The sequence below is a fragment of the Ruegeria sp. TASC047 genome (assembly GCF_059612445.1).
In genome coordinates, this window is sequence record NZ_JBXWQP010000019.1 from 1 (window position 1) to 111,702 (window position 111,702).

Genomic DNA, 111,702 nt, shown 5'->3' on the forward strand with positions numbered 1-111,702 from the left:
CGCTGACGACCCAGCTCAGACCGGATCGAGCCAAAAAGCTCAGGATCGCGGTCCGACAAGGACTGGGTGAAAAATCCGGTGTCACGAAGATTGGCGTTCATTGGCGCTCCACATGGCTTGGTATAAATCTTGCGGATTTCCTATCGGAAACGCCACATTCGCAAAAGGCTTAAAGCGACGATTTGGCCTGCTGCGGCGTCAAGACTGGCCTATTGGGGAAAGGTATGTTTGTTTCGGAACCAAATGTGCAACACCGGAAACCACAAAACATGAAAAAGAGAATCGCCTTTCTCGCCAGTGAGGTCAAAGTGGCGCAAACAGCGCGTGACATCCTGGTGGCCAAATATGGTAATGTGGCACCTCGGGACGCAGATGTAGTGGTTGCATTGGGCGGCGACGGCTTCATGTTGCACACTTTGTACAATGTGCAGCATCTCGATACTCCGGTCTACGGAATGAATCGCGGCACGATCGGCTTTCTGATGAATGAGTATCACGAAGACGACCTGATGGCGCGGCTGGAGGATGCCGAGGAAGAGGTTATCAACCCGTTGGCCATGCAGGCGATGGACCAATCTGGAAAACTGCACGAGGCGCTGGCGATCAACGAAGTGTCATTGCTGCGCGCCGGTCCTCAGGCAGCAAGGCTCAAGATCAGCGTAGACGGCCGGGTGCGCATGGCCGAACTGGTCTGTGACGGGGCATTGCTTGCCACGCCTGCGGGATCGACCGCCTATAACTATTCCGCGCATGGGCCGATTGTTCCGATTGGCGCTGACGTTCTGGCCCTGACACCCATCGCAGCGTTTCGCCCACGGCGGTGGCGTGGTGCCTTGTTGCCGAAAATGGCGAAAGTCAGGTTCGATGTGGTCGAAGCTGACAAGCGCCCGGTCATCGTGGCCGCCGATTCCGTTTCTTTCCCGGATATCGACTGGGTTGAGATCAGGTCGGAACCAGCCATTGAGCACCGTATCCTTTTCGACCCCGGCCATGGGTTGGAAGAACGTCTAATATCCGAACAATTCACGTAAAATAGGCCATCCCCGAATTTTTCTCACGCCTGTGTGAAGCAGTTCACAGGAATTCCCTTAATGATTGGCTAATGTGAACTTGTCCGGAGAACACGCCAAGGTGGGAGTGAGTGGCCACCTGAACGGTGTTTTCGAATGGTTGCGCAGATTTTGCGCTGGCGAGGGTGGGTGGTGCTACGCTCGTCATCAGAAATCCGGGCTTATTTTAGCAGCTGGACCCCGGGCACAATGACCCGGGGTCTATTTTTTGTTACATGTGATCCCACAGCGGGAAACACATCTGTCCCACGCGATCTTCTATCGCGGCGGCGGCATCCACGGCCAAATCCTCGCGCCAGCGCTGCGCCGCGATCTGTACATTGATAGGTTGAGGACCTTTGGGAAGGTCGGCCAATCGTGACGGAACGCAGGCTGCGGGCAGTCCCAGAAAGTTCATCGCATAGGAATAGACAGCGCATCCCAAAACATCATGCACGCCTTCCGCGCCTTCGGTGTCCCGGTCGGGTTTGAAAAATGGCTGCGGAAGGAAAGGGGACAAAACCAGCGGGTAGTCCTGCATAAACAGGGACCATTCACGGGCATAATGGCTGCGCTTGGCCAGCATCCGAACCAATTCTGTTTCAACGATGGGCGGGAATTCCTGAAAGTAGACATCAAAGATGTCGCGGATGGTTTTGGAACCAGCGGCTTCAATTTCAGATTTCATCAGGGTCAGCACTTCGCCCATCAAGGTCCGATACCCGATCCGGCCACATTCAAAGACATCGGGTGGATCGACCTCTTCAACGTCGTACCCTGCATCGACCAGCGCATCGCGCGCAGTGTCGAGGGCTTTTTCGACCTCGGGGTGCAGCGCATAGCCGAAGGTGTTCTTGGTGAATGCCACCTTGATCGGCTGGTCAAAACGCTCGCCGCGCCAGGGCATTGGTACGTGGAACGGATCCCGCGCATCGGTGGCGATCAGGCTGGGCATGGACAGGTGCAGATCCGCAGTCGACCGGGTGATCAGGCCCTGAACCGACATTGATTGCGCCAGCAATCCGCGTTCGGCCTTCTGACTTGGGTTCCACGCGGGAACGCGCCCCAGCCCCGGTTTCACCGTAACCGCTCCGATAGCGGCTGCCGGAAAGCGCAGGCTGCCGCCAATATCGTTGCCATGGGCCAGCGCACCGAGACCTGCCATCACGGCGGCAGCAGCGCCACCGGATGATCCCCCGGGTGAAATGTGCCGTCCCCACGGGTTGAACGTGCGCCCATGCAGGGGGTTGTCGGTGTCGGCCCTGAAGGAAAACTCGGGCGTATTCGTTCGCCCGATCACAATGGCCCCCGCTTTTTGCAAGTTGCTGACCACCGGCGCGTCATCCGGTGCGATTACGTCCTTCAGCGCAATGACACCGTTGGTGGTGGCGTGGCCTTTCTGATCGACATTCACCTTGATTGTTACCGGAACACCATGCAGCGGGCCGGTCGGCTGACCACGCCCCCGTGCAGCATCTAGCGACTGCGCGCGTTCCAGGGCCTCGGTGCGCAAGTCTTCGACGACCGCGTTCAGCGCGGGGTTCACCGCGTCCATGCGATCAATCGAGGCCTGAACCGCCTCGGTCGCGCTCAGATCGCCGCGTCGGGTCAAGGTGGTCAGCTCTGTGGCGCTGAGACGCCAGATATCGGTATGTGTCATGGGCCCTCACTGTCTTACAGCGACAGTAGGGGCCCAGATTCAGGTTGCAAGGGCGGACATGACATGGGCGGCCTGTGCCGCCCGATGGTTACTTGGCGTAACCAATTGTCTGCAACGCTTCCTTGATCTCATCAAGGATGGCAGGATCATCAATTGTTGCAGGCATTTTGTAGTCCTGACCGTCTGCAATCGACACCATCGTACCACGCAGGATCTTACCGGAACGGGTCTTGGGTAACCTGTCGACGACAACAGCCAGTTTGAAGGCGGCCACCGGCCCGATTTTCTCCCGAACCATTTTGACGACCTCCCGAACCACATCGCCATGATCCCGTGTGGCACCAGCATTCAGGCACAGGAAGCCGACCGGCATCTGCCCCTTAAGCTGGTCCGAAACTCCGATCACCGCGCATTCAGCCACATCGGGGTGGGCAGCCAGCACTTCTTCCATCCCGCCCGTCGACAAGCGATGGCCGGCAACGTTGATGACGTCATCGGTGCGCGCCATGATGTAGAGGTACCCGTCTTCGTCAATCATCCCGGCATCGCCGGTCTCGAAATATCCGGGGAAGTGTTCAAGATAAGATTTCTTGAATCGTGCTTCGGCATTCCACAGTGTTGGCAAGGTGCCTGGGGGCAGGGGCAATTTAACCGCGATGGCACCCAGTTCACCGGCCTTCATCGGGTGACCGCCTTCATCCAGAATTTGCACGTCATAACCCGGCATCGGTTTTGCGGGCGAGCCCAGCTTGACCGGAAGCTCTTCGATACCCAGCGGGTTCCCGGCAATGGCCCAGCCGGTTTCGGTTTGCCACCAATGGTCGATCACCGGAACCTTCAGCGCGTTTTGTGCCCAGATAATTGTGTCAGGGTCGGCGCGTTCGCCTGCCAGATAGAGGGCCTGTAGATGAGACAGATCGTATTTGCCGATCAATTCGCCTTTGGGGTCTTCTCGTTTGACGGCGCGGATGGCCGTAGGTGCGGTGAAGAAGCTTTTGACCTTATGTTCCGAGATCACGCGCCAGAAGGTGCCAGTATCCGGGGTGCCGACCGGCTTGCCCTCGAACACAATTGTGGTGTTTCCATGGATCAGGGGCGCGTAGCAGATATAGGAGTGCCCCACGACCCAGCCCACATCGGAGGCTGCCCAGAACACGTCGCCCGGATCGACGTTATAGACATTCTTCATCGTCCAGTTCAGTGCCACAAGGTGTCCGGCAGTGGGGCGCACGACCCCTTTGGGTGCACCCGTAGTGCCAGAGGTGTACAGGATATAAGCCGGGTCATTGCCATCAACCGGCACGCATTCAGCCGGTTCGACACCGTATTGGAAACCATGCCAGTTGAAATCGCGCCCTTCAATCAACTGGGCGACCTCTTGTTCCCGCTGGAAGATCACACAAAAATCAGGTTTGTGGTTGGCCAGTTCGATCGCACCGTCAAGCAGGGGCTTATAGTGAACCACGCGACCGGGTTCCATCCCACAGGACGCGGCGATGATTGCTTTGGGTTTGGCGTCGTCGATGCGCACGGCCAGTTCGTTGCTGGCAAACCCGCCGAACACGACCGAATGCACGGCGCCGAGGCGGGCACAGGCCAGCATCGCCTCAAGCGCTTCGGGGATCATCGGCATGTAGATGATGACACGGTCGCCTTTCTCGACACCCTTTGCGCGCAGCGCGCCGGCCAGAGTGGCCACGCGGTTGCGAAGCTCGACATAGGATATCTCGCGCTTGGTGTGGGTGATGGGACTGTCATAGATGATGGCAGTTTGTTCACCGCGCCCGTTTTCCACATGACGGTCTACGGCATTCCAACAGGTATTGACCCTCGCGTCGCTGAACCATTCGTACAAGGGCGCATTGTCGTCGAACAGTGCTTTGCTGGGGGCCTTGACCCAATCGATCCCTTTTGCAGCGTTCATCCAGAACGCTTCGGGGTCGGTTTTCCAGCTGTCATAAACGTCCTGATACGCCATCTTGTCCTCCTCACAACGGCTTGGACATTGTGTTAGGTCGCTGAAAACATCCGGGCAAGCGTGACGCATGACGACGCGTCAGTTTATCGCAAAAAATTTGCAGATCAGCGGAATATGACTTGCAAATTTTTGCAAAATTACAGTTCTAGCAGAGTTTTTGCCGCTACAGTGGAAAGATTTGCAAAGTTGCAAACTTTCGTGTGCAAATTTTGCGCCCCTTCGGGAATCAGCTCAACCAGCCATTTTGGCGTAACGTGGCAGCTTGTCCTGAAGGTTCAGCCAGGGCAGGTGGTCGGCGTGGAACACGTGAAACTGTGGCGGCAGGGTCTCCGGGTTGTCCAGCGTTACGGTATAAAGATGAATGTTCACCGTATCGCGCGCTGTGCGATAGGCCATCTGGGTTCCGCATTTGGCGCAAAACAGACGTTCAACCCCTTCCGATGAGCGATAGATCTTTGGTGCCTGACCCAACCATCTGACCGCCTCATGCGGCAGCCCGAAAAAAGCCGTGACCGGCGCGGCGCAGTTTCGCCTGCAATCTGAACAGTGGCAATAACAGCTCCACGCGGCTTGGGCATCGCTTTCCCAATGCACGGCGTTACAGTGGCAATGTCCTTCCATGCGATTCCCCCCCTGTTGGCAGGGGTGCCAGCAAGGCTGCCCCCGGTTAACCGTAATGCGCCACGGGTGTTCCTGCAATCGCCGCCATGTTCAACAGACCGCGCGCGGTGATGGATGGAGTAACAATATGGGCCTTGTTGCCCATGCCCATCAGGATCGGGCCAACTTCAATCCCGTCCGCCTTCATCTTCAGAATATTGCGTACGCCACTGGCAGCATCTGCGTGGGCGAATATCAGAACGTTGGCCGCCCCCTCCAATCGCGACGCTGGGAAGATACGCGCCCGCAGGTCTGCATCCAAAGCCGCATCCAGATTCATTTCGCCTTCGTAGACAAAATCGCGCGGCTGCCGATCAAGGATTTCCAGCGCCGCTCGCAGCCGTTTGCCTGATCCTTCAGCCTGATTGCCGAATTGCGACTGCGAACAGAAGGCAATCTTGGGTTCGATCCCGAACCGGCGAACATGTCGCGCGGCGCCAATGGTGGTTTCGGCCAGTTCTTCCGGCGATGGCAATTGCCGGACATGCGTATCGGCAATGAACAGGGGGCCATCTTCCAGGATCATCAGGGACAAGGCACCATGCGGGCGCAGTTTGCTGTCGTCCAACACCTGTTCGACATAGTTCAGGTGCCAGCGGAATTCACCAAATGTGCCGCAGATCATGCTGTCCGCTTCGCCACGATGCACCATGATCGCACCAATGGCCGTTGTGTTGGTGCGCATGATCGCCTTGGCCAGATCCGGCGTCACACCGCGGCGCTGCATGATCTGGTGGTAGGAAGTCCAGTAATCGTAATAGCGCGGGTCGTTCTCCGGGTTAACGATCTGACAGTCCTTGCCCGGACGAATGGTCAGCCCCAGCTTTTCACATCTGGTTTCGATCACATCGGGTCGCCCGATCAGAATTGGCGTTTCCGTCGTCTCTTCGAGAATGGCCTGCGCGGCCCTCAAAACCCTTTCATCTTCACCCTCGGCAAAAACGATGCGACGGGATGCGACGGCCGCGGCCTCGAACACAGGACGCATCAGAAGGGCTGATTTGAAGACCGACTGGTTGAGCTTTTCCTTATAGGCTTCAAGGTCCTCGATAGGGCGTTTTGCAACACCGCTTTCCATGGCGGCCTTGGCGACCGCCGAGGACACCACGCCCACAAGACGTGGGTCAAATGGTTTTGGGATCAGGTATTCGGGGCCAAAGGTCAGTTGCTCGCCCTTATAGGCAGCCGCCGCCTCGGCGCTTGTGGTCGCGCGCGCCATCTCAGCAATACCATCCACGCAGGCAATCTGCATCGCGTCGTTGATCTCGGTCGCGCCGACATCCAGAGCACCCCGGAAGATAAACGGAAAGCACAGCACGTTATTGACTTGATTGGGAAAATCGCTGCGCCCCGTGGCGATGATTGCGTCTGGTGCTACTGCACGCGCGTCCTCTGGAAGGATTTCCGGCGTCGGGTTGGCCAGGGCGAAGATGATCGGGCGGCTGGCCATTTTCCGGACCATATCAGGCTTCAGAACATTTGGGCCGCTGAGACCCAAAAACAGGTCGGCCCCACCGATCACATCGTCCAGCGTCCGCAAATCCGACTTCTGCTCGAACTGTGACTTGTGCGGGTTCATGTCCTCGGCCCGTCCTTCGTAGACAAGCCCGTGAATGTCGCACAGCCATATGTTTTCACGTTTCACGCCCAGCTTGACCAGCATGGTCAGGCACGCGATCCCGGCAGCCCCGCCGCCGGTCGACACGACTTTGATTTCCTCAAATGACTTTCCGGCTACATGCAGCGCATTCTTGGCCGCAGCCCCGACGACAATGGCGGTTCCATGCTGATCGTCATGGAAAACCGGGATGTTCATACGCTCCCGGCAGAGCTTTTCGACGATGAAGCAATCGGGGGCCTTGATGTCTTCAAGGTTAATGGCGCCAAATGTTGGTTCAAGGGCACAGACGATATCCGCAAGCTTTTCGGGATCGGGTTGATCGACCTCGATATCAAAACAGTCAATACCTGCGAATTTCTTGAAAAGGACGGCCTTGCCTTCCATAACCGGCTTCGACGCGAGTGCTCCGATATTCCCCAGGCCAAGCACCGCGGTGCCGTTTGAAACCACGGCGACAAGATTGCCGCGCGCCGTGTAACGTTCCGCATTGGCTGCATCGGCCTTGATTTCAAGGCTCGCCTCGGCCACGCCGGGCGAATAGGCGCGGGCCAGATCGCGCCCGTTGGCCATCGGTTTGGTAGCCTTGATCTCAAGCTTTCCGGGTTTGGGAAATTCATGATATTCGAGCGCAGCTTGTCGCAGGCTGGGGGTGTCAGACATCGGCGATTCAGCTCCCATTGAGAATTTGATTTAGCCTTAAACTATTTATTTGGACTTGGCTACGCTACGTAACTCTGCCGTGATGTCGCAACCGTGAAACCGGATTGGTATTGTCTGAGTTCATTTTCACCTTTTCACATTGTGACGACCAAGATCACTCTGGCAAGGCCGTTGTGACATTCAGAACTGATGACCCGGCTGGTAACGAACGAGAGATCAGTAGGTTGTATGTTGGTTGCAGCGGTGTTGGGCGGTTGTCGTCACCCAGATTTGGTCGAGTTCACAGTGCTGAACGGCGGAGTTTTACCTGTGATTATTGAAATGCGCTTCTTCGTTATGGAAGAAATGCCGGGGATGTTCTTTTCGGTTGGCATTTTGACCTCTGTTCTGATCGGATGGCCAAAGTTGCAATTCGAAGAGAATACTGATGACCAAGACATCCGATCTGGCGAAAACGCATGCTGAAATTCGCCTGCCCACACAGGAAATTCGCGACGACATCCTCTTCTACACGAAGAAACTGGGGATGAAGATGGACATGATTTATCCCGCTGACGATCCACGCGTCGCGGTGTTTTCGGGGCATGGCGTGCGGTTGCGCATTGAAAAAGACGCACCGGAAAGCCCAGGAACATTGCGTATCCTGACGGATAATCCGTCAGATTTCGCCGGTGGTGAACGCGTTCTGGTGGCCCCGAATGGCACCCGGATCGAAGTTGAAGAACGAAATCCGCCACTGGTGATGCCAGAGACCGTGCATTCCTTTGTCGTGCGCAGGCTCAAGGATCAGGCCCCCTGGATCATCGGTCGGGCCGGGATGCACTATCGCGATCTGGTGCCGGATCGGTTGGGTGGGTCGATTATTGCCAGCCATATCCGCATTCCCGATGGTGGGCCGGTTCCGGACATGGTGCATTTTCACAAGGTCGGGTTTCAGTTGATCTTTTGCATCCATGGCTGGGTGGATGTGGTCTATGAAGATCAGGGCGAGAAAATGCGTCTGACAGCGGGGGACTGCTTTATTCAACCTCCGGAAATCCGGCACCGCGTTCTCGAAGCTTCTGATAATGTTCAGGTCATCGAGATCGGAGTGCCGGCTGAGCATGTCACAGAGATCGACCATGACATGACACTTCCCACTCCGCACATCCGCCCGGACCGCGAATGGCAGGGGCAACGCTTTGTCTATAATCAGGCCAAGGGTGCCGAGTGGATGCCCTTCCGCCTGCCGGGGTACATCTGCCGCGACACCACGATTGCCGAGAACACCAAGGGTGTCGCTGGGGTGCAGGTTGTGCGCAAAGGATCGGGTGATCCGGAATGGGCCAGCCATGACACCGACATTCACTTTACCTTTGTGATGGGTGGAGAGGTCACCCTGGAAGGAGAGGGGCGCGATCCCTACCGGCTGGAGCAAGGGGATGCTTTTGTCATCCCACCTGGGATGCGCACACGGTTGTCCGAGCCAACAGACAATATCGAATTGTTGGAAGTCACCTTACCCGGTACCTTCAACACAACGCTGAGTTAAGCGAAAAACATGGGTCAGGGGCTTCAAATTCCCCGCCTTAATACGTTAGCGTGCAAATTTCTGACCAGATGATCAAAAATGAGGATTCGCCATGTCGCTGAAAGACGCTGCCTTGTCTGTCCGGGAAAACGCCTACGCGCCATATTCGAACTTCAAAGTTGGCGCAGCGCTTCGGTCTTCTTCGGGTCATGTCTTTTCCGGGTGCAACGTCGAGAATGTGGCCTATCCCGAGGGGACCTGCGCGGAAGCAGGTGCAATTGCCGCAATGGTGGCCGCGGGCGAGCAGGAACTGACCGAGGTCTACGTGGTTGCCTCCAGCCCTCAGCCTGTGCCGCCTTGCGGTGGATGCCGTCAGAAGCTGGCCGAGTTTGGCAAGCGCGATGTAAAGGTTACTCTGGCAACGGTCGATGGTGCGGAGTTTGAGACAACCATCGGAGATTTGCTGCCGGGTGCGTTCGACGCGTCGCACATGGAGGATGTCTGAACGCATGGACGCCCGTTCAATCATAGCCAAACTGCGCAGGCACGAAGTCCCAGGCCGCGACGAGCTGATCTGGTTCGCGCAAGGGTTGGCAGACGGCAGCGTCAGCGATGCGCAGGCCGGGGCGTTTGCCATGGCCGTCTGTATGGGCGGGCTGGGTCCTCAGGGGCGTGCGGACTTGACGATTGCGATGCGCGATAGCGGCGATGTTCTCGGTTGGGATGTGGACGGGCCGGTGATCGACAAGCACTCGACCGGTGGGGTCGGGGACTGCGTCAGCCTTGTGCTGGCTCCGGCGCTAGCGGAATGTGGTGCGTATGTGCCGATGATCTCGGGCCGCGGATTGGGGCACACGGGTGGAACATTGGACAAGCTCGAGGCGATTCCGGGTGTCAGCACTCAGATCAGTCAGGATCGACTTGCGCAGATATTGCGCGAAACGGGTGCGGCTATCGTCGGCGCGACGGGCCAGATTGCACCGGCGGACAAGCGGCTTTATGCAGTTCGGGACGTGACGGCGACGGTCGAAAGTCTGGATCTGATCACAGCGTCGATCCTGTCCAAAAAGCTGGCGGCCAGCCCGGATGCGTTGGTTCTTGACGTCAAGGTCGGCAGCGGTGCCTTTATGAAAACAATTGAGGATGCCCGCAGGCTGGCCACAGCATTGACCGAGACTGCGAACGCGGCTGGGTGCCGGACTTCGGCGGTGATCACGGACATGAACCAGCCTTTGGCCCCGGCGCTGGGCAATGCACTGGAGGTCGCGGAAGTGATGAAGGTTCTGACCGGTCCTGGCGCTTCGCCATTGGTGGACATTTCTGCCGAGTTGGGCGGCGTCCTGCTGGCCGATGCAGGCATGTGCATCTCGGTCGAGGAGGGGCGTGAGCAGATCGCCAAGATCATCCGTGACGGTCGCGCTGCCGAACGGTTTGGCCTTATGATGGCAGCGGTTGGTGGTCCTGTGAAATTTGTCGATACCTGGACCCGTTTCCTACCTGAGGCGAGCGTTATTCAGGAGGTTCCTGCCCCCGAAGACGGTTACATCTCCGCCATCGACGGAGAGGCTCTGGGCCTTGCGGTCGTCGCACTGGGTGGCGGCCGCCAGGTCGAAAGTGATGAGATCGATCCTGCAGTAGGAATATCCAACATCCTCAGGCTGGGTGATCGTGTTTCAAAAGGTTCACCCATTGCCGTGGTCCACGCTGCACGGGAAGACGCTGCACGGCGGGCAGCGGAAACTGTGCTGAGTGCGATGACAATCAGCGATACAGTTCCAAAGCTGCCCGATCTGATCCACGAAAGGATCAGCGTATGAGCCGAGCGTTTCTTGTCGTCATGGATTCCGTCGGAATAGGCGGGGCACCTGATGCAGACCGGTTTTTCAACGGTGATGTTCCGGATGCCGGGGCAAACACGCTGGCCCATATCGCCCAAGCCTGCGCGGAAGGCCGCGCAGTAGATGGGCGCACCGGCCCGTTGCACCTGCCTAACCTGGACGCGCTGGGTTTGGGCGCGGCTGTGCGGCTGGCGTCTGGAGACGCCACTCCGGGCCTCGATGCCGAACCTGCTGGACTATGGGGCTGCGCGCGTGAGCATTCGCCGGGTAAGGACACGCCCTCGGGCCACTGGGAACTGGCGGGCCTGCCGGTGCCTTGGGATTGGCAACACTTTCCAAACACGGTTCCGGCTTTTCCAGCGGAACTGAGCCGCGCGGCAGCCGAAGCTGCCGGGACCGAAGGCATTCTTGGTGACTGCCACGCGTCGGGGACAGCGATCATAGCCGAACTGGGTGCCGAACATATGCGCACCGGTTGGCCGATCTGCTACACATCCGCTGACAGTGTGTTTCAGATCGCGGCCCATGAGGAAAGCTTTGGGCTTGAGCGGTTGCTGGACATGTGCCGCGCGCTTGCTCCGCGATTGCACCAGATGAAAGTGGGGCGTGTCATCGCGCGCCCCTTTGTCGGTACGCCTGAGACGGGGTTCGACCGGACGACCAATCGCAAGGATTTCGCCATTCTGCCCCCGGCACCGGTGCTGACCAACTGGGTGCAGGATGCAGGGCGACGGGTTCATGCAGTGGGCAAGATCGGCGACATCTTCTCGATGCAGGGGATCGACACGCTGCGCAAAGGGTCGGATGCCCAGCTGATGCAGCACCTGTCTGATCTTGTGGACGAGGCGGAAGAGGGCAGTCTGACCTTCGCCAACTTTGTCGAATTTGACAGCCTTTATGGGCATCGCCGCGACATCAGCGGCTATGCCCGAGCGTTGGAATGGTTCGACCGCGAGATCGGGGATATTCTGAAGAAGCTGCACCCAGGCGATCTGTTGCTGTTAACAGCTGATCATGGCAATGACCCAAGCTGGACCGGAACTGATCACACCCGTGAACAGGTTCCGGTTCTGATTGCGGGGCAGGGTGCGGGGCAGATCGGGCAAGTAGATTTTGCCGATATCGCCGCCAGCATTGCCCACCATCTGAACATTCCGGCGCAAGGGCCGGGAAGGAACTTTTTATGAGCGTTGCAGACCTGCCCAAAATTGAACTGCATCTTCACCACGAAGGCGCGGCACCTCCGGCCTTCATCCGCCAGCTTGCCCACGAAAAACGCGTTGACCTGAGCGGTATCTTCAAGCCAGACGGATCTTATGATTTTCGTGATTTCGCGCATTTCCTGAGCGTGTACGAAGCCGCTTGCGAAGTTCTGAAAACGCCCGAAGACTTCCGAAGGCTCACATTGGCCATTCTTGAGGAAAGCGCTGAAAATGGCGTGGCTTATTCCGAGACCTTCCTCAGCCCTGATTTTTGCGGCGGTAGCGACCTGCATGCGTGGCGGGATTATCTGAATGCCATTCAGGATGCGGCAGACGAAGCCGAGCGTAAATTCGATATCACCTTGCGCGGCGTCGTTACCTGTGTCCGCCATTTTGGTCCCGAACAAGCCAGGCGGAGTGCCCATTGTGCGGCCGAGACCGCCGGAAACTGGGTCACCGGTTTCGGCATGGGCGGAAACGAAGCCATTGGCACGCAGGGCGACTTCAAATGGTCGTTCGATTGCGCCCGCGAAGCCGGGCTGCGCCTGACCACGCATGCGGGTGAGTTTGGTGGCCCTGACAGTGTGCGCGACGCTGTGCGCGATCTGGGGGTTGAGCGTATCGGGCACGGCGTCCGCGCCATCGAAGACCTTGATCTTGTTCGTGAACTGGTTGACCGGGAAATCACGCTTGAGGTGTGTCCGGGTTCGAATGTGGTTCTTGGCCTTTTCCCGGATTTTGCCGCCCATCCCATCGCGAAACTGCGCGATGCGGGCGTAAGGGTTACGATCTCCACCGACGACCCCCCGTTTTTTCACACGACCATGCGGCGGGAATATGAGATGTTGAACGCGGCTTTCGGCTGGGAGGCCGGGGATTTTGCGGCATTGAATGAGATGGCCCTGAATGCGGCCTTCTGCGATGATGACACCCGCGCGCGGGTCAAGAAAAGACTGGAGAACACATGAGCGAACACCTTACTGTCGTCGATCACCCGCTGGTGCAACACAAGCTGACGCTCATGCGGGACAAGGGCACCTCGACCGCCGGATTCCGGCAGTTGTTGCGTGAAATCACATTGCTGCTGGCCTACGAGGTCACGCGCGACATTCCCCTTACCACGCGCAATATCGAAACGCCGATGGAAGAAATGGACGCCCCCATACTGGCAGGTAAGAAAATGGCGCTGGTGTCGATCCTTCGCGCCGGAAACGGGATGCTGGACGGGGTGCTTGAACTTGTACCTTCAGCACGCGTCGGTTTCGTGGGGCTGTATCGCGACGAAGAAACGCTGAAACCCGTACAGTATTATTTCAAGGCACCAGAGAGCCTGAAGGACCGTTTGGTCATTGCTGTGGATCCGATGCTGGCGACCGGCAACAGCTCGGCCGCGGCCATTGACCTGCTGAAACAGGCCGGGGCGACGGATATTCGCTTTCTGTGCCTGTTGGCGGCACCCGAAGGTGTCGCGAGGATGAAGGAAGCACACCCTGACGTGCGTATCGTCACGGCAGCGCTGGACCGCGAGTTGAACTCGAAAGGTTACATCATGCCCGGTCTGGGGGATGCCGGTGACCGGATGTTCGGAACCAAGTGATCCGGTTTATTCGCCGCAAATATTCTGTAGCCGGACCCAGTCACGGTCCGGCAGCACCTGTTCCAGCGCCCTTCCCGCCATCGGATCCGCTTCGATCAGGCCAAGAACGGTTTCGCCGGTCACATCACGGGCATAGGCGTAGGGGGTTGAGGGAAGCGCGCTTTGCGAGAACATCGCCAGCAAGTCGTCGTCAGAAATGGCCGGACGAGGCTGTGACAGGACCTGCTCGGTATATGTGTCGATAATCTCGGGCGTCAGCCCGCCGGTTGTCAGCAGCCTAAAGGCCGAGGTCGCGCCAGTTCTGTCCAGAAGGTCATCCAGCGGGTCCCAATGCGCGGCCCGCGCCCGTTCCGCAATCACATAGCCCGCTGCAACGGCAGGATCTTCGTAATCTTCTACCAAAGCACGGCTTAGCAGGACCGTGCCGCCAGGCAAGCTGAGGCTGTCCTGAACGCCTGCTGGCAGAATGATGATCTGCCGTACGCCCGTGCGCCGGGCCAATTGTTCCAGTGAATCCCGTGCATCCCGCGACGTACAGGCCTGGCCCGAGACGCGCTCGATCCGATGCAGGATCATATCGCCGATCTCTTGCCGCTTGACCTGGGGCACGACCGAGACAACATGGTTTTGCAGCGCACCCGGCAGCCAGAACAGCAACAGGGCCAGCACGGCGGCCACGACGCCTCCGACACTCAGCCAGCGCAAACGCCCCGGGTGGGGGCGGGACCGATCAATAGCGCGCTGCAATCGGTCGATCGCTTCAAGCATCGTGGTTTCGGATTCGGCCAGCTCAAGCGTTTCATCCGGATCACCGTCCGGGTTGAATATGGCCGGAAAGGAACTAGGGTTCTGGCGTTCAAGTGCTGCCAGCGACCAGTGGGTCAGCGCCCTGTCATTGAAATCGGAAATGGTCAGGGTGGCTTCACCGATAGACACCACAACCTCGCGCCGCTGTTCATCGGGCGAGGGTCGCCACAGACCGGTGGCTTCGATCCGCTGGTACTGTTTCAGGGCTGTCATCTGGGTGGGTCTGCTCGAATTTGTTTTGCCGCAGCTTAGCATGGTGAAATCGCAGGGCGCAAACCTGTTGCGCAGTCATTGCGAATTGTGCTGGATACCCGAAAGGATCGAGACTGTCGGTCCACGATCACAATCAGGACACGACTTCATGCAGGCGCATTCCTCATCTTCTGCTTTGCTGGCTGCGGCCCTGATGGTCAGTGCGATGGCAATTATCGGCGTCATCGACAATGTTGTGATCCTTTTGGCCGAAACCGTCGGGCTGTGGCAGTTCCATCTGACCCGTGCGCTTTTGATGCTGCCGCTGATCGTCGGCCTGTCGTTTCTGGGGCTGGGCAGGTTGAGGCCCGTGCGGTGGGGCCCTGTCATCTTGCGCAGCGTTCTGATCACCACGGCAATGTTGTTCTATTTTGCATCTCTTGCCATGATGCCAATTGCACAGGCGCTGGCAGGGTTGTTCACCTCACCGATTTTCGTGCTGCTGATCTCCGCTCTGGTGCTCAGGCAACCAATAGGGCCGTGGCGCATACTGGCCGTACTGATTGGATTTACCGGCATCCTTCTGGTGCTTCAGCCAAACCCCGGCGATTTCGACCTGCGCACACTGGTGCCCGTGGCCGCGGGTTTTTTCTATGCCCTCAGTTCGATTCTCACGCGTACGCATTGCTCTCAGGAAAGCACTGTGGCCATGCTGGCCGTCATGGTCATTACGCTGGGTTTGGCAGGTGCGATGGGGCTCACGTTCCTGACAATCTCGCCGGTTGTTACGGCAGACGGTGCCGAGGGGTTTGTTACGCGTGGGTGGGTCTGGGATATGGGGCCTGCCATACCGTGGTTGGTTACTCAGGCTGTCGGTTCAACAATCGCGGTTTTCATGCTGATCAAGGCGTATCAGTTAGGCGAGCCGTCTTATGTGGCGGTGTTCGAGTATTCTGTTATGATCTTCGGCCCGCTTTTCGCTTTTGTGGCCTTTGGACAAACCATTGGCGCCTTTCAGATTTCGGGCATCCTTATGATTGCGGCAGCGGGTCTGTTGCTGGGGTGGCGCGCCAGTCGATCATCTGAACAGCAAAAAGTCGCCTGACGCAATTGGGTCGTATGCACGCCCAAGCCAGACCGTTTCGTTACTTCCGTATCCGGTGAAACGCCGTGGATTCGTTGGATCGACAAATGGCATTCGTTTCAGAAATGGCAAAAATGTCGGATGAGAGTCCTGGAGTGTCCACGAAAACCATCGGCAATTACGCGGAATTGGTCAAAATTGGGCGCAAATATGTCTGAAATGTGACGGGCTGGATTTTTGGTGTTAGCTCATTGGCATAAATGTTTTGTGCCAAAAGGGGGTAAGGCACGTGTCCGAAGTAACAAGTATTTCTGTTTATCTGGATCAGCTGCCAGAAGTTGATCGAACCAACAAAAAACAGGCGGTAAATGCGCGCCGTGGCGGGTTTTTGCACGGCACCAAGATCGCCACGACTGCCGGGTGGAAGCCGGTCGAACGGATCACGGTGGGTGATCTGGTTAGAACCCTCGATCACGGGTTCAAAGAGGTACGGCGCATCTCGATAAGCGTTGTCGTCATTCCGGCCGATGAACGCCGGGTCGAGTTCCTGCCGGTCCTCGTGCCTGCCCGCGCCGTATATAACGGGCGACCTGTCTGGTTGATGCCCGAACAGGGCATGGCGCTGAACCTGTCCCGGATCAATTCCACGGCCGATGCGCCTTCGGTGGTGCCCGCGCGTTTGCTGAACGGCGCCGGTCACCTGACGTCACAGGCGCCGGGGTCGTCTTTTGAAGTGTTTTCGCTGTTTTTTGATGATGATCAGGTGATCTTTGTCGAAGGCGGATTGCAGGCTTATTGCCCGTCCGGTCGCTTCAATATGCGCGGCGCAACGACAGGAACACGGTATGAAGTCGCGACCGAAGAGGTCGCCTCCGACCTGATCCATTCTCTTATAAGCAGGGGCGATATGTCGGCTCTTGCCAACCCATTGGGTGCGCTGCCTGCACCCATTCCCCAGGAACCGATATTTCCGATCCGCCCGCCATTTGGGGTCAGGCGACCGGGTCGACCGGGACGCCCAAGCGCGCCGGTTCTGTTCCTGCGGCCCGAATGGCAGATCTAACCAAACACTGACAAGAACGATGCGGGCGCATGGTGACATGCGCCCGCATCATTGGATTAAGCGGCCTTTGCTTCGGGGTTGAAGCGACCGTAGAAGCTCTGACCTTTTTCTGCCATCTCGCGCAGCAGTGGCGGGCAGGCAAAGCGTTCACCGTATGTCTCGGCCAATTGATCACAACGCTCGGCCGCATAGGGTGTGCCGATGATGTCCAGCCAGCTGAACGGACCACCCGACCACGGGGCAAAGCCCCAGCCCAGAATTGCACCGACATCGCCCTCGCGGATGTCTTCCAGAACACCCTCTTCCAGTGCGCGGACGGCTTCCAGAACCTGAGCAAACATCAGACGTTCCTGCACTTCGATCAGGTCAGGCTGGTCATCGGCAAGCGGATACTTCTCTTGCAGGCCCTTCCAGTATTCGACGCGCTTGCCCTTCTCGTCATAGTCGAAGAAACCGGCGTTAGCCTTGCGACCCAGACGGCCCTGTTCCTCCATCCAGAAGATCAGATCGTCCGAGGGGCTTTCCGGATAGGCATCGCCCATCGCCGCCTTTGTCGCGCGGGCGATCTTGGCACCCAGATCAATCGAGGTTTCGTCGGTCAGCTGGATCGGACCGACCGGGAAACCCAACTGCCGCGCGGCATTGTCGATCAAAATGGGGCTGACGCCTTCAGTGACCATGCGCGCGCCTTCGTTGATATATGGAATGATGCAGCGGTTTGCGTAGAAGAAACGCGCATCGTTGACCACGATCGGGGTCTTGCGGATCTGACGCACATAGTCCAGCGCCTTGGCCACTGCACGATCACCGGTTTCTTTGCCCTTGATGATCTCGACCAGGAACATCTTTTCGACCGGTGAGAAGAAGTGGATGCCGATGAACTGGTCAGCCCGTACCGAGGCTTTAGCCAAATCGCTGATCGGCAAGGTCGAGGTATTCGACGCAAAGATACAGTCTTCGGGGATGATCGCCTCGACCTTCTTGGTCATCTCAGCCTTGACGCCCATGTCTTCAAAGACCGCTTCGATGATCAGGTCACACCCTTTCAGGTTGTCCAGATCCGGCGTCGCTGTGATGCGACCCAGCATGGCCTCTTTTTTCTCAGCGGTGACCTTGCCGCGCTTCATGCCTTTGTCCAGATAGGTCTCGGTATAGGCTTTGCCTTTGTCGGCAGCCTCCTGATCGCGGTCGATCAGAACCACTTCCATACCGGCCTGCGCCGATACCAGAGCGATACCAGCCCCCATCATGCCTGCGCCCAGAACGCCAATCTTCTTGACGGACTGATCCGGAACACCTGCAGGACGCACGGCACCTTTTTCCAGTGCTTCCTTGTTCAGGAACAGCGATCGGATCATCGCACCAGACGACGGGTTCATCAGCACGGACGTGAACCAGCGCGCTTCGATTTTCAGCGCGGTGTCGAAATCGACCAGAGCGCCTTCGTAAACCGCGCTCAGCAGAGCCTTGGCTGCCGGGAAGGCCCCTTGGGTCTTGCCATTCACCATCGCCGACGCGCCAACGAAGTTCATGAAGCCCGCAGGATGATAGGGGGCGCCACCGGGCATTTTATAACCCTTCGCGTCCCAAGGCTTGACCAGATCGGCGTCCTTGGCGCTCAGCACCCATTCCCTGGCTGCTGCCATTGGATCGGCTGCGATTTCGTCGATATAGCCTGCGCCTTTGGCTTTCTTGACGTCCAGCATTTTGCCTTCCAGCAACAGCGGAGCCGCCGCAATGGCGCCAACTTTGCGGACCATACGGGTGGTGCCGCCCGCGCCAGGGAAGATGCCGACCATGATCTCGGGCAGGCCGTACTTTGCCTTTGGGTTTTCGGCTGCAAAGATACGATGGGTAGACAGGGGCAGTTCCATACCGATGCCCGCAGCGGTCCCGGGCAGAACGGTAGCAATCGGCTTGCCGCCTTTCTTGGTCTTGGGGTCCATGCCAGCCAGTTCGATCTTGCGCAGCAGGGCGTGCATTTTCATCGTGCCCTCGAACAGACCCTTGGCCGGATTGTCGCCCGCCTGTTCTTTCATCACTGCCAGAAGGTTCAGGTCCATGCCGCCCGCAAATGACCCTTCCTTGCCCGAAGTAACGATGATGCCTTTCACCTCATCGTCGGCCAGCGCCTGATCGATGCAATCGCTCAATTCTGCCAGCCCGTCAAAGGACATCACGTTCATGGTCTTCCCGGGCACGTCCCAGGTGATCGTGGCGACGCCGTCTGCGTCTTTGCTCAGAGTGAAATCAGTCATTGTCATCTCCAATCTGGTCAGCCGTCAGCGGGCTGCCATCCTTGCGGGTGAAGGAGAATCCGTTCTCATCAACCTTCACCATCATGTCCATGTCGCTGTAATAGCCGGTCTCGGTCGGGGTCCGTGTGCCCACCACCAGAAAGGTCATGGGCGCATCGGTGTTGTTCACAAGGTGATGGCCGTTGGCCTCACCTGCGGGCCAGGCGGCGCAATCGCCGGGCTGCATCTCGTGCTCGCCATCATCATCTACCAGCGTGCACGAGCCGCTGAGGATTATGGCAAACTCGTCCTGTTTCATGTGGTAATGGCGCAGCGATGACAGGCCCTGCGGATCCAGCCGCACGATGTTGACCCCGTATTGGGTCAGCCCGCCCGCATCGCCCACGCGCTGCGCAAAGCGACCTGTGGTCGCTTCGGCCAGCTTGCCGGGATAGGCCGAGCCGCCCTGAAACGGGATCTGAGAAAGATCCAGCTTGGGCATCAGACACGCTCGATAATGGTTGCCGCACCCATGCCGGATGCAATGCAAAGCGTGGCCAGACCGGTTTCCTTGTCCTGACGCTCAAGTTCATCCAGCAGCGTGCCGATAATCATCGCACCCGTGGCACCCAGCGGGTGACCCATCGCGATCGAGCCACCGTTGACGTTGACCAGTGCGGGATCGACATCAAATGCCTGCTGGAACCGCAGCACGACCGAGGCGAAGGCTTCGTTCACTTCAAACAGGTCCAGATCGTTGATCTTCATGCCATTGTCGGCCAAAATCTTCTCGGTCACCGGAACCGGGCCAGTCAGCATGATGGTCGGATCAGTGCCAATCTTGGCGGTTGCTTTGATGCGGGCACGCGGCTTGAGGCCGTATTTCTCGCCAAATTCCTTGTTGCCGATCAGAACAGCAGCGGCTCCGTCCACGATGCCCGAGCTGTTGCCGGCATGGTGGATGTGGTTCACGCGCTCAAGATGGGGGTATTTCAGCATCGCAACCTTGTCGAAGCCAGGCATCTGTTCGCCCATCATAGCGAATGACGGGTTAAGCGCACCGAGGCTCTGCATGTCAGTGCCGGGGCGCATGTATTCGTCCCGGTCAAGAATGGTCAGGCCGTTCTGATCCTTGACGGTGATCACGGATTTCTCGAACCGGTTGTCGGCCCAGGCTTCCGCAGCACGTCTTTGCGATTCAACCGCCAGCGCATCCGCGTCATCACGGGTAAAGCCATACTCGGTCGCGATGATGTCGGCCGAGATTCCCTGAGGTACGAAATAGGTCTCCATCGCCAGCGAGGGGTCAACAGCGATTGCTGCACCGTCGCTGCCCATAGCCACGCGACCCATCATCTCGACACCGCCCGCAATATAGGCATCGCCTGCGCCGCCTTTCACCTGGTTTGCGGCCAGGTTCACGGCTTCCATGCCCGAGGCGCAGAAACGGTTGATCGCGAGACCCGGGATCGACTGGTCGAGGTCGGATGCCAGAACCGCCGAGCGCGCAAGACAGCCGCCTTGCTCCATCACTTGCGTGACGTTTCCCCAGATCACGTCTTCGACGGCGTGACCTTCCAGGTTGTTGCGCTCTTTCATCGCGTTCAGGGTCAGGGCGGACAGGCGCACCGAGGTTACCTCGTGCAGGCTGCCATCCTTGCGGCCCTTGCCGCGCGGCGTGCGCAGGGCGTCATAAATATAGGCTTCGGTCATGGGTCTTCTCCTCAAGCTCGATCCGACGGGTTGCCGGGCATCAGGTCATAGGGGTGTTTCCAGCCGGGCTGTTCGGACAAGCGGGTCAGCCAGGCGTCGATATGGGGCCAGTCGGCACGGTCAAAGCCAAATGGTTCAGGGTAATACAGATAACCACAGCAGCTAAGGTCGGCGTTGGTCACACCATCACCAACGATCCAGTCGCGACCATCCAGGTGGTTGTTCAGGATTTCATAAGCCGCCTTCAAACGTCCTTTATTGAATGCAATGACATCAGGGTTGCGGTGCTGCTCGGGTAGGAAATTGATCAGGAACCGCGTCAAACCTGCCATTGAGCTGAGTTTGTGATTGTCCCACAAAACCCAACGCAGAATATTGTAGTCTTCTTCCCGGTCCTTGCCACCGAACTTGCCGGACTTCTCCGTGACATAGGCCTGAATCGCACCGGATTGGCTGGTGTGAAAATCTCCATCGACCAGAACTGGTGCCTCACCCAACTCGTTTACGTCAGCACGATATTCCGGCGTACGGGTTACACCTTTGAAGAAATCGACAAAGACCGGTTCCCACTCCAAACCGGACATTTCCAGAGCCAAAGCAGCCTTGTAGCTGTTTCCACTTTCTCCGAAGCAATGAAGTTTGATGGTCATGTGCTCGCCCCTCCCAAGGCGCATGTTGCTAGGCCGGATTTGAGTATTTTTGAAAAGATGAAGGGCAGTAGGTAACGTTTCATCAACCATCTTCGTATTCAGTGGTCGTGCGGTACAGGCTGGAGAGCCGATGACCGCAAAAGGTGAAGTCGTTCCTGTCCTGATGGCGATTGTGCCCGGTGGCAGGGACGCATCGCCGCTTCATCTTTTCACAAATACTCCCGCCGGAGGCGTCCGGCATTTAAATTAAAGTCGCCGTTGAGTTTTCTCCGCAGCTGTTCACCTCTTCCGTGCCTCAAGTTCGGAATTGAAGATGCGCAGGCGATGGGTCAGGTTCTCCTCATTTATCACGCTGTTGAAATTCTCGAACAAGAAAGACAGCGCCTCCCCTTCGTCCAGACCGGCATCACGCGCGAACGCCTTGAGTTTGCGATACCCATCTTCAGTCATCGCAATCGGAAAGCGGCGGGTCAGGCGAAAACGTTTTGGCATTTGGTCTCCTCCGGTAAGCTGGGTCCGGGCGGTGTTGCCCGGACCCAGACTGAGATCAGAAGTTCGCCGCGTCCAGTGCCATTACCGTGTCCGCGCCGGTCTGGATTCGCGCCAGATGCATCGCTGTCGCGGGCAGGCGGCGGGCCATGTAGAAACGGCCGGTGGCAATCTTGGTCTCGTAGAATTCTTTGTCCGAGGCTCCACCATCCAGCGCTTCCTGAGCCGCTTTCGCCATTTGCGCCCACATCAGGCCCAGGCAAACATGGCCGAACATGTGCATAAAGTCATAGGAACCGGACAATGCGTTATTCGGGTTCTTCATGCCTTCCTGCATGAAATACATGCCAGCGGCCTGCAAATCCTTGGATGCGGCTTTCAGCGGTTCGATGAACGCCTTGTCGTATGCTTCGTTCTGGCCCGCGTTTTCCTTGCAGAAGGTTTTGACCATCTCGAAGAACGCCATGACGTGCTTGCCGCCATCCTGCGCCAGCTTGCGACCCACAAGGTCAAGCGCCTGAACGCCATTTGCACCTTCGTAGATCATCGCGATGCGGGCGTCGCGGGTATATTGCGACATGCCCCATTCTTCGATGTAGCCATGGCCACCATAGACCTGCTGCGCCTGAACGGTCATGTCGTAGCCTTCGTCGGTCAGAAACCCTTTGATGACCGGGGTCAGCAGCGAGATCAGCCCGTCCGCATCCTTGTCTCCCGCGCGGTGCGCCTTGTCGATCATGGTCGCGCCCCAAAGGATGAACGCGCGCGCGCCTTCGGTAAAGCTTTTCTGATCCATCAGGTTGCGACGGATATCAGGATGCACGATCAGAGGATCGGCCGGACCATCCGGGTTCTTGACACCGGTCACATCGCGACCCTGCAAACGGTCCTTGGCGTATTCCAGAGCATTCTGATAGGCCGCTTCGGCTTGCGACAGGCCTTGCATGCCCACCCCCAGACGCGCTTCGTTCATCATGGTGAACATGGCGCGCATGCCCTTGTGCTCTTCGCCCAGCAGCCAGCCGGTGGCTTCGTCATAGTTCATGACGCAGGTCGAGTTGCCGTGGATGCCCATTTTCTCTTCGATCTTGCCGACCGATACGCCGTTGCGCTCGCCCAGGCTGCCGTCTTCGTTCACAATGAACTTGGGCACAATGAACAGCGACACGCCTTTGATGCCCTCGGGGCCACCTGGGATCTTGGCCAGCACCAGGTGGACGATGTTGTTTGCCATGTCGTGGTCGCCAGCCGAGATAAAGATCTTCTGGCCGGAGATATTGTAGCTGCCGTCACCCTGCGGTTCTGCCTTGGTGCGCATCAGGCCCAGATCGGTGCCACAATGCGGTTCGGTCAGGTTCATGGTGCCGGTCCATTCGCAGCTGACCATGTTGGGCAGGTACTTGTTCTTCTGCTCGTCTGTCCCGTGCGCCAGAATGGCCGAGGCCGCGCCGTGGGTCAGGCCCTGATACATGGTGAAAGCCTGGTTGGAGCCCGAGAACATCTCACCCACGGCTGTGCCGATCACGTAAGGCATGTTCTGGCCACCATACTCTTCCGGCATGTCGAGGCCAGTCCAGCCACCTTCCTTCATCTGCTCGAAGGCGTCCTTGAACCCGGTAGGGGTGTACACAATGCCGTTTTCCAACCGGCACCCTTCGGCGTCACCAACAACGTTCAAAGGATGCAGGACGTTGGTGGCAACCTTGCCTGCTTCTTCGAGAACTGCGCCGGTGAATTCGGCTTCCAGTTCGTCATAGCCGGGGATGTCCGACTGCGAGACTTTCAGAACATCGTGCAGAATGAACTGCATGTCTTTGGTTGGCGCGTTGTAAACGGGCATGTGAAGCTCCCTTAATTCATATGTCCGGAAGGCAGGGCGAGGTTACTCGGCCGCCTTCTTTTCCTGTTTCATCGAGGCGATGACTTTCTCGCCCCAGCGCAACTGCTCTTTCAGATCGTCGATGGCCTGCGTCAGCTCTTCGCGGCGTGATTCCATGTCAGCCAGACGCTCGCACGCGATTTCATATGTGCGATTCATCTGGGTGACCTGTTGATCGCCCACATGGTAGAGATCCAGCAGCTGTCGAATTTCCTCGAGGCTGAACCCGAATCTTTTTCCGCGCAGGATCAGCTTCAGCCGCGCCCGGTCACGTTTGGTGAACAGACGTTTTTGGCCTTCGCGGATCGGGAACAGTAGTTCCTTTGCCTCATAGAACCGCAAGGTGCGTGGTGTGACATCATAGGTCTCGCACATCTCACGGATGGTCATCACATCTTCGGTCATTCGTCATACTCTCGTCACTGGCGTCATGAGACATGAGTTGCGCAGTTGGTGGGTGCTTTACAACATGTGAGTGACGTTTACGTAATCCAGACGCTGCGTCACTTTGAAGTTGACGTAACATCCGTGCACGTAAGGAGCTTTCGGCGTAATTTTGTTACCGTTACGTCAACTGATTTTCGGCATGAATAAACGGGTGCCTTGAAGGGGATGCGCACCGGTTTTGACAGGTTTTGCCACCTGCAATGCTTGGTTATGAAATATCGGAAAAGGTTATTCCAGCGACTTGGCCGTTTGGTCGCGCAGGCTTTTGAGTTCGTCCATTGCCTCATCCAGCTGCTGTCGCTGCTGCTGAAGCTCACTCATCTGGCGGTCCGCCATTTCGACAAAGGTGGCCATCTGGGCCTCGTTTCCCTGATCTTCATAGATCAGTAGCCATTGGCGAATCTCTTCTAGAGGAAAACCAAACTTTCGGCCGCGCATGATCAGTTTCATCCGCGCGCATTCCCGGGCCCCGTAAAAGCGCGAACGCCCTTCGCGGTCCGGTTGCAAAAGCTCGATATATTCGTAGTAGCGCAGGGTGCGCGGCGTCACGTCAAACTCGGCGCACATTTCTTTGAATGACAAACGGTTGTTGGACATTCCCGGTCTCCTCGTCAGCAACCTAGGCGGTCCCGATCCCAAGCGCAACAGGTAGGCTTGCTCTTTACCGGAACACCGGCTCATAAAGGCGGTGCAGAGAACAGGACGCATACTTATGGTCGATAAGACAGTTTTAGCCCGCCAGTTTATCGAGGCGATCCCCCATGCGCGGGCATTGAACCTTACGCTCACGCAGATCGGCGAGGGTGAGGCAGAGATAACTCTGCCCTACAACAAAGACCTGATCGGGGATCCGCGTACAGGGGTGATTCATGGGGGCGCGATATCCACGATTCTGGACACCTGTTGTGGCGCTGCGGTGATGAGCCACCCATCGGCCCCCGGAGGAACCGCAACAATCGATCTGCGGATAGACTATATGCGCGCGGCGACGCCAGGTCAGACGATTACTGCACATGCCGTCTGTCACCATATCACGCGAAACGTTGCCTTCGTGCGGGCCACCGCAATGGACAACGACATGGACCTGCCGGTGGCGACAGCCTCAGGGTCCTTTACGGTTGAAGGGAAGTAATATGCCAAGACCTCGTCCCGAGCCGATGCAGGTGGTCAAGCAGCGCCGCGATGCAGCCCTGCGTGCGCTTGTCGACGGCGTACCGTATATACGTTTTCTGAACATCAGTTTTGACAGGCGCGGGGATGAGCTGACCGGCGTTTTGAATTTCGATGACAAGCTGATCGGCAATCCGTTTCTGCCTGCAATTCATGGCGGCGTGACCGCTGCCTTTTTGGAGGTAACAGCCGTTATCACGCTGAGCTGGGAACACATGTTCCCAAGTATTGAAAGCGGAGAGATCGATGCAGAGGCAATCGTGTCAGACGAAAGCATCCGGTTTCCCAAGACAATCGACTTTACCGTCGACTATCTGCGTTCGGGCTTGCCGCGAGACGCCTATGCGCGGGCATTTATCAGCCGGTCAGGGCGGCGTTACGCTTCGGTACGGGTTGAAGCCTGGCAGGACAATCATGCGAAACTGTTTGCGCAGGCCTCCGGGCATTTCCTGATGCCGCAACCGCCTCGGGGCAAGAGCTGACCATGCAGGACGCCTCGGCGCCCATCACGCATCGACGGGTGCTGAAGATCGCTGTGCCGATTGTCCTGTCGAACGCCACCGTTCCGATTCTGGGGGCAGTTGATACCGGCGTTGTCGGCCAGTTGGGGCAGGCTGCGCCTATTGGTGCGGTCGGGATCGGTGCGGTGATCCTGTCAACGATCTACTGGATCTTCGGTTTCTTGCGGATGGGAACCACCGGGATGGCGGCGCAGGCACGCGGGGCAGGTGACGCTGTTGAAACCCGGGCATTGCTGATGCGCGGCCTGATGCTTGGCGGCGCGGCTGGGCTGTTCTTTATCCTTACACAAGTGGCCGTGTTCGCGGGTGCGTTCGCTTTATCTCCGGCAAGCCTCGAGGTCGAAACGCTGGCCCACGCCTATCTTGAGATTCGAATTTTGGGCGCGCCTGCCACTATCGCGCTTTATGCGCTTACCGGATGGTTGATTGCGGTTGAACGCACGCGCGGGGTTTTTGTTCTTCAGGTCTGGATGAACGGATTGAACATCGTTCTGGATCTATGGTTCGTGCTTGGTCTCGGCTGGGGTGTCGAAGGGGTTGCCATTGCCACTTTGATTGCGGAATGGACAGGTCTGGCGCTGGGCATTTGGCTGTGTCGGGATGGGTTCGAAGACGGAATCTGGCGCGACTGGGCCCGCATATTTGATGCCGCTCGGCTGCAACGGATGTTGCAGGTCAACGGCGATATCATGATCCGGTCGGTTTTGCTGACCGGATCCTTCACGACTTTTCTTTTCGTCGGTTCGGATCTGGGTGATGTCATTCTGGCGGCCAATCAGGTCTTGCTTCAGTTTCTAGAAGTCACAGCTTTCGCGCTGGATGGGTTCGCCTTTTCCGCCGAGGCTTTGGTCGGAAGTGCGGTGGGTGCCAGAGACAGGTATCAGGTGCGCCGCGCGTCTGTCATGACCTCGCAATGGGGTGTCGGGGGTGCCCTGTTACTGGGTGCGGTTTTCTTCGTCGCCGGACCGGCGTTGATCGACGTCATGTCGACCTCACCGCAGGTGCGTGAGGCGGGGCGCGAGTTTCTCGTATGGGCCGCGTTGGCACCCGTTATTGGCGTGGCAAGCTGGATGTTCGACGGAATCTACATAGGCGCCACCTGGACCCGGGCAATGCGCAGCGCGATGTTCCAATCGGTTGTGATCTATCTGGTTGCGCTGTTTATTCTGGTGCCGAGTTTCGGAAATCACGGCCTGTGGGCCGCGTTGATGGTGCTTAATATCGCGCGCGGCGTGACTTTAGGATGGCGCTATCCCAAGCTCGAGGCGCAGGTGGCCTAGAGCAGCGCAAGAAGGTTTTCCGGTGGACGCCCGATGGCGGCTTTATCCCCCGCAATGGCAAGCGGACGCTCAATCAGGATCGGGTTTTCGGCCATGGCCCGGATCAGGGCGTCGTCTGGCGAGGCCTTTGTCAGCCCCAGTTCCTTGAACCGGGATTCTCCGGTACGCATCATCTCAATGGGCGAAAGCCCCAAGGCGGATTGTGCCGCTCGCAGCTCATCGATTGATGGTGCATCCTCAAGATATTTGCGCACCGTGACCCGTGCGCCATTCTCTTCCAGCAACGCAAGACCGGCGCGGGATTTTGAACAGCGCGGGTTGTGCCAATATTCGATCATAGCCAGTCCTCTCGTTTGCTGCCGACGGCTTGGGCTACATTCTCAATGCCGTCGCGGGCCAGCAGTTCATCGAGCCCGTTCGCAATGTCAGCCGCCAGAGAAATGCCGCCATACACCATCGCCGTATAGAACTGCACAGCAGATGCCCCGGCGCAGATCTTGGCATAGGCCTGTTCCGCATTGCTGATGCCACCCACGCCGATCAGGGGAATGTCACCCCCGGTCAACTGGCTGAGCCGCGCCAGAACACGTGTTGATTTCTCGAACAGCGGTGCGCCGGACAGTCCGCCGGTTTCACCTTTGTGCGAACTGCGCAACCCGTCACGCGACAGGGTGGTGTTGGTGGCGATCACGGCATCCACACGGGTCTCGCGCGCAACATCGGCAATGTCCTGCAACTCGGCATCGGTCAGGTCCGGCGCGATTTTCAGGAAGATGGGCAGTGGGCGAGGCAGCGCATCACGGGTTTCAATCACACCGTTCAAAAGCGCGCTTAGCGCCGCCTTGCCCTGCAAATCCCGCAGCTTTTCCGTATTCGGGGATGACACGTTGACCGTGGCAAAATCCAGATGCGCGGCACAATGCGCCAGCACCTTTACGAAATCACCCGCGCGATCCTCGCTGTCCTTGTTGGCGCCCAGATTCAGGCCGATCACCGCATTTTGGGGGCGATCAGCAAGCCGTTTTTCCATCACCTCCATGCCTTCGTTGTTGAAGCCAAAACGGTTGATCGCTGCTTTGTCCTCGGTCAGGCGAAACAGGCGGGGTTTAGGGTTTCCCGGTTGCGGGCGCGGTGTGACGGCCCCGACTTCGATGAAACCGAACCCTGTGCGCGACAGCGGCGTCAGAACTTCACCGTTTTTGTCGAAGCCCGCGGCCAATCCTACCGGGTTAGGCAGGTCCAACCCGGCAAGGCTTGTTTTCAGGCGCGGCGTTGTCACCGGCCCCGGCGCAGGCGCAAGCCCCGCCTTCAAAGCCCTGATCGACATCCCGTGGGCGGTTTCGGGGTCCATGCAGTGCAGGGCTGCAAGCCCGAATTTCTCGGTCAGTTTCATCCGAACGCTTTCCTGCTTTCGCTTGATCCGCACCGGATCAGGCGCGAGGTCTCTACCGCAGCCTGCCGATGGACCACCGCCGCCCGGTAGGCCGGATCGGTCACCATTTCAAGAAACGCATATGCAGTCGGATAGCGTGCGATAAAGACGGCATCCCATACCTCATCAGCCGGTCCGATCAGTGTCGTTTCAAAGACACCCCGCCATAGGATGCTTGCCCCGATACGGCCAATGATTGGAGCGGTTTCAGTCCCGTATTTCTGATAGGCCTGCGCCCCGGTCAGCCCTGCGCACGCCAATTCATGTGATTTGGGATACTGCGCCTCGGCGCGGAACTTCACCAGATTGAGCATTTCGATCGGCTGGTCGCGGTCCAGGGCCTTGAACGCCTCGAACTGGCCGCGATCCGGATCGACATAAGATATCATGCCATGTCCTCGGGAAACTGATGTGCCGTGCCGACAAAAGGCAGGGGTCGCGCCCAGACAACGTCGCTTAACCTGATCTGACGATACAGATGTGGAAACAGGGCGTCTCCTCGCGACACTTCCCATTTCAGGTCATCGCCCATGGCATCGGCATCACAGGCCAACAGCATAAGCCCTTCAACGCCCGCAAAATGCTTGGCAGCGGTTTCAGCAGCTTGTTCAGCGGTAGAAAAGTGAACAAACCCGTCTGACACGTCAATGGGTGCTCCGTATGTGGCGCCCAGACTTTGCAGTTCAGCCCATTCGACGGCTCGGAAAATCTTGTAGATCAGCATGATGACCTGATGCCCCGCACGGCGCTTGGAATCAAGCTGGATTTCTCCTTTGACTCTCGGTCGACATAAGCGCACGATCCCCGGCAATAATAACAGGGAGTTCCAAGATGTTGACCCGATTTTTAACTTCGGTCGCGGTGGTGGGCCTGACGGCGGGTGCCGCAGCAGCCGATTACAAGCTGACAATTCTGCACACCAACGATTTCCATTCGCGCTTTGAGCCGATCAACAAATACGACAGCGGTTGCGGTGAGGAAGACAATGCAGAAGGCAAGTGCTTTGGCGGATCGGCGCGCCTAGTAACGGCAGTTGCCGACGCGCGCGCACGGGCAGAAAATTCGATTCTGGTGGATGGAGGTGACCAGTTCCAGGGGTCCCTTTTCTATACCTATTACAAGGGCAAGGTCGCAGCCGAGTTCATGAACAAGCTGGGCTATAATGCCATGACCGTCGGCAACCACGAGTTTGATGACGGCCCCGAAGTGTTGCGGGGGTTCATCGACTCGGTCGACTTCCCGGTCCTGATGTCCAACGCCGATATTCACGACGAAGAGCTTTTGACGGACAGGATCAAGAAATCGACCGTTATCGAAGTAGGCGGCGAGAAGATCGGCTTGATCGGCCTGACCCCAATCGACACGGATGAGCTTGCCTCGCCCGGCCCCAATGTCACGTTTTCGGACCCGGTGCCAGCTGTGCAGGCCGAAGTCGATAAACTGACAGGTGAGGGTGTCAACAAGATCATCGTTCTCAGCCATTCCGGCTATGGCGTCGATCAGCGTGTCGCACAAGAGACGACTGGTGTTGACGTGATCGTCGGCGGGCATTCGAACACGTATCTTTCGAATGTGTCGGATAAGGCGGCAGGTCCGTACCCAACAGTGGTAAACGGCGTACAGATCGTTCAGGCCTATGCTTATGGCAAGTTTCTGGGCGAATTGAACGTCACTTTCGATGACGATGGCAAAGTGATCGAGGCAGCTGGCGAGCCTTTGATCATGGACAACGCAGTGACCGAGGATCAGGCCGCGCTGGACCGGATTGCGGAACTGGCGGTGCCTTTGGATGAAATCCGCAACAAGGTTGTTGCAAGCGCTGCAGAAGCCATTGAAGGGGATCGCTCAATTTGCCGCGTGCAGGAATGCCAGATGGGCAACCTGGTTGCCGATGCGATGCTGGCGCGTGTGGCGGATCAGGGCGTTCAGATCGCCATTGCCAATTCGGGTGGGTTGCGGGCTTCTATCGATCCCGGTGATGTGACCATGGGCGAGGTTCTGACGGTGTTGCCTTTCCAGAATACACTGTCGACCTTTGAAATCAGCGGACAGGGTGTCATTGATGCGCTGGAGAATGGCGTAAGTCAGGTGGAAGAGGTGAAAGGCCGATTCCCGCAGGTCGCCGGTCTTAGCTTTACCTGGGACCCAAGCGTGGCACCGAACGAGGGGCGCGTCAGCGAGGTGATGATTGCCGAGGGTGACGGTTTTATTCCGATCGACCCGAACAAGACCTACCTGGTCGTCACCAACAACTACGTCCGCAACGGTGGTGACGGGTACAAGATGTTCGAAGGCGATGACAAGAACGCTTATGACTTCGGCCCGGACCTTGCGGATGTCACCGCGGAATACCTGGCGGAAAATGCGCCCTATCAGCCGTATGTAGACGGGCGTATCAAACAGAAGTAACTTGTTTTACGACAAAGACAAAAGCCGCATCCCTGTGATGCGGCTTTTTTGTTTGGGAACGGATCAGCTGAAATCATATTCCGGCCAGAGTTTCGGATCGAACCCGTCCAGCATCGGTTTGATGTGCTCAGCAACCCCGCGCCAGCCGCCGATAGACTTGGTCGAGATCTTGTTGCGCACCTGATCGATGCTTGCCGTACGTACCTGTTTGGTGTTTTTCTCGGGGTGCATCATCGTTTCGGTCCACTCCAAATCGCAGAACGCAGCGACCTGCTGGCTGTAGGTTTTCGGGTCGGCCACCAGTTCTTCGTAAGGTACCGTCAGGATACGATTTCCGAACACGGTATCCCAATGCGCCGTATAACGACGATACATATTTGCCGAATGGGCGATGGCTTGCATATTCGAGGCATAGCGCATTCCGCCCGCAGGAAAACATCTGATCCATTTGGACAATCCAACATCACGCGGATCGCGCAGCATGTTGATAATCTTTGCCTTTGGGAAGGCAGACAGCAGGAATCCAATACGTTGATAATTGTGCGGCATCTTGTCGACAAAGGCGACAGAGTCGCCCGGAATGGGCGGCATCAATTCGAGGAATTCCCGCGCAAGCTCGGACGCTTTGGCAGCGTCATACTTCTGGCCTTTTTTCTCATACTCACGCGACAGATCGGCCCCCAAAGTCAGTTCGCCGCAACCGGAAATTCCGGGGGCTGAACTCAGCATCATCTCCATCAATGTCGTGCCCGAGCGGGGTTGACCCAGTACAAAGATCGGTGTTGGCCCTTCGGCAAAGCCAGACTCTGGTGCATCGGAATCGACAGGGAACAAGCTGGTGATCCGGAACAGTTTTTCCTCTTCATCCGCCGGGACATAGGGGTTGCCTTGGTGCTGAATTTCATTGGCCCGCGCATAATGCGGCATGGCGGCATTCAACCCGTCTAACTTTGAAATCAAATGCGCCTTGGCGAACTGGAGTTCCAGCTTATCATCTCCCTTTTCGGAGATGGCTTTATTAACGGCTTCCAGCAGCTCCGGAGCTTCTTCTGTGGTTGCAATTGCCGATAATTGCAGCAAAGCCGACATATGTTCGGGTTCGTTTTGAAGAACGCGCCTCAGTATTGCTTTGGACTCGTTCTTTTCACCCGTTTGGTGAAGGTTTACAGACTTAATAAGGGCAATCTTTGTGTTCTCGGGGTCCAACTCGTAGGCGCGGGCGACATCCCGCGAGTTTTCATCGTCAAAGCCGATATTGGCGTAAGCTCTGGCCCGTTTTGCAAGAAGGTCCACATTGTCTGGATCGCTCTCCAGCTTCTTGCTCGCATGTTCGATCATCATGCGCCAGTTGGTGCCTTTGAGGTGAATTTCATCCAACACGCGGTTCAATTCCTGGTTGTTGGGGAATTGCTCCAGCTTTTGTTCGGCATAGTCCAGGGCTTTGGGAATTTGCCCGGTCTGCATCAATGCATTCGCCAGGTTTTCGACAAACTGCAGGTCGTCCGGTTTCATCCGCGAGGCTTCAACAAAATGCGGAATTGATTTCTTGTATTGCTTCATCTCGGTCAAAACAAAGCCTGCGATGGCATGATAATCCGAGTCTTTTGGGAATTTCTTGACACCCAGCTGGGCCTTTTTCAAAGCTTGCGGCAGCTTGCCTGCTTCCAGAAGCGCCAGTGCTTTGCTCTTGAGGGTTTGCGTTGTCTGGTATTCCATGTGACCCCGTGAGATCCTGTGCCTGTATCAAGAATGTATCGGTGGTTCATTACCCATGTGCGGACGGTTTGCAATAACTCTTCCCAACGACGCAATGGCGCAGCTGTTTTCAGCGCGCCCGGCAAATGCGCTACCTGTGGTGCCGAATTTCAATGTTTGTCCGACAAATCAGGTACATGTCGTGCGTAGCGGCGAAACAGGCCGCCATCTGGATGCGCTGCGCTGGGGATTTCTGCCACATTGGTACAAGACCGAAACGGCAGGGCCGTTGCTGATCAACGCCCGGGCCGAGACCCTGGCGGACAAGCCCGCCTTTCGCGATGCCTGCCGGACGCGCCGTTGTCTGATCATGGCGACTGGGTTCTATGAATGGACAAAAACGGAACAGGGAACGCGCCTGCCTTGGTATATCCACCGTCAGGACAAAGCTCCCATTGCCTTTGCCGGGGTCTGGCAGGACTGGGGCCCTGAAAGCGAACGGCAGGGCACCTGTGCTATCGTGACGACGGCTGCCAACAAATGGCTTGAGTTCATTCATCAGCGAATGCCCTTGATCGTAGAACCCAAAGACTGGCCATTGTGGTTGGGTGAAGCCGGAAAAGGGGCCGCGCGGCTGATGCAGCCGGGGAACGAGGATGTGTTGACCTTCCACCGGGTCGGGCCTGCGGTGAACTCGAACCGGGCCAGCGGGCCAGAGCTGATCGAACCTTGTGGCGCGTGACCTTTTCTTTGGAAACGCAGCAAGCTAGACCTTCGGCATGGCTCTGAAATTTCCTGACCTGACCCAACTTTACGCGCACAGGTATGATACCGTGATCGACGTTCGCAGCCCTGCCGAGTTTGCCGAAGATCATCTGCCGGGTGCAATAAACCTGCCTGTGCTGAACAACGAGGAACGCGCTCGGGTCGGAACCATTTATGTACAGGACAGCCCGTTTCTGGCGCGCAAGCTGGGCGCTGCTTTGGTGTTCCGCAATGCAGCCAATCACATCGAACACCACCTCAGCCATCATGACGGAGCGTGGCGCCCCTTGGTCTATTGCTGGCGCGGTGGACAGCGTTCCGGATCATTCACATGGATGTTGCAGCAAATTGGCTGGCGCGCCGAAGTGGTCGATGGCGGCTATCGTACCTACCGTCGATTGGTGAACGCTTATTTGTACGATGATCCCTTGCCACATCGGCTGATCGCGCTGGATGGCTACACGGGCACCGCAAAGACCCATCTTTTGGCTCTGTTGCAGGCACGAGGCGTACAGGTTCTGGACCTTGAAGCGCTGGCCAACCATCGCGGGTCCTTGCTGGGCGAAAGGCCGGGGGGGCAGCCCAGTCAGAAGGGGTTTGAATCTGCCCTGTCCGCTGCGCTGTGTTCAATGGATCCGGCGCGTCCAGTCGTGGTCGAAGCGGAATCATCCAAAATTGGCAGCTTGATCCTGCCGCCCAGCCTTTGGAACGCGTTGTGCAAGGCTCCGCGTGTGAACATTACGGCTTCAATTGAAGCCCGTTCTGCCTATCTGGTTCGGGCTTATGACGACATTCTGTCTGACAGTGACCGATTGCGGGACCGGTTGTCACCGCTGCGGTTCCATCGCGGGCATGAGGTCGTGGACGGATGGCTGCGATTGATTGATGCGGGTCAAAAACAGGCGCTGACACGGGCCTTGATGGAACAGCATTATGATCCCGCATACACCAAATCCCGGCAATCTCGCCCGGTGCAGGTATTGGCCAGTCTTGATGTGGAAACTTTGGACAACACGGGGCTGAGCAACGCGGCCGCGCAAATTGAAAGCCTTCTGGATCAGCTTTGAATGCGCAAACCCGTTGTGTCGGTCAGCTGGCCAATGATCACTGCCGGATATTCCATGTCCAGAAGATCTTGCAGAAGGGTTTCGGCGTCCTTCGCATTCACGGCGGCCAGCAAACCCCCGGCTGTTTGCGGGTCAAAAAGCAGCGCCGCCTTGCCCCTGGACGGAAGATCGGGCGCAATCGCGTTGTTGTCGGCAAAAATCGTTGACCGGACCCCCTGATCTGTCAGCGCAAGCGCGCCGTCCATCACCTTTACCGCGTCCAGATCAAGCGTAGCGCCGCAATGCGATGCGTCGCAGATGCCTTGCAGATGCCCGGCCAGACCAAACCCGGTCACGTCGGTCATCGCATGGGCGTTGGCCAAAATGCGGGCTGCATCGCCCTGGGGCTGTGTCATGTGTTTGTAGGCTGCCGCGACCCAGGCCCCTTCGGCAAGACCAGCCATTTCCGCCGCCATCAGAACACCGCTTCCCAAGGGTTTGGTCAGGATCAGGCGATCCCCCGGCTGACCACCCGCCAAGGTAATCGGGGTAGCCTTGCACAGGCCAGTCAGCGTGAAACCGACAGTCATCTCATCGCCCATTGAGCTGTGCCCGCCCACGATTTCCGCGCCCGCAGCCCGCATGACGTCACTCGCGACTGACATGATTTCGGACATTGTGCGGCGTTGCAGGGCGGCAGACATGCGCGGCAGGATGATTGTTGCCGTGGCCGCCTGAGGTGCGGCCCCCATGGCCCAGATATCCCCCAAGGCGTGAACGGCAGCGATCCGCGTCATAAGTGCGGGATCGTTGGTGAAAGCCCGCAGGTGGTCAGACGTCATGACTTGCTGCGCCGCGCCTGTTTGCAAAAGCGCGGCATCGTCGCCGGGTAGGGCGGTGATGTCGGTACGAGTAGGGGTGGGGAGGGATTTTAGGGCGAGTTGCAATGCGTCGCGCCCGACCTTTGCTCCACATCCGCCGCACATGGGCTTTTCACCCAAAACCTCATCAAGCCCGGTTGCCCGGACGCGTGGCAGGGCGGGCGGTGTCATTTGCGGCAGGTCGCGAAACTTGTTCATAAAGGTCTGGTCGATATGGTTCTTCCATGTCCACATCAACGGGCCGCTGAACGATGTTCCCAAACGCTCGGCCAGTGCTGACTTGCCACCCAGTGAGATCAGTTTGAGATAATCTTTTTGCGGTGTGTATTTTCGCATCTGTCCCGCGCCGAGCGCTGCGCGAAGATTATCGTACAAAACCGGCGCTTCGCGCACCGCATAGACACCAGCCTTCGGTCTGGGGTTGTCCGTAAGATGGGCGCAATCCCCGGCGGCAAACACAGCCGGATCACTGGATTGCAGGTAGCCGTTCACTCGGATGTGTCCGTCCTGAAGGTCAAGCCCTGTGTTTGCGATCCAGTCATAGGCGCGGGCTCCGGCGGCACCGGTCACGAAACTAGCCGGAATTGTGCGCCCGTCCTGTAGTTCCACGTGATCCTGCCCGATCCGGGTGATCACCGCGTTTTCAATCACCTCCACACCAAGGTCATGCATTGCAATCCGGATTGTTGCCGCCGCCTTGGGTTTGGTTGCAGTCAGGGCCGAGGCACTATCGATCAGGGTAATCTGTGCCGCCCGCCCCCTGGCCTTCAATGCATGTGCCATCGCCATGACCAGTTCGACGCCCGCGACGCCGCCACCGATCACAGCGACCGAGGCCGGGCCTTGACCCTTTAGATACTCGGCCCATTTTGCAGCAAAAGGTCCCAGCGGCTTGGCTGGCACTGCATGTTCCGCAAAGCCCGGCAAGGCGGGCATGTCCGACGTGATCCCCACATTGACCGAAGCCATGTCGAAGCCTACCGGAGGATGCCCAAGGACGTGCACTTCGTGTGTTTCGGTATCGATGCCATTGACTGTGCCCAAGATCACCCGCGCACCTGCGAAACGGGCCAATCTTACAAGATCGATATCCAGCTCCCACCGGTCGTAATGTCCGGCGACATATCCGGGTAACATCCCGGAATAGGGGGCGGTGGGGCCGGGGTTGATCAAGGTTACCCGCGCGCCGGGCAAAGGGCTCATTCCCCATTTGCGCAGCAGCAGGGCATGGGTGTGGCCGCCGCCAATTAAAACCAGATCACGGGTCAGGGGCAGCGGAGATGTGTGCATTTGTGTTAATTCGCGCTGTGGTCCGGAACATCCTCGACCTGCTCGACCGCGTGGGTGGCCCAAAGCTCATCCTCGCCAGCATCGGGCAGGTCGCTGGGCAGTTCATGACGATGAATGTGCCATTTTGCAATGAACAGGGCCGTGATCGGAGCCGTCAGGAATAAAAACAGCGTGATCAGAAGCTCGTGCAGCGACAGTTTGCCTTCCAGCAGAACGGAATGGGTGATCGAAGCCAGCAACACCCCACCCACGCCTAAAGTTGTCGCCTTGGTCGGCGCGTGAAGGCGGGACATTGGATCATTTAGCTTGATCATGCCGAAGGACCCGACAAACCCAAAGATACCCGAGACTATCAGGAAAACGGCGATCAGCAGCTCTGCAATGAATGTCATATCGCCCTCATTCGATGATGTTGCCGCGCAGCATGAAACGCGCGTATGCCACGGTCGAGACGAAACCCAGCATCGCGATTATCATGGCCGCTTCAAAGAAAATCTCGGTCCCTTTCGACAGGCCATAAAGGATCATCAGGGCAATCGTGTTGATGACCATTGTATCCAGAGCCAGAACCCGGGTCCCAACGCCGTCCGCGGTGATGATCCGCCACAGACACATCATTATCGCCGCGCCAAAACAAGCAAATGCAAAGTAGATTGCGTATTCGATCATTCGAAAATCTCCTTCAGGCGACGTTCATAGCGCTGCTTGATTTCGTCGCGCACCTGTTCCGGGTTTGGTGCATCAAGGCAATGGACCAGCAGATTGTGCCCCTGTGCCGACAGGTCGCAACTGACGGTGCCGGGCGTCATCGTGATGGTCCCGGCCAGCACGGTTATGGCCTCGGGTGTTCGAAGTTCCAGGGGAATGCTAACCCAGTTGGGCCGCCGGTCTTCATTGCGTTTGAACAGAACGATCCGGGCCACCGTAATATTTGCAACGACAATATCCCATAGCACGACGATCATGTATTCGGCGACCATGGGCCAGTTGCGCAGCTTGGGCCGGTCGGGCCAGTAAGGTTGTGTGACAAAGGGAATGATGATCCCGAGGATCAGGCCAAAGACCAGAGAATTCAGTGACGGGCTGTTCGCCAGCAGGATCCAGACGATCGTCAATAGAATGGTCAGGTGTGGGTGCGGAAATATCCGGTGCAGCAGTTTCATCACTCGGCCCCTCCCAATACGGCAGAGATGTAGTTTTCAGGTGTAAACAGCTGGTCTGCGGTTTGGCTTGTATACTCAAGCGCTGGGCCCGCGAACAATGTCAGCAGGATCAGGCCGGCTACGGCGCCAAACACGGCAGTAAAGGCCAGACCGGGTTGCGGTTCAGGTGCGACCGGTGCAGGGGCAGCTTCATTTTCCGCTGGCTCAGCTATCGGAACAGCCTGAGTGTCGTAACTTTTCCAGAAAATCAAAGTTCCGGCTCGGGCCAAGCCAATTATTGTGACGAACGAGCTGATCAGAATCACGGCCCAGACCGTCGTGGCATCCGAAGCATCGCGCGAGGCGTCCAGCACAAGCAGCTTGCCTATAAAGCCGGACAAGGGCGGCATTCCTGCCATCGCAATCGCCCCCACGAAGAACAGTGCGGACACCAGCCCGCTTTGCGGCATGGGTGGCGTTGGTGCGATGGCCCCGCCGCGCCGCGCCATCACCAGATCGGCAACCAGGAACAGCAGGGCTGTCGCCAGCGTCGAATGGAAGACATAGTACAGCGCCGCGGCTGTCGCATCAGGCGTAAATTGCGAGATCGCGATCAACAGGGTGCCCATGGATGCAATCGCGCAGAACGCCACCATGCGGGCGATATGTTTTGACCCCAGAATGCCGATAGCCCCGACAGCCAAAGTGACAAGTGCAGCAGGTTGCAACCACTCACCCACCAGACCCTCTGTCGCTGCGACATCGGGGCCAAAGGCCAATGTGAACATCCGCAGAATCGAGTAAGCCCCGACCTTGGTCATGATTGCAAACAGGGCCGCGACGGGCATTGGCGCATTGGCATAGCTGGCAGGTAGCCAGAAATGCAGGGGCAGAACGGCGGCCTTAATGCAAAAGACCAGCAACAAAAGGACCGCGCCAACCCGCAACAATGCCGTATCCTCGGCCGGGATTTCTGCAACCCTTATGGCGATATCCGCCATGTTCAGTGTCCCGGTCACGCCATAGATCGTGCCCAACGCAAACAGGAACAAAGTCGATCCCAACAGGTTGTAAGCCACATATTGCACACCCGCCTTCAATCGCACCGCACCGCCACCATGGGTCATCAGGCCATAAGAGGCGATCAGCAGAACTTCAAAAAACACGAAAAGGTTAAAGGCATCTCCGGTCAGGAATGCGCCGCAGACACCCATAAGCTGAAAATGGAACAGAGCGTGGAAGTGTTTGCCCCGATCATCCCAGCCTGTTGCAATGGCATAAAGCACAATCGGCAAGGCAAGCAGAGCTGTCAGCAAAACCATCATAGCTGACATTCGATCCAGCACCATGACAATGCCAAACGGGGCGGGCCAGTTTCCAAGCTCGTAAACCTGAATATCTCCGCCCGAAGCCTGCGCCGTGATTGTCAGCGCAATCCCAAGCAAGGCCACAACACCGGCGACCGAAAAGATGCGCTGCAGATCCAGATGGTATCGCAGGACCATGATGCTAAACGGAGCCAGGATCGCGGGCAGGACGATCGGCGCAACGATCCAGTGGTTCATGCGTCTTCTCCTGCTGCGTCCACGCTGTCCTGCGCTGTCATGTCGATATGGTCATCCTTGGAGGACAGGTACGCGCTGAGCGAAATCATCACGATCACCGCGGTCATCCCAAAGGATATCACAATTGCGGTCAGCACCAGCGCCTGTGGCAAAGGATCGGTATAAGCGACGTCCTTGTATTTGTTCAGAACCGGGGGGGCGTTCAGCGCAAGACGCCCGGTCGCAAACAGGAACACGTTGACCGCGTAAGTAATCAGCGACAAGCCCAGAATGACAGGGAACGTCCGGCGGCGCAGGATCAGGAATATACCGGCAGCGGTCAAGATTCCAACGGCAGAGGCTACGAGCGCTTCCATCAGGCCTGCTCCTTCTCTTGTTCTTGTTCCGGTGGAGAGTCTCGCAGGGGATTGATATCCATCGGGAATTCCTGCGCCATTCCGGGCTGCCATGCAAAGCGGGACAGGCTGTCGAGCGCCAGCATGACCGCGCCCAGAACTGCAAGGAACACGCCCGTGTCAAACAGCATGGCGGTGGCCCATTCGAATTCCTCAAGCGGGGGCCAGTTGAGATAGCCAAAATCACTGGTCAGGAAGGGGCGTTCATTGAACCAAGCCCCCAGACCCGTGGCAGCGGCGATCAGCACGCCCCAGCCAATGGTGCCGTGGTAATAGAACCGCTGCCGCTCAATCGCCCAAGTATAGCCGCTGGCCATGTATTGCATCAGATAGGCGATGGCGACGATCAGCCCGGCGATAAATCCGCCGCCGGGCTGGTTGTGCCCACGGAAGAAAATATAGGCTCCGACCATCAGCGCAATCGGCATCATCACGCGGGTCGCCACAACCATCATCAGCGGGTGTGAATCACCAGACTGCGGCCAGTGCGGTTTGCGATTCAGCAGGTAACTGCGGACATTGGTGCTTAGCACGGATTCCGTCAGCGCAAAGATAATCAGCGCGGCAATGCCCAGCACGATGATCTCGCCAAATGTATCAAAACCCCGGAAGTCGACCAGGATCACGTTGACCACATTGGTGCCACCACCGCCCTTGTAGGAATTGGCCAGATGGAATTCTGAAATCGTTGGAAATGCAAAATCGCGCATCATCATCGCGTAGACCAGCGCGCCAGTACCAAGACCGGCAACGACGGAAATTGCTGCATCCCGCCATCGCCGCGCCGCGCTGCTGTCCCATGGCGTCTCGGTCGGCAGGAAGTTCAGCGACAGCAGCAGCAAGATCATCGTTACCACCTCGACCGAGATTTGCGTCAGGGCAAGGTCAGGAGCGGAAAGATAGTTGAACGCGATGGAAACGATCAGGCCCACGACACCGATCAACACCAGCGACAACAGGCGGTTCCGGTGGAACCACATGATACCCAGCGTTGCACCCACAAGGCAGATCCAGCCGATGATCGGAATGATCTGCGCTGGCAGCGGAACACGGGTTTCCACACCGATGGTTCCTGTCGAATAGGCGTAATAACCAAGGCCCACGGTGAAGGCGACAAAGATGATCGCATACCTGCTGAGAACACCGTTATGCATCTCATCGGTGATCCAGCGGCTCAGCCTAGTCAGCGCGTCGATGATCGCCTCAAAGATTACCTTGGCCTCGGGCCGGGGCAGGGTATGCCAGACCTGCTCGCCGCGTTTGTGCAGCGCCAGCAGGAACAGGCCGCCCAATGTCGCAACAACCGACATGTAAAGTGCGGGCGTGAAGCCATGCCACAGTTTGAGCGAGTAATACGGCAGCTTCTCTCCGCCAATTACCGTGCTGGAAACCACGGCGATCAGGGGCCCAACGATTGCTGCGGAATTCAGACCGATCAGGACGACCAGCACCACCAGCAATGCGGGTGCCAGCCACAGCCCGACAGGCGGGTCATGCGGATGGGTGGGATAGTCTTCTCGCTTGGGTCCAAGGAAAACATGGCTGACGAAGCGGAAAGAATAAGCGGCCGAGAACAGCGCTGCCAAAAGTGCCAGCCCCGGAACCAGATAATGTGAATGCAACCAGGTGGTATGCACAGTCTCTTCCAGCATCATCTCTTTCGACAAAAAGCCGTTCAGCGGCGGCAGACCCGCCATGGACAGGGCCGCGATGGTGCCGATAGTAAAGGTGATCGGCATCAGATGACGCAGGCCACCCAGACGTTTCAGGTTCCGCGTACCGGTCTCGTGATCCACGATCCCGGCGGTCATGAACAGGGCGGCCTTGAAGGTCGCATGGTTGATTATGTGGAAAATGGCGGCCACGGCGGCAATTTTAGTGCCAAAGCCCAATAGCATGGTGATCAGGCCCAGATGGGATACGGTCGAAAAGGCCAGCAGCGCCTTTAGATCATCCTTGAACAGCGCGATGACCGCACCCAGCAGCATGGTGATCAGACCAGTCGTGGCCACGATGTAAAACCACGCATCTGTTCCTGCCAGAACAGGCCACATCCGCGCCATCAGGAACAGACCGGCTTTCACCATGGTGGCCGAGTGCAGATAGGCGGACACCGGCGTCGGCGCGGCCATGGCATGGGGCAGCCAGAAGTGAAACGGGAACTGTGCCGACTTGGTGAAGGCGCCCAGCAGGATCAGGATCAACGCCGGCAGGTAGTAGGGGGACGCCTGGATCAGCTCCTTGTTCTGCAAAATGACACTCAGGTCATAGGATCCAACGATATTGCCGAGGATCAGCATCCCGGCGATCATCGCCAACCCGCCCGAGCCGGTGACGGCCAAAGCCATGCGCGCGCCCTGACGGCCATCGGGCAGGTGTTTCCAATAGCCGATCAGCAAGAATGAGCTGAGCGATGTAAGTTCCCAGAAAACAATCAAAAGTAGGATATTGTCGGACAGGACAATACCAACCATCGCCCCCTGAAACAGCAGCAGATAGGTATAGAACTGCCCCATCGGGTCTTCGCGCGACAGGTAGAACCGTGCGTAGAGGATGATGAGCAATCCAATGCCAAGGATCAGCAAGGCGAAAAGAAATCCCAGCCCGTCCAGCATGAAATTCGCGTTCAGGCCCAACCTCGGTATCCAGTCAAACCGGGCAGTCACGACGTCTCCGCGCATGACTGAAGGGATGTGGATCAGCAGCCCCATCAGGGCCAGAAATGTGGTCAACCCGGCTGCGGATGCGGCGGCATTTCGGCCCGCGCGGATCAGCAGTGCGGGAAATACAGCACCAAGGAAGGGAAGGGCCGCAATAAGGAATAGGGACAAGTGCGATACTCCGGTCTGGGCGGTCAGGGTGAGGTCAATTTTGTAAGGATATTTTGCCGACTGTCCAGAGATGGCAACTTTTTTGCCGGGCTCCAACGGATCACCAAGGCATTGGCGGCGCTGCGCATTAATGACGCGATCTTGATCTGCGAGCTGTGTTTCACCGCGCAACTTGCTGTCTGGTTGTGCTAGAACCAGCATCAGCGAACAGGAGGCTGAGGCGTGGCCGAAAAAATGAACCGATCCCGACGGTGGCTATTGATTGGTGGCGGTGCCGCGATTGCTGCCGGGTTTGCGATCAGGCAATACAGACTAATCCCTGAAGATCACAGCGGTGGCCGGATCAGTGTGGCCGACGCCCATGAGCAGGCCGCGGACGGGCGCGTTCTGCTGGTTGATATCCGCACACCGCGCGAGTGGCGCGCCTCGGGAATAGGCAAGGGCGCGGTACCGCTGGACATGCGCCGCAAGGATTTCGTCGACGTTCTGACACAAATGACCGGCGGTGATCAGGCTGCGCCCGTGGCGCTGATCTGCGCCCGAGGGGTGCGGTCCGCGCGCCTCAGCAATCGTTTGATTGAAGCCGGATTCACAAATATCATCGACGTACCCGAGGGTATGTTGGGCTCGGCGGCCGGGCCGGGATGGGTAAGGACCGGTTTACCGGTCCGTAAATACAGTGAGGATGCAGGATGATCAGGGAAATCAGCCTGGCAGCAGTATTTGCCTTCACCGCGCAGTTGGCCTTGGCGGATTGTGCTGATCAGGGGGAAATTTGCGAAACCTCCTTGGGCGCGTATCATATCGAATTGCCCGATGCGGAAAACCCGCCATTGGTGGTGTTTCTGCACGGGTATGGCGGCAGTGGATCTGGCACGATGCGAAATCGCGGGATGGTCGAACCTCTGCTGGCGCGGGGGTATGCTGTGATGGCACCGGAAGGTTCGGACAGGCCCAACCGGGGCGGCAGAAAAAGCTGGAATTTTATTCCTGGATTTGGCGAACGGGATGAAGCCGCCTTTCTGTCCGAAGTGGTTCAGGACGCGGAAAACCGGTTCGGAATCAATGCGGACCGGGTCATGCTGGGCGGGTTTTCGGCTGGTGGCTTTATGGTCAACTATCTCGCCTGCAAGGCGCCCGAGACATTTTCGGCATATGTTCCGGTGTCCGGAGGATTCTGGAGGCCACACCCGGAAACCTGCAAGGGTCCGATCCGGATGTTTCATACCCATGGCTGGACGGACAACGTGGTACCGCTTGAGGGGCGCGTACTGGGCGGTGGCCGGTTTCGGCAGGGCGATATCTATGCCGGGCTCGAAATCTGGCGCGAGGCAAATGGCTGCGTCGATCACAAACCGGCCGGCTTTAGCACAACGGGGAATTTCATGCGCCGCCGCTGGACCACCTGTGCCAAAGGCAGCGCGCTGGAGTTTGCCTTGTTCCCGGGCGGTCATACAGTTCCAGCCGGTTGGGCTGATATGGTCGTGGATTGGTACGAAGGGCTTCCCGGCAGCTGATCACTCTGCCGGGGTCATGTTGATCTTGCCTTCAACCAGTTGCTTCAGCTCGGCTCGGTAACGGCGGGCCGACCGGGTGATGGCAGGTTCGCGGAAATCCTCGCGCATTCCGACCATCCGGCGTGCGGCACCGGCCGAAACACCGCTGAGTGCCGATAGCGGAATGGCAAGGGCGAGACTGATGGCAATCGGAGCCAGCCAGATCGAGACCAGCCCGGACAGGATACCAACACTCAAGGCTATGCCACTGACGGTTTCCAATGCGTGACACAGAAGCAGCGTGCGCAATCCGTAACTGCCACCGTCGCGTGCTTGCGGCGACCAGCCCCGCTGAATGCCAAGCGCTGTCCGGAAAACAGCGATCATCTGTTGCACCATCAGGATCGGCGCATACAGGATCGACAGAATGACCTCGGCCAGAAACGAGGTCAGGAACTTGAGGCCGCCTCCGAATTCGGAGTAGCGCACACCGCTTAGCGGCAAAGCCAGAACTCCCAGCACCTTGGGTGCCAGCAGCATTGCATACATCACGAGAATGATCAGAACGTGCCGGGTTTCCGACATTTCCGGCCATTGCGGGAACAGCGGATTATCGGGGCTGAAGTAATGCAGGACAGAGGCGTCTTTGCCCTGACCGATCAGTGCCCACATCAACAGCAGAGCAAACCACAACGGTGACATCAGGTATCCTACGGCACCGTGGAACATGTGAAAACGCGAGACGGCCCGGAATCCAGTCGAGCCCAGCAGTTTCAGGTGTTGCAGGTTGCCCTGGCACCAACGCCGATCCCGCATCGCATGATCAATCAGTGTGGGGGGCGTTTCCTCGTAAGATCCCCGAATGCGCGGCAGGAACCGCACCGCCCATCCGGCACGGCGCAGCAATCCAGCCTCGACGAAATCATGGCTCATGATCAGCTTGTCCTGACCGTTGAACGCACGCAGCTTGGGCAGTCCGGCACTGGTGGCGAAAGCCTTGGTGCGGATTATGGCGTTGTGGCCCCAATAATTGCCCTCTTGCCCGCACCAGCGCGCCAACCCTTCGGCAAAGGCGATGCCATAGACCCCATTGGCGAATTGTTGCATCCGGGCAAAAACCGATTGCGCGCCGATCAGTTGCGGATAGCTCTGGATCAGCCCGGCACCGGGATCACGCGCCAAAGCATCGGTCAGCCGGTGTATGGCGCGACCGGTCATAAGGCTGTCCGCATCCAGAACCAGCATCGCGTCCCAGTCTGCGCCCCAGCGACAGACCCAGTCGGCGATGTTACCCACCTTGCGGTCGGTGTTCTGCTCGCGGCGGCGGTAATACAACTCCAGCCCCGGGGCGAGCGTGGTGCGCAGGGCTTCGACGCTGGCTTGTTCCTGTGCCGCGATTTCAGGGTCGCGTGTGTCGGACAGGATGAACATGGCATAGTGATGCTGCCCTCCGCGTGCCTGCAAATCTTCAAGCATGGTGCGGGCGTTGCCCAGCACGTTCCATGGCACTTCGTTGTATACCGGTGTCAAAAGGGCCACGCGCAGGGGCTGTGCTGTGCGCTTGCGCTGCGGACGATCCTGTCGCGACAGCGAAACCATACCCAGCAGAACGGTGCAGACCGTGAACGAAATCCAGAAGAAGTTGAACGAGATTAGCGCCAACAGGATGCCCTCGATCAGATTGATCCCCTGGGCGCTGAACCAGTCGCTCATGATCCACAGCAGGCCCAATGTCGCCACCATCGCCGGTGAAAACGCAAGCGCGCGCCAAAATCCAGTCGCGCCCGTGTCTGTGCCCGACGGGGCATCGGCATCGTGGAATCCCACGCTGAAATTCTGCGCGGGCATCGCCAGAGGTGCTTCAAGCGGCATGATATGCAGATCGCGGTTCATATGGTCCATCGGTAAAGCCACACCTCAGAGGCGGGCTGTTTGTCTTTCAGCAGTTGCGCGCGCAATTCGACATGATCGCGCCCATCAGGCTGGAACGAAAACGCCAGACGCAACCCACCCGTATCCGGGTTGCGTTGAAGAACACCGTCCGAGGTTACAGCATGAGGGGAATCCACGAAGACACTGATCACCTCGATATCATCGAACAAATCGCTGCCTTCGAAATCGATGACGGCCAAACGCCCCTCACCGAAGGTGTTTTCGCCCATGGCGGTGTTGGTCACCCGTGGCATCGGAGTGTGTTGAGGCTCCTCACCCCAGATCAGACGATAGGACAGGTCAACCTGACTGCCTGCCGCATAGGGCTCTGCCGGACGCCAATAGGCGACGATGTTGTCATAGATTTCCTGATCGGCCGGTATCTCGACCAGTGTAACGGTGCCTTTGCCCCAGTCATCCCGAGGCTCGACCCACAGACCCGGGCGCTTGTGATAATTCGCCTCAAGGTCGGCATAGTCCGAAAACTCGCGCTTGCGCTGCATCAGCCCGAAGCCGCGCGGGTTCTCGTCAACGAAAGACGATATTTGCAGGCGGGCCGGGTTTGCCAGTGGACGCCACAACACCTCGCCCGCGCCATTGCGGATCAACAGCCCGTCGCTGTCATGGACGGCCGGACGGAAATCGTCGAACCGGCTGTGGTTGGTCTGGTCGAACAGAAACATCGAGGTGCCCGGCGCGATACCTACATGAGGTAGGTCTTCGCGGGGAAACAGCGTGGCCTCGACGTCGATAATGCAATCCGCCCCCGCCGTGACATTGAAGCGATAGGCCCCAGTCACGCTGGGACTGTCCATCAGCGCATGTACGACCATATTCCGATGGCCGGGCTTGGGGCGCTCCAGCCAGAAACGGATGAACTCAGGAAATTCCTCGCCATCCGGGTCGCCTGTTTTCAGGGCGAGACCGCGTGCCGACAGACCGTAGACCTCGTCCAGACCAATAGCGCGGAAATAGCTGGCACCCTGCCAGACGCAGAACTCATCCGTCTTGCCAGGGCGGTGCATCTCGGTCCGCAGCCGCAGGCCTGAAAAGCCCAGTGTCTCGTCGATGGGCAATTGCGGCACATCTTCGGATTTGTCGAACATCCCCAGATCGAAATCGACTGGTGTTGTCATGCCATTTTCGACCGTTTCCACCTTGACGGTCCGGGGGAAATACAGGCCCGGTGTGAAGAAATCGACGTTGAATGGCGTTTCGGTTTCGTACCACAACGCCCGGTCCAGTCGAAAACGGATCGAGCGATATTGTTCGTAAGTCAGATCCTGCCATTCTTGGGGAACCATTTCGCGTTCCGCATAGGGGCGGCTGGCCAGTTCGCGGGCCAGTTCGATCACGTGGTCGCGGTCAAAGGGGACTGCGCCCCCGGTCGCATAGGCCGATGGGGTAAAGGCCAAGGCAGTCGTCGAGACTAGGAATGCGCGACGGGTGAAATTCATCTCTTCAATTTCCAGGGTTGAGACTTAAACCAAGCTGCCAGATAGGCCACGCCGATGATCATGGCAAAGCCAATTATGTTGGCGACAAAGACGGTGGCAACATCCCGCCCAGCTTGATCGAGGGCAACGCCGATAAGTCGTGCTGCTGCCATGGAAAATACAAACACCGCAAGGGATTGCTGACCGACTTTGGTGATGACAGTCAGCAGGAATTGCCAGACACGCGCGCCTATTCCGTGACCCGTCGCTATCAGGCGGTGACCATGTTCGCCTGCCGCGACCCAGCCCAGATAGGCCAGTGACAGAAAATGGACATATCGCAGCGCACCAAACTCGGTCTTGTCGCGCAATTCGTCGGTCAGTGGCCAGATCTTTCGGATCGCAGCGCCCAACTCAGGCGCAGCGCTGTTAACCCAGAGGAAGACCTTCCAAGATCCAAACGGAGCTGACAGGATCAGGAACAAGGCAGCCGCCCAGACCAGAGATTTCGATACTGGTGGAGCGGGAATCCATCCGCGCATCAAGGCAAATCCGGTGAAGAACAGCAATTGCCAGCCAAACGGGTTGAAAAACCATTGCCGATCCGACCAAGGCTCGGCCGGAAGGGCCAGCGCGCCGGTCTGAGTGATGCACCAGATGGTCACAGATGCAGCCGCCATCAGCCAGAAACTGACACGGTAAAGCGCGATGTAGAGCGGCATCAGCGCCAGTACCACCAGATACATCGGAAGGATGTCAAAGTAGTTCGGTACATAAGTCAGGGTAAAGATCCCCACCATCTGCGGGGCGGGATCATTGAAGAAATGCTGAAGGTTCAGGGACGAGACATAGGTTTTCCCGAACGCGCCGGTCAGGTCCAGCGCTGCCATTGTCATGGCGACAAAGAAGAACAGGGCAATATGGGCCCAATAAACCTGCCAGATGCGATAGGCCACTCGGGCCGTGCCCATCCACCAGCCTTTGTGCAGGTACGCCCCGCCGAAGGCGATGGCCGAGGCCATGCCCGAACAGAACACGAAAATCTCGGTTGCGTCCGAATACCCAAAGCGCGCCGGGATCCAATTCGCCCAAGGATCATTGGGAATGTGGGCGATCAGGATGATGAACATCGCGATGCCGCGATAGAAATCCAGTCGCGGGTCACGCGTGCGAGCGGGGGCCGCAGCCGGGGCTGCGACGGGTGCAAAATCAGCAGCGGGCGATATGGTCGCCATACGGTCTCTGTCCTTCTTGGTCGTCTTGTTATTCGGCGGGGACGCTTTGCATGTCTCCGCCGTCGCGTGCCGCATCAATCAGGGCGCGGCGCGCGATGGCATAATTGTCTTCACCCCCGGCGCGCTTGGCGCGACGGTCATCCAGAATGCGTTCAACCGCATCAAGACGACCGGCCCGAAGCCCGGAATCGATGGTAATGCGTTCAAATACATCACGTTGCGCGTGACTGCCACCAGCCAGTTGCATTGAACCGCGCGCTGCCAACAGGTGATCAAATGCCGTGCCATAATGGCCGTCACCAAAGGCTTCAAGGCCCATGGCGGCCGCGACACCGGGATCAGCCATACGGCGGGTGGTGTCGTCATTGGCACGCGCTGCATCCTTGCTCATGCGGTTCAGCATTTTGGCTGTGGCGTCGACGCGATTGTCGCCTGTCAGTGCCAAAAGGTAATGCAGATCGGCGAAGATCAGGCAGCCGTCTTCGGTGCGCGCGGCACTCAGGTCAGCCAGTTCTTCCCAGCGATTTCCGACATTTACGCCTTCTAATTCAAGCCGCATCAGAAGCGAAGTTCCGTTCGAGATGTCGCGGTAATCGTCGGTTTTGTCCTTGCGGACGTGGTTGTCATACAGGTCCATCACCTGATCGACCTGACCCAGATCCAGATGCATCAGGGCCTTGTGCCACCAGACGTGATAGCGGAAGTTGTTGCAATGGGCCCAGGCCGCCTCGCGCCCGGCCAGCCAGTCAAGGCCCAGCTGCGCGTTGCCGGTCATCTCATGGACATGGGCCACCGCGTGCAGACCCCAGGCATCGTCGGACACCATCCAAAGCGCCTGACGTCCCGCGATTTCGGCCTTTTCGTAGGCTCCGGTTTCTTCCAGCGCGAAGGAATGGCAGCCCAGCAGATAGCCCCGACCGGGGTGATCGGGTTCATAAGCAGGTATCACCCGTTCGATCGAGCGGCGCATTCCATCCGGATCTCCCAGAACGAAACGGGTCGCATGGCTGAGTTTCATCGCCAACGTATCCCGCGGATGGTCGCGCAGGACCGCTTCGAACTTTTGCACCGCCTGTGTCAGTTGGCCCGCCAGATACAGCCCCAATGCATCGACAAACAGCCGCTCGCGCGTCGAGACGGGCTGCCGTTTCATCGCAGCATTGGCAGCCGCCAAAGCCTCGACTGCAACCGCCATCATCTCTCGTCGACCGAGAAGGGCCATGAATAGGCCTTTGACGGCATGGCCCAAAGCAAAATCGGGCTCAAGCTCCAACACTTTGCCCAGATGTTGGGGCGTAACCGCGGCATGTGCCATGAACCCAAGCAGAACACCATTCCAGGCTTCGACAGCTTCCGGCTGCGCCAAGGTGTTCATCTGTCCAAAAACGTCTTGTTTCATACTTGGGTCCAATCTGTATTGCGGTATTTGACACTGTTTGATGTAACAGAGTGTGCGAGAGCGGCGTATCAGTATCGACCCCGCTCTCGAATTGGTGAAATGTCGTGTGTGAAAAAGTCGAAAAAATCCGCCGATTCAAAGGCATGTTTCAGCAACTTGCCGCCTAGTTGTGCAAGTGTTTCAATCGTCGAACGGGTTTTCAGCGTTTAATACCCAGTCAGTGTCCGCCCCGCAGGTAGGTGGCGCGCTGCGATATGTTACAGGCGTACGTGACAGGTTCAGGGGATTCCCGATCAGGTTCACCACTCCGGGCTGGGCCTGCATCGAAATCTGCATTTTTCGTGCTGCTACCTGTTCCGTATCAAAAACCTGATCCAGCGTCTGGACCGGACCTACGGGCACTTTCACGGCTTCCAGGCCGGAAATCACGGATCGCGTATCCAGCCGTTTAACAGCGGGCCGAAGAATGGCGTTCAGCGCATCACGGTGTTCCAGTCGCGCCGGGTTGGTCCCGAATCTGGGGTCGTCGGCAAGTTCGGGTTGTCCCAGGAAACCGCACAGTTTTCTGAACTGGCCATCATTTCCAACCGCCAGAATGACATGCCCATCGGATGTCTCGTAGACGTCATAAGGCACAATGTTAGGGTGCCCGTTTCCACGGCGTTGCGGAACGTCGCCTGAAGTCAGGTAATTGACGCCCTCGTTGATCAGCCATGCGATCTGAGAATCAACAAGTGCCAGATCGACCTGCTGGCCTTCACCGGTCAGGTCGCGGTGGCGCAGCGCGGCCAGAATGCCAACGCTTGCATACATTCCGCACATCACATCAGCGATGCCGACCCCCACTTTCATCGGCGCGCCTTCCGGGTCGCCGGTCAGGGACATGATCCCACCATAACCTTGCGCCATCAGGTCATAGCCGGGTTTGCTGGCGTTCGGCCCGGTTTGGCCGTAACCCGAAATCGAGCAGTAAACGAGGCTGGGGAATTCCTGCGACAGGGTGGCATAGTCCAGCCCGTATTTCGCCAGACCGCCGGGTTTGAAATTCTCGATCAGAATATCCGCGTGTGAGGCCAGCCGTCGGATTTCCGCCTGACCTTTCTCAGTCGCGATATCCAGCGCCACGGATTTCTTGTTTCGGTTCGCTGACATGAAATAGGCGCTCAGGTCCGAGCGGTTGCCGTCGGCATCGGTGACATAGGGCGGACCCCATTGCCGCGTGTCGTCGCCCCCGGTGGCAGGGTTTTCGATCTTGATGACGCTTGCGCCCAGATCACCCAGCAACTGCGTGCAGGTCGGCCCGGCCAGAATACGGCTGAGGTCCAGAACCTTGACGCCCTTCAGCGGGCCCTCAGATGCGGCCATCGTATCCTCCACGGTCGATTTCAGCGGCGATGACGGTAAATGTCTCGGCCTTTACAGCAGCTTCAAGTGCTGCACGCAACTCTGCCCGGTTGCGGACAGTGTGGCCGTTCCCACCAAATGCACGGCCCATGGCCGCGAAGTCATGGTGGCCGAAATCCACGCCATTCTTACCCATCTGCCGCTGCCGCTGTTTCAACTCGATAAGGGCAAGGCTTGCATCTACGAAGACAAGAAAGATCGGATTGCCGCCCATTTCAGCCGCCGTCGACAATTCCCCGGCGACCATCAGAAACCCGGCATCACCCGAAAAGCTGATCACCGGGCGGTCGGGCTCGGCCAGTTTCAGACCAATGGCCATTGGGACAGCACAGCCCATGGTGCAGAGCGCCGAGGATTGGATCAGCCCACGTTCCTCGCTGCAGTCCCACATCTGGCTCAGCAGAATGCGATGCGCGCCGCTGTCGGCGGTTGCGAGTGTTTCGGGGGGCATGGTAGCCCGCGTTTCGGCGATGACCGCTGCGGGTCCCCAGTCCTCATCGGTGGGAAAGGCCTGTGCCAGTGCGGTTTTGACCTGCGCGGGCTCACCACCCGGCCACGTTGCGTGGGCAGGGTTTCCCTTGGCAATGGCCTCAAGCGTCTCGCCCGTGTCGGCCACCAGATTAAGACCCGCCTGATGCATGTAGTGGTCATTGATCACCGCGGATATGTCGATGACGCGCTTTTCTTCGGGGTCCCAGATTTCGCGCCAGCCGGGGCGCATTTCGATCGGGTCATACCCCAGACACAGCACCAGATCGGCGTGTTCGACCAATGGGACAAGGTGCTTGTCTGCCAAAGGCGACAGGCCCGCGCCGCCCAAACACAAAGGGTGATCTTCGGGAACAACACCCTTGGCCTTGTAGGTGGTCACAAATGGAATTCCGAAATGTTCCAAAAACGCCTGCACCACACTGCGCGAGTCGTCATAGAGGACATCGAGACCGATAATGGCGATGGGGCGCTCGGCCTCAGCCACCCAGCGCCTGGCTTTTTCCAGGCATTCGCCATTGGGGCTGACAGGCGCGACCTTGGCCAGACGGCGGCGTTTCACACCCGTCACCGGCGTATCGGCGACCGAGATCGGAACATCAATATGGACCGGGCCCGGTCGCGGTTGCGTGGCCAGTGACACCGCCTTGTCTGCGATGATATCCGCGCCATTGGCCGTCAGTGTAAACGTGCCCTTGGTGATGGAACGGTAAACCTGGCTGTGGTCCATAACCTGATGGGTATAGGTCAGTGCTTCGTCCGCATCGACGCAACCGGTCAGAACGATCATCGGAACACGGTCCTGCAACGCATTGGCCACCACATTGATGCCGTTCATCGCGCCCGGACCCAAAGTGGCGACCAGAATCGCAGGCGCGCCGTCGCGGTGATGCACGGCCTCGGCCATGAATCCGGCCGAGTTTTCGTGCTTTGTCAGATGAAAGGCAATGCCCGCCTTTTCAAGCGCATCCACCAGTGTCAGCACCTCACCACCCGGCATTCCAAAGGCGTGGCGGCACCCCGCTTCGTACAGGCGTTGGGCCAGAAGATCGGCGGCGCGCGGCGTGGGGTCCTGCATCAGTCATGCTCCGAGATAACCGTTTCAAAGCAGATTGCGGAGGACGCCACCAGACGCAAGGCGGATCACGTCAGTGTGACTATTTGACTGCGTCTTCAGCGACGGATTGAAAGGTTTTATCCAGTTCCGCGGCAATGTCCTGCAAGGCTTGCCCGCCTTCCGCCATGTAAGGGTCAAACACGAAACTGGGGGTCTTGTAAGACAGGGTTGCGGTTCCGTCCTCGTTCTCGGTGACATAGAAACGGATCGGTGCTTCGATCATCGCATTGGTAGAGGTTTCCAGCACCCTTACGGCGTAATCGTTGTTGAACGCGCCAATCACCATGTTACCCGGAATGGTGATCCCTCGTGCCGCAGCTGCCTTGGTGGGTCCAGCCTGCGTCACCACTATCAATCCGTTGTCCTTGATCGCAGCCTTGGTTGCATCGACCAGTTCCGAGTAGGTCTTATCCGCGGGAAACACGGTCCAACCGGTTGGGGCGTCCTGTGCCCAAACGGGTAAAGCGATCAGGCAGAGCAAGGGAATGAGGGCTTTCATTGTCACGTCTCCTGTATTGAGGTGCACCCTGTGTGCCAGACCTGACCGACCCGCGACATCACAAACCCGTGTTCATGTGCCCGTGCGTTACTTCCGCCGCATCTTCAACAGGTAGATATCCATGATCCAGCCATGTTCGGCGCGGGCTTTCGCCCGGGTCTCAAGGATATTCTGGGCAACCTCATCCAGCGGGCCACTGATCAGAACCTCTTCTTTCATACCCACATAGGCGCCCCACCAGATGTCATAATCTGCCAAATCAAGGGTTTGGAACGAGCATTCGCCGTCCAGCATCACAGCGACGTTCGAGGCCGCATCAGGCCAGCCTTCGTCCCGGATACGACGACCGGTTGTAACAACGTAGGGCGCGCCCAGATCATTGATCGGAATCGCATGGGCGGCGGTCAGCGCCTGCAAGGCGGTGATGCCGGGGATAACCTTGGTATTGGGTTGCGGATTCAACCGGGCAGCGATGCGCAGTGAGCTGTCATAGAGGGACGGATCCCCCCAAATCAGCAGCGCGACATGCTGCGCCTCTGGATGCGCGGCAATGGCCGCTTGCCAGCGCAGGGCGATGGCGTCGTGCCATTCATCGACACCGCGCAGGTAGCCATCGTCGGCCCGGCGCTGGGGAATATCGAAATAGGCGATCTGTGGCGGCGTTTCGGCGACACTCTCGATGATCGCTTCACGCAGCCCGGCCAGATCAGCCTTGTTTTCCCCTTTGCGCGGAATCAGGATCAAATCCGCCGCCCGGATCGCCTGCGCGCCTTGAAACGTTACATGATCCGGATTGCCGGTGCCGATGCCGATCAAGCTCAGATCAATCATCGTCGAACTCCGCCAGCGGACCATAAAGGATCAGCGCCGGTGCTTTGCCAATCTCGGTTTTCAGCTGCTCTGCCAGCGCGCCAATCGTGGCGCGTTGCAGCTTTTGGTCGGGGGTCGAGACGGATTCGGCCATAAGCGCCGAAGTATCCAACGGCAATCCTTGCGTGTGCAGGGCTTCGACCAGCAGGGGAAAGGTGCGCTTGCCCATAAAAACGACGGTCGTGGCCTGCGGATCAGCCAGCGCTTTCAGGTTCAGGTCGTCGGGCAATTCACCACTGACGTCATGGCCGGTCACGAACTGGACCCGCCGGGCCGTGAGCCTGCGTGTCAATGGAATGCCTGCGGCCGCTGCCGCTGCCACTGCCGAGGGGACGCCAGGAATGATCTCATAGGCGATTCCGGCTGCGCGCAGGGCGACAAGCTCTTCCTCGAGCCGTCCGAACATACCGCCGTCGCCGGATTTCAGGCGCACCACATGCTGACCAGACTGCGCGTAATCCACCAGCAACCGGCTGACATGGTCCTGCTTGGGGGACGGACGACCGGCCCGCTTTCCGACGCCAACAAGATCCGCATCGTCGCGCGCATGGCTCAGGATCGGGCCGCTGCTGAGATCGTCGAACAGGATCGCATCGGCCTTTTGCATCCGGTCCACCGCCTTGAGTGTCAGCAGTTCCGGATCGCCGGGGCCAGAGCCGATGAAAGAAACAAAGCCGCTCATGCCGACGCCTCCGCAATCAGGTGAAAGAACGTGCCAGTGACATTGCCACGCAGTGATCCGGTTTGCGGACCTTCTTCCCCTTCAGCGTCAAACACGCTTGCCAATGGGGCGTCCGGTTGATCCACGATCGAGGAATAGTGGAACTCGTGCCCGCGCAAGGCTGCGCCTTTGGCAAAGCCGGGCATGGGGGCCAACAACTCGGCCCTTCTGTAGCCAAGATTGAACTTGCGCTTCTGGTAGGATGTGACGAGCCCCAGCAAGCCGGCCATTTCATGTTGCACGCCGTCCTTGTCGATCAGCGCCTGACCAAGTGCCATGTAGCCGCCGCATTCTCCGTGCACCGGTTTTGTTTCCGCATGTTTACGCAAACCACTCACGAAGGTGTTGGCCGCTGCCAATGTTCCGGCGTGCAATTCGGGGTACCCGCCGGGCAGCCAGACCAGATCGGCATCCGCCGCCGGAGGTTCGTTCGCCAAGGGGGAAAAAGGCAAGATCTCGGCACCCGCATCGTGCCACCCCTGCAAAAGGTGGGGGTAGGTAAAGGAAAAGGCGGCATCACGGGCCAGCGCGATTCGCTGGGCGGGGGGGCGCGGCAGCGCGGCTGACGATGGCCCGCCGGGGCCTGAGGAAGCCGCCCGCTTGATTGCGTCAAGGTCCACATGTTCTCGCAAGAACGCAGCATAGCCTACAATGGCGCTTTCCAGATCGGGGTGTTCGACCGCCTGAATAAGTCCCAGATGACGCTCGGGCAGGGTCAAATCACCACGGCGGGGCAGCACGCCGAGAACAGGCAGACCCGCCCGCTCCATCCCCAGACGGGTCAGGCGTTCATGGCGGGGGCTGGCGCATCGGTTCAGGATCACTCCGGCAAAGGGCAGGTCAGGATTGTACATCCTGAACCCCAGCGCCGTTGCCGCCGCTGATTGTGCCTGCCCGCCCACATCCAACACAAGTACAACGGGCCAGCCCATGCGCAGGGCGGTCTCGGCGCTTGAACCGTGTCCAACTTCGCCGGGCTTTGCGACACCGTCGAACAAACCCATCGAGCCCTCGGCCACCACAATGTCAGCGCCTTCAGCCTGAGCGGAAATAGCGCTGAACAGGGGATCCGTCATTGCCCAGCTGTCCAGATTGAACGAAGCCCGCCCGGCAGCCGCCCGGTGAAAGGCGGGATCGATATAATCCGGCCCGCTTTTAAAGGGTTGCACGGTCAGGCCATCTTCAGCTAGCGCGCGCAAAAGGCCCAGCATGACCGTCGTCTTGCCGGTACCCGAAGAGGGAGCTGAAATCAAAATACCCGGAGGGTTAGTCATCACCATGGCTCCAGCTTGACCAAGGGCTATCGGCACTTTGCGGGCGATAGCGGCGGTCGTAATCTCTGGAATAAAGACAGCTTTCGTCAAAACCCTCACCGGCCAGCGCGGGGCCGACCATGATCAAAGCCGTGCGCGAGATGCTTTCGTCCAGCAACCCTTTCAGAGTTTCCAGCGTTGCGCGGATGATCTTTTCATCCGGCCAGCTTGCGCGATACACAACGGCCACCGGACAATCGGCGCCATAAGCCGGGATCAGGTCTGCGATAACCTTGTCCAGATTGCCGATTGACAGATGAATAGCCAAAGTCGCGCCGGTACGGGCAAAATTCACCAGCGTTTCACCTTCGGGCATGGATGACGCGCGCCCCGGCGTCCGGGTCAGAACCACTGATTGCGCCAGTCCCGGCAGGGTTAGTTCGGTGCCCAGGGCCGCTGCCGCGGCGGCAAAGGATGGTACGCCAGGGGTCACACTGACCGGAATGCCCATTTCTTTAAGGCGGCGGATCTGTTCGCCCATCGCTGACCAGACTGACAAATCGCCCGAATGCAGCCGCGCCACATCCTGACCCGCTTTATGCGCGACTTCGATCTCGGCCATGATCTGGTCCAGATCCATGGGCGCAGTGTTGATGATTTTTGCGTCTTTGGGGCAGTGGCTCAGAATTTCCTCGGGCACCAGTGATCCGGCATATAGGCACACGGGGCACGAGGCGATGATGTCGCGCCCACGCAATGTCAACAGGTCTGCAGCGCCCGGTCCGGCGCCGATGAAATGAACGGTCATGTTTGTCCTCCGATGGCGATGGCGCAGGTGGCCAGCCGGTCGTCCGAAATGTGTCTGGGTGAAAGCAGCCGCGCGCCGGACCCGGCGGCGGCAAGGGCCGATGCTTCGGCTACGCTGCCGGTGCCATAAGCGGCACGGCTGCGGTTCGAGCATGACAGGGTGCGTTGTCCGGCCAAATCGGCAGCCGCCACGAAATGCAGCGGAAGGGCAAGGCTTTCCGCAAAGGCCGCCAGCGCAGAGTGGCCGCTTTTGTCGGCAACGGTCGCCAGAGCTTGGACATCATGGCTGGCCGCTGCCGCGTCATAGGCGGCGCGCAAACTGTCTGCCGTCGCGTCTGATGAAAAGCCCAAGCCTGCCACGATCATAAGGTCACGCTCCACTGCACGACCGGATAGGCAGATTTCCAGCCGCGCCGCGGTCCGAGCGGTGCAGAATGTGCCAGTTCGATCCGCAACAGGTCTCCGCCCAGGTCTTGGTGCCATCGCGCCAACAGTGCTTCGCTTTCCAACGTTACCGCATTGGCGACCAACCGGGTGCCAGCGGGCAGGGCGTCGCGAAGCCACGCCAGCAGACTGGGGCTGAGCCCACCGCCGATGAAAACCACGTCCGGCAGGGGCAAACCGGCCAGCGCTTCGGGTGCGGTACCGTGGACAACCTGTAACCGATCCTGCCCCAGCGCGTCGGCATTGCGACGAATGCGTTCGGCCCTGTCTGCGCGGGGTTCGATACTGGTGGCGGTCAGGGTCGGGTCACACATCAGCCATTCGATGCTGATCGAACCAGTGCCACCGCCGATATCCCACAGATGCTCGCCCCGCTGCGGGGCCAATGCGGACAGGGTCAGTGCCCGGATCGGGCGTTTGGTGATCTGACCGTCGGTTTCAAAAAGATCATCTGGCTTGCCCGAGGCCTTGGACAGTCCCCGCCCAGTGCCGGTCACTTCCAACCCGACGCAGACGGGATGATCGAAGGTTCCCAGCAAAGCTTCGGTCAGGCTCACTGTCTGGACGCTTTCACGCGGGCCGCCGAGGGCCTGCATCACATGCAACGCGCTGTCGGCAAATCCGGTTTCGCTAAGATATGTCGCCAGTTCAGCAACTGCCTTGCCGTCACGCAATAGCGCAATGGCATGAAGTCCCGGGGCCAGATGCGGTCGCAATCGGGTCAAAGGCGCAGCGTGCAGGCCAAAGGTCAGCGTGCTTTCCAAAGGCCAGCCCAGCCGCGCAGCGGCCAGCGAAAATGTGGACTGGCCGGGCAGGGCGGTCCACTCGTTGGCATCGAAGTTACGCGCGATGACGGACCCCGCGCCAAACCAGAACGGATCACCTGACGCCAGAACCACCGTCTGCCGTCCGCGCAGGCCTTTCAGGATCGGCAATCCGTCCGAGAACGGCACCGGCCATTCGACGCGCTCAGCCTCGTTTTCCGGCAGCAGCGACAGGTGACGAGGCGGCCCCATGATCACTTCGGCCCGGTCCAGCACTTGACGGCTTGCAGGCGACAGGCCATCAAACCCATCTTCGCCCAATCCCAAAACGGTCAGCCACGGAGATTCAGACATGCCCAACCTCCTGATTCTTGGCGGCACGACCGAGGCTAACGCTTTGGCCAAAGCTGTTGCGGAACAAGGGATTACGGCTGTGTATTCTTATGCGGGACGGGTGGAAACCCCGCGTCCGCAGCCGTTGCCGGTGCGAGTTGGCGGGTTTGGCGGCCCGGAAGGTCTGGCCCACTACATCCGTGAAAACGCGATCACCCATGTCGTGGATGCGACCCATCCATTTGCGGCGCAGATGAGCCGGAACGCGATTGAGGCGTGTCACACAACTCAGGTTCCACTGGCCGCCTTGACCCGCGCGGCGTGGAAGCCGCAACCCGGCGATGTCTGGCACCGCGTGCCCGATATCACTGCCGCCGTCGATGCGCTTGCAGGTGATCCGCAGCGTGTGTTCCTGGCTGTCGGGCGTATGCATCTTGAAGACTTTGCAGCCCAGCCCCAGCATCACTACCTGCTGCGTCTGGTGGACGAGCCTGACAGCGTGCCTTTTCCTTTGGCGCAGGTTGTCGTGGCCCGGGGTCCTTTTGCAGAAGCCGATGACTGCGCATTGATGCAGCAACACAGGACGCAGCTTGTGGTGTCCAAGAACGCGGGCGGCTTGGGTGCGCGCGCCAAGCTGGACGCAGCGCGGGCGCTGGGCCTGCCAGTGCTTATGATCGAGCGCCCTGTTCTGCCTAAGCGGACCGAGCTTTCGGCTGTCACACAGGTTCTGGACTGGGTGTCTCATCCCTGATCCTCGACCGGGGTGAAGCGTGGCGTATAGACGATCGGCGTGCCTTTGCGTTCGATGACTCGGGTGCGCGACGAACCGACAATAACCACGGTCTGCATATCCGCCATCTCGGGCGTGGCCTCGGCCAGAGTAGAAACCCGGATCACCTCATCCGCTCGTGACACGGCGCGCGCAAACAGGATCACCCGCTCGGGCTCGCATTCTTCGCGTAGGATTTCCAGTGTCTTTACAAAGCCTTCCGGGCGAGACTTCGAGCGGGGGTTGTAGAATGCCATCGAAAAATCGGCCTGCGCAGCCAAGCGCAGGCGTTTTTCGATCAGTGCCCAAGGCTTTAGGTTGTCGCTAAGGTTGATGGCGCAGAAATCATGCCCCATCGGAGCGCCCGCGCGGGCAGATGCGGCCAGCATCGCGGTGATCCCCGGCAGCACATCTATCTGAATGTCACGCCATTCTGTTGGGCCATTCTCCAACGCTTCGAACACAGCGGCAGCCATTGCAAACACACCGGGATCGCCCGAGGACACAACAACCACCCGCCTGCCTTCGACGGCCATTTGCAGCGCGTGTTGCGAGCGGTCGATTTCAACCCGGTTATCACTGGCGTGCAGGGTCAGGCCGGGTCGGTCGGCCACGCGGGCTACATAAGGGATGTAGCCCACCACATCGGTGGCGTCGGCCAAAGCCGCTGTAACCTCGGGGGTGACCAGCGCCTCGTCCCCCGGACCAAGGCCTGCGATCTTGACCCATCCGCTCATGGTCGGCGCCCCTGACCATGAACAACGATGATCGAGAAATACGGGGTGATCTTCTCGCAGGCCTCAGACAATTTTGTCACCGTCTGATTCGGCATTTGCGCGTATTCGACAATCCATGCGCGGTCATACAGACCAGAGGTTTTCAGCGCGCGTTTCACCTTGTCGATGTTCCGCCCGATTTTCATCACGACCAAGGCATCTGTCTGCGCCATGCGTTCAGCCAGAACTTTCTCGGGCAGGGTGCCGACCAGCACGGTCAGCACATCGTCCCCCCAGGTGATCGGATCGCCCGTGGCCGTCCACGCACCGGACATACCCGTGATGGCTGGCACAACTTCAACCGGAGCTTCGTCACGCAACCGATTGTAAAGATGCATGAACGAGCCGTAAAAAAACGGATCACCCTCGCACAGGACCACCACATCCTCACCCTGTGCCGACAGCGTCTTCAGGTGTGCTGTGCACTCTTCATAAAACGCGGCCAGCAATTCATTATAACGCGGATCGGTGACCGGAATCTCGGTGGTCACAGGGTATTCCATCGGGAATTCAATCGCGCCTTCGGGGATCATCCCGTTGACGATTTTGCGGGCCTGACCGCTTCGACCCGGTTTGCGAAAGAATGCCACGTGCTTGGCGTTGCGCAGAAGGCGATCGGCCCGGACACTCATCAGATCCGGGTCACCGGGGCCAAGGCCCACACCGTATATGGTACCCATTTTCATTCCGCCCGGCTTGCGATGGCGTTGATGGCTGCAACGGTGATGGCGCTGCCACCCAGACGGCCTTTGACAATGCAGGACGGAACGGGTTGCGCCTGCCACAACGCGTCTTTGGACTCCATCGCTCCGACAAATCCGACCGGGCAGCCGATGATCGCAGCAGGGCGCGGGCAATCGGGGTCTTCCAGCATGTTCAGCAAGTGAAACAGCGCGGTGGGCGCGTTTCCGATGGCGACCAGAGCACCTTCCAGATGCGGTCGCCAGAGTTCCAGCGCAGCGGCCGAACGGGTGTTGCTCATGTCGGCGGCCAGAGGGCGCACACGTTCGTCATGTAGGGTGCAGATCACCTGGTTGTCTGCAGGCAGACGGAAGCGGGTCACACCCTCGCTGACCATGCGCGCGTCACACAGGATCGCCGCGCCGTTTTCCAGCGCCGTGCGTGCGGTCTGCACAAATCCGGGTGAGAAATGTACAAACTCCTCCAGCCCGACCATGCCGGCGGCGTGGATCATCCGAACGGCGACCTGCTCTTCATCGGCATCAAAGCGGGTCAGATCAGCCTCGGACCGGATGGTGGCAAAGCTTTCCTTGTAGATCGCCGCGCCATCAGTTTCGTAAGTGTAGGGCATCAGGTGAAGTCCATGGTCATGAGTGTTTCGGGGGCGAGCCCGCATTGGCAGGGCTCATCCCCTGCGTGGCCCTGTTTGACAAGATCAAATCGCCCGTTGTTTCCGACCACTGTGATGTCGGCCGGGCCCATATGGGCGCATCCTTTGGCGCAGCCCGAGACATGCAGGCGACCGGGAATTCGCCGAGCCAATGCACGGGCGATGTCGCGGGTTTCCACTTGCGCTTGCGGGCAGAACGGCGCCCCGGGGCAGGCGTCGGTTGTCATCATCGGATCGGCTCCGTCCGTGACAAAATCCAGGGCGGGTATCGCCGCCCCGCCTTCCAGCAGGATCAGTCGCCACGGGGTGACACGCAGGGCTGAAGCGTCGCTGGCTTCAATCAGTTCACAAAGCTTGCGCGCAGGCAGCGAGCCGAACGCCGCGCCATAGAGAGCACCCAGTTCACAGGGGCCGGGTTGCAGTTTTTCACCGACAGGACCGGGGGCAAATCCCTGCCATTCCTGTGGCAACGCGTGAGTGACCCGCGCCATGCGACGTGTCTCGGCCGTATAAGTCTGGGCAAACCATTGGGCCAGTGCGATCACGTGGTCAATGGCGTCATCCTCGGTCACACATCGCCCGGTTTTGCAGCCGTCGGCGCGCAGGATCAGACCGTCGGCACCCAGTTCCAGACGAATATCTGCGGAATCTGAGGCTAACAGGCGCTTCGGGCCTGTATCTATGGCAAAACCAAACTTAGCGGGCAGAGCAGGCAATTCGGCCAGTCGATCAATCAACTCCTGTGTCAGCCGCGCGGTCAAATCGCCCGCCTGATAGAGCGGTGTAACCAGAATATTGCGGCGTACTTCGATGCCGGGTTCCGCATCAAGCAAGTTCAGCGCCGCAAGTTCCACAAGCAACGGCTGGTGGTCGCGCTCATCCACGCCGCGCAGTTGCAGGTTGGCACGATTGGTCAGGTCGATGGTGCCATTGCCGAACCGTTCAGCCAGTTCGCACAAACCAATAGCCTGCCTGGCATTCAGTCGCGCCAGACGCGGACGGACCCGCACGACCAGCCCGTCGCCTGACATCATCGGACGATGCGCGCCGGGACACCATCCTTGAACGATATGTGCACTCATCCCAAACCCTCCAAATCGGCCCGGATCGAATTCCGGCGTGTGTTCCAAAGCCCCGCTTCCAGCAGTGCACGGAACCTGTCTTGCATGGCCTGATGGGCCTTCGGGTTGGCCTCTTGCAGAAAGGCATCAACGGCCTCATTGCCCAATGTGGCTTCGTGGTAGAGATCAAACAGATGCGGAGCGACAGTGCCCGACAGATGTGCGAATGAGGCCATGTGATCCAGCGTCGCCGCGATCTCGGCGGCGCCGCGAAACCCATGGCGCTGCATCCCGGCAATCCAGCCGGGGTTGGCAGCGCGGGCATGAACGACGCGGCTGATTTCTTCCGGCAGAGTCCGGGCGCTCGGATTATCGGGGTTGGTGTTGTCCAGATGGTAAAGCTGAGCGGTGCCACCAGTGATGTTTTTGGCGGCGGCAAAACCGGCCTCATGCGTGGCATAATCGTTGGCCAGCAGCAGATCAGTTTCCGTCAGATCCTGGAGGTGAACAAAACTGTCGGCCTTGGCGACACGATCCGTGATCCCCGCTTTGTCCTGCGCGATGTGTTCACCTTCCAACGCGTACGAACTGGCCTCAAGCCATGCCTCCCCGGCTTGGGCGCGCGCCTCGTCCGTATAGGTCTCGGACAGATGGGTCATGTTCAGGCCGTAACTGCCGGGTGCCGGGCCAAACACCCGCGCAGCCGGGGCGTGACCGGCATAGGGGTTCCAGTCGGTCGCTTCGTCACGCTCTGACAATGCCCGAACCGCCTGACCATAAAGGGCAGACAACGTGGGGAACACATCGCGAAACAAGCCCGAAACCCGCAGGGTGACGTCCAGGCGCGGGCGGCTCAGGTCGGTGATGGGCAGCACTTCGATACCCGAAACCCGCTCGGATCCCTTATCCCAAACCGGCTTTACACCCAGCAGGTGCAGGGCCATGGCGAATTCTTCGCCCGCCGTGCGCATGGTGGCCGATCCCCACAGATCGACAATCAGCCCTTTCGGGTAATCGCCTTCCTCCTGCAAGTGCCGCCGTACCAGTTCCTCGGCCAGTTTCACGCCTTGCGTGTAGGCTGCGCGGGTGGGCACAGACCGCGGGTCGGTGGTGAACAGGTTTCGCCCGGTCGGCAGCACGTCAGAGCGGCCCCGATAGGGCGAGCCGGACGGGCCAGCCTCGATCCGCTTGCCAGCCAACGCATTGATCAGGGCCTTGCGTTCGGCATGGGCGGATGGGGCTGGGTCGAAACTGCCGGTCACATCCGGAACACGCCCATAGACGTGCAGCCCGTCGCCAAACTGGCTTTCTTTGATGTCGCAGACAAAGCGGTCGATGCGCGTGATTGCTTCCGCGGTGCTGGTGGCCTGGTTCAGGCCCAGATCGTGCTCCAGCCCAATGGCTTGCGCCTCATCCCGGATATCTTCCTGCAACCGGTCACGGCGTCTGGGGTCAAGGCCGTCTGCGTTTGAGAACTCGTCCAGCAGGGCTTCCAGCCGCACCATCCGGTCAGGCGTTCCGCTTTCTTTCATGGGGGGCGGGATGTGGCCCAGGGTCACGGCGCCGATCCGGCGCTTGGCTTGCGCGGCCTCGCCCGGGTCGTTGACGATGAACGGATAGATCACCGGCAGGTCACGGATCAACGTCTCGGGCCAGCAGTCTGCTGATAGGGCGACCGATTTGCCGGGTAGCCATTCCAGTGTGCCATGCGCACCGATATGGATCAGCGCATCCGCGCCAAGACCTTTGCGCAGCCACAAATAGAAGGCGACATAGCTATGGCGCGGGGTACGCGAAAGGTCGTGATAGTCGCCATCACGCAGCTCGGGTGTTCCGCGCTCTGGTTGCAGTGCGACCAGCGCCTTGCCGCGTCGCAAAGCCGTGAAGTGAAACGCGTCATGAGCGAAAGTTGGGTCTTGCTCGGGATTGCCCCATACGGCGTGCAGATCGGTGCGCAGGGTCTGGGGCAATTCAGCGAGCGCACTCAGATAATCCTCAAGCGGCCACGATATCCGGGCGTCCAAAAGTGCGTCGGCAACCGGATCGCCAGCCGCGATGTCGTAGCCTTCACCGCAAAGATCAGACAGCATCGCCTCAGCCGAGGCCAGCGCGTCGAGACCAACCGCATGGGCCATTTGCCAGTCTTTGCCGGGATATGTGGACAGTACCAACGCAGGAACCTGATCTGCCTTGGGTTTGTCATTCAGGGCAAGCCAACCCGATACCCGGTCGATGATCGCCTCGATCCGGTCCGGCTCGGCCCGATGCGCAAAACGCGAGTATTCCAAATGCGGATCGCGCTTGCCCGGCTCTTTGAAAGAGGCAACGCCTGCCGATATTCGCCCGTCCACTTCGGGCAATACCACATGCATGGCGAGGTCGGCGGGTGACAGGCCGCGTTCGGCCTCGGCCCAGGCCTTGCGTCGCGAGGTGGCGAGAGCGACCTGAAACACCGGTACATCTGCTGCGTCCAGAGGCGACGTGCCGGACGCGCCCTTGCCCGAGAATGAAGTGGCGTTGATGATCGCCGACGGTCTCAAGGCAACGACCTGCTCCCTGAGCCAGTCGGCAGCGGCCGGGGCCTTGAGCGACGGGGCAAACAGACCCACCGCCAGAAGCCCGCGGGCGCGCAGGCTGCGGATCAGGGCCGCGACCGGGGCGGTGTCTGCGGATGTCAGATAAGCGCGATAAAAGGTGACAAGGATGCGTTTCGCATCGCTCTCGAACGCGGAATCCACCAGGATGACGCCCTGATCTGGACACCACGCACCGTATTCTGGCAGGGTTTTCGCGCCCATCACCGGCCCGGCATAAAGTCCTGCTGCCAACGCCATCTGGGCCAATGCGGCCTGCGCGGCGACTTCGCCGCCGATGTCACACAGATGTGCCAGCCGCCTCAGGGTCGAGAGGGGCAGGGTCGAATACTCATCCAACCGAGCGTCTTCACGCCCATCCGCCGGTAATACGGCCAGTGCGATGCCTTTGGCCTGCGCCAGTGCCAGAACCTGTTGCAACCCGTAAGACCAATAGGGCACGCCACCTATCAGACGGATCAGGATGCCCTTTGCGCCCTCAAGTGTCTGTTCGACATAGGTATCGACGGACAGAGGGTGCTTCAGCGCCGCAAGATTGGCCAGCCGCATCGTGGGCATCCGCCCCTCAGGCCCGCCGCCGCGATGCCAGCCCGCCGCGAAAGCGCCCAGGTCACTGTCGGAAAAGGACAGCACAACCAGATCACCCGGGCTTTGGCCCAGATCGGTTGGGGTCTCGGTTTCCTCGAGCCCGTGGCTTTCGCGAAAGACGACGTGCATGACTTACTCGGCAACCTCGGTCACACCCACGAGGATATCACGGATTTCGGCTTCTTTGATGTCGTCATGCTCGGCAATCACGACCAGGCGCGAGCGGCGCTCTTCACCGGGCTCCCATGGGCGGTCGTATTGGTGACGAACTCGCGCGCCGACAGCCTGAACCAGCAGGCGCATCGGTTTGCCAGCGACGGCGGCATAGCCTTTGACGCGCAGGATATTCAGCTCAGTCGCAAGACGTTCGATTCTGGCTACCAGTTCCGCAGGGTCGGTCTGTTCCGGCAACTCGACGATGATGCTCTCGAAATCGTCATGCTCATGATCGTGATGGCCATCGTGATGTGACGGGCGCGCGTCCATGTCATCTTCGGCGGCAGCCTCAAGGCCAAGCACGACACGTACGTCGACGACACCCTCGGCGACCTCGACAACGGGAAGTGGCCGCGGTGCCTCGGCGGCGATGATCTGTTTGGCTTTCGCGACACCTTCGGGACCTGCCAGATCGGGCTTGGTCAGCAGGATGATATCCGCGCACGAGATTTGATCTTCGAACACCTCGGACAAGGGTGTTTCGTGATCGATCGAGTCATCAGCCAGCCGTTGGGCATCCACCGCTTCAACGTTCGGAGCAAAGCGACCGGCGGCCACGGCCTCGGCATCGGCCAGCGCGATCACGCCATCAACGGTAATTTTCGAACGGATATCAGGCCAATCAAACGCTTTCAGCAGCGGTTTGGGCAGTGCAAGGCCGGATGTTTCGATCAGGATGTGATCCGGGCGCGGTTCCAGCGCCATCAGCGCCTCGATGGTCGGGATGAAATCATCAGCCACGGTGCAGCAAATGCAGCCGTTTGCCAGTTCCATGATGTTTTCCGCAGGGCAATCCGGTATCGCGCAGGATTTCAGAATGTCGCCATCAACACCCACATCGCCAAACTCGTTAACAACAATCGCAAGACGCTTTCCCTGCGGGTTCTGCATCAGATGGCGCACCAGCGTGGTTTTGCCCGAGCCCAGAAAGCCGGTGATCACGGTGACGGGAAGTTTTTCTAGGTTCGACATGATCTCAGCCTCCAATCGGGGGAATGCGCGAGGCGCAGTTTTTGCGGAAATGTTCAGGACGGTCGCGCCACTTCACCAGACCATCGTCTGTGGCCAGATACTTGGTCACACCATCGATGATGACATCGACGTGATCGATTTCGTTCAGGTTCTCGTAAACAAAGGTCCAGCGATCCGGCCCGCCCCGAAGAACGATGGAACAGCCCTGATCGCAGTTCGAAAGGCATTCGACAGGTTTCAGAATGATGCCATCTGGCAGGGCAGCCTGTTCCAAGGCCTTGTGCAACAATGTGCCGGGACGCTCAGCGTCATCCTCGACGGGCAGACCCCGGCGGCAAGTCGTGCAGACCAGTAATTCTACCGGTGCGGTCTCGGTCATGTCTCTCATCCCCCCAAATCCTCTTCGCGGGGGACGGGGTTTCATGCGGGCACCACGTCTGCACATGGACCCGACACCGGAACACCCCGCCCGGTTTCAACTTCGGGTGTTGGCAGGTCTCCCGGCTTGCGGATGCCAGAGCGGTCGCTCTGTCGGATGTCCCGCCTTCCCGGCACAGGCCAGTGGCATTGGGCATCCTCTCCGGTCACGGTCGCGGGGGCGGCTGCGTTTGGCGGATGAACCGTTGACGCATTCCCTTTTCATCGGCTGTTGCCGACACCAACGTCCGGGACATGCGGCACCGCCGACCCGCTTGTCAAGCGGTTCGCGCGCAACAAATAAGCCAAGGTGAAAAAAGCGACCTGTAGGCGTCGTTCGGCGGCATGAAGTGCGTGTTCGGTATGTGGTCGCATGACGGGAAAACGACGAACTTGGAGATGCGTCATATGAAAGTGGGATTTATCGGTCTGGGTAACGTTGGCGGCAAGCTTTCGGGATCCCTTTTGCGCAATGGCATTGACCTGACTGTTCATGACCTGAACGCAGATCTGGTGGCCGAATTTGTCGCCAAAGGCGCAAAGGCGGCAGAAGGGCCCGCCCAGCTGATGCGCGATTGCGATGCGGTGATCACCTGTCTGCCGACTCCGGCAGCATCGGACGCAGTTATGAAGGAGATGTTGCCCGAAGTGGGCCCCGGCAAGATCTGGATGGAGATGTCGACCACAGACGAAGCCGAAGTCAAACGCCTCGGTGCCGAAGTCATTTCACGCGGCGGTGCAGCAGTGGATTGCCCGGTTTCTGGCGGGTGCCACCGTGCCGCGACGGGCAATATCTCGATCTTTGCGGGCTGTGACCGGGAAACGTTTGAACGAATTCTGCCGTTTCTGACGACAATGGGCCGCCGGGTTTTGCACACCGGCGAGTTGGGCTCGGCCTCGGTGCTGAAAGTGATGACCAACTATCTTGCCACTGCCAACCTGATCACCTGCGCCGAAGCACTGGTTACGGCAAAGGCTGCGGGGATGGATCTGAACACGACCTATGAGGCGATCAAAATCTCGTCCGGCACATCCTTCGTACACGAAACCGAAAGCCAGGTCATCCTGAACGGGTCGCGCGATATTTCCTTCACCATGGATCTGGTGAAGAAGGATATCGGTTTGTTTCAGGAGGTCGCCGACCGCGCCGGGGTGCCACTGGAAATCAACCCGGTGATGATCAACATCTTTAACGATGGTATCGCACGATATGGCGAACGCGAGCTTTCACCAAATATTATCAAACGGCTGGAAGAGGCAACCGGCCTGGATATCACCGCCCCGGGCTTTCCAGCCGAAATGACGGATGATGAACCGGAAGAGCCGGGATACGAGGTTGTGCCACAAGGGCGCGCCTGAGGGTAAGGCACATACCAGACTACATCGCGCCCCGTGAACGAGCAGGGGTAGGCAGGTGTTCCGAAAAAACACGCCATATCTGGCCCGCAGTTCGACAGAATCGCGGGCCATGAACGTCTGAAAATACCAAGCGTCACACGCGCGTACTGCGGGGGCAAGTCAGCGATTAGGATGTTGTTGGAGGCGAGTACCGGAATCGAACCGGTGTACACGGATTTGCAAAACTTAGTAAGCTACTGACGAAGATAGATAATTTGTTTAGACGAGGGGCGAAAATCGGCGGAACATTGCGTGAATGTTTAGACGGTTTTTCGATCAGAATTAGCGCCAAATATAGGCCGCAAACTCTCTCTATTCTTCACCTTAGACTGTGGCAGTGAGCCAAGGTCGTCGGCAACGATATGGTGCTCTGTTTTGGAAGTTTTGCTGGGGCTATTGTTCCTATTTGCTGTGATCGTGATCGCCTATCGCTTTCGTGGCGACGTCGAAAAACCGTCGGTGCAGGAGGCATCGGAAACAATCACTCGGCAGAAAGTCCAGCCTCGCGTGTTCGACCGGGACACCGCTCACGTTGTACGGAAGCCTGAAAGCGTTACCGGACCTGCGCGGGTGGTCGATGGCGACACGATTGTTATCAAGAAAACGCAGATCAGGTTGTTCGGGGTCGATGCGCCCGAGATCAACCACCCCTACGGACAGAAGTCCAAATAGGCTTTGGTCGCGCTATGCAAGGGGCATGTCCGGGCAGAGATCACCGAGAAGGATGATTATGGCCGAACCGTCGCCAACGCTTTCTTCCTGACGGACATGACCTGAGTGCCGAAATGGTGCGGCAGGGTTTGGCCATCGAGTGGAAGAAGTTCTTTGGCGATGTCTTCCGCGCACTAGTAACCCCAGACTGTCCGTCCCCCAATAGAACGGAGTTCCCCCGGTTTCGCGGACACTTTTTCACTGATGAAAGAGAGTGTTTGTTATGCCGAGAACGAGGAACCCGTAACCTGCGGAATTCAGGGAGCAGATGGTTGCGCTGGTGTGCGCCGGGCGCAGTGTCGAAGGTTGGTCGCGGGATGTGAGCTCTGCTCTGCCAAGACCCACCGTGGGTTAGGCAGGCGGCTGCCGATAGGGGCGACGATCCGAGCAGCCTGGCCAGCGAAGAACGTGACGACCTGTGCCAGCTTCGGCGTGAGGTAAAGCAGTTGCGCCAGGAGCGCGATATTCTCTCAAAGGCCGCGGCCTGGTTTGCACAAAACGACGTGACATGCGCAGGTCTTCGAGTTCTTGACCGCGAACCATGCCGAGTATTCTGTCCAGATGATGTCGCGCGCGCTGCGGGTGTCCGCCGCCGCGAGGTTGTCCGGTACTATCAGACTGTCTTCGACGTGTCGGAACGCCGGGCTTGCTGGGCCATGCCTTGCCTGACAGGCGAATGCGTGCATTCGCCGAGAGGGGGCTTCGGGCGGGCTTCTCACAGATACCAATTCAGGCGCGATCCGGCGGTGGAGCTGCGGATGCGTTTGAGGGAACTTGCAGAGAGCCGGGTGCGATACGGGTATCGCCGCCTGCACATCTTGCTGCAGCGCGAAGGGTGGCGCGTGAACCACAAGCGCATGTACCGGCTTTATTGCGAAGAAGGTCTGTCGATCCGCACCCGGAGCCCGAAGCGGCGGCGCGCCTGCCGGTACCGATCCGGCCGATCCGAGGCTGATGGCACGAACGACGTCTGGGCGATGGACTTCATGTCGGACCGGCTGTTCAACGGGAAACCGTTCCGCATTCTGACCATCGTGGACTGCTTTACAAGAGAAGCTCTCGCGACGGCTTCGAGGACAATCTTCCGCGCCTACCAGGTCATCGACGAACTGGATCGTCTGGCACGGGTCAGAGGCAAGCCCCGAAGCATTCGAGTCGACAACGGCCCCGAGTTCGCCGGGCGACTACTAGATAAGTGGGCTTACCTAAACAAGGTCGAGCTGGACTTCTCCCGGCCCGGAAAACCAACGGACAACGCCTATATCGAGGCCTTCAACAGCCGCCTCCGCCATGAATGCCTCAACGCCTCATGGTTCCTATCGATGGACGACGCCCGTAGCAGGATCAATTCTTGGAGAGCCGATTACAACGAAAATAGGCCGCATTCATCGCTCGGAAACTTGACGCCGAGCGAATTTGCGGCCCAACTGAGCGAAACCCGAAAGGTTGCATGAAACCCGGACCCGAAACGGGGTGAGCTCCACCACATTCTTTGAGAAACCCCTGATCAGTGGCTCAGACACAGGGGGCTAGACACTCTGTCAAATCTGATGAATTTTGGCTTTTGCCCACTGATGTTATGAAACTCAGAATACACTTTGGCAAAAGGTTGCGATTGCCATTTGAGGGAATTTACATGGTGGCGATCTGCGGATATCAACGCCTCTTTTTTCGCTCCTTTGCGGAATGCCACGCGTGTCCAAGATACTTCCATGGATAATTCCTGGCATGGTCACGTTGCGCCCGAGTTTTCAAAAGCTGCTCATCTAGTTCTCCTATTTTCGCTTGAAGCTGATTTGCCTTCTGCTGAAATTCGAAGGATTGCCTTTCAAGTTCAGCTTCGGCCACTTTACTCGATGCATCAGAGTGGTCGTTTTCCATCCTTGTCAAGCGATCACAATTTAGTCGATAAAGTATCTCGATCTCACGTTTCAATATGTGAGAATAAGTGGGGCGATCCCTTCCAAATATGGCCGGATAGCTGTTCTCCAAAAATGGTTTTCCATTGAAGTATTTAAGTGAAATATCATCTTCGATGAACCGGCACGATTCCACGATAGCTTTTATCTCATGATCCTCTAGAGTTTCTATGACTCGTCTGTCATCTCCTGACGTGCATTCTTCATAGATGCGTTCAACGAAATCCAGATCGTACAATTCTATATTCGACGCCTCACTAAAAATGTGCCAAAGAAGCGTGGAAATGTCGCAGAATTTTCTTGACCGGCTTGGATTAGCATCCCCCGTGCCGGCGATCTCGACGTTGAGATCATTGACACCTAGTAGCGCCAGAAAATCGGAAACGACATTCTCACCAATTAGCTGTTTTCGCTCGAATGGCCTGAAAATCACTCGTGCGCCCGCCTTCTCCAGCTCGCGAACTGTGTTGAAAAACCGAGTGAAGATTGTTGTGTATCGACACCGATACTCGCCCAGTCCTAAATTGATCGGCATCGGGAAATTAATTCCACCTTTTTCGTGCCCTATTGTCGCATTGTAAGGTTCGGCATTCTCTGCCGCCCAGGAAGCCACGAGGTCAGCGGCATTCCTTAAATATACTACGACTCGTTTCTCAAAGCCGTCAAAGATTGGGTCTTGCATCCTCTGAGGCTGCCCCCACAATCCCTCTTCCGAGATGACTATTTGCCTGGCATCAGTTGCCATCAAAACGTCTCTCGCTTTTTCTCGGTCAACCTTATCCTCAAAGAGAAAATCCGCATTTGCGTACCGAGGTAAGTCTAGTTTGGGTGGAGTAACTAAAGGGTAGAAGACTCCATGCCTCTCTAGTTTTTCTCGCTGTTGCCAGCAAAAGTGTTGGATGGAAGTGGAGCCGGTTTTTACTGTTCCGGCATGAAAAACGATTTCCTTTTGTGTCAATGTGAGATTTTCCGGTTTTTTCAGCGTTTGAAGGAAGATTTGACTCGTAATCTGTGTATGACATGGACGCGATGTTTGGCTGGTCGATAGTGAAGACCATCGTGACAACCGAAAGTTGGTCACGTTTTGAGCGTGGATTGTAGGTTCTTGGTCACAGAAATTTCCATTGACTGCAAGTACATCGGAAAAACTTTTCGGACAGCAGGCATTCATAAGGTCCTTTATTATCAACCTTAAGCTAGTAGCAACTTTGCCGCGAAGCGGCCATTAGAGTTTGGCGCAGCGAATGTCCGCACCCCGCGCCACTTTCAATGCTTTAGCTGGGTTCCCCGCATTTCTTGCGCTCGCTTAGCTCTGATGCGTTGCCGAACCTTTTTCGTATAGTGCCGCACCATAGCCGGACTTTGCCCCGTCACAGCTGCAATAAGATCATCGCTGCAGCCAGCCTCCAACAGCTCGCATGCGGCGTTGTAGCGCCATGAGTGGATATCGTAGTCCAAAGCGTCGATTGCTTGCCGGGCCTTCCTGACGGCTGCTGAGGCGCCTCTGTAGGACAGCCGGTTTGTTCCCCCGTCATTTGTCACGATGAACACTGAGTGGCGGCTGGCGGCGTCTAGGGCGGCTTGGAGCTGCGGCAGGATTGGCACCCAAAGCTCTTTCCGCGTTTTGCTCTGCTTCACGAACACAGCGCCGTCTTCGATATGAGACCAGCGCATGTTGAGCACGTCACCGATCCGTTGGCCGGTGCCGACGCACAGCTCCATGACCAACCGTTCGCGGGTGCCGATAGGGCAGTGGTCGCGATAGGCCGTAAGCAGCTCTTGTGGCCAAGGTTCACGTTCACGCCGTTCCGTTTTCAACTCAGGCACACCACGAGCCGGGTTGTGATCTGTCCAGCCCAGATCGACACAGTGTTCCATGAGAACGCGCAGCGCCCGCAGCGCGTAGTTGGCGAAGTAGGCTTTGTGGGCGTTGGAGTCGCGCAGGCGGATCACGTCTTTGCGTTGCAGTCGGGCAGGGTTCCGGTCGCCCATGATCTCCACGAAGAAATCTAGGTGTTTGTCGTAGTCCAGCCCGGTGCGCGGCTTGAGGTTCCGATACCTGGGCGATGCCCGGTAGCTTTTGACCAGCGCCCGGAACGTTCGGGAGGACACGACGCGCGGCGCGTCCTTGCTGGCGAGAATGTCTGCATACTCTTTCCAGAAGGCGGGCGTACCGAAGTCACTTTGAAACTTCTGAGAAGCCCAGCCGCGACGCTGGAAGTAGATGCCGTTCCGTTAACGGTAGACATGTTTTGGAAGCTCACGTTTTGCCATATTGCATATCTATCCCGTCAAACTCATCGCCGGGTTCCCCGGTGGAGAGGACGATCTCGATTTTCCGCCCTTCCACGGTTACCCGGCTTACGGCTTTGCCAGCGTTCTCAAAGGCTTTGAGCAGTCCTATCGCCTTTTGCTCTATGCGCGTTCCCGACATTGCCAACTCAGCCTAGCCTACTGTTCTCATTACATTATGTTGCGCGACCCAAGGATCGAATTCGCAAGTGTTGCTCATGCAAATCTTCGTACAGGTTGAGTCTAGGCGGGGCTGGATTCTGGGGCAAGAACGCTGGCTGAGTTAGTTTAACCGCTTGCGGTTTCGTGTCACTAAACGCATACGTGCGGACGTGATATTTTCACATCACTCTCGGAAAATTTTGCCTCATGCGAACCGCCTTTTGACTGGCTCTATGAGCTTGATCAGCTGCGTTCAGATCTGCTGCTGCCGCAATCGGTGTCACTAAATGCAACCGCTACCAAGGAATTGTGCGATGGGCCGCCTCCCGCCCCCTCCGATATTCGAGGTCTACGGGGGCAGGAGGCTTGTGTGGTTCCACTGTTTCTCAGGAAACGCCGTTGGCGGATGTAGTTTGTCTTAGCAGTGTAAGCTCAATCAGGGGTCGCGTGAAGCCCGATCAGGCCCGGTCTCACGAGTTCGTCGGGAGGCAGCAAAACGGAACAGAACAAAAACAGAATGTTTAGACAAATGTTTAGACGCACGATCCGCAGATTCGCAAAAATCGTCTAAGTCATTGATTTTAAATGGAGGCGAGTACCGGAATCGAACCGGTGTACACGGATTTGCAAGAGATCGACATCAAAAACAGCTAATTAAATTCAATGCTATACGCGGGGAATTCTTCAATGTGTGCCGTTTTGTGTACCGTCAAATTTTCCCGCAGTTAATTGATTTTATTTGCTTTTTCAGCTGTCTCGCGCATGACTTTAAAGACAAGCATGAGGATTAGCATACATGCGAACAATCCACTTACGTCGCCAATGAAATAGCCAATCAAAGTATCTGTGTTGTGGCTAAAAGCCCAACCCATTCCAAAGGTACTGATTGCTGAGGCGATTGCACCTGCGACCATCACATCTCGCCAATTTGCTGTACGACTTGCTGTTATTCGAAAGTCCATCCCAAACTTTGCTAGCGCCCAAAAAGTTACCGCGGCACACACTATTCCAGAGAAAACACCAGCAAGCCCCGCCAGTGTGAAACCTTCAACCCCAAAGTTTATCCAGTGCGTTAGTAAGGCAGTTGGTGTGAATAACGGAATAGCTTTCCAGCCCATCATCCATGCTGACAATATGCGGACGCCATGTGGAAGGAAAAGTAAGCTGGCATAGGGTGCTAGCTCTGGCGTGTATTGGGCTTGTAGGGGGAGTAAAATGTAAATTGAGACTCCAAATGCGAGTAGGTGCGCAAGCGAAATAATAAGGAACGGTGCCAGCAGTTTATCGTTGCTAAATGCTTTCAAGGGCTCAGCTACCTAGCTCTTTCGAAATGACATACGAAGATCTTTGTCGCCCCTGCGCGTGTTGCAAATACCCTGCTTCTACTAGTTCTCGCAATTCTCGAAAAAAGGCGCTGCGCGACACGCCATTTAGCAATTCATGTTGCCGCAGTTCTTCTGTCTCAACCGTTTTTGAAGTTTCGCTCAGGAGCGTTGCGGCGTACACAATATTTCTCTGCACGGCACTTAAATCATCAATACCTAAGTCCCGCTCCATGCCAAGTAGCAGTTGCTTCAGACGTGCTAATTTTTCAATCCCTGCCACGCTTAAGCCCAATGCTGCAAACTAGCTGTCTTCTAACATAGGGCTTGACTGGTACGTGCAGCAAGTCCCAATTTGGCACTTATAGATGGAACTTGAACCACTTGAGCTTCGCGTGAATGAGGAAAGTTAGAGGATTGAGGCAGTGAAAAATTTTGTATTGCAAGTAGTCTTGGTGGCAGCAATTGCCGTGGCGGCGTTCAGTGGTCCATCTAACGCGGGAAGCATAAGATTTGAACAAGAAGCATCCAATTTGCCAAATTCATACAAGCGATTGCGTAAAGTCGACGGGATCAAAGCAAAACGTGTCCATTCATTTTCAATTTATGGCGGTGATTGCGTAACCTCTAACTACGGTGATGGCACAGGTAAGGGCGACTGTTCCTATGGTTCTGTGCGTTCCATGCTTAGGGAAACAAAGAGCGATGGTCATTGGGTTTTTCCACAACCAACTGAGGCTTGGTACGGCTGGGACATGCTCATTCCAGACTCATTTCCAACGCGCGGGTCGCAAACCAAAGGTGGCTACATTTTTGCGCAATGGAAAGGATTTCGCTGTACACACGCATCAATATCCCATTGGACGAGTAAAGGTAACGATGACGAACTATTTTTGAAGTTGCAGGTGGCAACGGGGGATCGTGCCAACCACGATTGCAAGAATGTTGCTCGTATTCCATTGATGAAGATGCGCGATTTCAAAGGACAATGGCGGAATTTTCAAGTCTACGCCAGATGGTCCCACCAGTCAGATGGGCAAATCATCATCTATTTGGATGGTCAGCAAGTTGCGAATTACAGGGGACCAACTCTGAACATTGCTCCAAACGCTCCGCACAAAAAGGCAAAAATGAATCACTTTGATATTGGCGTTTATTTGTGCTGCACAGCAGGGGTCAAGCACGTTCGTCCAGGCACGGTTTACTTCGCGAATGTGAAGCGTGCAGGCAGTCAAAAGAAGCTTGGGAAATGAGCGCTCATGTGTGAGCGCTGCTCAAAGCTTTCTAAGCAAATAATCGCCAGTAAGAACTTTCTGGAACAGATCATGTTGGAAAAAGAAACGGGGTTCGTATTGCTGTTGGCGCTGTCTTTGTTCGTTACATCATGCCTTGCGGCAATTTACGATGATGTTGTGCGGGGCAAAGATACTTGAACAAACTGGGATACGACGCAGGATCAGTTGATGGGCTTTGGCGATAGGTACAAGAAGTGCGTTATAAGCGTTCTTAGGTGATCTTAATCTGGAATTTGACGGCCAGCTAATGCGTTGACAGTTCGGGCCTTTTTGATGAAAAGACATACTTAAAAATATAGCTGCCGTACATATATTCTCGTCAAAATATATATAACTGAGGGCGTTGGCGTGTCAGAATCTCGTGTGCCATTTACGGCAAAAAGGCTTCAAAAAGCAGTCGCAAAATCCTTTACGGATGAAGTTGCTGGAATGGTGAAACAGGCACAAGCTGCCTACTTTGATACCAACAACATAATGAAGTTCCAGCATGGTAGGAGCTGGGCCTCACCTGCGAACGAACTGGGCGACAAAGCTGGTGAGGTTAAGCTCCACAGTGTTGAAAGCACTCTCGCCCTTGCAGATGTTGTGGATGGTGACCCTTCGATCACGTTCAAACATGCTAATGAAATTGCGAACGGTATGGTCACTTCGTTAGAAAAAATGATGTTTGCCAAGTTGCATGAGGTTACGGAGAAAACAGGCAACGTTGTTGATGCAGCCAAACACGATAGCCAGTTGGAAGCAATGGCGGCAATGCTAGAAGGCATTGAAATGTCAGTGGATAGCGACGGCAATTTGAACCTACCCACTATGTTTGTGAGCCCAGGTCAGTCCGCTAAACTGGCAAAGGAAATTGAGCAAGCACCGCCTGAAATGCACGAACGAATTGAAAGCATAAAGGCGAAGAAATTGGAGGAAGCGATCCAGAAAGAGGCTGAACGAAAGAGCCGCTTTGAAAGGCGCAACGCATGACTAATAGGGTTTGCTTGTGCATTGGTGTGACCAACCATGATGACCAACGTCTCTCTCAACTAAACGGTGCTGGCGTAGATGCGAGGAATATGTTTGCTGCGTTAACGGATCCTGCAAAAGGAGGCTATGACCCAGTTGCGTCCAGACTACTGCTAGACCCAAAGAAGCATGAAGTAGCTGCCGCTGTTGCGGACTTAGCCTACGATAGTGCGGTAGATACATTGACATTCTTTTTTGCTGGCCATGGTGGAGTGAGCAATGAAGCCTTTGCACTGTGTTGTTCAGACACAAACCGTGACCGTTTTATTGCAACAGCCCTGCCAATAACAGAATTGTTTCAGATACTTAATGATGCTCAGCCTAGACACAGCAACATCATCATTGACGCCTGTCAGGCCGCTGGAATGGTAGCTGACTTAGGGAGCCTATTGAAGCCATCACAGATTGGCCGTGCTCAAGGTGCTAGTATTTCGATCTTCGCCACTAGTGCCTCAGACCGTGGCGCGGGAGAAACGGATGAAGGTGGCGTTGGTACTGGCTACATACTGGACTGCATAGAGGGTCATAAAGATTGCAGGGTTGCCAAGGATCACTTGAGTTTGGACGACATAGGCGCAGCAATTGCGTCTGAATTTGGTGATCAATCGCCTAGTGTGTGGTCGTTTAATGTCTCTGGCGCTTCCCAATTTGTGAAAAACCCAAAGGCGATCGCAAGTTCAAGTGGTGAATTCGCGCGCCTGCCAGAACTTGGCTCGTCTGGTTTGCCCACGCTTGGTCAGGAGATGGCGGAGAGCCTATGGCAGGTTTACGTGGAGGCAAAAGACAATCTGGACACAAGGGAACTTCAAACCCTTGTAGAGAGGGCAATCGTTAGTCTTGCAGATGGCAGGGATCAAGGTGGTGTCGTCATAGGATTATCTGAGAGCTTTTCTTCACGTGCAGCGCTTTCAGAGGATTGCTTTGCTTCTGTAGAGGTGTTGTGTGCCTTTCTATTTGCTGCTCAGTCAATTGAAGACCAAACGGTACGCAATGAAGTGGTTAACTACCTTAGGGTTCAAGTAGACCAAAGTCTTTGGAACGCTCTTGAAGAAGTCGCAGAAGCGCTGAATGAAAAGTTTGGTCTTCTTGCAAAAGGCGGAGCATATGCGGAGTTTTTTGCACTACCAATTCGAATTTCTAAGGTCACCGCGTGGGCGCTGACCTCATTGTATTTGATAGAAAACGACATACAAGAATTTGCAAAGCGCAAGGAAACAGTTTCTGACATCCTCGTGGCTCTCAAGGAGCAATATGCTAACTCGTTCTGTCTCATGTCTGAAGAGCAAGCGCCGTATTTGCTCGTTGTTTCGGAATTGGCGAATAAGTTTGGAGTGAGCGGATGGGGGGAAGAGTATCTTTCCACGTTGTACTCAAACTATTTCGAGGAAAATCGTAGAGTCGCCAAGTCTGATATTTCAGATGATAATGTATTCTCATTCCTCAAATGGCGTTGCGGAGACAACAGTTTGGGTGAGGCGAACTTTATCGCTAAGCCATCAGAGTTGTTATTCGTGTTGCTGTATCATTTTTTGGGTCGAAAGCAACTTGAGGTAATCAAGTATGATTTCGAAGAATTAGATCATACGGTGGTCAGCACATTTGTTCCTGATGCCTATAAGGTTTTTTCAGAGGAAGTCATTTATGATGGGGTGAATATTTAGTTTCAAATTGGATATGATTTGTTTACGGCTTCTGACTTTGAAACCTTTTTCCAAGTTCACATGCTTCCATCTATTGAATCTGCCGTTTCTGGACTGAGCAATTCTGAGCTAAAAAATGCGTTGATTGCGTCCCTAATTTACCCAGATCGCTTGCCATGGTTTTTGGTAACGTCAACTTCCAACGACATCTGACGTATCCGTGTAGTGGTGTATCTTTCTCAATTTTGACTTCATCAAGCCGCAAGTGCTGCACGATCGCAAGCACTTGCGTTTGACCCTCAAGTTAACTCAATCGCGTTGCGTAATTTGCTCTCGTTGTAGTCAATGTACCGTTGGGTTGTGCTGATGTCTTTGTGGCGCGCCAAAGCCTGTATCACCCGCACGTTCACACCCTTGTCAGCAAGCTCCGTCAAAAACTGCCTGCGTCCGCTGTGTGAGCTAGCGCCCCTGATGCCTGCCGCCGCGTAAAATTTGGCAAACAGGTTCACAATCGTCTGAGGGCTAAACCCGCCACGCTTTGCGCTGAAAAAAAGCGGCGCGTCAGGATTGCTTGTGTGGCGTGGGTAGGTAGTTGCGTACTTAGAAAGCGCTTTGTGCAGCCGTTTGCTGACAAGAACTGCGCCAGCTTCATCGCCCTTGGTTTGTTCCGCCGCAAGAAAAACTGTGTCACGCGGGTTGCCGCTGTCGTCAAGTACGTCGCCAACCTTCAATCCTGCAATCTCACACGCGCGCAATCCCGCAAAAAAGCTAAACGCGAAAATAGTGCGGTTGCGGGCGCTGTAGCGGTGGGCATCAATCACGGCGTAAACGCGTTTCTGTTCCGCTTGTGTCAGTAGCTTTGCTTGTTTCATATCTCACCTTAAATGTGTGCATTTATTGTAATTCATTGTAATTTCACACATTTTGTAAAACGATCGAAAAAGGCGCTGATGCTAAACCACTGAGATCAATGGCTGTTCAGTGAAGAAGTTAGATATTACTGGAAACCTAACATTTTGCTGGGAATGCTTCGTTGCCCGCGATTGCCGCGATCTTGTGACGTTCAAGCAGATAGGCTTCTAGTTCGTCCTTTACACCGTTGAGCACACGAAGGTCGCTGTCAGCTATGCTTCCAAGTTTCTTACGGCTCATGTGGGCAAAGGCAATTTTGACCCTTGTTTTGTTCAGGCAGTTGATTGCCGTAGGAATTGAGAAGTCGCTTTGTTTGGTCTTTTGAACCGCAAACCAGCTTTTGCTGCGCCAACACCAATCTGTGCTGAACTGCTCCGCAGATTGCACAAACGAGTGCTCCTGTAGTTCCGCAAATATTTGTTCCATCAATGACATTTGAAATCTCCTTAAGTCAAATACGTTGACATCTTTGCCATCGTGTTTTGCTGGTGCTTTGCACCAGCCGCCGCTGCGGCAAATCGTTTCGCTGCCGCTTCACATTTGCCACATCAGCATTTTTCAAGCAGAGCTTTGCTTTCTAAATGGAACTTGAAAATGGTTTGTTTTTTTAGGCTCTTTATTCTGAGCAATCAGATCAAGCCACCTATTGGGCATGATCTGATGCGACTTTATCCGTCGCCTATCAGGCTACACTCACCAAACCAAAAAACTTGGAAGAGCAGGTTTTCCTATCATCTCAATTACAGGGGCATCATACGCACGAACTGGAGCGGGCGTAGCAAAGCTGGGTCCAGCGCGTTGACGGTTACCAAAGGGCTTGTCATCCGTCTCACTTTTTAACCGTTACCAACAACACAAACAAAATTTGTTTAAGGCATTCCGCACCCTCGCACGGTGTAGTGTGTTGCGGCGCATAACTGACAATGCGATTGCTTACCGTCACACAGCAGAACGGATTCACAGCACGATTACGACTGGCGTGCTAACCTTAAGGTCAGTTTGTAGGGCAGGCGGCATGTGCCTTAGCCTGTTAAAGGTATTTATCATCTGCGCGCAGATGGCGCGTGATTTCCAGAATATTTTGGCTTTTTGGGTTTTGACGGCTCTGCAACACGCACGGGTTTGACGGGCGGCTTGGGATCTGATGCTGTTTCCCGCTCTTTCGCTTTGCGCCGTTGGCTCGTCGTGCTGCTTTCGTTCAGCTCAGTACTCAATTGCTGGATGTATTGGCTTGTTAGCTCCAATAGCGCGCCCGCAATCGCCAGCCGTTCCGCAGTGCTGTTGGCGCGATGTGAATGTTGTAAGCGTTCAAGCGAACATTTTAGGTCGTCAAATTTCATCTCGTTCTCCTGCTCGTATTTAGCTTTAGCGAGCTAAGGAGTATTGAAAGAGCAAGCGGTGTTTGAGCGGGAAAGCGTGTTAACACGTTTGATGCGAGGCAAAGAAATAGAAAAAGCCCCAGCAATGCTGAGGCTTTGTAGTTATTTGACTATACGCAGGGTTGAACTTGGTGGGTGCGTTGTAGGTTCAGCGAGCATCAATGCCATGGGCACAATTTCACGCCAACTGCCGTCGCTGTTCCTGATGATTTTGTCAATTTCGTCTGTGTCTAAGTAACGCCCGTTGTCTCGCAATATTTGCTGCGTTCGTGAGCGAATGGCTTTAGAGTCAGCCGCATTGAAATTGATTTTAACGCAGCGGCTGAGCATTCCTTTGTCCAGCTTGTCCAAGTAGTTTGTAGTCAAAACACAAACGATGTTGGGTGTGTTTAGAAAGGCTTTCAGCGCCCGCTGTGCATCGTCAGTCAAGTTGTCAACTTCGTCAAAAATAAAATAATGAAGTGAGCTAGCATTGCATGACACATACTTGGCTTGTGCCGTGCACGTCTTCAAAATCTCCCTGATGCTTTCAGTCTTTTGGCAAGAAACTAATTTTGGCGAGATTTCGATTTCTCCACCACTTTTTTCCAACTCAAATTCGCGGCAAAAGATGTGTGCGTAAGTTGTCTTGCCAGTGCCGTAAGTGCCGTAAAAGCACAAAGCAGTTTTGCCACTCGCTGGGAACGGGAACCTGCCGCTGAGAAGCGCATTTATTTGGTTCTCAGCGGTATTGTTTGCGAAGACCATTTCGGCGGTGGTTTGAGGCGCAGTACTTGTCATTATCACTGCTCCTTACGCCGCTTGCTTTTCAACGTCGCGCTTTTCATCACGAGCACGCTTGTTAAATGCACTGTTCTGCTTGTCAGCAGCCGCTTCGTCAGCCTCGCGTTTGGCGGATTTCTTCGCCAGTTTTGCTTTGGTGCTGTAGAGATTTGAAAGCGCGCCAGAGACAACAGTTTTGCCTGCAATGCGTTCTTTGCTGACATCATCTTCGAATACGACGTGCTTTACTTCAACATTGCCGCGTGCGTTCAGCTTGCCAACAAGCACGACATATTGCCCTGTTGCGTTAGTCGCGTATTGCGCAATTTCATCGCATGCAATCTCTACAATGTTGTTGGCATCATCAGCAATGCGGCGACCTTCAACGGCGCGCTGTTTTGGCGTCTTGGTATCCTTAGCAAGTGCAGCACGAATTTCTTCGATGCCGCCACGATCAGAAATGTAGCTTGCAATTGCGTTGCCTGTGCCAACTCCTTCTTGTGCTGCGCAGCTCAATACACGCGCATAGGTGTTAACACGGCGGCTGTCAGCATTGCCGTCGAAGAAGACAAGCTTAGTGGCGAGCTGAATGAAAGTGGGAGTTTTGGCAGTTGGGATTTCGCGTTTTTGCACTTCGCTCAGCAGCCAATCGTATTTGTCTACATTAACGTCGTTACCGTCTTTTGCCTCCAAGTACAGCGTATAGACATTACCTAGCAGTTCATACAGACGCTGGTTCGCAGTGGCATACAAAGTTGTTTGCCACTCTTCACGTTCAGAAAAAAGCGTGTTAACACGCTTTTTGAATGCAGACATTACGTTGGCTTTGGTGTTGATTTGGTTAGTCATTGCTTTTTCTCCTTTTTTAGCAATCACGCTTACTAACAAGCGATGACTAAGTTATAGCTTAGGTAGCTGTTGTTAACTTCATGCAGGGATTTACAACTTCAATGGTTGTTAACGTATGAGGCGGCGTTTTGTGTCGCCGTGGCCCACTTTTGGCAGGACAGAGATACCTGCTGCGTTCAAGGTAGAATCATCACCGTACTATTGGTGGTGGTATGCGTTGACACAGAACGAAGGATACACTGCCGCTTGCCAGAACAGCGGCGCGGGCTTTGAATCTGTTTACACAGATTTTGGCGACGTTCGCTATCAGGGTAACCGCCACGCAGCATTCAAAGTTTGGTGGAACGAGCGTGTTAACACGCTTGAAGACCGTGGCGGATATTTATTTGCGGAACCAGTGTTGCCAGGGAAATCCGTTTCAATTGTCACGGACGTTGATGTAGCGGTTGATGCGATCGCGGATGAGCAACGGCTTCTTGTCAACATTCCATTGGATGCTCAGCGTAAACACATTGAATGGCGTCTAAACAACATCTTGAAAAAGCACCTCAAGCCAGAAGCTGCACGTGTCGTGGGATCTGTGCACAGGAGCAAAGCTCGTTACAGCTTAGAGAAACCAGTTGTGCCTGACGCGCTCAAAAAATGCTTTGACCTATATGATGCAAAGCAAGCGGCTGCCGCGCAGGGAGAGAAAGTTAGTAATTTTGAACTGGCAAAGCGTGCGCGGATAAAGGTGCAGGAGCGCGAAAAGAAGGACGAAATCAACACGGTTGAAAACTACCGCCGCACAGTGTCCGCCACTGTTTCACGCTACATCAAGCAAGCTGAACGAATGATCGAGAACGCAGGTGTGGGGCAGTTTCCCTAGTCTTGATCCCATGCCCTGACTACGTCATCAAATGGCGAATAGTCTTTGGTTGTTAGGCATTTGTCATGCAACAACTTCAATCTCAAAACTGCATCGTCCAACAGTGCACTAAGCTCTGTTTCGTCTAGCATTCCTTGTACTGGCTTACAGCGCGCAGTTTCGAACGATCCAAATGCGGCCAGTGTGATGTTGTCGTTATCCAATACGTCTGCGTCTACTGTGAAGCCCAGAAGTACGTTGTAATCTCGCACAAGGTTTGCGCAGATTGCTGGTCCAAAGAGATTTGTGGGCCGTAGTTTGCAGCTTAAGCTTACAACACCATCGCTAGTTCCATTGTCATCTGGGCTTTCAAAGTCAAATCCAAGTACTTTTTGAACGGTATCATCAAGGCTTCTATTGACTCCAAATATGCGGTCGCCATTGCGAGGTAGCTTTGTCTTGAACCCAAGGGAAAACAATTCCAGTTCATCAACAACACTTGGCTCAAGTTCACCTGCCTTGGCAGCGCCAACAAAACTAATCTCAGCCTTCAATGCCGCGTCAGTATTGATTGCAAAATTAGTGATCCAAATGAGTTTTTCTTCGATGGTTTGCATTGCCTGAACCCGTTCGTAGTAGCTGTAAACTTCTGAATTTGATCGACTAAACAAGGAGAAGAAAGCAGACGTTAAGAAGCTACACAAGGAGCAATTCAATGTCACAACTATCCAAGCTAACCGTAAAATCCGTCACCCGCGCCAGCAAACACGACCCTGTTCAACTGCGCCGCAGTAAGCTTGTTGCTGCGATTGAAGAACAGATGAATGTGGCGGCTGCTGCGGCAAAGGGCGAAAGTTATGAGGTAGCGCGCAAGACATGGATCAAGAACGAGCAGGGCGAAAAAGTGCTGGTGGATAAGCTGCGCAAAGTGCGGCCTTGGTTTTTTGAACAAGACGGCGGCTGGTACGTGCATTGCAAATACGGAAACAAGGTGCTAGCGCTGGGCGAAGGCAACGCGGTTTTCATAAAAACGCTGAAAGATGTTGCTGGCGCGCTGGCGACATTGAAGGCAGCTGCTGAAGCTGGCGAACTTGATGACGCTATTGCGAAGGCAACACAGCGCAAGAAAGCAAAGTAAGACGCTTTGGTTGGCGCGGCAGCGGTTGCGTCAACTACCCATTCAGTATCCGCAGCAAAGTTTCGCCCTCTATCAAGTCATCATTTTTTGCCGTCAGCGCCTTCATCGCAATTTCTTCTGTCACCACGTAGTTCTGTCGTTCAACGCCCAAAGCCGCCAGCAGTCCTGCTTCATCTAGCTTGCCTGCCGCAAGCATATTGAACGCTGTATCCACCACGCCCCCTACATTTGCCGCCGTTTCCTTCTTCTGGCTTTTTCGCATGTCTCGTCCGCTGTGCATTTCAGCATTAAGCAATGGACTGTATTTGCTGTAGTGCTTGTCCAGCATCGCAGTGCTATTGCCCATTTGTTTGCTCAAGGCGTGGGTGCTGATGCCGCGCTTCAAGTCCCGCGTCGCATAGTAGTGCCGCAAACTGTACAAAGTGCGGGATTTGCCATCCGCGCCAAACTTCAATCCCAAGTCGTCCAGTAGCGCATTAAATGCGCGGTTTAAGCTCGCGATGTTTGCAACACTGCCTAAGCGCGTCGTGAATACGTGTTCGTTGGATTTGGCTGCGATGAGCTGAGCGAAGCTGTCGTAGCTGAGAGCAGGATTCAGCTTACTTTGTCTGTCCAAGTAGCCTTCCACAGTGTCTCGTGCCACTGCGCTTCTCTTTCGCGTTTTTCCGTCTACGTTCACTACCAAATAGCGTTCGCCGTCATTCTCCTGCCATTCAATGTTGCGCCAACGTAGCCGCAAAGCCTCTGTGCCGTGCCGCACGCCAGTGTTTGCCAGAAACAGCACGTAGTTTCGCAGCACTTCGCGTGTCGCAATCGCTTTCTTGTCTTTCGTCTTTTTGTGCCAACTACGCAGCGCCGTATAAATCTTTTTGTACTCTGCATCCGTGAAGCTGCCTCTGCTTTCGCTTTTGACACCTTTGTTGAGCAGTGTGGGGCGCATGGATTTTACGATCCAGCCGTGTAGCTCTGCTTCGTCCAGTACTCTGTTCAGTGCTGCATTGTGATTGTTGATGCCGCTTTGGGAGAATGGCTTTTTGTTGGTCTCAGTACGCCACGCGTCAAAAGCCGTCAGCGCAGCCAAATCTATCTTCGCTACGTCAGTGTTTCCAAAATACGGGATGAGCCAGATGCGCAGTGCTGAGAAGTAATCTTTGTAAGCTTGCTTGCCGCCACCTTCATCAAGCTCTCGCTGCATCCTCGCAATCGCATACTCAGCCACATGCTTAAATTTGCGGGTTTGTGCGGGGAGGTGATTTTTGATGCGCGCTTTGGTCTCGTGGTACAATTCAATTGCGCGCTCTTTTGCTTCCTCTAAGTCGTCTGTCTTTGTGCTTTTCACAACACGTTTGCCGTTGTCCAACGTCAACCGCACGTACCAATTTTCGCTGCCCTGGCGCTTATCCAGCTTCAGTTTTTTGTGCACATTTACAGTGGTAATGCCGTAGCTCATCGCGTGCTGCTTCGCCTAGTTGCCTGTTTTTCCTGAGTATACGGCAAAAGGTTTCAAAATGCAGCCGAATCTGCACGCGGACTGTGTACGAATTGTGCACGGACCACTGTGAGCTAGATATTGTGCTGAAGTTTGGAAAATGTGGGAAAAACCACAATATGTTGGAGGCGAGTACCGGAATCGAACCGGTGTACACGGATTTGCAATCCGCTGCGTCACCACTCCGCCAACTCGCCTTTTCAAGTAAAATCAAATACTTGCCGTGGTGTGACTGGGTTTTTAACAGCTTTCCTCTGGGGCGTCCAGTGGATTGCGCTCGAAATTGCCGGCAAGATCGAAATTTGCCGACGTCCACGCCCAAGGAGGTGATCAAGATTCAGGTTGCGGCAACAGGGGCGTTGCTGGAAGGTTAAGGATATGGCACAAGCCCGACATCTTTGGGAATGAGACGAGATATCCAATGACTGACTTCGCAGCCCGGCGCCGCACAATGGTTGATACACAGATCCGCCCCTCTGACGTCACCAAGTTCCCGATCATTGAGGCGATGCTGAGTGTTCCGCGGGAAAGCTTCGTGCCCGATTCTCAACGCGAGGCGGCCTATGTGGACGGCCTGATTGATCTGGGGGACGGGCGCAGCATGTTGGAGCCGCGGACCCTGGCTAAAATGCTGGACGCGCTGAACATATCCAAGGATGAGATGGTCCTCGATATCGCTCCGGCAATGGGGTATTCCACGGCTGTCACCGCGCGGATGGCTGAGTTGGTTGTGGGTGTTGAAAGCGACGAAACCCTTGCAGCCGAGGCGCAAAACCTCTTGGCCGAAGCTGACGTGCACAACGCCATTATCCACGTCGGCGCGCTGGAACAGGGTGTGGCAGAGCACGGCCCCTATGATGCGATCATGGTGCAGGGCGGTGTCGAGCAGGTGCCCGATGCCCTGTTGGATCAACTCAAGGATCACGGTCGGATCGTGTGTCTGTTTGTCAACGGCAACCTGGGCACCGTGCGGATCGGTCGAAAAACCGGTGGTCGCGTCAGTTGGCGTGATGTGTTCAATGCCAATGCGCCGGTTCTGGAAGGTTTTTCGGCAGAGTGTGCATTTTCGCTATAGTCCGCCGATAGATTTTTCTATCGCCTTGATTAGTTGAAAAGAAGGCCGCAAACTGCCTGTAGGGCAGTGTAATTTCGTTTGAGAGGATTTTGGTATGCGTGGTTCGGCGACAGGTAAGCTGGTCAGGGCGTTTGCTGTGACCGCAGGACTTGCCATGAGCGTGATGCCAGGGCGTGCAGCGTGGGCAGACAACATAACGGATGCGTTCATCGGCGCGTATAACACCAGTGGTTTGCTTGAACAGAACCGGGCGTTGTTGCGGGCTGCGGATGAAGATGTGGCCATTGCGCTTTCTGCGTTGCGACCAATCATCAACTGGACCGTGCAGGTCAGCCAGGATTACACCCGGTCGCGGGTCAATAACGTCGTGACGACAAACGAACCGTCGCGGTTCTTTTCGGGCCTGACGCTGAGCCAGCTTTTGTATGATGGCGGCGCGTCTGTACTGGGCAAGCAGTCGGCGCAGGAAACGGTGCTGTCTACCCGGCAAACCCTGATTGATATCGAACAACAGGTTCTTATTCGCGCAGCAAATGCCTATCTGGGCGTCCTGTTGCAGGAAGAGACCGTGGCGATCCGCCAGAACAACGTGGATGTGTCAGCAGAGGAACTTAGGGCGTCGAATGACCGCTTCGAAGTGGGCGAAGTAACCCGGACGGACGTCGCATTGTCCGAAGCACAGCTGGCAAGCTCTCAGGCGGATCTGGCGGTGGCACGTGGCGAGTTGAGCATTGCGCAGGCCGAATACGTGAACGCAGTCGGAAAGGCACCGGGGCGAACGGCTGGTCAGCCGAGCCTGCCCAATCTGCCGCGTTCCGAAGCTGAAGCTGTGAACCTGGCGCAGCGCAACCACCCGGCCATTCTGTCGGCGCAGCATCAGGTCAGGGCGTTTGATCTGGTCGTGCAGCAGCAACGGGCAAACCTTGGGCCGAATGTCAGTCTTAATGCCGATGCTGGCGTGTCCGAGCGCTATGACAATAATGACTATGTGAACGACGCCACCGTGTCGCTGAACTTCACACAACCAATCTACGCGGGTGGCCGGTTGGCGGCAAATGTCCGCCGCGCAATGGCCAGCCGGGATGCCTCGCGTGCGAATCTTCTGAACGTTCAAAAGAACATCACGCAGGGTGTGACCGACCGTTATGCGGCGTTTCAGGCGGCCAGCGCCAGTCTGAGGGCGTCAACCGAGCGCGTTAACGCCTCACAGGTGGCGTTTGATGGCATCCGGGAAGAGGCAACTCTGGGCGCGCGAACAACTCTGGATGTATTGAATGCACAACAGGATTTGCTGGATGCACAACTGGCAGAAGTCGCTTCGCGCACCGAACGGTCGCGGGCTGCCTATCAGTTGTTGCAGGCGCAGGGCCTTCTGACAGCCGAGCGTCTTGGGCTGGCGGTGCAAATCTATGATCCGACTTTGTATTACAATCTGGTCAAGAATGCGCCGGCACAGGTCAGCAAGCAAAGCAAGGATCTGGATCGCGTTCTCAAAGCATTGCGCCGGGACTGATCGCCAATACTATCTGTTGTGAGGCGCGGATTGTTTGGCTACACTCGATCCAAGGATAGAGCGGTAGAGAACAATGTCTGATAATGTCGTGAAAGCAGGGATCGAAGACGTTCTGTCTTCGGTCAAACGTCTGGTCAGTGAAGACAGTCGTGATAAAACCGTCGCGGATCAAACGACTAAGGCACGCAAGCCGGGGCGGCTGGTGCTTACAGATGCTTTGCGGATCAGCACACCAGATCAATTGGGGGTGATTCCCGCTAAAGCTGTATCAGAAGCCGAAGTTTCAGATGCTGCGAAGCCGATGTTGCTGCGCACCTGCGATATCGTTCAGACGGGTCAACCCGCGAACGCCGACCAGGACAAGCCAGAAACTGCCGAGACGAAACGCGCCGCGGCGGATGATGCAACAAGCAGCCTGAGTGCAAAGATCGAAGCGCTGGAAGCGGCCATTGCGCAAACAGAAGATCAGTGGGAACCGGACGGTGACAGCCAGGATGCATATTCGGGCACACCGTCTCACGCGCTGCCATGGGATGTCGAAGAAGAATTTGCCGCTGCGATGTCGATTGATGCTGCCGGTGGTGACGAACCAGAGGCGGTTCAGCAGGGCGAAGACGCATCTTATCAGGCGGAATTCATCCGGTCGTCTCAGGCTGTTGTGTCTGATGCCGATTCCGAAGAACCTGATTCCGACGAAAATGTCCGGACGATCGACATGGATGAAGACGCTCTGCGCACCCTGATCGCAGAGGTTGTCCGCGCCGAGCTGCAAGGAACGATGGGTGAGCGGATTACACGAAATGTGCGCAAGATGGTCAGGCGAGAGATCGCCCGCGCTCTTGCGGCTCAGGATCTAGAGTAACTCTCAGCCACGGTGCGGGGGCTGCGCGAGGCTGAGAAGCAGGTCAAGGTCCATGTGGCGCTCCAGATGATCGGCCAGATCGTCCAGCGCCTGCTCGACGCCGTCCTCATAGGACAGGTCCGAGGTCACGCCTAACGCTGACAAATACCGCGCCCGGAATGCGTCGGACGAAAAGATACCGTGCAGATAACTTCCCTTGATCCGCCCGTTTGCGCTGGCCGCGCCTTCAGGGCGGCCTTCGACCTCAAGCCATGCATTGGTGCAATCCGGCCCGCTTGTATGCCCCATGTGGATTTCGTATCCGGTGACCGGCTCTCGGTCCGGCAAGGCATGAGCCGTACGCAGGACAACTTGCTTTTGTCCTCCCATGACTGTGTCCACATCCAGCACCCCCAACCCGTCGACCTTACCCGGTCGACCGTCTACGCCATCGGGGTCGGAGATGGTCTTGCCCAGCATCTGAAAGCCACCACAAAGACCCAGCACATGCCCGCCGCGCCGAACATGACCGTACAGGTCGATGTCCCAGCCTTGTGCACGGAAATAGGCCAGATCTCCGATGGTGGATTTGCTGCCCGGTAGCAAAACCAGATCGGCATCGCCCGGCAATGCGCGTCCGGCCGGAATGATCTCGACACTCACACCGGGTTCGGCCGACAATGGATCAAGGTCGTCGAAATTCGCCATCCGTTCAAGCTGTGGCACAACAACCTTGCAGGTGCCGCCTGTGTGAGAACGGATGTCCATCATATCTTCGGCCGGTAGCTTCCAGGCGTCATGAAACCATGGCACGACCCCCAGACAGGGCCACCCTGTACGAGAGGCAATATCATCGCGCCCTTCGTCAAATAGGGACACATCGCCCTTGAACCGATTGACGGCGAAGCCCCGAATTCGCGCAAGATCGCCGTCGTCCAGAACCGCCTGAGTGCCAACGATCTGTGCGATCACACCGCCGCGGTGAATGTCGCCGACAAGTATTACAGGTATGTTCGCAGCGCAGGCAAAGCCCATATTGGCGATGTCACCCTTGCGCAGGTTTGTTTCGGCCGGGCTGCCCGCCCCTTCGATCAGAACCAGATCCGCGTCGTTGCACAGCCGGTCAAAGCTTTCCAGTGCGGCGCTTAGCAGTCTGGATTTATCCTTGCGGTAATCACCGGCTTTCATGGTGCCCGCGCGCTGCCCCTGAACAATGATCTGCGCGCCGGTATCAGTTTCAGGTTTTAGCAATACAGGGTTCATATCCGTATGCGTCGCCCGCCTTGCCGCCCGTGCCTGAAGGGCCTGTGCGCGACCGATTTCCCCACCGTTTTCTGTAACAGCAGCATTGTTCGACATGTTCTGCGGTTTGAAGGGCGCAACCCGAAGACCCCGCCGTGTAAAAGCCCGCGCAAGCCCCGCCACCAGAACGGATTTTCCGACATTGCTGCCGGTGCCTTGAATCATGATGGCGCGAACCATGGATTGTCTCCTACCTGTCAAGGCGCAGATGACCTGATTTGGGCGGGCAGGGGAAGCCCCGAACTCACCCTGACGCCCGGGATCGTGGTGGGATACGCATAGAAAAACGCGCTCTGATGGCAGAGCGCGTTTTTTCTGAGTTGAAACAGCCTTGGATCAGGCAGCTTCAGCCTGCTGAGCGGCATTGCGACGCTCGCTTTCTTCACGCGACAGCGCGACCGAGGTCCGCACGCCACGGCCAACGAACTCCATCAGTCCGCTGACAACCCGCTCGTTCGGGTCGATTCCCGCGCAAGACAGCACTTCGCGTCCATCGCGCGAGCGCGCCCAACGGGCGATTTGTTCCGGGCCATTGCCATACTTCTTGTCATCGGCAATGGCGTCATCGAGTGCGGCCAACACAACGGCCGCGAAAAGTTTGCGAGCACGATTGCCTTGTTCGTTGTTAAAGGCAGTGCCGTCAACGAAATCTCTCATCTCGTCTTCCTTGTTTTTCTTGCTCTTGCAATTTTCGGCGTGACGGTCCTTATGACCGATAAAGTGCGATTCGGATACAGCTAATATGCATAGTTGCGTTGCGTCACTTGCATATCTCGCTGCACGTGCAGCACTAGGTTTGGTTGTCTTGTCAGGTATGTTCCCGCCAGATATAGGAGGCGCAACTGACGCATCAACCGTTTGTGAAGGAATTATGTAATGCCCAAGATAAATGGGAACGAAATTCGCCCCGGCAATGTGCTTGAGCATAACGACGGCCTTTGGGCCGCGGTCAAGGTTGACCATGTGAAGCCCGGCAAGGGTGGCGCTTTCGCGCAGGTCGAACTGCGCAACCTGCGCAATGGTTCGAAACTGAACGAACGGTTCCGCTCGGCTGACAAGGTTGAGCGTGTGCGCCTTGAACAGAAGGATCAGCAGTTCTTGTATGAAACCGATGGCATGCTGGTCTTCATGGATGCCGAAACATACGAACAGATTGAATTGCCAGCGGATTTGCTGGGCGAGCGTCGTCCGTTCCTTCAGGATGGCATGACGATTGTTGTCGAATTCTACGAAAGTGAAGCGCTGAACGCGACGCTGCCGCAGAAAGTGACCTGCAAGATTGTCGAAACTGAGCCGGTCGTAAAAGGTCAGACCGCCGCGAACTCGTTCAAGCCTGCAATTCTGGACAATGGCGTGAAAGTCATGGTGCCGCCGTTCATCGGTCAGGATGAAATGATCATCGTGAACACCGAAACGATGGAATATTCCGAACGCGCGTGACGTTTCGTCGCTTTTAGTGTCAGACCGCGCAAGCAGCCGCTGCGCGGTCTTTTTTTATGCACTGTTGCGGTACCGGTAATGCGCGGGGTCCGGGCCGAATAGTTCTAGCATCAGCTCGTATTTGATGCGGTTGGCACTGACTTGTCTGTAAAAGGCGATCAGGAACGCGGTCGGGCCCTGTATCCGGCCAAGCCCGCTGGTCGCGGCCACCACCGTGCCGACGTCGGTCTTTCCTTGCAGCACCAGATAACCGCCCAACATCAGAATACCTACGGTTCCGGCGCCGTTGATTACGCTCAGGAGAAACTTGGCCGAAAGCTTCCAAAGAAACATGCGCCGCCTTGTGTCATAGATGTCGTCGAACAGGGCATTGATATCCCGCTCGACGGCATCGATATCCTCGGTGGTCAGCCTATCAGTGGCGCTGCGCAAAAGGCGGACGCGTTCGGCGACGAACGTGTTCACTTTGCGTTGCGACACCAGAACGATAATGATCTGCGGCACAATCATGGAAAACGCGATAAGGCCAAGGCCTGGCTGCGTTGAGGATATGTACCCGATCACGCTGACCAGTGTTCCAACCTGAACCACCGGGTCCGAGAACGCGCCCCCGGCAAACTTGCCCAGCTCCTCAGCCTCGGCTGAGATAGCGGTCGTCATGGTACCTTTGCGCAGATTTTCACCCGTTTCCTTCAGGTCGGTCGCGCGCCACAGCAAGCGTTGCCGGATCAGCCGGATCATGTCTTCGCCCAATGTACCCGCGCGAAAACCCAGAACCCATTTCAGGGCGAGGCTCAGCAGGATGACAATCATCATGCCGATGCCCAGCAGAACCAGCTTTTCGACATGAAGATCGTTGGACGTAAGATGGTTGACGATATCGCGTTGAAACTCAAGCGGAACCGCGGCAAGCGCAGCAATGGCAATGGATAACAGAATGAGGACAATCTGCCGTCCGGCGCTGGCGCGCCAAATCGCGGAGTAAAGCTGAAACATGCTGGTATCCGTGTTGCCCCTGTGCCGACACATTGGCAGGGCAGGGTAACGGGTTCAAACTTTACGAGATAAACGGCGGATAAGGCCGTGCCGATTTGGCAACAAGTTACGCTTGATCCGTCAGGCGAACCACGATGTCTCCGGCCATCATGTCTGAATTCGCACGGTCAAAGCGCAGATACGCGATCCCGTGTCCGCCTGATTGCGTGAACAGGGTGCCGACAGGTTTGCCGTTTGCGGCAATCTCAGTCCCCACCGGAACCGAGCCTTCGACAAAGACCCGCCGCAAGCCTTTGCGCAATTCGGTCTTGTGCTTCATGCGCGCAGTCACTTCCTGACCGACATAGCAACCCTTTTTGAAATCCACGCCGTTCAACGCCTCGAACCCGGATTCGAGGATATAGCTGTCTGGCGTCAGTTCGACCCCAGCCTCGGGGATGCAGTGTCGAACGCGCAGCGCGTCCCAGTCGGTTCCGTCATCGCCTTCTGGGGCTGTCGAATAGTCACGCCAACCCATATCCGGGTGACGGGGGTCGGGCAGGGCGGTGTCCGGTGCTGGACCTGTGCCGCGTTGCAGATGTAGATCCGTGCCTTCGATCACTACATCCGCACGGAGTTTGTACATGTTCAGGCGCTTGATCAGGTCATCCGCAAGTGGCTCGGCCACGTCCAGCAGCACGCCACCTTCATCGCGTTTCAGAAAGAAATCGGCCAGATACTTGCCCTGTGGAGTAAGCAACGCCGTATAAACAAACCCATTGCCCAGCCCCCGGACGTCATTGGTGACAAGGTCCTGCAAAAAGTCTTCGGTGTCCGAGCCGGTCAGGCGCAGGATGCGGCGGGTGGGCATGGCTTGGTCCTCGTCATTGCCTTTGGCCTCGTGATATAGGAAGTCCCGCAGTCAAGACCAGAGGTTATCGGACGTGCCCGCACCCGTCACTGTAGTGATTCCAACCTTGAATGCCGCCGGTTCCTTGCCTGCGTGCCTTGAAGCCCTGATGGAAGGGGTGCATTCCGGGCTGATCAGGGACCTGATCGTCAGCGATGCAGGCTCAACAGACCAGACGTTGAGAATTGCAGAAGATGTTGGCGCGCTTGTTCTGAAAGGTGAGCCGTCGCGCGGCGGTCAATTGCGCCGGGGGTGTGCGCAGGCTGATGGTGAATGGTTGTTAATCCTTCATGCCGATACCGTGCTGCAACAGGGATGGGCCGAGAGCGTAAGCGCCCATCTACCCTCCAACGCACCAGCTGCGTTTCGGTTGGCTTTTCGCGCGCGTGGGTTTGCGCCGACCTGGGTGGCCGGATGGGCCAATTTGCGCAGCAGGCTGTTCGGTTTACCGTACGGAGATCAGGGGTTGCTGGTTCCGCGTGATGTCTATCTGGCAGCTGGTGAGTATCCGGACCAACCCTTGATGGAAGATGTGGCGCTGGTGCGCGCATTGCCACGGATCGCAATACTCGAGTCGCGCGCCTTTACGAGCGCGGAGCGCTATGAACAGGCAGGTTGGACTCGACGGGGCATGCGGAACTTGTGGACACTTCTGCGCTATTTTCTGGGGGTTGATCCACAGGTGTTGGCGCGGGGCTATCGACGTTGAGCGCCCGGCGCAATTCGACCAAAGATTTTCCCAGTCGAAACGGGGCAGCAAAGCTAACAAGACAAAGCGCCACGATTTGCAGAACCAGAATATGGGCATTGGCCTGCAGGTATTCCCATTCGTCCTTCAACTTGCCGACCTGCTGGATCAGATCGTCATAGCTTTGTGCCAGGATCTGATAATCTCCGGCAATCGCGGGTACCTTACGGCGCATGTTGTCGATGGCCACCTGAGTTTTGTCGTCCAGAGAGGTGAATACGAGGAACTGGTCGATATTGAAAGCATCGGCTTTGGCCTTCATATCCCGCAGCTCGTCCATTTCATCTTTGCCCTGACTTCCGAACAGGAAGTGCAGGCCCTGCAGGGGGGCCACTTCGTTGGTTACGGCGATGAACAGGGGCAATTCCGAGTTGCTGGCAGTTGATGCCGACAGGAATTCAACCTTGTCGCACAGCACTGCCGTGTCAGGATCGTAAGCAGGGTCGCAGAAACGCAGACGAAACCGTGCGGCATCCCGGTCGAATGCCAATGTTGCGGCGTAGGCCACATCAATCTGACGATCCAGTCGCGAACTGTCCGACGTATAAAGCCCTGCCAGAACAGCTACCAATGCGCCGATGCCACCCAGCACGACCCAGACCAGATCGGCCAGTTTCCACGCCCGGTGCCCCGCTGGCTTGCGGAACAAAAAGGCGGTGCCGATCGATCCTGACAGAAAGAACAGGATTAGCAGGGGCAATTGGTTGTCTGTCACAAAACTCATGTGCCCGATCTTAGAACGTGATGCGCGTCCTGCAACCGGGATCACGTGCAGTTGTAACTTCTTACCGGGCACAAGGGCGCAGGACGAGACCGGAAACGGCTTGCGGACACGTCCCCAACAGTGGCGGTAATTTGACCACTGGAATCCGGCTTGACAAAAATCCCGGTTTTGGCAGACACCACGCCCAAGTGAATAGGGCCAAAGACCCTTTTTACGCACGAATTCTGCGGGAAAGGTTCGGGTATGACCCTGTTCGTCATTCTGATTATTCTGTCGGCGGCGCTGCTGCATGCCGTATGGAATGCCATCGTGAAAACGGCAGCGGACCGCACCACCATGCTGGGTCTGGTCGCGTTGGGTCAGGTGTTGCCGGCGGCGGTTATGGTGATGGTGCTGCCCCTGCCGAACACGCAGAGCTTTGTCTATATCCTGCTCTCGACCGTCGTGCATTTCGGCTATTACTTCATGCTGAGCAAGGCCTACCAGCATGGCGATCTGAGTGTGGTTTACCCCATAGCACGCGGGATTGTTCCGGCACTGGTCTCGCTTTGGGCAATGGCGCTGGTGGGCGAAGTTCTGCCCTGGCAAGCCTGGGGTGGGATCGCCTTGATCGCGGTTGGCATTCAGCTGAGCAGCTGGGCGGCGCTGCGTTCGGGCGTCGGGCGCAGCGCGCTGGGATTCGCGCTGGGAACCGGGTTTTGCATTTCAATCTATTCGGTCGTTGACGGCATCGGGGTGCGGCTGTCAGGCAATACGCTCAGCTATTGGGCGTGGGGGGCCTTTCTGCACCTGTTCATTGCAGGGTTTATCGGGGTCAGGAAACGCACCACCCTGAAAGACCTGTCAGTCAGAATATGGATGACGGGCCTTTTGGGTGGGCTGGTTTCGATGACAGCTTACGGTCTGGTGCTTTACGCCAAGAACTTTGCGCCGCTGGGGGCGGTTTCGGCCCTGCGGGAAACCTCGGTCATCTTTGCGGCACTGATCGGGTTCATTTTCCTGAAGGAAGGCAACTGGATGCGACGCCTAGGCGCCGCAGTCCTCATGGCCATTGGCGTCGCGCTGATCGGCACGGCGGTCTGATCCGGTCCCCGAGCCATGGCGAGACGGATTATCCGGCTGCGCCTTCTGACTGAAGCGTCCGGAAATACCGGATCGTTGCGTCCAACCCTTCTTTCAGCTGCACTGTGGGTTCCCAGTTCAGCAGGGTCCGCGCCAGCGTGATATCTGGCTGACGTTGTTTCGGATCGTCCTCGGGCAACTCTTTGAAACTGATAGGGGTTTCCGCGCCAACAAGCGCCTGCACCTCGCTGGCCAGCTCGTTCATCGAGAATTCGTTGGGATTGCCCAGATTAACAGGGCCGGTGACGTCTTTGCCCGTGTCCATCAGGCGGATGAACCCTTCGATCAGATCATCCACGTAACAGAATGACCGGGTCTGCGTGCCGTCGCCAAAGATCGTGATCGGCTCGCCCGTCAGGGCCTGCATGATGAAATTCGACACAACGCGCCCATCGGCGGGGTGCATTCGGGGGCCGTAGGTGTTGAAGATGCGGGCGACCTTGATCTCTAGCCCCATCTGACGGTGGTAATCAAAGAACAACGTCTCGGCACAGCGCTTGCCCTCGTCATAACAGGACCGCGGACCAACCGGGTTGACGTTGCCCCAATAGTCTTCGGTCTGCGGATGGATCGTCGGGTCGCCGTAAACCTCAGACGTTGAGGCCTGAAAGATCTTGCATTTCAGGCGTTTCGCCAGACCCAGCATGTTGATCGCGCCATGCACGCTGGTCTTGGTCGTCTGCACCGGATCGTGCTGGTAATGCACGGGCGAGGCGGGGCAGGCGAGGTTATAGATCTCGTCCACTTCCACAAACAGCGGGAAGGTCACATCGTGGCGCATGAACTCGAACCGTGGGTTGTTGTGCAGATGGTCGATGTTGCGCTTGGTGCCGGTGAACAGGTTGTCGACGCACAAAACCTCATGCCCCTGATCCAGAAGCCGGTCGCACAGATGCGAGCCCAAAAACCCGGCCCCACCGGTTACGAGAACACGTTTTCGACTGTCATAAAGGCGAGCCATTGCAAATCCTTAATCGTTAAATCCAAGCCAGCGTGTCACAGGGAAGCCGGGTCTTGATCTGATTAGTAAACCGAAGGGATTTGAATTGCAGTAGATTTTGGTTTTTTGAGGGCGCGTGCGGTGTTGGCGTGTCTTCCGCCCAGTCAATGCTTGATGCGAGGCATCAAGCACGCGCCCAATTCGCTCGCATAGGTAGGCGCGATGCTTGTCAACAAGTAGGGTGGGTGTTGGTACCCATCTTGACGCGGGGAAATTGAAGGGTGTGAGCACCCATCCATTGCTTGCTATTCCCAAGGTCACAAAAAAAGGTGATCCTCAGCTATCCTTATGGCGTTGCAAATAGGTTTCTGTAGCAAAATCTACAAATGCTATTGCACAGGAAGCTGCAAGCCTCGCGTGCCTTGGTTCGAGGCCTATGTGCTTTCCGTCGCGCCCGTGCCCCGAGCCGTACAAACCACGCAATTCTGATATTCCTTTTGTAATAGATGCTAGATTGCTCAGCGTCCTTTTGATACTGTCCGCCCCCTTTGCTTCTTTAGGGACACCCTCAGGAACTAGCGCCAAGGCTTTGCAGAGTTTTTTTGAGAGTGTCGGTAAGTCATCAGATTTTTGCGGGGCATCTGCGTTTGGCAGTTGTGCAAGGATTGTCTTACAGCAAGATTCAACTAAGTCCTTTGCTGTTCCGATTGCCAAGGCTGGGTCGGTTTCGATCGAGTCCTGGATCCGTCTGATTTCGGCTTGCATCCAATTGGAAGACAGCTTTTCTGCCACGGTGCTTGCTCGCTGGATCTGGCTGTGAAACTCGTTGGTTCGCTGGGCGATGAAGACGGCTCTTCCCGCGATCTTTTGAGATTCAACTAGTTTCCAGTTTGCTCGGCCCAATTGATCATTATAGTGGCTGACGATCTTAGCCGCTTCGAACGCGTCAGGTCGAACGACGGGGTGAACTGTCTCGCACAGAAAGCGTAAAAAGGCGTCATCAGAACAACTAAGTAGATTAAACCTAGCGTCCGCAAACACCCAATCTATTGGCCAATCGTTGTTGTTCTCACAATGCTGCCAAATATCTTGGTCAGCAGTTTTGAACCGTTGATCGTAGCTTGGGAGTTCACGCAAGTCGTAAAGGCGGCCCAAGAAATCTACGTCGCCAAGTTCACCAGCGTAAAATATCCGCTCTAACCTGAGACCATCAAAGATATTATTTCGAATTTGTCTGGTGATCTTTTCCAATTGAAATCTTCCAATTCAAACATCCAACTCCTCCACAAACCGCGCGTTCTCCTGAATGTACTGGAATCGCAGTTCGGGCTTCTTACCCATCAGGCGCTCGACAAGGTCGCCGGTCTCGCCGGGTTCGTCCTCGTCGATGGTGACCCGGATCAATTTCCGGGATTTGGGGTCCATCGTGGTCTCTTTCAGGTCCTTGGCATCCATCTCGCCCAGACCCTTAAAGCGGGACACGTCGATCTTGCCCTTGCCGCCCAGACCTTTCTTCAGCCATTCGTCGCGTTCGGCCTCGTCCAGACAGTAGACGCGTTTGGCACCCTGCGTCAGGCGGTACAAAGGCGGGCAGGCCAGGTACAGGTGGCCCGCGTCAATCATCGGGCGCATCTGGGTAAAGAAGAACGTCATCAGCAAGGACGCGATATGCGCCCCGTCCACATCCGCGTCTGTCATGATGATGACCTTGTCATAGCGCAGGTCGTCAACGTTGAACTTGGTGCCAAGCCCGACACCCAGCGCTTGGGTCAGGTCGTTGATCTCGGCATTGGTGCCCAGCTTGGAACTGGCCGCGCCCAGCACGTTCAGGATCTTGCCGCGCAGGGGCAGCAGGGCCTGCGTTTTGCGGTCACGACCCATCTTGGCCGAGCCGCCCGCAGAATCGCCTTCGACGATGAATAATTCCGTGCCGTCGCGTGTTGAACTGGAACAGTCCACCAGCTTGCCGGGAAGACGAAGTTTCTTAGTGGCGGACTTGCGTTGTGTTTCCTTCTCGGCCCGGCGGCGCAGGCGTTCTTCGGCCCTCAGGATGAGGAAGTCGAGGATCGCGCCGGCGGATTTCGTATCAGCCGCCAGCCAGTTGTCGAAATGGTCGCGGACCGCGTTTTCGACCAGCCGCTGCGCCTCGACCGTGGCCAGGCGGTCCTTGGTCTGGCCCACGAATTCCGGCTCGCGGATAAAGCACGACACCAGCGCGCAGCCACCTGTCAGCAGGTCATCGCGGGTGATCTGCGCGGCCTTCTTGTTGTTGATCAACTCGCCATAGGCCTTGATCCCCTTGAGGATCGCAGCCCAGAAACCGGCCACATGGGTGCCGCCTTCGGGGGTGGGAACGGTGTTACAATAGGATTGGATGAACCCGTCACGCGACGGTGTCCAGTTGATCGCCCATTCGACCTTGCCGGGGGTGCCGAATTTCTCGTTGAAATCGACGGTGCCCGCAAAGGGTTGCTCGGCATAGGTGGACGAGCCGTTCATCGTCTCTTTCAGGTAATCCGACAGGCCGCCGGGAAAGTGGAACGAGGCCTCAAGCGGGGTTTCACCGTCATCGATGGCGGTTTTCCAGCGGATTTCGACGCCCGAGAACAGATAGGCCTTGGAGCGGATGGATTTGAACAGCCGCGCGGGTTTGAACTTGTGATGGCCAAAGATGTCCGGGTCGGCGTGGAAGGTCACCGTTGTGCCGCGCCGGTTCGGGGCCGCGCCAACCTTTTCGACCGGGCCAAGCGGGACGCCGCGCGAGAAACGTTGTTCATATAGCTGCTTGTCCCGCGCCACCTGCACAACCATCGAATCAGACAGCGCGTTCACCACCGACGCACCGACACCGTGCAAGCCGCCCGAGGTCTGATAGGCCTTGCCCGAGAACTTGCCACCCGCGTGCAGGGTACACAGGATCACCTCCAAAGCCGACTTGCCCGGAAATTTCGGATGCGGGTCGATCGGGATACCGCGCCCGTTGTCACGGACGGTCAGGGCGTAGTCGGAATGCAGCTCGACCTCGATCCGGTTGGCAAAGCCTGCCACCGCCTCGTCCATCGAGTTGTCGAGGATCTCGGCCAACATATGGTGCAGCGCACGCTCATCCGTGCCGCCAATATACATGCCGGGGCGTTTGCGAACCGGTTCCAGCCCTTCGAGCACCTCGATCGAGGAGGCGTCATAGGTAGAGGTGGCGCTGGGCGTCAACAGATCTTCGGGCATGGGTGCTGCTCTTGTTTTTGGGTTTCCGCCATTATGGCAGGTGATGTGGTCCGGGGGAAGAGGGACGCGAGGTGTTGTGCGTTTTCTGTCAAGCCGCTTGCAATCCGTGCAGATAACCAGTCCTTTGATCCCGGTATAGCGGAGGTGCATAAATGAGCTGGATCAGAACCGTTCCGTTCGAAGAAGCGACTGGAAAGTTGAAGAAACTCTACGAACGCGTGACCGGGCCGAACAATAACGTAGACAACATCATGATGGCACACAGCCTTCGCCCGCATTCGATGGAAGGCCATATGGCCATGTACAAGGCGGTGCTGCATCATTCGGGCAACAAGATACCGAAATGGTTTCTGGAAGTGCTGGGGGTTTGGGTCAGCTCACTGAACCGGTGCGGGTATTGCGTCGAGCATCACTTTGCAGGTCTTCAGCGCTTGCTGGGTGATACGGTGCGTGGCAACGCGATCAGGGCAGCGATTGAGGCGCGCGATCCCTCGGCTGCACCGCTGGATGCGGCGCAAATGGCTGCGATGGATTATGCCCGCAAGCTGACCGAAGCGCCGGGCGATCTGGTCGAGGCGGATGTCAGCGCCCTGCGCGACGCGGGGTGGGATGATGGCGAAATCCTCGAGATCAATCAGGTCTGCTCCTACTTTTCATATGCAAACCGGACGGTTTTGGGGCTTGGGTGCTCAACCGATGGTGATGAGTTGGGCTTGTCGCCGAACAACTCTGACAACCCTGACGATTGGGGGCACCGGTAAGGTGCTACAGATATCGTTGGCGCTGCGACAAAAGCTGCTTGGCTTGCCGTTGCGCGCGGGCGGGGCCTGTTACGTCTGGCCAGTCCATCCCAGAATGGCCTGCGCCACGGCCTGCGGGTTTTGATGATGCAACCAATGATCGGTCCCAGGAATCGTGACACGGGTAAGGTGGGTGGCAAACGCCTCCAGCCCCTCAGTGGCTTCTGGTAAAAGGGCTTTGTCATCCGGCCCCCAAATCAACAAGTGCGGACACCTGACATGCAACCGGTCGAGCGGCAGGTCGGGCAGGTCTGTCGCGGGGACACCGGGTTTGGCGATAACGAGCGGAGAGGCTCTGTACCAATTCAGCATCGCCTGCAGCCGACCGGGTCGGGCCCATTCAGTGCGGTAGTCGGCCATGCGAGCTTCGGTCAACCAATCCAGCCCCATACCATGGCGAAAGAACTGTTCCAGCATCGCAAAGTTGTTTTCGGACAGTTTTTGTGCGGCATCGGGTGCTCGCAGCAGATTGATATATTGCGAGGCTGTGGATTGTGCGCCACCTGAGGCCATGGCGCGTTGAAACGGCACCGGATGTACGCCGTTTGCAATGATTAACCGATCTACGAGTTCCGGGCGGAACATGGCAACGCCATAAGCCACCGATGCGCCCCAGTCGTGACCCAGCAGCGCAACTGGCGCGCCGCAGGTTTCAATCAGTGCGGCCATGTCTGTGACCAGTTGCGACAGGGTATAGTTCTGCACCCCTTCGGGACACCAGCTTTGGCCATAACCGCGCTGGTCCGGAGCAATACAATAAAAGCGTTCTGCCAGATGAGGCGCAAGATCGGCCCAGGCACCGCTGTATTCGGGGAAACCATGCAGCATCAATAATGGTGGCGCGGCTTTGTCGCCCCATGTCCTGACGTGGAAAGAATGGCCGTTCAGCTTGAAAAAAGACGTCTGCATTGGAACAAGGGATCCGCGCTGGAAATCATGGGTTTTTGAGGCATCTATTTGACACCAATCAAAGCGCATTTCCGAGCTTTCTGCTAGCCACCCTTCAGGACAGTAGAAAAGGACAGGATGTATGGACGCCATTGCCACGACCAACGCAGAACCCACCCAGATCAAGACCACGCTCGCCAAAGACACCGACCCTTCAGCGCCCAGCCCCGAGAAAATCCGGCAGGCGTTTGAAAGTGGGAAATACCCCTATGGCCGCAAAATGGCCCGGTCGGTGTATGAGACGCAAAAAGCCAATCTGCAGGCCGAGCTTTTGAAGGTTCAGCTGTGGGCGCAGGAAACGGGGCAGCGGTTTGTCTTGTTGTTCGAAGGGCGCGATGCCGCCGGCAAAGGGGGTACGATCAAGCGGTTCATGGAGCACCTGAACCCGCGTCAGGCCCGTGTCGTTGCATTGAACAAACCCACCTGGGAAGAGAAAGGCCAGTGGTACTACCAGCGCTACATTCAGGAGATGCCGACCGTAGGCGAAATGGTGTTCTATGACCGGTCCTGGTACAACCGCGCGGGTGTGGAGCGGGTCATGGGGTTCTGCACGCCCAACGAATATCTTGAGTTCATGCGGCAAACGCCCGAGTTGGAACGGATGCTGGTGCGCTCGGGCATTCAGCTATACAAATACTGGTTCTCGGTTACACAGCAAGAACAGCAGCGCCGCTTCAAAAGCCGCGAAACCGACCCCCTGAAGCAATGGAAACTGTCGCCCATCGACAAGGCAAGCCTCAGCAAGTGGGATGATTATACCGAGGCGAAAGAAGCCATGTTCTTTTACACGGATACGGCTGACGCACCCTGGACGATCATCAAGTCAAATGACAAGAAACGCGCACGCCTGAACTGTATGCGTCACTTCCTGTCCTCGCTGGATTACCCCGGCAAGGATCACGATATCGTGGGCGAGCCTGATCCGCTGATCGTAGGGCAGGCGCATCACGTTATTCACCGGTCCGAGCATATTCTGGGTACGGCTCTGCACCCCGACACCCGCTGATTGCAAAGATGCCCGGCCTCAGGAAACGGTCGGGCATAAAAGTCTCAATATGAAATATTGCTGATCCGCTCTTGTCCCGCGCCAATGGCGCGCATATGGCTGGAGCGATGACAAAGGTGATGACATATCCGGCCCATTTTCGGGCTATTGCCGTTCTCGGCCTGCCACTGGTTGGTGGTCATCTGGCGCAATACGCAATCGGCTTGACCGACACCATCATGCTGGGTTGGTACGGGGTCGAGGCGTTGGCGGCTGTTACCTTGGCCAACAGTTATTATTTCGTGTTGTTTTTGTTCGGTGCGGGATTTGGCTGGGCAGTCATGCCCATGGTGGCCACAGCGGCGGCGGAAGGGGACGAAACCAGCATTCGCCGCTCGACCCGGATGGGGCTGTGGTTGTCGTTGCTGTATGCCGTGGTTGTCATGCCCTTGCTGTGGTGGTCCTATCCGATCCTGATCGCCATGAAGCAGGAACCGCAAATTGCTGAAACCGCAGCCGAATATCTGCGAGTTGCCGGTTGGGGATTGTTTCCGGCCCTCATTGTGATGGTGTTGAAAAGCTATCTGGCGGCATTGGAGCGAACGCAGATTGTTTTGTGGATCACAATTGCGGCGGCGGCTGTGAACGGGCTGACCAATTATGCGCTGATCTTCGGCAACTGGGGTGCCCCCGAACTGGGCGTGACAGGGGCGGCAATCGCCTCGATCACGACACAAGTTGTTTCGCTGATCGCGGTTGTTATCTATGTGATCCGGACGTTGCCAGAGCACAGCCTATTCCAACGGTTCTGGCGACCGGATTGGGAAATGTTTGCCAGCGTATGGAAGTTGGGTGTACCCATCGGCTTGACCACATTGGCCGAAGTTTCACTGTTCGCGACTTCCGCGGTGATGATGGGCTGGCTGGGTCAGGTCCCGCTGGCTGCGCATGGGATCGCCCTGAATCTGGCTTCTGCCACTTTCATGGTTCACCTGGGGCTATCAAATGCGGCGACCATCCGGGCTGGCAATGCGCTGGGTCGTCGGGACAGGGCGCATCTGGAAAAGGGCGCAATTTCCGTGACTGGTATGTCGCTGGTCATGTCGGTGGCAACCATCATTCTGTTTCTGACCTGCGCCGAGCCTTTGATTTCCCTGTTCATGGAAACAGATGACCCGCAGCGGGGCCAAATCTTGACTATCGGTACCGGATTGCTTGCCATGGCGGCGTTGTTTCAGCTGGTCGACGGCGCGCAGGTGATTGCGCTGGGCCTGCTGCGCGGGTTGCAGGATGCCAAGATCCCAATGGTCATGGCGGCGCTCAGCTATTGGGTCGTAGGGATTCCCGCGTCGTATTATTTCGGCTTTGTCCGTCATATGGACGGCATCGGCGTCTGGCTGGGCCTGGTGCTTGGTCTCGCCTTCGCGGCCGTGCTTCTCATGACCCGGTTCTGGATGTATTCGGTACAGCAGATACAGGCATCGGCCGAGCCCGCCTAGTCTTTGTCCAGCCGATCTGCCTTTTTTCGCACCAGTACCGTACGCAGGTCGTGCATGGCCATCAATAACCTGTCTGTCACATCCTCCAGCTGCGTGTCGCTTGCCTTGGACTGTGCCCATTGCGTAGTCAGATTCAGATAGTCGACCGCGCGATGGATATCGTCAATGTCACGCTGGGCCAGCAGGGCCCGGCGCTCTTCCATCCATTGGGCAATCTCGGCCTGATCCCGGTCTGACAGCGTCCGCTGCCCGTGCGGCTTGACCTCGCCATTGCGGATATTGATGACGGCAATCTGGTCCATCTCGATCCGGCGCTGACGGTTTTCCGTATCGATCCGAAACACCGCAGCACCGTTTTCACGTATGCGAAAGTAATACTCAGGCAGTTCGGCGGACATGGTCACCTCAGAGAAGCACAAAAACGCTGGATGCGGCTGCAAGCTTCGGTCAGTGCCGCGTCGGACGTAGCATAGCTGACGCGGAAATTCGGCGACAGGCCAAAGGCGGCGCCAAATACGACAGCTACGTCGGCCTCTTCCAGAAGTGCGGTTGCAAAGGCTTCGTCGTCTACCAGATCTGTCCCAGCGGGCGTCGTCTTCCCGATCAATCCGGCGATAGACGGATAGACATAAAAGGCCCCTTCGGGTGTGGGGCAGGTGACGCCGTCAATCTCGTTCAGCATCCGAACCACCAGATCGCGTCGGCGCCTGAATGTCTCGTTATTCGGGGCCAGAAAATCCTGAGTTCCGTTCAGGGCCTCGACGGCAGCCCACTGACTGACCGAGCAGGGGTTCGAGGTGGATTGCGACTGGATCTTGCGCATGGCCGCGATGATTTCGACCGGACCGGCAGCATAACCGATGCGCCAACCGGTCATGGCATAGGCTTTTGAAACCCCGTTGCAGGTGAGCGTCCGGTCAAATAGACCGGGTTCAACCTCGGCCGGGGTGCAGAACTCAAACCCGTCATAGGCCAGATGTTCGTACATGTCGTCGGACATGATCCAGACATGCGGGTGACGCATCAGAACATCGGTCAGCGCCTTCAGCTCATCCCAACTGTACCCTGCGCCCGTCGGGTTCGAGGGCGAGTTAAAGATGAACCACTTTGTCTTGGGCGTGATGGCGGCTTCCAGTTGTTCTGGGGTCAGCTTGAAACTGTTTTCCAGCGTCGTCTCGACCACAACAGGGGTGCCCCCGGCCAAAAGCACCATATCGGGGTAGCTGACCCAGTACGGTGCAGGGATGATCACCTCGTCGCCTTCATTCATCGTCGCCATCAGAGCGTTGTACAGCGTTTGCTTGCCACCGGTCCCGACCGAGATCTGGGCCGGCGAATAATCCAGCCCGTGGTCACGTTTCATCTTGGCACATGCCGCTTGTTTCAGCTCGGGGATGCCGTCCGGCGCGGTGTATTTGGTTTTGCCTGCTGCGATGGCCGCAACAGCGGCGTCTTTGATGTTCTGGGGCGTGTCAAAATCCGGCTCACCAGCGCTTAGGCCGATGACATCACGTCCGGCGGCCTTCAGCTCGGCTGCCTTGGCTGTCATGGCGATGGTGGGTGAAGGTTTGACGCGTGACAGTGTCGCAGACAGAAAACTCATGCTCGGCCTCGGTTTGTATGTTCAGCCCGACTGTCATAGGGTGCGTCCGAGTGACGATCAAGCAGTATAGACAATGTGAGATGGAGACCCAAATGAATGACGAAAACGACTGGTACGGTCCGGATTCTGCGACATTCGGAGACCGTCTGGCAGGCGCACGCGAAGCCGCGGGAATGACGCAGGCGCAACTGGCGCGGCGTCTTGGGGTCAAAAAGGCGACAATTTCAGATTGGGAAAACGATCTGTCCGAACCCCGGGCCAACAGGCTGTCAATGATGGCGGGCATGGTCAATGTCTCGATCATGTGGTTGTTGACCGGCGAGGGCGACGGCATGGATGCGCCTGTGGATGAAGGCGAAGGCGGCATGGAACTGTCCTCGGCCGTGGCTGAACTGCGCGCCATCCGCGCTGAGATGCGCGCCTGTTCCGAACGCGCAGCGCGTCTGGAAAAGAAAATGCGTCAGATGCTGGAGCAGAAGAATTGAGCGAACCCCGAAATGTGCGCATCAAGCGCATGCAAATGCGGTCGATGCGACGCGGCATCAAAGAGATGGACATTATCCTGTCCGCCTATGCCGGTCGCAATCTGGCCGACATGGATACCGCCGGGCTGGATGTCTATGACGCGCTGTTGCATGAAAACGATCAGGACCTTTATCAATGGGTTACAGGGCAGGTGCAGCCTCCGGCGCGATTTGCCAGCCTGATTGCAGACATAGCGCAAACCTTTCAGAAATAAGGCAAAGTTCCGCTTAACCGATTTTTCGGATTTTGGGTTCATCGTGTGTCAAACAGCGCGACTGAATCGGAGGGTCGGATGAGTATGGAAATGCAGGTCTCCACGCCAGAGACTAAGGGTTTCATAACCAGCTATCTTGAGGCGCTGGCCCTGGTGGAGCGTCTGCACCGGTTGTTGCTGGATGTCATCAAGGACGAGTTTGAGCGCGTCGGCGTATTGGAAATCAATGCGGTTCAGGCGTTGTTGCTGTTCAATATCGGTGATCACGAAGTCACGGCAGGCGAACTGAAAAGCCGTGGGTACTATCAGGGCAGCAATGTCAGCTATAACCTCAAGAAACTGGTTGAGATGGGCTATATGCACCACCAAAGATGCGAGATTGATCGCCGTTCAGTTCGCGTGCGCCTGACGCCGCAAGGCAGGGAAATCCGCAATATCGTGTCCAAGTTGTTTGCGCGTCACGCCGAAGGCCTGCAAGGCAGGGGGGTGCTTGGGCTTGAAGGCATCGAAGATATCACCAGTTCGCTGCGTCGCGTTGAACGGTACTGGACGGATCAGATAAGGTATATCTATTGATCAGTGGCGGGCGTCAGACAGGACAAGACTGTCCAGCTCACGAAGAAGTTTGCGAGTCATGACCTCTTCATACGCCTCAAAGCCCAGCGCCACTTCTACGAACGCGTTTGGCCCCAAAATGACCCAGGCTGAATAATAAGCTGAAAGTTCACCCACCTGAACATATCTTCGATCACCTTCTTTCGGATCGTCGGCGCCGATCACCAGCCCGTTAATTGTGATTCCGTCATGTCGTAAACTGGCTTTCACATCCCGTGGATGCGGTCCAAGGTTATGTTTACCATCCCCGGACAGATCCAGCGTACGGCGCCAGCATCCCCTTTGCTGATCAAGCAGGGAAGAGCCAAATAACATGGCCGACCCTAACGCCGTTCCTTGCGGCGCTGTGCTGCGCGAGGTTCGGATCAAACGATCACTGATTGCGATCAGGTCGGCGGGGGATCGTACTTCTGTCCACTCCAACAACATCCGTTCATGTCCCCGCTCGCTCCATTCGAAGATCGCCAGACGTAAGGAGGTTGCGCCGTCCGACAACATCAGCTGGCTGACTTCGGGGCGGCTCAGGGCCGACGCCAGCCCGTCCAGTTGCAGCCTGTATTCCCGGCTGTCGACCGAACCCGACACATCCAGCCCCAGCGCAAGTGCCTGACGACACTCGCCAAAGGCAGGTCCTGATATCAGGCAAGCCAGAAAGACGATCACCTGACGTATCATGGGCCTTCATTCCGTAATGCACCGATTTGCAGACCGCTCAGTTCCCGTTTCAGTTTCTTTCGCATGGCGCGTTCGAAATCTTCAAACCCGGTGGCAATTTCCAAAAAGGCACCAGGCCCGTGCAGGACGTTATTTTCGAAGAAAGGGATCAGGAACAGCTCTCCCTCGAAATCGGCTGCGTTGATCACAAGCCCATTCACGACAGTGTTTTGAAAGGGAAAGTGCCGATAGGCGATCTGCGGCCCATAGCCATCGTTGTTAGTGCCGTCGCCGGACAGGTCAATGGTTTGAAAAAAGCATTGCGGCGCTTGCTTCATAAGGTTTGCACCGTATGCCAACGCATAGCCCATAGCTGTTGCTGATCCGCTGTCAGATCGGACGGATTGGCTGACCTGGTTGGATGCGAACAGCAGATCACCCACGTCATCGATCATTGTCCAGTTCAGGACGACATTTTGGGTTGAGCGGCCACTCCACTCATATACCGCCAGGGCAACGGGCATCGGTGAAGAAAAGAAGGCCTCTTGCACTTCGGGCGCAATCAAGGCGGCGGCCAACCCCTGCCGTTGCAACACATCTTCAGCCTCATCGACTGAAACGGAAATATCCATCGCCAAGGCCAGCGCCAAGCGACATTGCTCGGCCTTAACAGGGCTGGCCTGAACGACCAGCCCAAACGCTATCAGCCAACGGATCACCAGTGACCACTGCTCTCCATGCTGGCCCAGGGTTCGGCTGGTTCCAGTGCTTCTCCATTCTGCAAAAGCTCAACCGAGATGTTGTCGGGCGATCGAACAAAAGCCATGCGACCATCCCTTGGCGGGCGATTGATCGTAACGCCATTGTTCTGAAGATGTTGGCAAACCTCGTAAATATTGTCGACACCGTAGGCCAGATGGCCGAAGTGACGGCTGTCGGCTGGCAGCGCGTCATCGCCGTCCCAGTTGTACGTCAACTCGATCGGCGCCTCTTCCTGTCCCGGAGGGGCCATGAAGATCAGAGAAAATCGGCCGGTTTCACTGTCATACCGACGTGTTTCTTTCAGACCCAGAAGCTCGTAAAATGCCATGGATTTTTCCAGATCCTTCACGCGGACCATGGTGTGAAGATATTTCAGCGCCATTTCGGCCATCCTTTTTCGACTCACATTGCCAAGACCTTAGCGCTCCGCCTCGATGTGTCGATAGAGCCCTCGTCAGGAATTTGATTTTTGCGCCGGTTGCGGCATATATCGCGGTTCCTGTGTCGGGATCGGCGATATATAGTAGTGGGCGACTCATTGCCAGAAAGGAAGATTCGATGCCGCTGTCCCCTGACCAACAGGCAGAGATCGACGCGCAACGCGCGCAATCGCATCCCACGCGTCGAGTTGTCTCGGCGGGAATGGAAGACCACCTGTACACGGCGCATCAGGTTCTGGATCATGGCTTTGTCCGCGTGATCGACTATATGGGGGACGATGCCGCCATCTGTCAGGCTGCGCGCGTTTCATACGGCACAGGCACCAAATCTGTTCAGAATGACGAGGGGTTGATCCGGTATCTGATGCGGCACTGGCATTCCACGCCATTCGAAATGTGCGAAGTCAAATTGCATGTGAAATTGCCTGTGTTCGTGGCGCGGCAGTGGATCCGGCACCGGACAGCCAATGTGAATGAATACTCGGCACGGTATTCAATTCTGGATCGCGAGTTTTATATCCCAGCCCCAGAACATGTGGCGGCACAGTCCGAAGTGAACAATCAGGGCCGTGGGGCAACGTTGGAAGGCGAAGAGGCCGCGCGCGTATTGGAAACCCTCAAGGCCGACAGCACGCGGTGCTATGACAATTACGAGTCCATGATCAGCCAGGACGGGCAACAGGGGCTAGCACGTGAACTGGCCCGCATGAACCTACCCGCAAACGTTTATACGCAATGGTATTGGAAGGTGGATCTGCATAATCTGTTCCACTTCCTGCGCCTGCGGGCCGACCCGCATGCTCAGTATGAAATCCGCGTTTATGCCGAGGCGATGTGCAAGATCGTCGCTGATTGGGTGCCGTTTGCGTATAAGGCGTTCGAGGATTACCGGCTGGGTGCGGTGAACCTGTCTGCCCAGATGGTCGAAAGCCTGCAACGCATGCTGGCAGGAGAGGCGGTCACGCAAGAAAACTCGGGGATGACAGCGCGCGAATGGCGTGAGTTCGAGGCGATC

General features: G+C 56.9%; 110 protein-coding genes, 1 tRNA gene, 1 pseudogene and 1 riboswitch (1 of these 113 only partly in view). Of the genes and pseudogenes, 40 read left to right on the forward strand and 72 right to left on the reverse strand.

Going from position 1 to position 111,702, the window contains the following annotated elements; translation table 11 throughout:
* Positions 1–224: 224 nt before the first annotated feature.
* Entirely contained in the window at positions 225–1,031 is an 807-nt protein-coding gene (locus tag AC2FLO_RS02500; protein WP_496751235.1) for an NAD kinase, read from the forward strand.
* Positions 1,032–1,281: 250 nt separating this feature from the next.
* Here AC2FLO_RS02500 and AC2FLO_RS02505 read toward each other — a convergent pair whose 3' ends face one another.
* The 4 genes from AC2FLO_RS02505 to AC2FLO_RS02520 all read right to left on the reverse strand — a co-directional run bounded on the left by AC2FLO_RS02505 (position 1,282) and on the right by AC2FLO_RS02520 (position 7,628).
* The gene (locus AC2FLO_RS02505) at positions 1,282–2,709 is read right to left on the reverse strand and encodes an amidase family protein (protein WP_496751236.1); all 1,428 of its coding nucleotides are present in this window, start codon (positions 2,707–2,709) and stop codon (positions 1,282–1,284) included.
* An 88-nt stretch (positions 2,710–2,797) separates the two neighbouring features.
* Positions 2,798–4,687: a propionate-CoA ligase PrpE gene (gene prpE / locus AC2FLO_RS02510; RefSeq protein WP_496751237.1), complete on the reverse strand. Its 1,890-nt coding sequence runs from the start codon at positions 4,685–4,687 to the stop codon at positions 2,798–2,800.
* 231 nt (positions 4,688–4,918) lie between these two features.
* Positions 4,919–5,308, reverse strand: coding sequence for a GFA family protein (locus tag AC2FLO_RS02515; protein ID WP_496751238.1), 390 nt, complete (start codon positions 5,306–5,308; stop codon positions 4,919–4,921).
* Positions 5,309–5,354: 46 nt separating this feature from the next.
* Positions 5,355–7,628 carry an NADP-dependent malic enzyme gene (locus AC2FLO_RS02520; RefSeq protein WP_496751239.1) on the reverse strand — a complete coding sequence of 758 codons (2,274 nt, stop codon included), beginning with the start codon at positions 7,626–7,628 and terminating at the stop codon, positions 5,355–5,357.
* Between the two features lie 189 nt (positions 7,629–7,817).
* Between AC2FLO_RS02520 and AC2FLO_RS02525 the strand changes: the two genes are divergently transcribed.
* From AC2FLO_RS02525 to upp, 7 genes are all read left to right on the forward strand, one after another.
* On the forward strand, positions 7,818–8,093 hold the full coding sequence (locus AC2FLO_RS02525; RefSeq protein WP_496751240.1) for a hypothetical protein: 276 nt from the start codon (positions 7,818–7,820) through the stop codon (positions 8,091–8,093).
* Positions 8,056–9,159, forward strand: coding sequence for a cupin domain-containing protein (locus tag AC2FLO_RS02530; RefSeq protein WP_496751241.1), 1,104 nt, complete (start codon positions 8,056–8,058; stop codon positions 9,157–9,159). Before AC2FLO_RS02525 ends, AC2FLO_RS02530 begins: the two co-directional genes overlap by 38 nt.
* 91 nt (positions 9,160–9,250) lie before the next feature.
* Complete coding sequence (locus AC2FLO_RS02535; protein ID WP_267365809.1) at positions 9,251–9,643, forward strand: cytidine deaminase; 393 nt, start codon at positions 9,251–9,253, stop codon at positions 9,641–9,643.
* A gap of 4 nt (positions 9,644–9,647) precedes the next feature.
* Positions 9,648–10,955, forward strand: coding sequence for a thymidine phosphorylase (locus AC2FLO_RS02540; RefSeq protein WP_496751242.1), 1,308 nt, complete (start codon positions 9,648–9,650; stop codon positions 10,953–10,955).
* Positions 10,952–12,163 carry a phosphopentomutase gene (locus tag AC2FLO_RS02545; RefSeq protein WP_496751243.1) on the forward strand — a complete coding sequence of 404 codons (1,212 nt, stop codon included), beginning with the start codon at positions 10,952–10,954 and terminating at the stop codon, positions 12,161–12,163. The genes AC2FLO_RS02540 and AC2FLO_RS02545 overlap by 4 nt, the downstream gene beginning before the upstream one ends.
* On the forward strand, positions 12,160–13,146 hold the full coding sequence (locus tag AC2FLO_RS02550; RefSeq protein WP_496751244.1) for an adenosine deaminase: 987 nt from the start codon (positions 12,160–12,162) through the stop codon (positions 13,144–13,146). Before AC2FLO_RS02545 ends, AC2FLO_RS02550 begins: the two co-directional genes overlap by 4 nt.
* Positions 13,143–13,775 carry a uracil phosphoribosyltransferase gene (upp, locus tag AC2FLO_RS02555; protein WP_480484262.1) on the forward strand — a complete coding sequence of 211 codons (633 nt, stop codon included), beginning with the start codon at positions 13,143–13,145 and terminating at the stop codon, positions 13,773–13,775. The genes AC2FLO_RS02550 and upp overlap by 4 nt, the downstream gene beginning before the upstream one ends.
* A 6-nt stretch (positions 13,776–13,781) precedes the next feature.
* Here the strand turns inward: upp and AC2FLO_RS02560 are convergent, their stop codons facing one another.
* Positions 13,782–14,795: a hypothetical protein gene (locus AC2FLO_RS02560; protein ID WP_496751245.1), complete on the reverse strand. Its 1,014-nt coding sequence runs from the start codon at positions 14,793–14,795 to the stop codon at positions 13,782–13,784.
* 148 nt (positions 14,796–14,943) lie between these two features.
* Between AC2FLO_RS02560 and AC2FLO_RS02565 the strand changes: the two genes are divergently transcribed.
* Both AC2FLO_RS02565 and AC2FLO_RS02570 read left to right on the forward strand, forming a co-directional pair.
* A complete protein-coding gene (locus AC2FLO_RS02565) occupies positions 14,944–15,879 on the forward strand; it encodes a DMT family transporter (protein WP_496751246.1) in 936 nt (311 codons plus the stop codon).
* Positions 15,880–16,147: 268 nt separating this feature from the next.
* Positions 16,148–16,921, forward strand: coding sequence for a Hint domain-containing protein (locus AC2FLO_RS02570; protein WP_496751247.1), 774 nt, complete (start codon positions 16,148–16,150; stop codon positions 16,919–16,921).
* A gap of 56 nt (positions 16,922–16,977) precedes the next feature.
* Here the strand turns inward: AC2FLO_RS02570 and AC2FLO_RS02575 are convergent, their stop codons facing one another.
* The 8 genes from AC2FLO_RS02575 to AC2FLO_RS02610 all read right to left on the reverse strand — a co-directional run bounded on the left by AC2FLO_RS02575 (position 16,978) and on the right by AC2FLO_RS02610 (position 24,933).
* On the reverse strand, positions 16,978–19,179 hold the full coding sequence (locus AC2FLO_RS02575) for a 3-hydroxyacyl-CoA dehydrogenase NAD-binding domain-containing protein (protein ID WP_480558310.1): 2,202 nt from the start codon (positions 19,177–19,179) through the stop codon (positions 16,978–16,980).
* On the reverse strand, positions 19,172–19,660 hold the full coding sequence (locus tag AC2FLO_RS02580) for a cupin domain-containing protein (RefSeq protein ID WP_267364657.1): 489 nt from the start codon (positions 19,658–19,660) through the stop codon (positions 19,172–19,174). The genes AC2FLO_RS02575 and AC2FLO_RS02580 overlap by 8 nt, the downstream gene beginning before the upstream one ends.
* Positions 19,660–20,871, reverse strand: a complete 1,212-nt coding sequence (locus tag AC2FLO_RS02585; protein WP_496751248.1) for an acetyl-CoA C-acetyltransferase — start codon at positions 20,869–20,871, stop codon at positions 19,660–19,662. The genes AC2FLO_RS02580 and AC2FLO_RS02585 overlap by 1 nt, the downstream gene beginning before the upstream one ends.
* Before the next feature lie 11 nt (positions 20,872–20,882).
* The gene (locus AC2FLO_RS02590; RefSeq protein ID WP_480585156.1) at positions 20,883–21,521 is read right to left on the reverse strand and encodes a glutathione S-transferase family protein; all 639 of its coding nucleotides are present in this window, start codon (positions 21,519–21,521) and stop codon (positions 20,883–20,885) included.
* Between the two features lie 279 nt (positions 21,522–21,800).
* The gene (locus AC2FLO_RS02595) at positions 21,801–22,013 is read right to left on the reverse strand and encodes a hypothetical protein (protein ID WP_480585154.1); all 213 of its coding nucleotides are present in this window, start codon (positions 22,011–22,013) and stop codon (positions 21,801–21,803) included.
* Positions 22,014–22,068: 55 nt separating this feature from the next.
* The gene (locus AC2FLO_RS02600) at positions 22,069–23,850 is read right to left on the reverse strand and encodes an acyl-CoA dehydrogenase C-terminal domain-containing protein (protein ID WP_496751249.1); all 1,782 of its coding nucleotides are present in this window, start codon (positions 23,848–23,850) and stop codon (positions 22,069–22,071) included.
* A 42-nt stretch (positions 23,851–23,892) separates the two neighbouring features.
* Positions 23,893–24,294, reverse strand: coding sequence for a MerR family transcriptional regulator (locus tag AC2FLO_RS02605; RefSeq protein WP_209503256.1), 402 nt, complete (start codon positions 24,292–24,294; stop codon positions 23,893–23,895).
* 270 nt (positions 24,295–24,564) lie between these two features.
* Positions 24,565–24,933 (reverse strand): MerR family transcriptional regulator, encoded by a 369-nt coding sequence (locus tag AC2FLO_RS02610; RefSeq protein ID WP_267364662.1) that lies wholly within the window; start codon positions 24,931–24,933, stop codon positions 24,565–24,567.
* A 115-nt stretch (positions 24,934–25,048) separates the two neighbouring features.
* Here AC2FLO_RS02610 and AC2FLO_RS02615 point away from each other — a divergent pair, with 115 nt between their 5' ends.
* From AC2FLO_RS02615 to AC2FLO_RS02625, 3 genes are read left to right on the forward strand one after another with little or no spacing between them, the layout of a single operon-like run.
* Positions 25,049–25,468, forward strand: a complete 420-nt coding sequence (locus AC2FLO_RS02615) for a PaaI family thioesterase (protein ID WP_496751250.1) — start codon at positions 25,049–25,051, stop codon at positions 25,466–25,468.
* A 1-nt stretch (position 25,469) separates the two neighbouring features.
* Complete coding sequence (locus tag AC2FLO_RS02620; protein ID WP_267364663.1) at positions 25,470–25,988, forward strand: PaaI family thioesterase; 519 nt, start codon at positions 25,470–25,472, stop codon at positions 25,986–25,988.
* A 2-nt stretch (positions 25,989–25,990) separates the two neighbouring features.
* Positions 25,991–27,307 (forward strand): MATE family efflux transporter, encoded by a 1,317-nt coding sequence (locus tag AC2FLO_RS02625; protein ID WP_496751251.1) that lies wholly within the window; start codon positions 25,991–25,993, stop codon positions 27,305–27,307.
* On the opposite strand, the gene arsC is transcribed toward AC2FLO_RS02625, so the two are convergent.
* Genes arsC through AC2FLO_RS02645 form a run of 4 tightly spaced genes read right to left on the reverse strand, consistent with a single transcriptional unit; the run spans position 27,304 to position 29,463 of the window.
* Positions 27,304–27,645 (reverse strand): arsenate reductase (glutaredoxin), encoded by a 342-nt coding sequence (gene arsC / locus AC2FLO_RS02630; protein ID WP_496751252.1) that lies wholly within the window; start codon positions 27,643–27,645, stop codon positions 27,304–27,306. The genes AC2FLO_RS02625 and arsC overlap by 4 nt on opposite strands.
* Positions 27,642–28,700: a quinone-dependent dihydroorotate dehydrogenase gene (locus AC2FLO_RS02635; RefSeq protein WP_496751253.1), complete on the reverse strand. Its 1,059-nt coding sequence runs from the start codon at positions 28,698–28,700 to the stop codon at positions 27,642–27,644. Before AC2FLO_RS02635 ends, arsC begins: the two co-directional genes overlap by 4 nt.
* Complete coding sequence (locus AC2FLO_RS02640; RefSeq protein ID WP_496751254.1) at positions 28,697–29,128, reverse strand: DUF1330 domain-containing protein; 432 nt, start codon at positions 29,126–29,128, stop codon at positions 28,697–28,699. Before AC2FLO_RS02640 ends, AC2FLO_RS02635 begins: the two co-directional genes overlap by 4 nt.
* A complete protein-coding gene (locus AC2FLO_RS02645) occupies positions 29,125–29,463 on the reverse strand; it encodes a DUF952 domain-containing protein (RefSeq protein WP_496751255.1) in 339 nt (112 codons plus the stop codon). Before AC2FLO_RS02645 ends, AC2FLO_RS02640 begins: the two co-directional genes overlap by 4 nt.
* 107 nt (positions 29,464–29,570) lie before the next feature.
* On the opposite strand from AC2FLO_RS02645, the gene AC2FLO_RS02650 reads away from it, so the two are divergent.
* Positions 29,571–31,148 carry a bifunctional metallophosphatase/5'-nucleotidase gene (locus AC2FLO_RS02650; RefSeq protein WP_480484248.1) on the forward strand — a complete coding sequence of 526 codons (1,578 nt, stop codon included), beginning with the start codon at positions 29,571–29,573 and terminating at the stop codon, positions 31,146–31,148.
* Between the two features lie 63 nt (positions 31,149–31,211).
* Here AC2FLO_RS02650 and AC2FLO_RS02655 read toward each other — a convergent pair whose 3' ends face one another.
* Entirely contained in the window at positions 31,212–32,864 is a 1,653-nt protein-coding gene (locus AC2FLO_RS02655; protein ID WP_496751256.1) for a tetratricopeptide repeat-containing sulfotransferase family protein, read from the reverse strand.
* A gap of 55 nt (positions 32,865–32,919) precedes the next feature.
* Here AC2FLO_RS02655 and AC2FLO_RS02660 point away from each other — a divergent pair, with 55 nt between their 5' ends.
* Together AC2FLO_RS02660 and mnmH are read left to right on the forward strand one after the other, a co-directional pair.
* Complete coding sequence (locus AC2FLO_RS02660) at positions 32,920–33,585, forward strand: SOS response-associated peptidase (protein ID WP_496751257.1); 666 nt, start codon at positions 32,920–32,922, stop codon at positions 33,583–33,585.
* A 37-nt stretch (positions 33,586–33,622) separates the two neighbouring features.
* Positions 33,623–34,675: a tRNA 2-selenouridine(34) synthase MnmH gene (gene mnmH / locus AC2FLO_RS02665; RefSeq protein ID WP_496751258.1), complete on the forward strand. Its 1,053-nt coding sequence runs from the start codon at positions 33,623–33,625 to the stop codon at positions 34,673–34,675.
* On the opposite strand, the gene selD is transcribed toward mnmH, so the two are convergent.
* From selD to AC2FLO_RS02700, 7 genes are read right to left on the reverse strand one after another with little or no spacing between them, the layout of a single operon-like run.
* Positions 34,666–36,825: a selenide, water dikinase SelD gene (selD, locus tag AC2FLO_RS02670; protein WP_496751259.1), complete on the reverse strand. Its 2,160-nt coding sequence runs from the start codon at positions 36,823–36,825 to the stop codon at positions 34,666–34,668. The two genes, mnmH and selD, sit on opposite strands and share 10 nt — an antisense overlap.
* 5 nt (positions 36,826–36,830) lie before the next feature.
* Positions 36,831–37,217, reverse strand: coding sequence for a Na+/H+ antiporter subunit G (locus AC2FLO_RS02675; RefSeq protein WP_267365960.1), 387 nt, complete (start codon positions 37,215–37,217; stop codon positions 36,831–36,833).
* 7 nt (positions 37,218–37,224) lie between these two features.
* A complete protein-coding gene (locus AC2FLO_RS02680) occupies positions 37,225–37,494 on the reverse strand; it encodes a K+/H+ antiporter subunit F (protein ID WP_209503286.1) in 270 nt (89 codons plus the stop codon).
* Positions 37,491–37,988, reverse strand: a complete 498-nt coding sequence (locus tag AC2FLO_RS02685) for a Na+/H+ antiporter subunit E (protein ID WP_496751260.1) — start codon at positions 37,986–37,988, stop codon at positions 37,491–37,493. Before AC2FLO_RS02685 ends, AC2FLO_RS02680 begins: the two co-directional genes overlap by 4 nt.
* A complete protein-coding gene (locus tag AC2FLO_RS02690; RefSeq protein ID WP_496751261.1) occupies positions 37,988–39,532 on the reverse strand; it encodes a monovalent cation/H+ antiporter subunit D in 1,545 nt (514 codons plus the stop codon). Before AC2FLO_RS02690 ends, AC2FLO_RS02685 begins: the two co-directional genes overlap by 1 nt.
* Positions 39,529–39,888, reverse strand: a complete 360-nt coding sequence (locus AC2FLO_RS02695; RefSeq protein ID WP_209503290.1) for a Na+/H+ antiporter subunit C — start codon at positions 39,886–39,888, stop codon at positions 39,529–39,531. Before AC2FLO_RS02695 ends, AC2FLO_RS02690 begins: the two co-directional genes overlap by 4 nt.
* Entirely contained in the window at positions 39,888–42,758 is a 2,871-nt protein-coding gene (locus AC2FLO_RS02700) for a monovalent cation/H+ antiporter subunit A (protein WP_496751262.1), read from the reverse strand. Before AC2FLO_RS02700 ends, AC2FLO_RS02695 begins: the two co-directional genes overlap by 1 nt.
* Positions 42,759–42,992: 234 nt before the next feature.
* Here AC2FLO_RS02700 and AC2FLO_RS02705 point away from each other — a divergent pair, with 234 nt between their 5' ends.
* Both AC2FLO_RS02705 and AC2FLO_RS02710 read left to right on the forward strand, forming a co-directional pair.
* Positions 42,993–43,454: a rhodanese-like domain-containing protein gene (locus tag AC2FLO_RS02705; protein WP_496751949.1), complete on the forward strand. Its 462-nt coding sequence runs from the start codon at positions 42,993–42,995 to the stop codon at positions 43,452–43,454.
* The gene (locus tag AC2FLO_RS02710; protein WP_496751263.1) at positions 43,451–44,275 is read left to right on the forward strand and encodes a CE1 family esterase; all 825 of its coding nucleotides are present in this window, start codon (positions 43,451–43,453) and stop codon (positions 44,273–44,275) included. Before AC2FLO_RS02705 ends, AC2FLO_RS02710 begins: the two co-directional genes overlap by 4 nt.
* Here AC2FLO_RS02710 and mdoH read toward each other — a convergent pair whose 3' ends face one another.
* From mdoH to cbiE, 13 genes are all read right to left on the reverse strand, one after another.
* The gene (gene mdoH, locus AC2FLO_RS02715; RefSeq protein WP_496804239.1) at positions 44,276–46,147 is read right to left on the reverse strand and encodes a glucans biosynthesis glucosyltransferase MdoH; all 1,872 of its coding nucleotides are present in this window, start codon (positions 46,145–46,147) and stop codon (positions 44,276–44,278) included.
* A complete protein-coding gene (locus tag AC2FLO_RS02720) occupies positions 46,144–47,643 on the reverse strand; it encodes an OpgD/OpgG family glucan biosynthesis protein (protein ID WP_496751264.1) in 1,500 nt (499 codons plus the stop codon). Before AC2FLO_RS02720 ends, mdoH begins: the two co-directional genes overlap by 4 nt.
* Positions 47,640–48,857, reverse strand: a complete 1,218-nt coding sequence (locus AC2FLO_RS02725) for an OpgC family protein (protein ID WP_496751265.1) — start codon at positions 48,855–48,857, stop codon at positions 47,640–47,642. The genes AC2FLO_RS02720 and AC2FLO_RS02725 overlap by 4 nt, the downstream gene beginning before the upstream one ends.
* 28 nt (positions 48,858–48,885) lie before the next feature.
* Positions 48,886–50,256 (reverse strand): tetratricopeptide repeat protein, encoded by a 1,371-nt coding sequence (locus AC2FLO_RS02730; RefSeq protein WP_496751266.1) that lies wholly within the window; start codon positions 50,254–50,256, stop codon positions 48,886–48,888.
* 180 nt (positions 50,257–50,436) lie between these two features.
* A complete protein-coding gene (locus AC2FLO_RS02735) occupies positions 50,437–51,621 on the reverse strand; it encodes a CaiB/BaiF CoA transferase family protein (protein ID WP_496751267.1) in 1,185 nt (394 codons plus the stop codon).
* Positions 51,608–53,227, reverse strand: a complete 1,620-nt coding sequence (locus tag AC2FLO_RS02740; protein WP_480585108.1) for a thiamine pyrophosphate-binding protein — start codon at positions 53,225–53,227, stop codon at positions 51,608–51,610. The genes AC2FLO_RS02735 and AC2FLO_RS02740 overlap by 14 nt, the downstream gene beginning before the upstream one ends.
* 79 nt (positions 53,228–53,306) lie before the next feature.
* On the reverse strand, positions 53,307–53,765 hold the full coding sequence (locus AC2FLO_RS02745; protein ID WP_480585105.1) for a DUF302 domain-containing protein: 459 nt from the start codon (positions 53,763–53,765) through the stop codon (positions 53,307–53,309).
* Between the two features lie 87 nt (positions 53,766–53,852).
* Positions 53,853–54,596 carry a precorrin-6A synthase (deacetylating) gene (gene cobF, locus AC2FLO_RS02750; protein ID WP_496751268.1) on the reverse strand — a complete coding sequence of 248 codons (744 nt, stop codon included), beginning with the start codon at positions 54,594–54,596 and terminating at the stop codon, positions 53,853–53,855.
* Positions 54,589–55,317, reverse strand: a complete 729-nt coding sequence (cobA, locus tag AC2FLO_RS02755; RefSeq protein ID WP_496751269.1) for a uroporphyrinogen-III C-methyltransferase — start codon at positions 55,315–55,317, stop codon at positions 54,589–54,591. Before cobA ends, cobF begins: the two co-directional genes overlap by 8 nt.
* The gene (locus tag AC2FLO_RS02760) at positions 55,314–56,636 is read right to left on the reverse strand and encodes a cobyrinic acid a,c-diamide synthase CobB (protein WP_496751952.1); all 1,323 of its coding nucleotides are present in this window, start codon (positions 56,634–56,636) and stop codon (positions 55,314–55,316) included. The genes cobA and AC2FLO_RS02760 overlap by 4 nt, the downstream gene beginning before the upstream one ends.
* Entirely contained in the window at positions 56,623–57,417 is a 795-nt protein-coding gene (cobM, locus tag AC2FLO_RS02765; RefSeq protein ID WP_496751270.1) for a precorrin-4 C(11)-methyltransferase, read from the reverse strand. Before cobM ends, AC2FLO_RS02760 begins: the two co-directional genes overlap by 14 nt.
* Complete coding sequence (locus AC2FLO_RS02770) at positions 57,414–57,782, reverse strand: cobalamin biosynthesis protein (RefSeq protein WP_480915066.1); 369 nt, start codon at positions 57,780–57,782, stop codon at positions 57,414–57,416. The genes cobM and AC2FLO_RS02770 overlap by 4 nt, the downstream gene beginning before the upstream one ends.
* On the reverse strand, positions 57,779–58,978 hold the full coding sequence (cbiE, locus tag AC2FLO_RS02775) for a precorrin-6y C5,15-methyltransferase (decarboxylating) subunit CbiE (RefSeq protein ID WP_496804119.1): 1,200 nt from the start codon (positions 58,976–58,978) through the stop codon (positions 57,779–57,781). The genes AC2FLO_RS02770 and cbiE overlap by 4 nt, the downstream gene beginning before the upstream one ends.
* Between cbiE and AC2FLO_RS02780 the strand changes: the two genes are divergently transcribed.
* Positions 58,977–59,708: a cobalt-precorrin-6A reductase gene (locus AC2FLO_RS02780; RefSeq protein ID WP_496751272.1), complete on the forward strand. Its 732-nt coding sequence runs from the start codon at positions 58,977–58,979 to the stop codon at positions 59,706–59,708. The genes cbiE and AC2FLO_RS02780 overlap by 2 nt on opposite strands.
* On the opposite strand, the gene cobJ is transcribed toward AC2FLO_RS02780, so the two are convergent.
* From cobJ to AC2FLO_RS02815, 7 genes are read right to left on the reverse strand one after another with little or no spacing between them, the layout of a single operon-like run.
* Positions 59,699–60,463: a precorrin-3B C(17)-methyltransferase gene (gene cobJ / locus AC2FLO_RS02785; protein WP_480909814.1), complete on the reverse strand. Its 765-nt coding sequence runs from the start codon at positions 60,461–60,463 to the stop codon at positions 59,699–59,701. The two genes, AC2FLO_RS02780 and cobJ, sit on opposite strands and share 10 nt — an antisense overlap.
* Positions 60,460–61,188, reverse strand: a complete 729-nt coding sequence (locus AC2FLO_RS02790; RefSeq protein ID WP_480485193.1) for a precorrin-2 C(20)-methyltransferase — start codon at positions 61,186–61,188, stop codon at positions 60,460–60,462. Before AC2FLO_RS02790 ends, cobJ begins: the two co-directional genes overlap by 4 nt.
* A complete protein-coding gene (locus AC2FLO_RS02795; protein WP_496751273.1) occupies positions 61,185–61,814 on the reverse strand; it encodes a precorrin-8X methylmutase in 630 nt (209 codons plus the stop codon). Before AC2FLO_RS02795 ends, AC2FLO_RS02790 begins: the two co-directional genes overlap by 4 nt.
* Positions 61,814–62,935 carry a ferredoxin-like domain-containing protein gene (locus tag AC2FLO_RS02800; RefSeq protein ID WP_496751274.1) on the reverse strand — a complete coding sequence of 374 codons (1,122 nt, stop codon included), beginning with the start codon at positions 62,933–62,935 and terminating at the stop codon, positions 61,814–61,816. Before AC2FLO_RS02800 ends, AC2FLO_RS02795 begins: the two co-directional genes overlap by 1 nt.
* Complete coding sequence (cobN, locus tag AC2FLO_RS02805; protein WP_496751275.1) at positions 62,932–66,225, reverse strand: cobaltochelatase subunit CobN; 3,294 nt, start codon at positions 66,223–66,225, stop codon at positions 62,932–62,934. The genes AC2FLO_RS02800 and cobN overlap by 4 nt, the downstream gene beginning before the upstream one ends.
* Positions 66,226–66,228: 3 nt before the next feature.
* A complete protein-coding gene (cobW, locus tag AC2FLO_RS02810) occupies positions 66,229–67,284 on the reverse strand; it encodes a cobalamin biosynthesis protein CobW (protein WP_480546504.1) in 1,056 nt (351 codons plus the stop codon).
* 4 nt (positions 67,285–67,288) lie between these two features.
* The gene (locus tag AC2FLO_RS02815; protein ID WP_480585076.1) at positions 67,289–67,663 is read right to left on the reverse strand and encodes a DUF1636 family protein; all 375 of its coding nucleotides are present in this window, start codon (positions 67,661–67,663) and stop codon (positions 67,289–67,291) included.
* Positions 67,664–67,757: 94 nt separating this feature from the next.
* Positions 67,758–67,962: riboswitch (cobalamin riboswitch) on the reverse strand.
* Between the two features lie 102 nt (positions 67,963–68,064).
* Between AC2FLO_RS02815 and AC2FLO_RS02820 the strand changes: the two genes are divergently transcribed.
* The 3 genes from AC2FLO_RS02820 (at position 68,065) to AC2FLO_RS02830 (ending at position 71,264) form a co-directional block, all read left to right on the forward strand.
* Entirely contained in the window at positions 68,065–69,060 is a 996-nt protein-coding gene (locus tag AC2FLO_RS02820) for an NAD(P)-dependent oxidoreductase (RefSeq protein WP_496751954.1), read from the forward strand.
* A gap of 414 nt (positions 69,061–69,474) precedes the next feature.
* Entirely contained in the window at positions 69,475–69,771 is a 297-nt protein-coding gene (locus AC2FLO_RS02825; RefSeq protein WP_496806679.1) for a thermonuclease family protein, read from the forward strand.
* Positions 69,772–70,136: 365 nt separating this feature from the next.
* Complete coding sequence (locus AC2FLO_RS02830) at positions 70,137–71,264, forward strand: IS3 family transposase (RefSeq protein ID WP_496804240.1); 1,128 nt, start codon at positions 70,137–70,139, stop codon at positions 71,262–71,264.
* 202 nt (positions 71,265–71,466) lie between these two features.
* Here the strand turns inward: AC2FLO_RS02830 and AC2FLO_RS02835 are convergent, their stop codons facing one another.
* The 5 genes from AC2FLO_RS02835 to AC2FLO_RS02855 all read right to left on the reverse strand — a co-directional run bounded on the left by AC2FLO_RS02835 (position 71,467) and on the right by AC2FLO_RS02855 (position 75,788).
* Positions 71,467–72,687, reverse strand: coding sequence for a hypothetical protein (locus AC2FLO_RS02835; protein ID WP_496804136.1), 1,221 nt, complete (start codon positions 72,685–72,687; stop codon positions 71,467–71,469).
* Between the two features lie 308 nt (positions 72,688–72,995).
* The gene (locus tag AC2FLO_RS02840; RefSeq protein ID WP_496804137.1) at positions 72,996–73,841 is read right to left on the reverse strand and encodes a tyrosine-type recombinase/integrase; all 846 of its coding nucleotides are present in this window, start codon (positions 73,839–73,841) and stop codon (positions 72,996–72,998) included.
* Between the two features lie 148 nt (positions 73,842–73,989).
* Positions 73,990–74,163 carry a hypothetical protein gene (locus AC2FLO_RS02845; RefSeq protein WP_496804138.1) on the reverse strand — a complete coding sequence of 58 codons (174 nt, stop codon included), beginning with the start codon at positions 74,161–74,163 and terminating at the stop codon, positions 73,990–73,992.
* A 745-nt stretch (positions 74,164–74,908) separates the two neighbouring features.
* A complete protein-coding gene (locus tag AC2FLO_RS02850; RefSeq protein WP_496811619.1) occupies positions 74,909–75,487 on the reverse strand; it encodes a hypothetical protein in 579 nt (192 codons plus the stop codon).
* 4 nt (positions 75,488–75,491) lie between these two features.
* The gene (locus AC2FLO_RS02855; RefSeq protein ID WP_496811620.1) at positions 75,492–75,788 is read right to left on the reverse strand and encodes a hypothetical protein; all 297 of its coding nucleotides are present in this window, start codon (positions 75,786–75,788) and stop codon (positions 75,492–75,494) included.
* A gap of 142 nt (positions 75,789–75,930) precedes the next feature.
* Between AC2FLO_RS02855 and AC2FLO_RS02860 the strand changes: the two genes are divergently transcribed.
* From AC2FLO_RS02860 to AC2FLO_RS02870, 3 genes are all read left to right on the forward strand, one after another.
* A complete protein-coding gene (locus tag AC2FLO_RS02860) occupies positions 75,931–76,758 on the forward strand; it encodes a heparin lyase I family protein (protein ID WP_496811621.1) in 828 nt (275 codons plus the stop codon).
* Between the two features lie 390 nt (positions 76,759–77,148).
* Complete coding sequence (locus AC2FLO_RS02865) at positions 77,149–77,772, forward strand: hypothetical protein (RefSeq protein WP_496811622.1); 624 nt, start codon at positions 77,149–77,151, stop codon at positions 77,770–77,772.
* A complete protein-coding gene (locus AC2FLO_RS02870) occupies positions 77,769–79,472 on the forward strand; it encodes a caspase family protein (protein WP_496811623.1) in 1,704 nt (567 codons plus the stop codon). Before AC2FLO_RS02865 ends, AC2FLO_RS02870 begins: the two co-directional genes overlap by 4 nt.
* A 278-nt stretch (positions 79,473–79,750) precedes the next feature.
* Here the strand turns inward: AC2FLO_RS02870 and AC2FLO_RS02875 are convergent, their stop codons facing one another.
* From AC2FLO_RS02875 to AC2FLO_RS02895, 5 genes are all read right to left on the reverse strand, one after another.
* Positions 79,751–80,323 carry a tyrosine-type recombinase/integrase gene (locus AC2FLO_RS02875; RefSeq protein WP_496811624.1) on the reverse strand — a complete coding sequence of 191 codons (573 nt, stop codon included), beginning with the start codon at positions 80,321–80,323 and terminating at the stop codon, positions 79,751–79,753.
* A 136-nt stretch (positions 80,324–80,459) separates the two neighbouring features.
* Positions 80,460–80,798, reverse strand: a complete 339-nt coding sequence (locus AC2FLO_RS02880; RefSeq protein WP_496811625.1) for a DUF6626 family protein — start codon at positions 80,796–80,798, stop codon at positions 80,460–80,462.
* Between the two features lie 608 nt (positions 80,799–81,406).
* The gene (locus AC2FLO_RS02885) at positions 81,407–81,703 is read right to left on the reverse strand and encodes a hypothetical protein (protein ID WP_496811626.1); all 297 of its coding nucleotides are present in this window, start codon (positions 81,701–81,703) and stop codon (positions 81,407–81,409) included.
* Between the two features lie 141 nt (positions 81,704–81,844).
* Entirely contained in the window at positions 81,845–82,522 is a 678-nt protein-coding gene (locus tag AC2FLO_RS02890; RefSeq protein ID WP_496811627.1) for an AAA family ATPase, read from the reverse strand.
* A gap of 12 nt (positions 82,523–82,534) precedes the next feature.
* Positions 82,535–83,353 (reverse strand): hypothetical protein, encoded by an 819-nt coding sequence (locus tag AC2FLO_RS02895; protein ID WP_496811628.1) that lies wholly within the window; start codon positions 83,351–83,353, stop codon positions 82,535–82,537.
* 217 nt (positions 83,354–83,570) lie between these two features.
* Here AC2FLO_RS02895 and AC2FLO_RS02900 point away from each other — a divergent pair, with 217 nt between their 5' ends.
* The gene (locus AC2FLO_RS02900) at positions 83,571–84,221 is read left to right on the forward strand and encodes a hypothetical protein (RefSeq protein ID WP_496811629.1); all 651 of its coding nucleotides are present in this window, start codon (positions 83,571–83,573) and stop codon (positions 84,219–84,221) included.
* Here AC2FLO_RS02900 and AC2FLO_RS02905 read toward each other — a convergent pair.
* Positions 84,218–84,817 (reverse strand): hypothetical protein, encoded by a 600-nt coding sequence (locus AC2FLO_RS02905; RefSeq protein ID WP_496811630.1) that lies wholly within the window; start codon positions 84,815–84,817, stop codon positions 84,218–84,220. The genes AC2FLO_RS02900 and AC2FLO_RS02905 overlap by 4 nt on opposite strands.
* Before the next feature lie 98 nt (positions 84,818–84,915).
* On the opposite strand from AC2FLO_RS02905, the gene AC2FLO_RS02910 reads away from it, so the two are divergent.
* Positions 84,916–85,338, forward strand: a complete 423-nt coding sequence (locus AC2FLO_RS02910; RefSeq protein WP_496811631.1) for a hypothetical protein — start codon at positions 84,916–84,918, stop codon at positions 85,336–85,338.
* Between the two features lie 34 nt (positions 85,339–85,372).
* Here the strand turns inward: AC2FLO_RS02910 and AC2FLO_RS02915 are convergent, their stop codons facing one another.
* A complete protein-coding gene (locus tag AC2FLO_RS02915; RefSeq protein WP_496811632.1) occupies positions 85,373–86,788 on the reverse strand; it encodes a tyrosine-type recombinase/integrase in 1,416 nt (471 codons plus the stop codon).
* A 162-nt stretch (positions 86,789–86,950) separates the two neighbouring features.
* Positions 86,951–87,024: transfer RNA gene (locus tag AC2FLO_RS02920), tRNA-Cys, on the reverse strand.
* A 224-nt stretch (positions 87,025–87,248) separates the two neighbouring features.
* On the opposite strand from AC2FLO_RS02920, the gene AC2FLO_RS02925 reads away from it, so the two are divergent.
* From AC2FLO_RS02925 to AC2FLO_RS02935, 3 genes are all read left to right on the forward strand, one after another.
* Positions 87,249–87,902, forward strand: a complete 654-nt coding sequence (locus AC2FLO_RS02925) for a protein-L-isoaspartate O-methyltransferase family protein (RefSeq protein ID WP_496751276.1) — start codon at positions 87,249–87,251, stop codon at positions 87,900–87,902.
* Positions 87,903–87,996: 94 nt separating this feature from the next.
* The gene (locus tag AC2FLO_RS02930) at positions 87,997–89,415 is read left to right on the forward strand and encodes a TolC family outer membrane protein (RefSeq protein WP_209503355.1); all 1,419 of its coding nucleotides are present in this window, start codon (positions 87,997–87,999) and stop codon (positions 89,413–89,415) included.
* Positions 89,416–89,488: 73 nt separating this feature from the next.
* The gene (locus AC2FLO_RS02935) at positions 89,489–90,277 is read left to right on the forward strand and encodes a hypothetical protein (RefSeq protein WP_496751277.1); all 789 of its coding nucleotides are present in this window, start codon (positions 89,489–89,491) and stop codon (positions 90,275–90,277) included.
* Positions 90,278–90,280: 3 nt separating this feature from the next.
* Here AC2FLO_RS02935 and AC2FLO_RS02940 read toward each other — a convergent pair whose 3' ends face one another.
* Together AC2FLO_RS02940 and AC2FLO_RS02945 are read right to left on the reverse strand one after the other, a co-directional pair.
* Positions 90,281–91,738: a cobyric acid synthase gene (locus tag AC2FLO_RS02940; RefSeq protein ID WP_496751278.1), complete on the reverse strand. Its 1,458-nt coding sequence runs from the start codon at positions 91,736–91,738 to the stop codon at positions 90,281–90,283.
* Positions 91,739–91,894: 156 nt separating this feature from the next.
* A complete protein-coding gene (locus AC2FLO_RS02945) occupies positions 91,895–92,215 on the reverse strand; it encodes a DUF6280 family protein (protein ID WP_037310273.1) in 321 nt (106 codons plus the stop codon).
* Positions 92,216–92,434: 219 nt separating this feature from the next.
* Here AC2FLO_RS02945 and efp point away from each other — a divergent pair, with 219 nt between their 5' ends.
* The gene (efp, locus tag AC2FLO_RS02950; RefSeq protein ID WP_209503361.1) at positions 92,435–92,998 is read left to right on the forward strand and encodes an elongation factor P; all 564 of its coding nucleotides are present in this window, start codon (positions 92,435–92,437) and stop codon (positions 92,996–92,998) included.
* Between the two features lie 54 nt (positions 92,999–93,052).
* Here efp and AC2FLO_RS02955 read toward each other — a convergent pair whose 3' ends face one another.
* Positions 93,053–93,994, reverse strand: coding sequence for an ABC transporter transmembrane domain-containing protein (locus tag AC2FLO_RS02955; RefSeq protein ID WP_480484218.1), 942 nt, complete (start codon positions 93,992–93,994; stop codon positions 93,053–93,055).
* 106 nt (positions 93,995–94,100) lie between these two features.
* Entirely contained in the window at positions 94,101–94,844 is a 744-nt protein-coding gene (gene ygfZ, locus AC2FLO_RS02960) for a CAF17-like 4Fe-4S cluster assembly/insertion protein YgfZ (RefSeq protein ID WP_496751279.1), read from the reverse strand.
* Positions 94,845–94,917: 73 nt separating this feature from the next.
* On the opposite strand from ygfZ, the gene AC2FLO_RS02965 reads away from it, so the two are divergent.
* On the forward strand, positions 94,918–95,592 hold the full coding sequence (locus tag AC2FLO_RS02965; RefSeq protein ID WP_480585064.1) for a TIGR04283 family arsenosugar biosynthesis glycosyltransferase: 675 nt from the start codon (positions 94,918–94,920) through the stop codon (positions 95,590–95,592).
* A gap of 7 nt (positions 95,593–95,599) precedes the next feature.
* Here AC2FLO_RS02965 and AC2FLO_RS02970 read toward each other — a convergent pair.
* A pseudogene (locus AC2FLO_RS02970) lies at positions 95,600–96,355 on the reverse strand (hypothetical protein); the annotation flags it as partial.
* Positions 96,356–96,598: 243 nt separating this feature from the next.
* Here AC2FLO_RS02970 and AC2FLO_RS02975 point away from each other — a divergent pair.
* Positions 96,599–97,438, forward strand: coding sequence for an EamA family transporter (locus tag AC2FLO_RS02975; RefSeq protein ID WP_496751280.1), 840 nt, complete (start codon positions 96,599–96,601; stop codon positions 97,436–97,438).
* Positions 97,439–97,466: 28 nt separating this feature from the next.
* On the opposite strand, the gene AC2FLO_RS02980 is transcribed toward AC2FLO_RS02975, so the two are convergent.
* From AC2FLO_RS02980 to parE, 3 genes are all read right to left on the reverse strand, one after another.
* Positions 97,467–98,438, reverse strand: a complete 972-nt coding sequence (locus AC2FLO_RS02980) for a UDP-glucuronic acid decarboxylase family protein (protein ID WP_496751281.1) — start codon at positions 98,436–98,438, stop codon at positions 97,467–97,469.
* A gap of 315 nt (positions 98,439–98,753) precedes the next feature.
* Positions 98,754–99,668, reverse strand: a complete 915-nt coding sequence (locus tag AC2FLO_RS02985) for an abortive infection family protein (RefSeq protein ID WP_496751282.1) — start codon at positions 99,666–99,668, stop codon at positions 98,754–98,756.
* Between the two features lie 15 nt (positions 99,669–99,683).
* Positions 99,684–101,642, reverse strand: a complete 1,959-nt coding sequence (gene parE, locus AC2FLO_RS02990) for a DNA topoisomerase IV subunit B (RefSeq protein ID WP_496751283.1) — start codon at positions 101,640–101,642, stop codon at positions 99,684–99,686.
* A 152-nt stretch (positions 101,643–101,794) separates the two neighbouring features.
* Between parE and AC2FLO_RS02995 the strand changes: the two genes are divergently transcribed.
* Positions 101,795–102,403 carry a carboxymuconolactone decarboxylase family protein gene (locus AC2FLO_RS02995; protein ID WP_480585049.1) on the forward strand — a complete coding sequence of 203 codons (609 nt, stop codon included), beginning with the start codon at positions 101,795–101,797 and terminating at the stop codon, positions 102,401–102,403.
* A gap of 69 nt (positions 102,404–102,472) precedes the next feature.
* Here the strand turns inward: AC2FLO_RS02995 and AC2FLO_RS03000 are convergent, their stop codons facing one another.
* Complete coding sequence (locus tag AC2FLO_RS03000; RefSeq protein WP_496751284.1) at positions 102,473–103,351, reverse strand: alpha/beta fold hydrolase; 879 nt, start codon at positions 103,349–103,351, stop codon at positions 102,473–102,475.
* A 121-nt stretch (positions 103,352–103,472) separates the two neighbouring features.
* Here AC2FLO_RS03000 and ppk2 point away from each other — a divergent pair, with 121 nt between their 5' ends.
* The gene (ppk2, locus tag AC2FLO_RS03005; protein ID WP_496751285.1) at positions 103,473–104,396 is read left to right on the forward strand and encodes a polyphosphate kinase 2; all 924 of its coding nucleotides are present in this window, start codon (positions 103,473–103,475) and stop codon (positions 104,394–104,396) included.
* A gap of 107 nt (positions 104,397–104,503) precedes the next feature.
* A complete protein-coding gene (locus AC2FLO_RS03010) occupies positions 104,504–105,874 on the forward strand; it encodes an MATE family efflux transporter (protein ID WP_480484274.1) in 1,371 nt (456 codons plus the stop codon).
* Here AC2FLO_RS03010 and AC2FLO_RS03015 read toward each other — a convergent pair.
* Together AC2FLO_RS03015 and AC2FLO_RS03020 are read right to left on the reverse strand one after the other, a co-directional pair.
* The gene (locus AC2FLO_RS03015; RefSeq protein ID WP_480473472.1) at positions 105,871–106,272 is read right to left on the reverse strand and encodes a hypothetical protein; all 402 of its coding nucleotides are present in this window, start codon (positions 106,270–106,272) and stop codon (positions 105,871–105,873) included. The genes AC2FLO_RS03010 and AC2FLO_RS03015 overlap by 4 nt on opposite strands.
* 2 nt (positions 106,273–106,274) lie before the next feature.
* Positions 106,275–107,477 carry a pyridoxal phosphate-dependent aminotransferase gene (locus AC2FLO_RS03020; protein WP_496751286.1) on the reverse strand — a complete coding sequence of 401 codons (1,203 nt, stop codon included), beginning with the start codon at positions 107,475–107,477 and terminating at the stop codon, positions 106,275–106,277.
* A 92-nt stretch (positions 107,478–107,569) separates the two neighbouring features.
* Between AC2FLO_RS03020 and AC2FLO_RS03025 the strand changes: the two genes are divergently transcribed.
* The 3 genes from AC2FLO_RS03025 (at position 107,570) to AC2FLO_RS03035 (ending at position 108,792) form a co-directional block, all read left to right on the forward strand.
* The gene (locus AC2FLO_RS03025; RefSeq protein WP_267366820.1) at positions 107,570–107,962 is read left to right on the forward strand and encodes a helix-turn-helix domain-containing protein; all 393 of its coding nucleotides are present in this window, start codon (positions 107,570–107,572) and stop codon (positions 107,960–107,962) included.
* A 29-nt stretch (positions 107,963–107,991) separates the two neighbouring features.
* Positions 107,992–108,216 (forward strand): succinate dehydrogenase assembly factor 2, encoded by a 225-nt coding sequence (locus AC2FLO_RS03030; RefSeq protein WP_480558342.1) that lies wholly within the window; start codon positions 107,992–107,994, stop codon positions 108,214–108,216.
* A gap of 78 nt (positions 108,217–108,294) precedes the next feature.
* Positions 108,295–108,792 (forward strand): MarR family winged helix-turn-helix transcriptional regulator, encoded by a 498-nt coding sequence (locus AC2FLO_RS03035; protein WP_480484207.1) that lies wholly within the window; start codon positions 108,295–108,297, stop codon positions 108,790–108,792.
* Here the strand turns inward: AC2FLO_RS03035 and AC2FLO_RS03040 are convergent, their stop codons facing one another.
* The 3 genes from AC2FLO_RS03040 to AC2FLO_RS03050 are packed head-to-tail and all read right to left on the reverse strand — an operon-like array spanning position 108,793 to position 110,629.
* Entirely contained in the window at positions 108,793–109,506 is a 714-nt protein-coding gene (locus tag AC2FLO_RS03040; protein WP_496751287.1) for a DUF1194 domain-containing protein, read from the reverse strand. It abuts the gene before it with no gap.
* Entirely contained in the window at positions 109,503–110,204 is a 702-nt protein-coding gene (locus tag AC2FLO_RS03045) for a DUF1194 domain-containing protein (protein ID WP_496751288.1), read from the reverse strand. Before AC2FLO_RS03045 ends, AC2FLO_RS03040 begins: the two co-directional genes overlap by 4 nt.
* On the reverse strand, positions 110,201–110,629 hold the full coding sequence (locus AC2FLO_RS03050; RefSeq protein WP_480564111.1) for a VOC family protein: 429 nt from the start codon (positions 110,627–110,629) through the stop codon (positions 110,201–110,203). The genes AC2FLO_RS03045 and AC2FLO_RS03050 overlap by 4 nt, the downstream gene beginning before the upstream one ends.
* A gap of 176 nt (positions 110,630–110,805) precedes the next feature.
* Here AC2FLO_RS03050 and thyX point away from each other — a divergent pair, with 176 nt between their 5' ends.
* Positions 110,806–111,702, forward strand: the 5' portion of a protein-coding gene (gene thyX / locus AC2FLO_RS03055) for an FAD-dependent thymidylate synthase (RefSeq protein ID WP_480484204.1). Its footprint extends 12 nt past the window's final position; 897 of the gene's 909 nt are visible here — the first part of the coding sequence; its start codon is at positions 110,806–110,808; its stop codon lies beyond the right edge, outside the window.

Excerpts from the sequence above, each read along its gene's own strand:
- AC2FLO_RS02500 (WP_496751235.1), top strand. The coding sequence starts at position 225 with ATGTTTGTTTCGGAACCAAATGTGCAACACCGGAAACCACAAAACATG.
- AC2FLO_RS02505 (WP_496751236.1), bottom strand. The coding sequence starts at position 2,709 with ATGACACATACCGATATCTGGCGTCTCAGCGCCACAGAGCTGACCACC.
- prpE (WP_496751237.1), bottom strand. The coding sequence starts at position 4,687 with ATGGCGTATCAGGACGTTTATGACAGCTGGAAAACCGACCCCGAAGCG.
- AC2FLO_RS02515 (WP_496751238.1), bottom strand. The coding sequence starts at position 5,308 with ATGGAAGGACATTGCCACTGTAACGCCGTGCATTGGGAAAGCGATGCC.
- AC2FLO_RS02520 (WP_496751239.1), bottom strand. The coding sequence starts at position 7,628 with ATGTCTGACACCCCCAGCCTGCGACAAGCTGCGCTCGAATATCATGAA.
- AC2FLO_RS02525 (WP_496751240.1), top strand. The coding sequence starts at position 7,818 with ATGACCCGGCTGGTAACGAACGAGAGATCAGTAGGTTGTATGTTGGTT.
- AC2FLO_RS02530 (WP_496751241.1), top strand. The coding sequence starts at position 8,056 with ATGACCAAGACATCCGATCTGGCGAAAACGCATGCTGAAATTCGCCTG.
- AC2FLO_RS02535 (WP_267365809.1), top strand. The coding sequence starts at position 9,251 with ATGTCGCTGAAAGACGCTGCCTTGTCTGTCCGGGAAAACGCCTACGCG.
- AC2FLO_RS02540 (WP_496751242.1), top strand. The coding sequence starts at position 9,648 with ATGGACGCCCGTTCAATCATAGCCAAACTGCGCAGGCACGAAGTCCCA.
- AC2FLO_RS02545 (WP_496751243.1), top strand. The coding sequence starts at position 10,952 with ATGAGCCGAGCGTTTCTTGTCGTCATGGATTCCGTCGGAATAGGCGGG.
- AC2FLO_RS02550 (WP_496751244.1), top strand. The coding sequence starts at position 12,160 with ATGAGCGTTGCAGACCTGCCCAAAATTGAACTGCATCTTCACCACGAA.
- upp (WP_480484262.1), top strand. The coding sequence starts at position 13,143 with ATGAGCGAACACCTTACTGTCGTCGATCACCCGCTGGTGCAACACAAG.
- AC2FLO_RS02560 (WP_496751245.1), bottom strand. The coding sequence starts at position 14,795 with ATGACAGCCCTGAAACAGTACCAGCGGATCGAAGCCACCGGTCTGTGG.
- AC2FLO_RS02565 (WP_496751246.1), top strand. The coding sequence starts at position 14,944 with ATGCAGGCGCATTCCTCATCTTCTGCTTTGCTGGCTGCGGCCCTGATG.
- AC2FLO_RS02575 (WP_480558310.1), bottom strand. The coding sequence starts at position 19,179 with ATGACTGATTTCACTCTGAGCAAAGACGCAGACGGCGTCGCCACGATC.
- AC2FLO_RS02580 (WP_267364657.1), bottom strand. The coding sequence starts at position 19,660 with ATGCCCAAGCTGGATCTTTCTCAGATCCCGTTTCAGGGCGGCTCGGCC.
- AC2FLO_RS02585 (WP_496751248.1), bottom strand. The coding sequence starts at position 20,871 with ATGACCGAAGCCTATATTTATGACGCCCTGCGCACGCCGCGCGGCAAG.
- AC2FLO_RS02590 (WP_480585156.1), bottom strand. The coding sequence starts at position 21,521 with ATGACCATCAAACTTCATTGCTTCGGAGAAAGTGGAAACAGCTACAAG.
- AC2FLO_RS02595 (WP_480585154.1), bottom strand. The coding sequence starts at position 22,013 with ATGCCAAAACGTTTTCGCCTGACCCGCCGCTTTCCGATTGCGATGACT.
- AC2FLO_RS02600 (WP_496751249.1), bottom strand. The coding sequence starts at position 23,850 with ATGCCCGTTTACAACGCGCCAACCAAAGACATGCAGTTCATTCTGCAC.
- AC2FLO_RS02605 (WP_209503256.1), bottom strand. The coding sequence starts at position 24,294 with ATGACCGAAGATGTGATGACCATCCGTGAGATGTGCGAGACCTATGAT.
- AC2FLO_RS02610 (WP_267364662.1), bottom strand. The coding sequence starts at position 24,933 with ATGTCCAACAACCGTTTGTCATTCAAAGAAATGTGCGCCGAGTTTGAC.
- AC2FLO_RS02615 (WP_496751250.1), top strand. The coding sequence starts at position 25,049 with ATGGTCGATAAGACAGTTTTAGCCCGCCAGTTTATCGAGGCGATCCCC.
- AC2FLO_RS02620 (WP_267364663.1), top strand. The coding sequence starts at position 25,470 with ATGCCAAGACCTCGTCCCGAGCCGATGCAGGTGGTCAAGCAGCGCCGC.
- AC2FLO_RS02625 (WP_496751251.1), top strand. The coding sequence starts at position 25,991 with ATGCAGGACGCCTCGGCGCCCATCACGCATCGACGGGTGCTGAAGATC.
- arsC (WP_496751252.1), bottom strand. The coding sequence starts at position 27,645 with ATGATCGAATATTGGCACAACCCGCGCTGTTCAAAATCCCGCGCCGGT.
- AC2FLO_RS02635 (WP_496751253.1), bottom strand. The coding sequence starts at position 28,700 with ATGAAACTGACCGAGAAATTCGGGCTTGCAGCCCTGCACTGCATGGAC.
- AC2FLO_RS02640 (WP_496751254.1), bottom strand. The coding sequence starts at position 29,128 with ATGATATCTTATGTCGATCCGGATCGCGGCCAGTTCGAGGCGTTCAAG.
- AC2FLO_RS02645 (WP_496751255.1), bottom strand. The coding sequence starts at position 29,463 with ATGCTGATCTACAAGATTTTCCGAGCCGTCGAATGGGCTGAACTGCAA.
- AC2FLO_RS02650 (WP_480484248.1), top strand. The coding sequence starts at position 29,571 with ATGTTGACCCGATTTTTAACTTCGGTCGCGGTGGTGGGCCTGACGGCG.
- AC2FLO_RS02655 (WP_496751256.1), bottom strand. The coding sequence starts at position 32,864 with ATGGAATACCAGACAACGCAAACCCTCAAGAGCAAAGCACTGGCGCTT.
- AC2FLO_RS02660 (WP_496751257.1), top strand. The coding sequence starts at position 32,920 with ATGTGCGGACGGTTTGCAATAACTCTTCCCAACGACGCAATGGCGCAG.
- mnmH (WP_496751258.1), top strand. The coding sequence starts at position 33,623 with ATGGCTCTGAAATTTCCTGACCTGACCCAACTTTACGCGCACAGGTAT.
- selD (WP_496751259.1), bottom strand. The coding sequence starts at position 36,825 with ATGCACACATCTCCGCTGCCCCTGACCCGTGATCTGGTTTTAATTGGC.
- AC2FLO_RS02675 (WP_267365960.1), bottom strand. The coding sequence starts at position 37,217 with ATGACATTCATTGCAGAGCTGCTGATCGCCGTTTTCCTGATAGTCTCG.
- AC2FLO_RS02680 (WP_209503286.1), bottom strand. The coding sequence starts at position 37,494 with ATGATCGAATACGCAATCTACTTTGCATTTGCTTGTTTTGGCGCGGCG.
- AC2FLO_RS02685 (WP_496751260.1), bottom strand. The coding sequence starts at position 37,988 with ATGAAACTGCTGCACCGGATATTTCCGCACCCACACCTGACCATTCTA.
- AC2FLO_RS02690 (WP_496751261.1), bottom strand. The coding sequence starts at position 39,532 with ATGAACCACTGGATCGTTGCGCCGATCGTCCTGCCCGCGATCCTGGCT.
- AC2FLO_RS02695 (WP_209503290.1), bottom strand. The coding sequence starts at position 39,888 with ATGGAAGCGCTCGTAGCCTCTGCCGTTGGAATCTTGACCGCTGCCGGT.
- AC2FLO_RS02705 (WP_496751949.1), top strand. The coding sequence starts at position 42,993 with ATGAACCGATCCCGACGGTGGCTATTGATTGGTGGCGGTGCCGCGATT.
- AC2FLO_RS02710 (WP_496751263.1), top strand. The coding sequence starts at position 43,451 with ATGATCAGGGAAATCAGCCTGGCAGCAGTATTTGCCTTCACCGCGCAG.
- mdoH (WP_496804239.1), bottom strand. The coding sequence starts at position 46,147 with ATGAACCGCGATCTGCATATCATGCCGCTTGAAGCACCTCTGGCGATG.
- AC2FLO_RS02720 (WP_496751264.1), bottom strand. The coding sequence starts at position 47,643 with ATGAATTTCACCCGTCGCGCATTCCTAGTCTCGACGACTGCCTTGGCC.
- AC2FLO_RS02725 (WP_496751265.1), bottom strand. The coding sequence starts at position 48,857 with ATGGCGACCATATCGCCCGCTGCTGATTTTGCACCCGTCGCAGCCCCG.
- AC2FLO_RS02730 (WP_496751266.1), bottom strand. The coding sequence starts at position 50,256 with ATGAAACAAGACGTTTTTGGACAGATGAACACCTTGGCGCAGCCGGAA.
- AC2FLO_RS02735 (WP_496751267.1), bottom strand. The coding sequence starts at position 51,621 with ATGGCCGCATCTGAGGGCCCGCTGAAGGGCGTCAAGGTTCTGGACCTC.
- AC2FLO_RS02740 (WP_480585108.1), bottom strand. The coding sequence starts at position 53,227 with ATGCAGGACCCCACGCCGCGCGCCGCCGATCTTCTGGCCCAACGCCTG.
- AC2FLO_RS02745 (WP_480585105.1), bottom strand. The coding sequence starts at position 53,765 with ATGAAAGCCCTCATTCCCTTGCTCTGCCTGATCGCTTTACCCGTTTGG.
- cobF (WP_496751268.1), bottom strand. The coding sequence starts at position 54,596 with ATGATTGATCTGAGCTTGATCGGCATCGGCACCGGCAATCCGGATCAT.
- cobA (WP_496751269.1), bottom strand. The coding sequence starts at position 55,317 with ATGAGCGGCTTTGTTTCTTTCATCGGCTCTGGCCCCGGCGATCCGGAA.
- AC2FLO_RS02760 (WP_496751952.1), bottom strand. The coding sequence starts at position 56,636 with ATGGTGATGACTAACCCTCCGGGTATTTTGATTTCAGCTCCCTCTTCG.
- cobM (WP_496751270.1), bottom strand. The coding sequence starts at position 57,417 with ATGACCGTTCATTTCATCGGCGCCGGACCGGGCGCTGCAGACCTGTTG.
- AC2FLO_RS02770 (WP_480915066.1), bottom strand. The coding sequence starts at position 57,782 with ATGATCGTGGCAGGCTTGGGCTTTTCATCAGACGCGACGGCAGACAGT.
- AC2FLO_RS02780 (WP_496751272.1), top strand. The coding sequence starts at position 58,977 with ATGCCCAACCTCCTGATTCTTGGCGGCACGACCGAGGCTAACGCTTTG.
- cbiE (WP_496804119.1), bottom strand. The coding sequence starts at position 58,978 with ATGTCTGAATCTCCGTGGCTGACCGTTTTGGGATTGGGCGAAGATGGG.
- cobJ (WP_480909814.1), bottom strand. The coding sequence starts at position 60,463 with ATGAGCGGATGGGTCAAGATCGCAGGCCTTGGTCCGGGGGACGAGGCG.
- AC2FLO_RS02790 (WP_480485193.1), bottom strand. The coding sequence starts at position 61,188 with ATGAAAATGGGTACCATATACGGTGTGGGCCTTGGCCCCGGTGACCCG.
- AC2FLO_RS02795 (WP_496751273.1), bottom strand. The coding sequence starts at position 61,814 with ATGCCCTACACTTACGAAACTGATGGCGCGGCGATCTACAAGGAAAGC.
- AC2FLO_RS02800 (WP_496751274.1), bottom strand. The coding sequence starts at position 62,935 with ATGAGTGCACATATCGTTCAAGGATGGTGTCCCGGCGCGCATCGTCCG.
- cobN (WP_496751275.1), bottom strand. The coding sequence starts at position 66,225 with ATGCACGTCGTCTTTCGCGAAAGCCACGGGCTCGAGGAAACCGAGACC.
- cobW (WP_480546504.1), bottom strand. The coding sequence starts at position 67,284 with ATGTCGAACCTAGAAAAACTTCCCGTCACCGTGATCACCGGCTTTCTG.
- AC2FLO_RS02815 (WP_480585076.1), bottom strand. The coding sequence starts at position 67,663 with ATGACCGAGACCGCACCGGTAGAATTACTGGTCTGCACGACTTGCCGC.
- AC2FLO_RS02820 (WP_496751954.1), top strand. The coding sequence starts at position 68,065 with ATGTGGTCGCATGACGGGAAAACGACGAACTTGGAGATGCGTCATATG.
- AC2FLO_RS02845 (WP_496804138.1), bottom strand. The coding sequence starts at position 74,163 with ATGTCGGGAACGCGCATAGAGCAAAAGGCGATAGGACTGCTCAAAGCC.
- AC2FLO_RS02870 (WP_496811623.1), top strand. The coding sequence starts at position 77,769 with ATGACTAATAGGGTTTGCTTGTGCATTGGTGTGACCAACCATGATGAC.
- AC2FLO_RS02875 (WP_496811624.1), bottom strand. The coding sequence starts at position 80,323 with ATGAAACAAGCAAAGCTACTGACACAAGCGGAACAGAAACGCGTTTAC.
- AC2FLO_RS02880 (WP_496811625.1), bottom strand. The coding sequence starts at position 80,798 with ATGTCATTGATGGAACAAATATTTGCGGAACTACAGGAGCACTCGTTT.
- AC2FLO_RS02885 (WP_496811626.1), bottom strand. The coding sequence starts at position 81,703 with ATGAAATTTGACGACCTAAAATGTTCGCTTGAACGCTTACAACATTCA.
- AC2FLO_RS02890 (WP_496811627.1), bottom strand. The coding sequence starts at position 82,522 with ATGACAAGTACTGCGCCTCAAACCACCGCCGAAATGGTCTTCGCAAAC.
- AC2FLO_RS02895 (WP_496811628.1), bottom strand. The coding sequence starts at position 83,353 with ATGACTAACCAAATCAACACCAAAGCCAACGTAATGTCTGCATTCAAA.
- AC2FLO_RS02905 (WP_496811630.1), bottom strand. The coding sequence starts at position 84,817 with ATGCAAACCATCGAAGAAAAACTCATTTGGATCACTAATTTTGCAATC.
- AC2FLO_RS02910 (WP_496811631.1), top strand. The coding sequence starts at position 84,916 with ATGTCACAACTATCCAAGCTAACCGTAAAATCCGTCACCCGCGCCAGC.
- AC2FLO_RS02915 (WP_496811632.1), bottom strand. The coding sequence starts at position 86,788 with ATGAGCTACGGCATTACCACTGTAAATGTGCACAAAAAACTGAAGCTG.
- AC2FLO_RS02925 (WP_496751276.1), top strand. The coding sequence starts at position 87,249 with ATGACTGACTTCGCAGCCCGGCGCCGCACAATGGTTGATACACAGATC.
- AC2FLO_RS02930 (WP_209503355.1), top strand. The coding sequence starts at position 87,997 with ATGCGTGGTTCGGCGACAGGTAAGCTGGTCAGGGCGTTTGCTGTGACC.
- AC2FLO_RS02935 (WP_496751277.1), top strand. The coding sequence starts at position 89,489 with ATGTCTGATAATGTCGTGAAAGCAGGGATCGAAGACGTTCTGTCTTCG.
- AC2FLO_RS02940 (WP_496751278.1), bottom strand. The coding sequence starts at position 91,738 with ATGGTTCGCGCCATCATGATTCAAGGCACCGGCAGCAATGTCGGAAAA.
- AC2FLO_RS02945 (WP_037310273.1), bottom strand. The coding sequence starts at position 92,215 with ATGAGAGATTTCGTTGACGGCACTGCCTTTAACAACGAACAAGGCAAT.
- efp (WP_209503361.1), top strand. The coding sequence starts at position 92,435 with ATGCCCAAGATAAATGGGAACGAAATTCGCCCCGGCAATGTGCTTGAG.
- AC2FLO_RS02955 (WP_480484218.1), bottom strand. The coding sequence starts at position 93,994 with ATGTTTCAGCTTTACTCCGCGATTTGGCGCGCCAGCGCCGGACGGCAG.
- ygfZ (WP_496751279.1), bottom strand. The coding sequence starts at position 94,844 with ATGCCCACCCGCCGCATCCTGCGCCTGACCGGCTCGGACACCGAAGAC.
- AC2FLO_RS02975 (WP_496751280.1), top strand. The coding sequence starts at position 96,599 with ATGACCCTGTTCGTCATTCTGATTATTCTGTCGGCGGCGCTGCTGCAT.
- AC2FLO_RS02980 (WP_496751281.1), bottom strand. The coding sequence starts at position 98,438 with ATGGCTCGCCTTTATGACAGTCGAAAACGTGTTCTCGTAACCGGTGGG.
- parE (WP_496751283.1), bottom strand. The coding sequence starts at position 101,642 with ATGCCCGAAGATCTGTTGACGCCCAGCGCCACCTCTACCTATGACGCC.
- AC2FLO_RS02995 (WP_480585049.1), top strand. The coding sequence starts at position 101,795 with ATGAGCTGGATCAGAACCGTTCCGTTCGAAGAAGCGACTGGAAAGTTG.
- AC2FLO_RS03000 (WP_496751284.1), bottom strand. The coding sequence starts at position 103,351 with ATGCAGACGTCTTTTTTCAAGCTGAACGGCCATTCTTTCCACGTCAGG.
- ppk2 (WP_496751285.1), top strand. The coding sequence starts at position 103,473 with ATGGACGCCATTGCCACGACCAACGCAGAACCCACCCAGATCAAGACC.
- AC2FLO_RS03010 (WP_480484274.1), top strand. The coding sequence starts at position 104,504 with ATGACAAAGGTGATGACATATCCGGCCCATTTTCGGGCTATTGCCGTT.
- AC2FLO_RS03015 (WP_480473472.1), bottom strand. The coding sequence starts at position 106,272 with ATGTCCGCCGAACTGCCTGAGTATTACTTTCGCATACGTGAAAACGGT.
- AC2FLO_RS03020 (WP_496751286.1), bottom strand. The coding sequence starts at position 107,477 with ATGAGTTTTCTGTCTGCGACACTGTCACGCGTCAAACCTTCACCCACC.
- AC2FLO_RS03025 (WP_267366820.1), top strand. The coding sequence starts at position 107,570 with ATGAATGACGAAAACGACTGGTACGGTCCGGATTCTGCGACATTCGGA.
- AC2FLO_RS03030 (WP_480558342.1), top strand. The coding sequence starts at position 107,992 with ATGCAAATGCGGTCGATGCGACGCGGCATCAAAGAGATGGACATTATC.
- AC2FLO_RS03035 (WP_480484207.1), top strand. The coding sequence starts at position 108,295 with ATGAGTATGGAAATGCAGGTCTCCACGCCAGAGACTAAGGGTTTCATA.
- AC2FLO_RS03040 (WP_496751287.1), bottom strand. The coding sequence starts at position 109,506 with ATGATACGTCAGGTGATCGTCTTTCTGGCTTGCCTGATATCAGGACCT.
- AC2FLO_RS03050 (WP_480564111.1), bottom strand. The coding sequence starts at position 110,629 with ATGGCGCTGAAATATCTTCACACCATGGTCCGCGTGAAGGATCTGGAA.